This is a genomic window from Christensenella massiliensis, from assembly GCF_040409835.1.
GTDB classification, from domain to species: domain Bacteria; phylum Bacillota; class Clostridia; order Christensenellales; family Christensenellaceae; genus Christensenella; species Christensenella massiliensis.
Genome location: NZ_CP117826.1, coordinates 1614804 through 1729164, shown reverse-complemented (window position 1 = coordinate 1729164; position 114361 = coordinate 1614804). Strand labels below are relative to the sequence as shown.

Annotated in this window: 115 protein-coding genes, 1 pseudogene and 1 riboswitch (2 of these 117 only partly in view); of the genes and pseudogenes, 78 read left to right on the top strand and 38 right to left on the bottom strand. The window is 55.9% G+C overall.

Annotation, left to right across the window (positions count from 1 at the left end; all coding sequences use genetic code 11):
• A protein-coding gene (locus PUP29_RS08330) for an AraC family transcriptional regulator (RefSeq protein WP_079546310.1) crosses the window boundary here: on the top strand, positions 1–353 show its 3' portion. The gene continues 463 nt to the left of window position 1, outside the view; 353 of the gene's 816 nt are visible here — the last part of the coding sequence; its start codon lies beyond the left edge, outside the window; the stop codon is at positions 351–353.
• A 108-nt stretch (positions 354–461) separates the two neighbouring features.
• On the opposite strand, the gene PUP29_RS08325 is transcribed toward PUP29_RS08330, so the two are convergent.
• Positions 462–872 (bottom strand): MarR family winged helix-turn-helix transcriptional regulator, encoded by a 411-nt coding sequence (locus PUP29_RS08325; RefSeq protein WP_079546311.1) that lies wholly within the window; start codon positions 870–872, stop codon positions 462–464.
• Positions 873–1075: 203 nt separating this feature from the next.
• Here PUP29_RS08325 and PUP29_RS08320 point away from each other — a divergent pair, with 203 nt between their 5' ends.
• Both PUP29_RS08320 and PUP29_RS08315 read left to right on the top strand, forming a co-directional pair.
• Positions 1076–1867: an MATE family efflux transporter gene (locus PUP29_RS08320; RefSeq protein WP_353422968.1), complete on the top strand. Its 792-nt coding sequence runs from the start codon at positions 1076–1078 to the stop codon at positions 1865–1867.
• Positions 1864–2481: an MATE family efflux transporter gene (locus PUP29_RS08315; protein WP_353422967.1), complete on the top strand. Its 618-nt coding sequence runs from the start codon at positions 1864–1866 to the stop codon at positions 2479–2481. Before PUP29_RS08320 ends, PUP29_RS08315 begins: the two co-directional genes overlap by 4 nt.
• Before the next feature lie 10 nt (positions 2482–2491).
• Here the strand turns inward: PUP29_RS08315 and PUP29_RS08310 are convergent, their stop codons facing one another.
• From PUP29_RS08310 to dnaA, 16 genes are all read right to left on the bottom strand, one after another.
• Positions 2492–2695 carry a hypothetical protein gene (locus tag PUP29_RS08310; protein ID WP_079546313.1) on the bottom strand — a complete coding sequence of 68 codons (204 nt, stop codon included), beginning with the start codon at positions 2693–2695 and terminating at the stop codon, positions 2492–2494.
• Between the two features lie 165 nt (positions 2696–2860).
• On the bottom strand, positions 2861–3412 hold the full coding sequence (locus tag PUP29_RS08305; protein ID WP_353422966.1) for a sugar O-acetyltransferase: 552 nt from the start codon (positions 3410–3412) through the stop codon (positions 2861–2863).
• Between the two features lie 210 nt (positions 3413–3622).
• Positions 3623–3856 carry a hypothetical protein gene (locus tag PUP29_RS08300; protein ID WP_079546315.1) on the bottom strand — a complete coding sequence of 78 codons (234 nt, stop codon included), beginning with the start codon at positions 3854–3856 and terminating at the stop codon, positions 3623–3625.
• A 101-nt stretch (positions 3857–3957) separates the two neighbouring features.
• Entirely contained in the window at positions 3958–6420 is a 2463-nt protein-coding gene (gene gyrA / locus PUP29_RS08295; RefSeq protein WP_434542806.1) for a DNA gyrase subunit A, read from the bottom strand.
• A 467-nt stretch (positions 6421–6887) separates the two neighbouring features.
• The gene (gene gyrB, locus PUP29_RS08290) at positions 6888–8804 is read right to left on the bottom strand and encodes a DNA topoisomerase (ATP-hydrolyzing) subunit B (RefSeq protein ID WP_079546316.1); all 1917 of its coding nucleotides are present in this window, start codon (positions 8802–8804) and stop codon (positions 6888–6890) included.
• Complete coding sequence (gene remB / locus PUP29_RS08285; RefSeq protein ID WP_079546317.1) at positions 8801–9085, bottom strand: extracellular matrix regulator RemB; 285 nt, start codon at positions 9083–9085, stop codon at positions 8801–8803. The genes gyrB and remB overlap by 4 nt, the downstream gene beginning before the upstream one ends.
• 133 nt (positions 9086–9218) lie before the next feature.
• The gene (locus PUP29_RS08280) at positions 9219–9602 is read right to left on the bottom strand and encodes a hypothetical protein (protein ID WP_079546318.1); all 384 of its coding nucleotides are present in this window, start codon (positions 9600–9602) and stop codon (positions 9219–9221) included.
• A 111-nt stretch (positions 9603–9713) separates the two neighbouring features.
• Positions 9714–10376 carry a YczE/YyaS/YitT family protein gene (locus tag PUP29_RS08275; protein ID WP_353422962.1) on the bottom strand — a complete coding sequence of 221 codons (663 nt, stop codon included), beginning with the start codon at positions 10374–10376 and terminating at the stop codon, positions 9714–9716.
• A gap of 9 nt (positions 10377–10385) precedes the next feature.
• Positions 10386–10826 carry a MarR family winged helix-turn-helix transcriptional regulator gene (locus PUP29_RS08270; RefSeq protein ID WP_079546320.1) on the bottom strand — a complete coding sequence of 147 codons (441 nt, stop codon included), beginning with the start codon at positions 10824–10826 and terminating at the stop codon, positions 10386–10388.
• Between the two features lie 136 nt (positions 10827–10962).
• Positions 10963–11736, bottom strand: a complete 774-nt coding sequence (locus PUP29_RS08265; protein ID WP_079546321.1) for a formate/nitrite transporter family protein — start codon at positions 11734–11736, stop codon at positions 10963–10965.
• Positions 11737–11788: 52 nt separating this feature from the next.
• Positions 11789–12265 carry a cyanase gene (gene cynS, locus PUP29_RS08260; RefSeq protein WP_079546322.1) on the bottom strand — a complete coding sequence of 159 codons (477 nt, stop codon included), beginning with the start codon at positions 12263–12265 and terminating at the stop codon, positions 11789–11791.
• Positions 12266–12469: 204 nt separating this feature from the next.
• On the bottom strand, positions 12470–13558 hold the full coding sequence (gene recF / locus PUP29_RS08255; RefSeq protein ID WP_079546323.1) for a DNA replication/repair protein RecF: 1089 nt from the start codon (positions 13556–13558) through the stop codon (positions 12470–12472).
• Entirely contained in the window at positions 13540–14418 is an 879-nt protein-coding gene (locus PUP29_RS08250) for a CPBP family intramembrane glutamic endopeptidase (RefSeq protein ID WP_079546324.1), read from the bottom strand. The genes recF and PUP29_RS08250 overlap by 19 nt, the downstream gene beginning before the upstream one ends.
• Positions 14419–14642: 224 nt before the next feature.
• Positions 14643–15887, bottom strand: a complete 1245-nt coding sequence (locus tag PUP29_RS08245) for a uroporphyrinogen decarboxylase family protein (RefSeq protein ID WP_353422960.1) — start codon at positions 15885–15887, stop codon at positions 14643–14645.
• Between the two features lie 332 nt (positions 15888–16219).
• On the bottom strand, positions 16220–17320 hold the full coding sequence (gene dnaN, locus PUP29_RS08240) for a DNA polymerase III subunit beta (RefSeq protein WP_353422959.1): 1101 nt from the start codon (positions 17318–17320) through the stop codon (positions 16220–16222).
• 223 nt (positions 17321–17543) lie between these two features.
• The gene (gene dnaA, locus PUP29_RS08235) at positions 17544–18947 is read right to left on the bottom strand and encodes a chromosomal replication initiator protein DnaA (RefSeq protein ID WP_079546327.1); all 1404 of its coding nucleotides are present in this window, start codon (positions 18945–18947) and stop codon (positions 17544–17546) included.
• Positions 18948–19438: 491 nt separating this feature from the next.
• Between dnaA and rpmH the strand changes: the two genes are divergently transcribed.
• The 23 genes from rpmH to PUP29_RS08120 all read left to right on the top strand — a co-directional run bounded on the left by rpmH (position 19439) and on the right by PUP29_RS08120 (position 42473).
• Positions 19439–19573, top strand: a complete 135-nt coding sequence (rpmH, locus tag PUP29_RS08230) for a 50S ribosomal protein L34 (protein WP_079546328.1) — start codon at positions 19439–19441, stop codon at positions 19571–19573.
• Positions 19574–19579: 6 nt separating this feature from the next.
• Positions 19580–19921, top strand: coding sequence for a ribonuclease P protein component (rnpA, locus tag PUP29_RS08225; protein WP_079546329.1), 342 nt, complete (start codon positions 19580–19582; stop codon positions 19919–19921).
• A 43-nt stretch (positions 19922–19964) separates the two neighbouring features.
• A complete protein-coding gene (gene yidD / locus PUP29_RS08220) occupies positions 19965–20174 on the top strand; it encodes a membrane protein insertion efficiency factor YidD (RefSeq protein ID WP_079546330.1) in 210 nt (69 codons plus the stop codon).
• A gap of 548 nt (positions 20175–20722) precedes the next feature.
• The gene (locus PUP29_RS08215; protein ID WP_353422958.1) at positions 20723–21736 is read left to right on the top strand and encodes a YidC/Oxa1 family membrane protein insertase; all 1014 of its coding nucleotides are present in this window, start codon (positions 20723–20725) and stop codon (positions 21734–21736) included.
• An 18-nt stretch (positions 21737–21754) separates the two neighbouring features.
• Positions 21755–22387 carry an RNA-binding cell elongation regulator Jag/EloR gene (gene jag, locus PUP29_RS08210; RefSeq protein WP_353422956.1) on the top strand — a complete coding sequence of 211 codons (633 nt, stop codon included), beginning with the start codon at positions 21755–21757 and terminating at the stop codon, positions 22385–22387.
• Between the two features lie 108 nt (positions 22388–22495).
• Positions 22496–23851 (top strand): tRNA uridine-5-carboxymethylaminomethyl(34) synthesis GTPase MnmE, encoded by a 1356-nt coding sequence (gene mnmE / locus PUP29_RS08205; protein ID WP_079546332.1) that lies wholly within the window; start codon positions 22496–22498, stop codon positions 23849–23851.
• A gap of 195 nt (positions 23852–24046) precedes the next feature.
• Entirely contained in the window at positions 24047–25918 is a 1872-nt protein-coding gene (mnmG, locus tag PUP29_RS08200) for a tRNA uridine-5-carboxymethylaminomethyl(34) synthesis enzyme MnmG (RefSeq protein WP_079546333.1), read from the top strand.
• A gap of 83 nt (positions 25919–26001) precedes the next feature.
• Entirely contained in the window at positions 26002–26136 is a 135-nt protein-coding gene (locus PUP29_RS08195; RefSeq protein ID WP_353422955.1) for a hypothetical protein, read from the top strand.
• A 558-nt stretch (positions 26137–26694) separates the two neighbouring features.
• The gene (locus PUP29_RS08190) at positions 26695–27297 is read left to right on the top strand and encodes a GNAT family N-acetyltransferase (protein WP_353422954.1); all 603 of its coding nucleotides are present in this window, start codon (positions 26695–26697) and stop codon (positions 27295–27297) included.
• A gap of 62 nt (positions 27298–27359) precedes the next feature.
• Entirely contained in the window at positions 27360–27950 is a 591-nt protein-coding gene (locus PUP29_RS08185; protein ID WP_079546336.1) for a DUF1349 domain-containing protein, read from the top strand.
• Between the two features lie 3 nt (positions 27951–27953).
• Entirely contained in the window at positions 27954–28652 is a 699-nt protein-coding gene (gene rsmG / locus PUP29_RS08180; RefSeq protein WP_079546337.1) for a 16S rRNA (guanine(527)-N(7))-methyltransferase RsmG, read from the top strand.
• A gap of 31 nt (positions 28653–28683) precedes the next feature.
• Positions 28684–29355: an MmcQ/YjbR family DNA-binding protein gene (locus PUP29_RS08175; protein ID WP_079546338.1), complete on the top strand. Its 672-nt coding sequence runs from the start codon at positions 28684–28686 to the stop codon at positions 29353–29355.
• Positions 29356–29453: 98 nt separating this feature from the next.
• Positions 29454–29840: a hypothetical protein gene (locus PUP29_RS08170; RefSeq protein ID WP_079546339.1), complete on the top strand. Its 387-nt coding sequence runs from the start codon at positions 29454–29456 to the stop codon at positions 29838–29840.
• A gap of 220 nt (positions 29841–30060) precedes the next feature.
• Positions 30061–30828, top strand: coding sequence for a ParA family protein (locus PUP29_RS08165; RefSeq protein WP_079546340.1), 768 nt, complete (start codon positions 30061–30063; stop codon positions 30826–30828).
• 37 nt (positions 30829–30865) lie between these two features.
• Complete coding sequence (locus PUP29_RS08160) at positions 30866–31726, top strand: ParB/RepB/Spo0J family partition protein (RefSeq protein WP_079546341.1); 861 nt, start codon at positions 30866–30868, stop codon at positions 31724–31726.
• A gap of 247 nt (positions 31727–31973) precedes the next feature.
• Positions 31974–32918, top strand: coding sequence for a DUF2971 domain-containing protein (locus PUP29_RS08155; protein ID WP_353422950.1), 945 nt, complete (start codon positions 31974–31976; stop codon positions 32916–32918).
• Positions 32919–33414: 496 nt separating this feature from the next.
• Positions 33415–34557, top strand: a complete 1143-nt coding sequence (locus PUP29_RS08150; RefSeq protein ID WP_353422949.1) for a substrate-binding domain-containing protein — start codon at positions 33415–33417, stop codon at positions 34555–34557.
• A 77-nt stretch (positions 34558–34634) separates the two neighbouring features.
• Positions 34635–36128 (top strand): sugar ABC transporter ATP-binding protein, encoded by a 1494-nt coding sequence (locus PUP29_RS08145; RefSeq protein WP_079546343.1) that lies wholly within the window; start codon positions 34635–34637, stop codon positions 36126–36128.
• 3 nt (positions 36129–36131) lie between these two features.
• The gene (locus PUP29_RS08140; RefSeq protein ID WP_079546344.1) at positions 36132–37115 is read left to right on the top strand and encodes an ABC transporter permease; all 984 of its coding nucleotides are present in this window, start codon (positions 36132–36134) and stop codon (positions 37113–37115) included.
• A 43-nt stretch (positions 37116–37158) separates the two neighbouring features.
• Entirely contained in the window at positions 37159–38193 is a 1035-nt protein-coding gene (locus tag PUP29_RS08135; RefSeq protein ID WP_079546345.1) for a zinc-dependent alcohol dehydrogenase, read from the top strand.
• A 23-nt stretch (positions 38194–38216) separates the two neighbouring features.
• Positions 38217–39764 (top strand): xylulokinase, encoded by a 1548-nt coding sequence (locus tag PUP29_RS08130; RefSeq protein ID WP_079546346.1) that lies wholly within the window; start codon positions 38217–38219, stop codon positions 39762–39764.
• 65 nt (positions 39765–39829) lie between these two features.
• Positions 39830–41416, top strand: coding sequence for a response regulator transcription factor (locus PUP29_RS08125; RefSeq protein WP_079546347.1), 1587 nt, complete (start codon positions 39830–39832; stop codon positions 41414–41416).
• A 16-nt stretch (positions 41417–41432) separates the two neighbouring features.
• Complete coding sequence (locus tag PUP29_RS08120) at positions 41433–42473, top strand: sensor histidine kinase (protein WP_079546348.1); 1041 nt, start codon at positions 41433–41435, stop codon at positions 42471–42473.
• Here the strand turns inward: PUP29_RS08120 and PUP29_RS08115 are convergent.
• A complete protein-coding gene (locus tag PUP29_RS08115) occupies positions 42418–43905 on the bottom strand; it encodes an ATP-binding cassette domain-containing protein (RefSeq protein WP_079546349.1) in 1488 nt (495 codons plus the stop codon). The two genes, PUP29_RS08120 and PUP29_RS08115, sit on opposite strands and share 56 nt — an antisense overlap.
• A gap of 717 nt (positions 43906–44622) precedes the next feature.
• On the opposite strand from PUP29_RS08115, the gene PUP29_RS08110 reads away from it, so the two are divergent.
• Genes PUP29_RS08110 through PUP29_RS08100 form a run of 3 tightly spaced genes read left to right on the top strand, consistent with a single transcriptional unit; the run spans position 44623 to position 46521 of the window.
• Positions 44623–44994: a GntR family transcriptional regulator gene (locus PUP29_RS08110; protein WP_079546350.1), complete on the top strand. Its 372-nt coding sequence runs from the start codon at positions 44623–44625 to the stop codon at positions 44992–44994.
• A gap of 31 nt (positions 44995–45025) precedes the next feature.
• Complete coding sequence (locus PUP29_RS08105) at positions 45026–45883, top strand: ABC transporter ATP-binding protein (RefSeq protein ID WP_079546351.1); 858 nt, start codon at positions 45026–45028, stop codon at positions 45881–45883.
• Positions 45880–46521 (top strand): ABC-2 transporter permease, encoded by a 642-nt coding sequence (locus PUP29_RS08100; protein WP_079546352.1) that lies wholly within the window; start codon positions 45880–45882, stop codon positions 46519–46521. The genes PUP29_RS08105 and PUP29_RS08100 overlap by 4 nt, the downstream gene beginning before the upstream one ends.
• Positions 46522–46714: 193 nt before the next feature.
• Here PUP29_RS08100 and PUP29_RS08095 read toward each other — a convergent pair whose 3' ends face one another.
• The 7 genes from PUP29_RS08095 to PUP29_RS08065 form a co-directional block, all read right to left on the bottom strand.
• The gene (locus PUP29_RS08095; protein ID WP_353422946.1) at positions 46715–46921 is read right to left on the bottom strand and encodes a hypothetical protein; all 207 of its coding nucleotides are present in this window, start codon (positions 46919–46921) and stop codon (positions 46715–46717) included.
• Complete coding sequence (locus PUP29_RS08090) at positions 46911–47192, bottom strand: hypothetical protein (RefSeq protein WP_079546355.1); 282 nt, start codon at positions 47190–47192, stop codon at positions 46911–46913. The genes PUP29_RS08095 and PUP29_RS08090 overlap by 11 nt, the downstream gene beginning before the upstream one ends.
• 153 nt (positions 47193–47345) lie before the next feature.
• The gene (locus PUP29_RS08085) at positions 47346–47531 is read right to left on the bottom strand and encodes a hypothetical protein (RefSeq protein ID WP_079546356.1); all 186 of its coding nucleotides are present in this window, start codon (positions 47529–47531) and stop codon (positions 47346–47348) included.
• 47 nt (positions 47532–47578) lie between these two features.
• The gene (locus PUP29_RS08080; RefSeq protein ID WP_079546357.1) at positions 47579–47839 is read right to left on the bottom strand and encodes a hypothetical protein; all 261 of its coding nucleotides are present in this window, start codon (positions 47837–47839) and stop codon (positions 47579–47581) included.
• The gene (locus PUP29_RS08075; protein WP_353422944.1) at positions 47811–48020 is read right to left on the bottom strand and encodes a hypothetical protein; all 210 of its coding nucleotides are present in this window, start codon (positions 48018–48020) and stop codon (positions 47811–47813) included. Before PUP29_RS08075 ends, PUP29_RS08080 begins: the two co-directional genes overlap by 29 nt.
• A 104-nt stretch (positions 48021–48124) precedes the next feature.
• A complete protein-coding gene (locus PUP29_RS08070; RefSeq protein ID WP_079546359.1) occupies positions 48125–49525 on the bottom strand; it encodes an MATE family efflux transporter in 1401 nt (466 codons plus the stop codon).
• A gap of 10 nt (positions 49526–49535) precedes the next feature.
• Positions 49536–49976 carry a MarR family winged helix-turn-helix transcriptional regulator gene (locus tag PUP29_RS08065; RefSeq protein ID WP_079546360.1) on the bottom strand — a complete coding sequence of 147 codons (441 nt, stop codon included), beginning with the start codon at positions 49974–49976 and terminating at the stop codon, positions 49536–49538.
• A gap of 279 nt (positions 49977–50255) precedes the next feature.
• Between PUP29_RS08065 and PUP29_RS08060 the strand changes: the two genes are divergently transcribed.
• From PUP29_RS08060 to PUP29_RS07995, 14 genes are all read left to right on the top strand, one after another.
• Positions 50256–51302: an alcohol dehydrogenase gene (locus PUP29_RS08060; protein WP_353422943.1), complete on the top strand. Its 1047-nt coding sequence runs from the start codon at positions 50256–50258 to the stop codon at positions 51300–51302.
• 151 nt (positions 51303–51453) lie between these two features.
• Positions 51454–52434, top strand: coding sequence for a helix-turn-helix transcriptional regulator (locus tag PUP29_RS08055; RefSeq protein WP_353422941.1), 981 nt, complete (start codon positions 51454–51456; stop codon positions 52432–52434).
• Positions 52435–52496: 62 nt separating this feature from the next.
• Positions 52497–54293, top strand: a complete 1797-nt coding sequence (locus tag PUP29_RS08050; RefSeq protein WP_353422940.1) for an ABC transporter ATP-binding protein — start codon at positions 52497–52499, stop codon at positions 54291–54293.
• Positions 54290–56068, top strand: coding sequence for an ABC transporter ATP-binding protein (locus tag PUP29_RS08045; RefSeq protein ID WP_353422939.1), 1779 nt, complete (start codon positions 54290–54292; stop codon positions 56066–56068). The genes PUP29_RS08050 and PUP29_RS08045 overlap by 4 nt, the downstream gene beginning before the upstream one ends.
• Positions 56069–56131: 63 nt before the next feature.
• Positions 56132–56515 carry a metal-dependent transcriptional regulator gene (locus tag PUP29_RS08040; RefSeq protein WP_353422938.1) on the top strand — a complete coding sequence of 128 codons (384 nt, stop codon included), beginning with the start codon at positions 56132–56134 and terminating at the stop codon, positions 56513–56515.
• Between the two features lie 135 nt (positions 56516–56650).
• Positions 56651–57253 (top strand): class I SAM-dependent methyltransferase, encoded by a 603-nt coding sequence (locus PUP29_RS08035; RefSeq protein WP_353422937.1) that lies wholly within the window; start codon positions 56651–56653, stop codon positions 57251–57253.
• Positions 57254–57569: 316 nt separating this feature from the next.
• Positions 57570–57798: riboswitch (cobalamin riboswitch) on the top strand.
• A 122-nt stretch (positions 57799–57920) separates the two neighbouring features.
• Complete coding sequence (locus PUP29_RS08030) at positions 57921–58274, top strand: homing endonuclease associated repeat-containing protein (RefSeq protein WP_353422936.1); 354 nt, start codon at positions 57921–57923, stop codon at positions 58272–58274.
• Positions 58249–59622, top strand: coding sequence for a DUF4430 domain-containing protein (locus PUP29_RS08025; RefSeq protein ID WP_353422934.1), 1374 nt, complete (start codon positions 58249–58251; stop codon positions 59620–59622). Before PUP29_RS08030 ends, PUP29_RS08025 begins: the two co-directional genes overlap by 26 nt.
• Before the next feature lie 71 nt (positions 59623–59693).
• A complete protein-coding gene (locus tag PUP29_RS08020; RefSeq protein WP_353422933.1) occupies positions 59694–66623 on the top strand; it encodes an immunoglobulin-like domain-containing protein in 6930 nt (2309 codons plus the stop codon).
• 166 nt (positions 66624–66789) lie between these two features.
• Positions 66790–67686, top strand: a complete 897-nt coding sequence (locus tag PUP29_RS08015; RefSeq protein WP_353422931.1) for an energy-coupling factor transporter transmembrane component T — start codon at positions 66790–66792, stop codon at positions 67684–67686.
• A complete protein-coding gene (locus PUP29_RS08010; protein ID WP_353422929.1) occupies positions 67659–69344 on the top strand; it encodes an ABC transporter ATP-binding protein in 1686 nt (561 codons plus the stop codon). Before PUP29_RS08015 ends, PUP29_RS08010 begins: the two co-directional genes overlap by 28 nt.
• Positions 69320–70177, top strand: a complete 858-nt coding sequence (locus PUP29_RS08005; protein ID WP_353422928.1) for a sugar phosphate isomerase/epimerase family protein — start codon at positions 69320–69322, stop codon at positions 70175–70177. The genes PUP29_RS08010 and PUP29_RS08005 overlap by 25 nt, the downstream gene beginning before the upstream one ends.
• Before the next feature lies 1 nt (position 70178).
• On the top strand, positions 70179–70934 hold the full coding sequence (locus tag PUP29_RS08000; protein WP_353422927.1) for an ECF transporter S component: 756 nt from the start codon (positions 70179–70181) through the stop codon (positions 70932–70934).
• A gap of 2 nt (positions 70935–70936) precedes the next feature.
• Positions 70937–71833 (top strand): energy-coupling factor transporter transmembrane component T, encoded by an 897-nt coding sequence (locus PUP29_RS07995; protein ID WP_079546372.1) that lies wholly within the window; start codon positions 70937–70939, stop codon positions 71831–71833.
• Positions 71834–72014: 181 nt separating this feature from the next.
• On the opposite strand, the gene PUP29_RS07990 is transcribed toward PUP29_RS07995, so the two are convergent.
• The gene (locus tag PUP29_RS07990; RefSeq protein WP_353422926.1) at positions 72015–74615 is read right to left on the bottom strand and encodes a heavy metal translocating P-type ATPase; all 2601 of its coding nucleotides are present in this window, start codon (positions 74613–74615) and stop codon (positions 72015–72017) included.
• An 18-nt stretch (positions 74616–74633) separates the two neighbouring features.
• Positions 74634–74951: a metal-sensing transcriptional repressor gene (locus PUP29_RS07985; RefSeq protein ID WP_353422925.1), complete on the bottom strand. Its 318-nt coding sequence runs from the start codon at positions 74949–74951 to the stop codon at positions 74634–74636.
• 217 nt (positions 74952–75168) lie between these two features.
• Here PUP29_RS07985 and PUP29_RS07980 point away from each other — a divergent pair, with 217 nt between their 5' ends.
• From PUP29_RS07980 to PUP29_RS07965, 4 genes are read left to right on the top strand one after another with little or no spacing between them, the layout of a single operon-like run.
• Complete coding sequence (locus PUP29_RS07980; RefSeq protein WP_079546375.1) at positions 75169–75789, top strand: TetR/AcrR family transcriptional regulator; 621 nt, start codon at positions 75169–75171, stop codon at positions 75787–75789.
• Positions 75790–75849: 60 nt separating this feature from the next.
• Positions 75850–76452, top strand: a complete 603-nt coding sequence (locus PUP29_RS07975; protein ID WP_353422923.1) for an MptD family putative ECF transporter S component — start codon at positions 75850–75852, stop codon at positions 76450–76452.
• Positions 76453–77151, top strand: a complete 699-nt coding sequence (locus tag PUP29_RS07970) for an energy-coupling factor transporter transmembrane component T family protein (protein ID WP_079546377.1) — start codon at positions 76453–76455, stop codon at positions 77149–77151.
• Positions 77148–78551, top strand: coding sequence for an ABC transporter ATP-binding protein (locus PUP29_RS07965; protein ID WP_079546378.1), 1404 nt, complete (start codon positions 77148–77150; stop codon positions 78549–78551). Before PUP29_RS07970 ends, PUP29_RS07965 begins: the two co-directional genes overlap by 4 nt.
• Here the strand turns inward: PUP29_RS07965 and PUP29_RS07960 are convergent.
• A complete protein-coding gene (locus PUP29_RS07960) occupies positions 78533–79654 on the bottom strand; it encodes an SLC13 family permease (RefSeq protein ID WP_079547811.1) in 1122 nt (373 codons plus the stop codon). The genes PUP29_RS07965 and PUP29_RS07960 overlap by 19 nt on opposite strands.
• Positions 79655–79896: 242 nt before the next feature.
• Between PUP29_RS07960 and PUP29_RS07955 the strand changes: the two genes are divergently transcribed.
• The 12 genes from PUP29_RS07955 to PUP29_RS07900 all read left to right on the top strand — a co-directional run bounded on the left by PUP29_RS07955 (position 79897) and on the right by PUP29_RS07900 (position 91091).
• Positions 79897–80484: an HMA2 domain-containing protein gene (locus PUP29_RS07955; protein ID WP_079546379.1), complete on the top strand. Its 588-nt coding sequence runs from the start codon at positions 79897–79899 to the stop codon at positions 80482–80484.
• The gene (locus PUP29_RS07950) at positions 80481–80873 is read left to right on the top strand and encodes a hypothetical protein (protein ID WP_079546380.1); all 393 of its coding nucleotides are present in this window, start codon (positions 80481–80483) and stop codon (positions 80871–80873) included. The genes PUP29_RS07955 and PUP29_RS07950 overlap by 4 nt, the downstream gene beginning before the upstream one ends.
• 1 nt (position 80874) lies before the next feature.
• On the top strand, positions 80875–83073 hold the full coding sequence (locus tag PUP29_RS07945) for a heavy metal translocating P-type ATPase (RefSeq protein ID WP_079546381.1): 2199 nt from the start codon (positions 80875–80877) through the stop codon (positions 83071–83073).
• Between the two features lies 1 nt (position 83074).
• A complete protein-coding gene (locus PUP29_RS07940) occupies positions 83075–83836 on the top strand; it encodes a hypothetical protein (RefSeq protein WP_079546382.1) in 762 nt (253 codons plus the stop codon).
• 46 nt (positions 83837–83882) lie between these two features.
• Positions 83883–84188, top strand: a complete 306-nt coding sequence (locus PUP29_RS07935) for a hypothetical protein (RefSeq protein ID WP_353422921.1) — start codon at positions 83883–83885, stop codon at positions 84186–84188.
• Between the two features lie 388 nt (positions 84189–84576).
• Positions 84577–85392 carry a LytTR family transcriptional regulator DNA-binding domain-containing protein gene (locus PUP29_RS07930; RefSeq protein ID WP_353422919.1) on the top strand — a complete coding sequence of 272 codons (816 nt, stop codon included), beginning with the start codon at positions 84577–84579 and terminating at the stop codon, positions 85390–85392.
• A gap of 59 nt (positions 85393–85451) precedes the next feature.
• Positions 85452–86090: a hypothetical protein gene (locus PUP29_RS07925; protein WP_079546385.1), complete on the top strand. Its 639-nt coding sequence runs from the start codon at positions 85452–85454 to the stop codon at positions 86088–86090.
• Positions 85997–87547, top strand: coding sequence for a M13 family metallopeptidase (locus tag PUP29_RS07920; protein WP_353424073.1), 1551 nt, complete (start codon positions 85997–85999; stop codon positions 87545–87547). Before PUP29_RS07925 ends, PUP29_RS07920 begins: the two co-directional genes overlap by 94 nt.
• 85 nt (positions 87548–87632) lie before the next feature.
• On the top strand, positions 87633–89528 hold the full coding sequence (locus PUP29_RS07915; protein ID WP_079546387.1) for a DUF2207 domain-containing protein: 1896 nt from the start codon (positions 87633–87635) through the stop codon (positions 89526–89528).
• 20 nt (positions 89529–89548) lie between these two features.
• The gene (locus PUP29_RS07910; protein WP_079546388.1) at positions 89549–90013 is read left to right on the top strand and encodes a hypothetical protein; all 465 of its coding nucleotides are present in this window, start codon (positions 89549–89551) and stop codon (positions 90011–90013) included.
• Positions 90014–90211: 198 nt separating this feature from the next.
• Complete coding sequence (locus PUP29_RS07905; RefSeq protein ID WP_079546389.1) at positions 90212–90562, top strand: cell division protein SepF; 351 nt, start codon at positions 90212–90214, stop codon at positions 90560–90562.
• Between the two features lie 25 nt (positions 90563–90587).
• Complete coding sequence (locus PUP29_RS07900) at positions 90588–91091, top strand: DUF6933 domain-containing protein (protein WP_079546390.1); 504 nt, start codon at positions 90588–90590, stop codon at positions 91089–91091.
• A 12-nt stretch (positions 91092–91103) separates the two neighbouring features.
• Here the strand turns inward: PUP29_RS07900 and PUP29_RS07895 are convergent, their stop codons facing one another.
• Both PUP29_RS07895 and PUP29_RS07890 read right to left on the bottom strand, forming a co-directional pair.
• Positions 91104–91526 (bottom strand): GNAT family N-acetyltransferase, encoded by a 423-nt coding sequence (locus PUP29_RS07895; protein ID WP_079546391.1) that lies wholly within the window; start codon positions 91524–91526, stop codon positions 91104–91106.
• Positions 91523–91909, bottom strand: a complete 387-nt coding sequence (locus PUP29_RS07890; RefSeq protein ID WP_079546392.1) for a winged helix-turn-helix transcriptional regulator — start codon at positions 91907–91909, stop codon at positions 91523–91525. Before PUP29_RS07890 ends, PUP29_RS07895 begins: the two co-directional genes overlap by 4 nt.
• 172 nt (positions 91910–92081) lie before the next feature.
• On the opposite strand from PUP29_RS07890, the gene PUP29_RS07885 reads away from it, so the two are divergent.
• The gene (locus PUP29_RS07885; protein ID WP_079546393.1) at positions 92082–92372 is read left to right on the top strand and encodes a hypothetical protein; all 291 of its coding nucleotides are present in this window, start codon (positions 92082–92084) and stop codon (positions 92370–92372) included.
• Between the two features lie 26 nt (positions 92373–92398).
• Here PUP29_RS07885 and PUP29_RS07880 read toward each other — a convergent pair whose 3' ends face one another.
• The 4 genes from PUP29_RS07880 to PUP29_RS07865 all read right to left on the bottom strand — a co-directional run bounded on the left by PUP29_RS07880 (position 92399) and on the right by PUP29_RS07865 (position 94796).
• Entirely contained in the window at positions 92399–92686 is a 288-nt protein-coding gene (locus PUP29_RS07880; RefSeq protein ID WP_079546394.1) for a GIY-YIG nuclease family protein, read from the bottom strand.
• Positions 92686–93441, bottom strand: a complete 756-nt coding sequence (cobS, locus tag PUP29_RS07875; RefSeq protein ID WP_353422917.1) for an adenosylcobinamide-GDP ribazoletransferase — start codon at positions 93439–93441, stop codon at positions 92686–92688. Before cobS ends, PUP29_RS07880 begins: the two co-directional genes overlap by 1 nt.
• A gap of 76 nt (positions 93442–93517) precedes the next feature.
• Entirely contained in the window at positions 93518–94099 is a 582-nt protein-coding gene (locus tag PUP29_RS07870) for a TetR/AcrR family transcriptional regulator (RefSeq protein WP_353422916.1), read from the bottom strand.
• Complete coding sequence (locus PUP29_RS07865) at positions 94086–94796, bottom strand: TetR/AcrR family transcriptional regulator (RefSeq protein ID WP_353422914.1); 711 nt, start codon at positions 94794–94796, stop codon at positions 94086–94088. The genes PUP29_RS07870 and PUP29_RS07865 overlap by 14 nt, the downstream gene beginning before the upstream one ends.
• 463 nt (positions 94797–95259) lie before the next feature.
• Between PUP29_RS07865 and PUP29_RS07860 the strand changes: the two genes are divergently transcribed.
• Complete coding sequence (locus PUP29_RS07860) at positions 95260–95532, top strand: HU family DNA-binding protein (RefSeq protein WP_079547812.1); 273 nt, start codon at positions 95260–95262, stop codon at positions 95530–95532.
• Positions 95533–95691: 159 nt separating this feature from the next.
• Positions 95692–95796, top strand: a pseudogene (locus PUP29_RS12750) (aquaporin); the annotation flags it as partial.
• A gap of 89 nt (positions 95797–95885) precedes the next feature.
• Here the strand turns inward: PUP29_RS12750 and PUP29_RS07850 are convergent.
• Entirely contained in the window at positions 95886–96785 is a 900-nt protein-coding gene (locus PUP29_RS07850; protein ID WP_353422913.1) for a LysR family transcriptional regulator, read from the bottom strand.
• An 87-nt stretch (positions 96786–96872) separates the two neighbouring features.
• Here PUP29_RS07850 and PUP29_RS07845 point away from each other — a divergent pair, with 87 nt between their 5' ends.
• Both PUP29_RS07845 and PUP29_RS07840 read left to right on the top strand, forming a co-directional pair.
• A complete protein-coding gene (locus PUP29_RS07845) occupies positions 96873–97445 on the top strand; it encodes a chromate transporter (protein WP_079546399.1) in 573 nt (190 codons plus the stop codon).
• Entirely contained in the window at positions 97429–97998 is a 570-nt protein-coding gene (locus PUP29_RS07840; protein WP_079546400.1) for a chromate transporter, read from the top strand. The genes PUP29_RS07845 and PUP29_RS07840 overlap by 17 nt, the downstream gene beginning before the upstream one ends.
• 109 nt (positions 97999–98107) lie before the next feature.
• Here the strand turns inward: PUP29_RS07840 and PUP29_RS07835 are convergent, their stop codons facing one another.
• Positions 98108–99127: a LacI family DNA-binding transcriptional regulator gene (locus PUP29_RS07835; protein ID WP_353422911.1), complete on the bottom strand. Its 1020-nt coding sequence runs from the start codon at positions 99125–99127 to the stop codon at positions 98108–98110.
• A 223-nt stretch (positions 99128–99350) separates the two neighbouring features.
• Here PUP29_RS07835 and PUP29_RS07830 point away from each other — a divergent pair, with 223 nt between their 5' ends.
• From PUP29_RS07830 to PUP29_RS07795, 8 genes are all read left to right on the top strand, one after another.
• On the top strand, positions 99351–99974 hold the full coding sequence (locus PUP29_RS07830) for a DUF4867 family protein (RefSeq protein WP_353422910.1): 624 nt from the start codon (positions 99351–99353) through the stop codon (positions 99972–99974).
• A 25-nt stretch (positions 99975–99999) separates the two neighbouring features.
• The gene (locus PUP29_RS07825) at positions 100000–101490 is read left to right on the top strand and encodes an L-fucose/L-arabinose isomerase family protein (protein ID WP_353422909.1); all 1491 of its coding nucleotides are present in this window, start codon (positions 100000–100002) and stop codon (positions 101488–101490) included.
• 207 nt (positions 101491–101697) lie between these two features.
• On the top strand, positions 101698–103968 hold the full coding sequence (locus PUP29_RS07820) for a hypothetical protein (RefSeq protein ID WP_353422908.1): 2271 nt from the start codon (positions 101698–101700) through the stop codon (positions 103966–103968).
• Between the two features lie 2 nt (positions 103969–103970).
• Positions 103971–104651 carry a hypothetical protein gene (locus PUP29_RS07815; RefSeq protein WP_353422907.1) on the top strand — a complete coding sequence of 227 codons (681 nt, stop codon included), beginning with the start codon at positions 103971–103973 and terminating at the stop codon, positions 104649–104651.
• Positions 104652–104655: 4 nt separating this feature from the next.
• On the top strand, positions 104656–105345 hold the full coding sequence (locus PUP29_RS07810; protein WP_353422906.1) for a hypothetical protein: 690 nt from the start codon (positions 104656–104658) through the stop codon (positions 105343–105345).
• Positions 105346–105365: 20 nt separating this feature from the next.
• On the top strand, positions 105366–106049 hold the full coding sequence (locus tag PUP29_RS07805; protein WP_353422905.1) for a hypothetical protein: 684 nt from the start codon (positions 105366–105368) through the stop codon (positions 106047–106049).
• A 4-nt stretch (positions 106050–106053) separates the two neighbouring features.
• Entirely contained in the window at positions 106054–106728 is a 675-nt protein-coding gene (locus PUP29_RS07800; RefSeq protein WP_353422904.1) for a hypothetical protein, read from the top strand.
• Positions 106729–106748: 20 nt separating this feature from the next.
• Positions 106749–106946 carry a hypothetical protein gene (locus tag PUP29_RS07795; protein WP_353422903.1) on the top strand — a complete coding sequence of 66 codons (198 nt, stop codon included), beginning with the start codon at positions 106749–106751 and terminating at the stop codon, positions 106944–106946.
• On the opposite strand, the gene PUP29_RS07790 is transcribed toward PUP29_RS07795, so the two are convergent.
• Positions 106919–107779 carry a hypothetical protein gene (locus tag PUP29_RS07790; RefSeq protein WP_353422902.1) on the bottom strand — a complete coding sequence of 287 codons (861 nt, stop codon included), beginning with the start codon at positions 107777–107779 and terminating at the stop codon, positions 106919–106921. The genes PUP29_RS07795 and PUP29_RS07790 overlap by 28 nt on opposite strands.
• Positions 107780–107956: 177 nt before the next feature.
• Between PUP29_RS07790 and PUP29_RS07785 the strand changes: the two genes are divergently transcribed.
• The 5 genes from PUP29_RS07785 (at position 107957) to PUP29_RS07765 (ending at position 111359) form a co-directional block, all read left to right on the top strand.
• Positions 107957–108613: an HAD family hydrolase gene (locus PUP29_RS07785; protein WP_353422901.1), complete on the top strand. Its 657-nt coding sequence runs from the start codon at positions 107957–107959 to the stop codon at positions 108611–108613.
• Positions 108614–108661: 48 nt separating this feature from the next.
• Positions 108662–109033, top strand: coding sequence for a hypothetical protein (locus tag PUP29_RS07780; protein ID WP_353422900.1), 372 nt, complete (start codon positions 108662–108664; stop codon positions 109031–109033).
• A 127-nt stretch (positions 109034–109160) separates the two neighbouring features.
• Positions 109161–109934 carry a DeoR/GlpR family DNA-binding transcription regulator gene (locus tag PUP29_RS07775; protein ID WP_353422899.1) on the top strand — a complete coding sequence of 258 codons (774 nt, stop codon included), beginning with the start codon at positions 109161–109163 and terminating at the stop codon, positions 109932–109934.
• Between the two features lie 54 nt (positions 109935–109988).
• Entirely contained in the window at positions 109989–110669 is a 681-nt protein-coding gene (deoC, locus tag PUP29_RS07770; RefSeq protein WP_353422898.1) for a deoxyribose-phosphate aldolase, read from the top strand.
• Between the two features lie 30 nt (positions 110670–110699).
• Positions 110700–111359 (top strand): HAD family hydrolase, encoded by a 660-nt coding sequence (locus PUP29_RS07765; RefSeq protein WP_079546412.1) that lies wholly within the window; start codon positions 110700–110702, stop codon positions 111357–111359.
• Positions 111360–111425: 66 nt separating this feature from the next.
• On the opposite strand, the gene PUP29_RS07760 is transcribed toward PUP29_RS07765, so the two are convergent.
• Positions 111426–112532 (bottom strand): Gfo/Idh/MocA family protein, encoded by a 1107-nt coding sequence (locus tag PUP29_RS07760; protein ID WP_353422897.1) that lies wholly within the window; start codon positions 112530–112532, stop codon positions 111426–111428.
• Positions 112533–113490: 958 nt separating this feature from the next.
• Here PUP29_RS07760 and PUP29_RS07755 point away from each other — a divergent pair.
• On the top strand, positions 113491–114361 hold the 5' portion of the coding sequence (locus tag PUP29_RS07755) for a sugar ABC transporter ATP-binding protein (RefSeq protein ID WP_079546415.1). Its footprint extends 617 nt past the window's final position; the window shows 871 of its 1488 coding nt (coding positions 1–871); it begins with the start codon at positions 113491–113493; its stop codon lies off the right edge, out of view.

Sequence of the window (114361 nt, the reverse complement as noted above, 5' to 3'; positions counted from 1 at the left end):
TGGATAATGACGCGGACGCGGAGCCTGCCTCTCTCCTTTCCGGAATCAAAGAATATATTGAAAATAATTACGAAAAAAATATAACGCTTTCCAGTCTCTCCGATATTTTCTTTGTCAGCCCTTTTCATATTGCTCACCTTTTCAAAGAAAAATACGACATTTCGCCCATCCAATATCTGATCAAAACGCGAATCAAGATCGCCGCTGAATTGCTTCTGCAGACGAGCTATACTGTGGTCGAGGTCTCGAACCTTGTCGGTTATCCGAACGCAAATTATTTTAATATTATTTTCAAACGCTTTACCGGTATGAGTCCCGGAAAATACCGCAAAAAGATGCAGAAAAAAATATAACGCATTTCCGTGGCTGCGCCGCTCATTATTCTGTATATGCGCCGTTGCTTCTGACCGATAACCGTGAGCCGGGTTTCCAATCTGATATCTTTGGCAAGCGTCTGCGGCCTACTCCATATCCCGCAGGAGCTTTTCGAGCAGGCTGTCCAGCGTTTCTTTCTCCGCGGAGGAAAGGTTGCGCGTCATGTAGGCCTCCCATTCAGCCTCCGCCATGCGGACGGCATGATGGGCCCGCCGCGTCTTTTCGGTAGGGTAAAGGCCGTATTGCCGCCTGTCTTTCGGTGATACGACGCGCGTGATATAGCCCTCCTTTTCAAACCTGCGCACAGCCCGCGCCACCGCGCCCTTGTTGATGCGCAGCTCTTCCGAAAGCTGTTCCTGCGACATCCCCTCGTGATCGCAGATACACATCAGATAAATAAACTGCCCGCGGGTAAGCCCGGTATCTTTGAGCTGCCTGTCGAGGTGCAGTCCCGATCTGCGGGACAGGATAGACAATTTCTTGGCCAGTTCACGCATCTTCCGTTCCCTCTTTTGCAATGGTCATAGACCGCCTGCTTCCGGCGGTATTTTTTATTGTAAGCGCGTTTTTCTTTCCTGTCAAACAGCTTTTCCCTTGACTCCTCCGTGATCCCGTTTTATAATAGTTGCATGGGCAACTAATAGGCGCCTTTTATTTTGTTTTAAATGTTGCCGCGGCAACCATAAAGGAGTTTGACTATATGGAAAACGGAATGGAAACAAACCTGCTGGGAACCGCGCCCATCGGGAAGCTGATGATGAAATATGCAGTGCCAAGCGTGATCTCGCTTCTGGTGAACGCGCTCTATAATATCGTCGACCAGATCTTTATCGGGCAGGGGGTCGGCTATCTCGGCAACGCTGCGACGAATGTCATTTTCCCGCTGACCGTCATCGTGCTCGCTTTTTCGCTTCTCGTTGGCGACGGCGCCGCCGCCTATCTCTCCCTGAAGCTGGGCGAGGGGCGCAGAGACGAGGCGCAGCGCGGCGTAGGCAATGCCGTTGTTTTACTGGTGTTCTTCGGCATACTCTTCCTTGTGCTCGGCCTCCTGTTTTTAAAGCCGCTCGCGGACCTGTTCGGTGCAACGGAGAACTCCCTCCCCTATGCGCTCGATTACGGCGGCATCATCGTGCTCGGCTTTCCCTTTGTCGTGATCGGCACAGGCCTCAATTCCTGCATCCGCGCGGAGGGCAGCCCAAAAGTGGCCATGCTTTCCATGATCGCAGGCGCTGCAGTAAACACCGTTCTTGACCCTGTTTTTATCTTTGTCTGCGGCTGGGGCGTGGAGGGCGCGGCCCTTGCGACCATTCTCGGCCAGATCCTCACGTTTTTCGTCAGTACGCTTTATCTGCGCAGGCCAAAGCTCCTGCGCATCTCGCGCAGAGACCTGAAGCTTTCTGCCCGGACGGCGCGCACCGTCATGGGCTACGGCGTATCGAGCTTCATCACACAGCTCGCCATCCGATATCGGTCCTCGCCTCCAACAACATGATCGTGCAATACGGTACGGCCTCCGTATACGGGCCGGACATCCCGCTTGCCGCGTTCGGTATCGTCATGAAGGTCTATCAGATCCTTTTGTCCTTTATGATCGGCTTTGGGATCGGCGCACAGCCAATCGTGGGCTATAACTACGGCGCGCGCAATTTCCTGCGGGTGAAAAAAGCATATCTGCTCGCAGCCGGGTGCGCGACCATAGTGGCTGCCGTTGGCTTCGTGCTGTTTCAATTCTTCCCGCAGTCGATCATCGACCTGTTCGGCTCGGAGGACGCCCTCTACAACGAATTCGCACAGAAAAGCTTCCGCATCTTCCTGCTGCTGTGCATCCTGACCGGCTTCCAGACCGTAACAGGCATCTTTTTCCAGTCCATCGGCAAGCCGGTCAAGGCGGCGGTCGTCACCCTCTCCCGCCAGATACTCGTGCTCGTTCCCGCGACGCTGCTCCTGCCCCTTGCTTTGGGCCTTGACGGCGTTCTGTGGGCGGGGCCGGTCGCGGACGGCGTTTCTTTCCTCATCGCGCTTTTCCTCGCGCTGTTTGAAATGAGACGCCTCACCCGCCGGTACGCAGGAGAACAGGAGGCGGCCCTCTGTACGGAGCAGGGGTGAACGCGCCGTTTTAAGAGAACGCTTCCAAGGCTTTTGACAGGAACGCGGCAAGGCGGTCCAAAAAGAACGCCGGACGAGCAGGCGGCGGACACACGTTCCGCGGAAACACCCGGCGGGCGGAAACCGCGCTCCGCCTGCCGCAAAGCGGGGGGAGCGCCGCGAAGATCCGGTATGCGCGCTTCCGTTCGGTATCTGCCGAACGTTTGCCGCTCATTTTAAATCCTCCGTTTGATTTTTCCTTGGCTGGCAGACCTTGCTTATTTTGTCAGACGGAGGGGTTCTTTCCCCGTTAATCTTCTTTTTCTACCGCCGGCATTGCCGGGAGCTTCTATACAAAAAAACCTCTGGTCCGTATAGATCAGAGGTTTTGAGTCTGTTCTTACAGCTTCCGTATCACCCGGCACGGATTCCCCACCGCAACACAGTTCGCCGGGATGTCCTTTGTGACGACGCTGCCCGCGCCGATCGTCGTATTTTCCCCAATGGTCACGCCCGGGCAAACAGTCACGCCCGCGCCCAGCCACACGTTGTCCCCAATGGTCACCGGCTTTCCGCATTCAAGCCCTTCCAGCCTAACCTGCGGGTCGGTCGGGTGCGTCGCGGCGATGAGCTGCACGTTCGGCCCCATCAGCACATTGTTTCCGACACGCACATCGCATACGTCGAGGATATTCACGCCATAATTGATGAACACGTTTTCCCCGAAGTAGGTATGGCAGCCATAGTCGAAGCGAATGGGCTGCTTGACCGTGACCTGCTTTCCCTCCACGTTTACCAGCTCGCGGATCACACGATCCATCTCCGCGTCGTCCATCGGGTCGATGTCGTTATATTCCCGGCACAGGCGAAGCGCCCTCCTGTGCTCCGCCACCAGCTCCGGATCGGACGTCCGGTACAGCTCGCCCCGGAGCATTTTTTCTTTTTCCGTCATATCTGTTTCCTTTCCGCCTGAAAGCCCGCTCCGCACATAGCCGGTTTCTTTCCGCCGTTTCATTATATCATACGGCCGGTTGGCTTTGAAAGCGGTTTTCCTCTTTTTCCCGTTCCGCGCACGCCTCCCGTTTTCCTGTCCGCATTTGCACGCCGCCGGATATAAAAAAGACCCGGAGCTCTGCTTCCGGGTCTTTGTGTAGACTGCTGTTTACTTATTTTCCAAGTCATAGACCGTACCGCATTTTTTGCACCGGACATAGACCGTGTCTTTATTCTGTGAAACAGCATCAACAGTAAACTCGATACTGCCGCAGTGTGAGCACTTCTTCTGCATCATCAGCTTGAAAAAGCTCGAGCCTTCCGTAAACGTAAGGCCCCCGACCGCCTGCTCCAGCTCCTCGTCCGTCAGCTGCTTTCCGTCTTTTCCGAAAAAATTTGCCATTTGGGTATCCTCCTTTTGCGGGATTGCCGCATCTCTTATCTTTCTATACGTGCAGCTTGCGAAACTGTCTCATTTTAAAATCATATTTTTCAGGCCGCCGCTTATTCCCCGTCCGGCTCCGCGCTTTCGTCCTCCTCGGATTCCACGATCTTCGCCACGCACACGACTTTCGTATCCTCTCCGAGGCGCATCACGCGCACGCCCTGCGTGGAACGCCCGATGAGCGAGATCTCCTCCACGCTCATGCGGATCACCACGCCCGCGTCGCTGATGAGCATGATATCCTCCGTGCCGTCCACGATGAGCAGACCGCACATCTTGCCCGTCTTTTCCGTGATGTTCATAGACTTGAGGCCGATGCCGCCGCGCGACTGCAAACGGTATTCAACCGCTTCCGTGCGCTTCCCATAGCCGTTTTCCGTAATGACGAGCACCTGCTTGTCCTTTTCACAGATGCACGCGGACACCACCTCGTCGCCCGGACGGAGCCTCATCGCCCGTACACCCGTGGACACCCTGCCCATCGGCCGCACATCGTCCTCGCTGAAGATGATAGACATGCCGTCCCGTGTGCCCACGATGATATCCTTCGTGCCGTCCGTCTCCATGACGGAAATGAGCTCGTCGCCCTCCCGCAGGTTCACGGCCTTGAGGCCGTTCTGCCGGATATTGGAATATTCGCCGAACGGCGTCTTTTTGATGATGCCGCCCTTTGTGACGATCACAAGGTTGGAATCCCGCTCGATCTCAGCCTCGACCGGGAACACAGCCGATACCTTTTCGTCCGGGTCGAGGTTCAGCATGTTCACGATCGCCGTGCCCTTTGCCGTCCTGCCCGCCTCCGGGATCTGATAGCATTTTTTCATGTATACCTTGCCCTTGTTCGTGAAGAACAAAAGCTGATTGTGCGTGCAGGTGACGAACACCTGCTCCGCAAAGTCCTCCTCGCGGGTAGACATTGCCGTCACGCCCTTGCCGCCCCGCTTCTGCGCACGGTAGGTCTCGAGGCTGATGCGCTTGATATAGCCGTAGTGCGTGAGCGTCACCACCATATCCTCCCGCGCGATGAGCTCGTCGAGGTCAATGTCGTCCTCGTCAAAGGTGATCTCTGTGCGGCGCGCGTCTGCGAATTTGCCGCGTATCTCCGTGAGGTCCGCCTTGATGATGTCGATGACCATCTGCGGGGTGGACAGCACCGCATTGTAATATTCGATGCGCTCCTGCACTTCCTTGTATTCCGCTTCGATCTTGTCCCGCTCCAGTCCGGTCAGGCGCTGCAAGCGCATATCGAGAATGGCCTGCGCCTGTACCTCCGTCAGCCCGAACCGCTCGATGAGGGACGCCCGCGCCGTGGGCGCGTCCGGCGAGCTCCTGATGAGGTTCACGATCTCGTCGATATTGTCGAGCGCGATGATGAGCCCCTCCAAAATGTGGGCGCGCTTTTTCGCCTTTTCCAGCTCGAATTTCGTGCGGCGGACGATGACGTCCTTTTGGTGCTCCACATAATATTCGAGTACCTGCTTCAAATTGAGCACGCGCGGCTCGCCGTCCACAAGAGCCAGCATGATGACGCCGAACGTGTCCTGCATCTGCGTGTGCTTATAGAGGTGGTTCAAAACCACGTTCGCGTTCGCGTTCTTTTTCAGCTCGATCACGATGCGCATGCCGGATTTGTCCGATTCATCGCGCAGGTCGGAAATGCCCTCGATGCGCTTGTCGTGCACCATTTCGGCGATCTTCTCCACCAAGGCCGCCTTGTTGACCTGATAGGGGATCTCCGTCACGATGATGCGCTCGCGGTCCTCTTTATATTTTTCGATCTCTGTTTTCGCGCGCACCCGGATGCGCCCGCGCCCCGTTTTATACGCTTCACGGATGCCCGATACGCCCATGATGATGCCGCCCGTCGGGAAATCCGGCCCCGGAATGATGTCGATCAGCTCCTCGATGGAGATATCCGGGTTATCCATGAGGGCGATGGTCGCGTCGATGGCTTCGCCCATGTTGTGCGGCGGGATATTCGTCGCCATGCCGACCGCAATGCCGCCCGTTCCGTTCACCAGCAGGTTCGGGAACCGCGCGGGAAGCACGGCGGGCTGCTCCAGCGTTTCGTCGAAGTTCGGATAGAAATCAACGGTGTCCTTATCAATGTCGCGCAGAAGCTCGAGCGTCAGCTTCGACATTCTTGCTTCCGTATAACGCATGGCCGCGGCGCCGTCGCCGTCCACAGAACCGAAGTTTCCGTGGCCGTCCACCAGCGGATAGCGGATGGAAAAGTCCTGCGCGAGGCGGACCATTGCGTCGTAGACCGCGTAATCGCCGTGCGGGTGGTATTTACCGAGCACGTCGCCCACAAGGCGCGCGCTTTTGCGGTACGGCTTATCCGGATACATATTGAGCTCGCTCATCGAATACAGAATGCGCCGGTGCACGGGCTTGAGGCCGTCGCGCACGTCCGGCAGCGCGCGGTTGATGATGACCGCCATCGCATACGCGATGAACGATTTCTGCATTTCCTTGTTGAGGTCAACGGGTACAATGCTGCTGATTGGTGTTTCCAAAATTTTTACCTCTGTCCTTTTGTCCTAATTCTTTTTTCTTTGGGAAAAGAAAAAAGAATCAAAAAAGAAACCAAACGATATTACTTCCTGCTGCCCGCACACGCCTTATGCGGCGCTTTTCGCCACGCTTCCGCGCTCTCCGGGCAGTCTGTTCTTTTTCCTTTGAGAAAAGAAAAAGAATCAAAAAAGAAACCAAACGATATTACTTCCTGCTGCCCGCACACGCCTTATGCGGCGCTTTTCGCCACGCTTCCGCGCTCTCCGGGCAGTCTGTTCTTTTTCCTTTGAGAAAAGAAAAAGAATCAAAAAAGAAACCAAACGATATTACTTCCTGCTGCCCGCACACGCCTTATGCGGCGCTTTTCGCCACGCTTCCGCGCTCTCCGGGCAGTCTGTTCTTTTTCCTTTAAAAAAGAAAAAAGAATCAAAAGAACCCAAACGATTATTTACTGCCGGCTGTCCGGCCGCGCTTAAATGTCGAGGTTCGCGACGAGCTTCGCGTTCTCCTCGATGAACTCCTTGCGCGGCTCCACGCTGTCGCCCATCAGAACGGAGAACGTTTCCTCCACCTCAATGGCGTTGTCCATATCCACCTGCAGAAGCGTGCGCGTTTCGGGGTTCATGGTCGTCTCCCACAGCTGCTCGGGGTTCATTTCCCCAAGGCCCTTATAGCGCTGGATCGCCGCGCCGTCGCCCACTTCCTTCAGATATTCCTGAAGCGCTTCGTCGCTATACAGGTATTTATCCTCCATGCCTTTCTTGCTCACCTTATAGAGCGGCGGCTGCGCGATATACACATAGCCGTTCTCGATGAGCGGCCGCATATAGCGGTAGAAGAACGTCAGGAGCAGGATACGGATGTGGCTCCCGTCCACGTCCGCGTCCGTCATGCAGATGATCTTATGATAGCGGAGCTTTTCCACGTCAAAGTCCTCGTTCATGCCTGCGCCGAACGCCGTGATCATCGCTTTGATCTCCGCGTTCGCGAGCGCACGGTCGTGCCGGGCCTTTTCCACGTTCAGTATTTTCCCGCGCAGCGGCAGAATGGCCTGAAACCGCCTGTCGCGCCCCTGCTTGGCGCTTCCGCCCGCGCTGTCTCCCTCGACGATAAATATCTCGCATTTGCTCGCGTCCTTCTCCGAGCAGTCTGCGAGCTTGCCGGGCAGGGAAGCGGATTCGAGCGCCGTTTTGCGGCGGGTAAGCTCTCTCGCCTTTTTCGCCGCCTCGCGCGCGCGCTTGGCGGTGAGGCATTTATCCACGATGACCTTTGCGGTCGCCGGGTTCTCCTCAAGAAACGTATTCAGCCCGTCCGCGACGGTGCTGTCCGTCAGCGCACGCATTTCGCTGTTGCCGAGCTTGGTCTTGGTCTGGCCCTCAAACTGCGGTTCCACGAGCTTTACGCTGATGATCGCCGTCAGCCCCTCGCGGATATCCTCGCCGGACAGGGACGGCTCGTTCTCCTTCACCAGCTTCATGCGTTTTGCATAATCATTCACTACGCGGGTAAGCGCGTTTTTGAAGCCCGAAAGGTGCGTGCCGCCCTCGTGCGTGGAAATATTGTTCGCGAACGAGAAGATGTTTTCCGCGTAGCCCTCGTTGTACTGCATGGCCACCTCCACCATAGACGTGCCCTTTTCCGCGCAGAAATAGACGGGCTCCTCAAACAGCGGGTTTTTGTTTTTGTTGAGATACTGCACGAACGACTTGATGCCGCCCTCATAGCAGTACACATGCCGCGCCGGTTTTTCGCCGCGCCGGTCCTCGAGCGTGATGGATATCCCCTTGTTGAGGAACGCCATCTCGCGCATGCGTACGCGCAGCGTATCGTACACAAAATTCACGTCCTCAAAAATTTCAGGGTCCGGCCAGAAGCGGATCTCCGTTCCGGTCTCCTCCTCCGGGCACTCGCCCACGACCTCGAGCGTTGTGGTGGGTACGCCGCGCGAAAATTCCTGACGGTGCACCTTTCCCTCGCGCTTTACCGTAGCTACGAGCTTTTTCGACAGCGCGTTCACAACGGAAACGCCCACGCCGTGCAGCCCGCCCGAGACCTTATAGCCGTCTCCGCCGAACTTTCCGCCCGCATGCAGCATGGTGAGCGCAACCTCGAGGGTGGAAACGCCCGCCTGCGGGTGGATCCCCGTAGGGATGCCCCGCCCGTTATCGCGCACGTAAACGCTGCCGTCCTCCTCGATGACCACAAAAATATCCGTACAGAAGCCCGCCATCGCCTCGTCGATGGAATTGTCCACGATCTCGTAAACAAGGTGGTGCAGGCCCCTCAGGTCCGTGGAGCCGATATACATGCCCGGCCGCTTGCGCACCGGCTCCAGCCCCTCTAAAATCTGTATTTGGCTTTCGTCGTAATGTTCGTTCTGATTGCTCAACTTGATCCCTCTTTTTCCTGTCGTTTCAGGCCCGTTCCGGCAAACGGCGCGTCGCCCCCCGCGTCCGCGCGCCGAAGAAGCGTGCGCGGTGAGATGGGGGAAAGATACGCTTTCTTTCCATCCGTGACCACGATGGCTTTCGGCTGGTCTGTCAGCGCTTCCATTTCAAGGCCCTGTAAAAAGAGGCTCGTATCTTTGTTTGCTACTGCCTCTTCATAGTCCAATATCATCAGGATTTTTTTTGTTCTCACAAAAAAATCGCCGCCCAGATGCAAAATCATAAAACACCTCTTGTCTGCTTCTCTATTATATCACAAACCGGCTTATTTTTAAAGGTTTTTTTCGTTTTCGGGCACTTTTGCATGTATGGCATGGGGGGATATTGCCCCGGTCATAAAACGCCCGAAATCGGTTTTATTTCATCTTAAAACGGCGTCTCTTCACGAAACTCCCGTTTCGTTCCGCTTTTGGGCAGAAAAAAAACCGAAGCGCTTTTTCACTCCGGCTCTCACGTTCTGCCGTGCGCGGGAACCGCGGGCTCCCGTTCCGCTTCCCGGCTTTATGGTCTGTACGGGGTTTTTGCAGGAAAGCCAAACTATCGTCCCGCTTGTTCACCGCGAATTTATGCGCAGCGCCGTCCTTTGTAAGTATAGAGATGCCGTTCGGCACAAAGCCCGGCGTATTCCGCTTGTTCATACCTCGGATGTCCGCATATCCGATGCGCAGCGTTCCCTTTTGTATATGAAGCGCATAGGCCGTAAAAACAAGGCCGTTTTCATCAAAAGAGGCGCTTCCCACCGCTTCCCGCGAAAATGATTCGCAGCGGCTTGTTCCGCAGGACCGTTTGCCATCGCGTCTCCTCCCGCGCGTTTTCCCGCTTTTCTTCCGGTGCGGTTCCCGCGCGCTTTATTACGCGCCCTCTCCTTGGCTCAGAAGCGGAATGCGCCGCAGGAACGGGAGCTTCCGGCTGCACAGCTTCACGAATTGCCCCACGAGCAGCGCGGAGATCACCGTGCCCTCGCGTATGCCGTTCAGCCCGTGGAAGAAGATGAGGGAAAGCACAAGGGAGGTCGCCATCAGGGTCACGTCAAAGCACACCTTGACCGTTCCGAATTCCCTGCGCGTGACGGTGGAGATCGCTTTCACCACGCCCTCTCCCGGCACCAGCAGTACATTCGCACCCACCTCGATGTTGATCCCCACCGCGAGGATCAGGCACCCGGCGATCAGACTCACGAGCTGCATCCCATAATTTGCGGGCGTCAGTCCCTCGAGCAGCGACATGCTGAAATCAATAAATATGCTGAATAAAAAGCTTACCGGAAGCTGCAAAAGCTGAAAGAGCGGAAAACGCCTGCGCAGCAGCAGAACCTGCAGCAGGATAAAAAACAGGTTCAGAAAAAGCGAGAATTCCCCCAGCGTCATAGGGAATTGCAGGCTCAGCACATAGGGCACGCTCGATATAGGCGACGTTCCCAAGGCCGCCTGTGTGATAAAGGCGATCCCAAAGGCATTGATGAGAATGCCGATCAGAAATAGACCCCAACGCAATACTGTCTTTTTTTGGACCATGATGGTTTTCTACACTTCCTCTCCCGGTTCGTCCGTTTCCGCAAGGTTCCGGCCGATCTGAACGAGCACCCGCAGGAAAGCCTCCCGCTCTCCGGCAGGAACGCCCGTCCACGCTTTTTCGTCTACAGAATGGCAGATCGCTTTCACCTCGTGCGCAAGCTCTTTTCCGCGCGCGGTCAGCCGGATGCGGCTCTCCCTTCTGTCCGCTTCTCCCTCTTCCCGTACCAAAAGGCCTGTTTCCGCCATGCGGAATAGCAGCCCCGTAACGGTGGATTTGTCCAGCACACAGCCCCTGCCGATCTCTTTTTGCGTACATCCGTCGTTTTCCAGCAGGAATTCGAGCACCTTAGGCTGTCCGGGCTTAAGGCCCTTTTTCCGCGTTTTGTGGGTGATCGCCCGGTAAAACCGGCTTTGCGTGACCATCATACGGTGATGCAGGTCGTTTTTCATCGGACCGTTCCTTTTTTATTTATTAGTTTGTATGCAAACTAATAATAGGATACCGCTCGCTTTCCTTTTTGTCAAGCATGCAAAACGGCGGGCACGGTATGTATGCCCGCCGTTTTTGTGTAAAGCCAATAGGCAGTTACGCCGTTTTTCTTTTTGCCGCGATCCCAAGATAAGGCAAAGCGACAAATACGATGCCTCCGATCATATTTCCGACCGTAACAAACACAAGATTATATACCTCCCCGCCCAGTGACACCGCTGCGTCCGCCGCAGGGGAAAGTAGACTCACCGTAAGCAGCGTCATGTTGGCAATGCTGTGCTCAAAGCCCGTCGTGATGAACGCCAGCAGGCACCAGAACACCATGATGAGCTTCGCGGATTCCGACTTGCAGCGGAAGCCGCACCACACCGCAAGGCAGACCAGCATATTGCACAGCGCTCCCCGGCAGACGAGCGCCAATGGGGAAAGCGTCATCTTCGTTTCCGCCGCAGAAGAAATAAATTCCCCGGTGCTTCCCGACGCCAGCCCGCAGGCCACGAAAATGACCGCGAGAAGAACAGAACCGGCTAAATTTCCAAGATAGCTCATCCCCCAAACCTTGAAGCACGCCCCGGCAGAGACCGTTTTCCGCGCCGCGCCCGCCGTCATAACAAGATTATTCCCCGTAAATAGTTCCGCTCCGGCTATCACGACCAAGCTGAGGGCAATACCAAACGTACAGCCCATTACAATTTTGGAAAACGGGTTTCCCGTAAGCAGTCCGCCTGCCGTGAAGGCCAGAAGCACCCCAAAGCCAATGAATACCCCTGCAAGCATGGATGCGAGAAAGTACCCGCCCGGGTTCGTCTTGAGCAGACCGTATTTTCCCTTTGCGGCGTTCGCCGCCGCCATGATCTCTTCTCCAAACATAATTTCCTCTTTCCGCCGGGGGAGCCTTTCTCTCCCCCGGCCCGCCGTCTTTTTACCACGGATATTCGCCCATCTTGCTGTATTTCAGCAGCTTTCCGTTCCATGTGATGACCACACGGTCTCCGTGTTCGTCCGGTACGATATCCACATCGATCGCAAAATCGATCGCGCTCATGATCCCATTCCCGCCCTTTTCATGGATCAACTCCTTGATTGCCGGTCCATAGGTGTCGAGCACCTCGTGCAGCCGGTAAAGAATCGGGTCCGTATTTCCTTTATACGGATGATTGTTCAGGAACATCGTTTGCTCCTCAGGGACCCCAAGCAGCCCTGCCAGCTTTTTGCAGTACTCCTCAGGGACCCATTGCTGCCCCTGAAGCGCGCTTGTCAGCCAGACCTTGTTCGTGCCCATTTCCTTCGCAAGCCCCTCATAGGTATATCCGGCTGCCTTTACGGCCTTTTGCAGGCCTGCCAGCTCATCCGCAAACTGTACCCTTGTCAAATATTCCGCATTGCTCATTGGTGTCATAAGAAACGACCCTCCTGAAAAAATTTTTTGAAAAGCAAAAGCGCCGCTGGATCTCTCCAGCAGCGCCTTTGCTTTTCTATCTTTACCATACAGGATGTTCGTTCATTTGTCAAGCGTTTTTGCAATATTTATTTTTAAAAATTTCATTTTATGCTTATTTTTATATATTATTCTTTATTTTATGCAATTTATATATTTCTTATTTCATTTTGTTTTCTTCTTCATCTCTCTTACCTTTCCATTTTCCACATAGAAAAGGCGCGCGCGGGAGAGGAGCCGCGCGTCCGCGTCGTCCGCGGTCGTGATGAACGTCTGGATCCCCTCCAGCGTTTTCAAAAGATTCTGTTTGCGCGTCCGGTCAAGCTCGGAAAACACGTCGTCCAGCAGCAGCACGGGCGTATGCCCGGTGCTTTCCCGCAGGATATCGAGGCACGCCGTTTTGACGGCGAGCATCAGCGTGCGCAGCTGCCCCTGCGACGCGAACACCCGAATGTCCTTTCCATTGAGGCGTATCTCAAGGTCGTCCCTGTGCGGTCCGGCGGTGCAGCCGCCCTCGGCAAGCTCCCTTTGCCGGCAGCGGGCCAGCGCTTCCGGGATCGCGTCCTCCGGAATGGTCGCTTTATATTCGATGGATATCTCTTCTTCCCCGCCCGAGATCGCGCGGTGCGTTTCCCGCACGAGCCTGTTCAGCTTTTCCGTATAGGAATGCCGGTTTTTCAGAATAATGCGGATATAGCCCGCGAGCTGCGCATCGAACGCGTCGAGCACACCGCCTATATCGCGTCCGCTCTGCTTTTTCAGCACGGCGTTTTTCTGCGCGATGATCTTTGCGTAGTTTTTGAGCGCATCCACATAGGACGGCCTTATCTTGGAGATCTCCCCGTCGAGGAAGCCCCGCCGCAAAGCCGGCGCTTCCTTTGCCATCTTCATATCCTCCGGGGAAAAGATGACGACAAACAGGTTTCCCAAAAGCTCCCGCATATTTTTCGCGGGGATACCGTCTATTTTCAGGCTTTTTTTGCGGTCCCGCCGCAGCAGGACCTCGATGGAGCGCTCCTCCTCTTCCTCTAGATATTCCGCGAACAGGTAGGCGCCCTCCTTTCCGTCCATCACAGTTTTGCTGTCCGAGCTCACGCGGAACGATTTCCCGCTGCCGCAGATATGGATGGCCTCGAGGATATTCGTCTTTCCCTGCGCGTTCCTGCCGTAAAGCACGTTCACACCCGGATAAAACGGGATATCGAGCTGCTCATAATTTCTGAACTGTATCAGCTTCAGCCTTGTGATGTGCATCGGTACCCTTTCCCGAAATCAGCTTCTCTTTCTTCCTGTTCCCATAACCGTTTGATCTCCTCATGCTTTTTGGGACGAATAAGATATAATCCAACTATCGTAAATCCGACGGCGATCGCAATTCCGCTAATCAGGTCCTGAATGTGGAAGCCGTCCGGCCAAATCACCATAAAAGACGCAATATCGATCAGGGCATGCATCACTACCGTTCCCCATAGGTTGCGAGTACGCACATATACCGCACCGAAATAAATCCCCATTCCGGCAGCATAGCATACTTGCATGAGAGTTGCCCTGAAAACGTCGCTTCCGATATTCATAAAATGGATCAGCCCGAAAATGATTCCCGAAGCGAGGACCGATTTCAAAACAGCATTCTTTTTTCCCTTCCACTTATCCATCATATTAGAGAGCACTAACCCCCGACACACGACTTCCTCGAAGAATCCGGGCGCAAAGCCTCCGATCACAGCTGCAAATATTCCAATCGGCGCCGTCTTAAAGCCTTCGCCGAAAACAATTCCTTCTATGATATTGTCTGCGATCATAAAGAGGCAAAACAGGGAAAGAAGAAACGAAAGCCCGATATTTTTCCTGCGAAATCCAAACCAGAATGTCCGTCCACTGCTTATTTTCATCGCCCCGATGATGAGAAATGCAATCAGAATCCTCATGACCGCGGAAAAGATGCTATATAGTTCGCTTCCCGCGTTTTCCCACTCCGGTGCGCATTCCAAAATTCCTGCCATAAAAAGGTTTGCGAACGTTGATGTCACTAAAATCGCTGCAAACGGAACAACGATTGCGGGAATGATCGGAAATTTTAAAAACCAATGTTTCCTTTCTTTTATTTGCTCCATAGCGGTTCCTCCTCTGTTGCTTGCTTTGTTTCACGGCCTGATACATTCCTGCTCTTCCTGTTATCAAATGCTCCGGCTGCAGGAACCCCCTCATTCAGGCCATAAATTCACCGCTTTTCCTATTTTTCTTTTTCTCATTATATCATAGAGCTTCCTCTTTTTGCAGAAATCGGTCTCCTATTTCTTATTTCTGCATAAAAAAAGCGCGGGATCCCGCGCTTTTTTTACCGTTTTCCATAGGTGAGCGTCGTCTCGAACATCGCTTCGATGTTCTCCGGCTTCGCGTCGTCCACCATCGTTCCCGTGTCCATGATATAGCCGCCTCCCGGCGCGCATGTATCGATGAGCCATTTACAGTAATCCCTGACCTCATCCGGCGAGCCGTAGGTCAGCATGACGGCAGGCACGTTTCCCATGATGCACGAGTGTCCGCCCAGCGCCTTTTTTGCCGCTTCCATATCGGTATACTCAAAATTATAAATGACCTTGCCCGGCGGCACCTCTTTCAGATATTCAAGGCGCGTATTGTAGGCCCCCTCCACATATACCATCGGCGTGAGCCCGGCCTCCGCCACCTCCGTCAAATACCGCCGCAGGGACGGCCAATAGAACGTTCTGAACTGCTCGTCAGACATGAACTCGTCCACGCCCTTATGCAGCCAGTACCACACATAGGGCACTTCCTTGCCCGAGCAGCCTGCGATCGTATCCTTGATTGCAAAATCTGTCATCACATCGATGAGGCGCAGCAGCTCCTCCTCATGGTCATACATATCCATCATGATGTCTACTGTGCCGCGCATGCTGTCTCCGATCATATCAAAGGGCGCGTAGGCAAAGCCCGCGTAGATCGGCGGAATCCCGTATTTTTCTTTCATGTGGGCCTGATACTCCGCCAGATAACCAAACCAATCCGCCAGCATTTTGCCCGATTCCACGAGCGCCTCCAGCGAGGAAATGACCTCCGGGTCTGAAAACGCGGCGAACGCGCCCATGTGTCCGAACCACATCGTGTTGCGGAAATCGATCTTGGAAAGACCGGAAAGCTTGGAAAAGCTGCGCGGTATCCACTTATTCATCATGAATTTCGTGATATCGAAGATCGCCTCTCCATATTCGTCGCCCTTCATATATTCCCCTTCGATGAACTGATACATCGTATTCGGGTCATCGATATGGTTGCCCGGCCAGCGGAACCAGTTGATCCCCGAGCGTTCCATATAGTTGACGGGATAAAAAAGGATCGGATCCCAGCCGAGATCCGGCTGAAAATGGTCGTAGAGATAGTCGTATACGTCGGTCGCTTTTGTATAGTCTTCCATGATGTCCTGTATCGTCCATTTGTTCGCATAATAAACAGGGAACGCCTGAAATACGGGAACCAGAGGGATACGGTCCGGCTCAATGAGCTTCACCGCGTCCGCGACTCTTTTTTTTCGCGCTTCATACTGCTCTTTGATCGCTGTCATAAAATCTCCCCCTTTTATGACTATTCTTTTGTTTTTCTGGAAAATAAAAGGACTCCTTTTTTCTTTAATATACGCCTTTTGCAGGGCGATTACAATCCCAACAAAATACCCCCTAAATACCAGTAAAAATCTGGTATTTAAGGGGCTCGTTCCGTTCAAAAACGATTGCGGCCGCTTCGCCGCTCAATAGCCATATTTTGCGTTCAGCGCGGCGGTCTGCTCCTCTTTTTATCTGCCCGAACGATCTTCTGCACCTATCCCGAAAATCATTTTCGATATGAAAAGCATCGCCCGGCAAAAGTGTATGGCCGCGTTCGCAGCCATGACCATGACTATTCCTCCCGCAGCTGCACGGGCAGGATCAGATATTCGTAGGCGTCGGAATTTTCCTGCTTCACCACGCACGGGCTGACGCCGGTATTATACTGCATGAGGACCTCGGATTCCTCCACATTTTTCAGCACATCCAGCACATATTTCGCGTTGAACGCGATCACAAGGTCTTTTCCCTCCGTAATGACGGGGATCTGCTCGTCTATGTTCCCCATTTCGGAATTGGACGTGATCTCGAGGTTTTTCTCGCTGATCTCGAACTTCACCACGTTGTTGTTGCCCTCCCGCGCGAGGATAGAAGCGCGCTCAAGGCTGTCCTTCAGCATATTCGTCTCCACCTTGACGCTCGTCGCGCAGTCTGCCGGAAGCAGATTTTTATAGTTGATATACTCTCCCTCCAGAAGGCGGGTATAAATTTCCGTATTGCCCGCCTCAAACAGCGCCATATTGCCGCTGATGGAAATTTTTACGTTTTCCTCCGTATCGCTTATGATACGCGAGACCTCGCGCAGCGTGCGGGAGGGGATCACGCATTTGCGCGCGATATCCGAAATTGCCGCCTGCCGGCGCACCGCCATGCGGTATCCGTCGAGCGCCACCACCGTAAGGCTCCCCGGCTCGATATCGAACAAAAGGCCTGTGAGGATCGGCTTGTCCTCATTCACCGCCGCCGCAAAAAGCGTCTGGTTGATCATCGTGCGCAGGACGCACTGCGGCAGCTTGATCTGTTCCTTATCCTCCAGCGCTGGAAAGATGGGAAATTCGTCCGCATCCATCTGCTGCAGCACGACCTTGGAATTCAGACAGCTGATTTCCATCGAATTTTCGCCTACGCTTTTGAAGGTCACGTCGCTTTCCGGAAAACGGCCGATGATCTCATACAGGAGCTTCGCAGGGATCGCCGCGTCTCCCGTCTGCTCTACCTGCGCGTTCATTTCCGTCTTGATGGAAAGCGCGATATCTGTCGCGCGCAGGGTGATGCCCGTTTCTCCGCAGGAGAACAGGATACATTCGAGTATCGTCTTTTGCATTTTTGAAGCCGCGCGGTTCACTGTACCGATGGCTGTGAGCAGGTCTTCCTTTGCACATGTAAATTGCATGCCTTTTTCCTCCATGTTTTTATTCTAATAGATAGGCAGTAATGGCTGTATTAGGGGAGGTGGATTTTGTGGAAAACCATCTCCGGCAGTAATACAAAGCCATTTTTTTGTTTTTCCGTAAGCGGATAACCGGTGTGGGAAACAGAAAAAACAGTCGATTTCCTGTGCCCTTTTTGTGTATGGGGAGCGGGAGAAAAAAACAACCGTTTTTTTTATCCACACGTTATCCCTTGATTTTCGCTTCGATATCCTCCACGACCTTTTTCAGCTCGGGGTCGTCTTTCATCTGCTTTTTGATCTTTTCCTCCGCATGCATGATGGTGGAATGGTCCCGGCCGAAAAATTCAGCGATACGCGAATAGGAATGGTCTGTCAGGTCGCGCAGGATGAACATGGCGATCTGGCGGGGAAATACGTATTCGCGGTTGCGTTTCTGGCCGCGTATGTCCTCTTCCCGTACATCGAAATATTCGCATACGACGTCCACCACGCTTTTCGGCGTGATAGAGCGCACGGAGGGGGAAGAAAAGAAATCCTCCAGCGCTTTCTGTGCGACGAGCGCGTCGATCTCGCCCGAGGGAAAGGAATCCTTGTGCAGCTCCGCATACATGATGACCTTTTGCAGAGCGCCCTCGAGCGTCCGGATATTGGAATTTTTCTGCTGTGCTATATAATGTAGGGCATCGTCCCGTATGGGAAGCACGGCGGGGTTCATGGCCCGCAGAGCCTGCACCTTTTTTAAGAGGATCGCAACGCGCGTTTCATAATCCGGCATTTTGATGTCGGCGATGAGCCCCCATTCAAAACGGCAGCGCATCCGTTCCTCCAGCTTCTCCATTTCCTTTGGAGGACGGTCGGAGGAAATGACGATCTGCTTGTTCATATCCCGCAGGGCGTTGAAAGTGTGGAAAAACTCGTCCTGCGCCACATCCTTTCCCGCAATGAACTGGATATCGTCTATGAGAAGCACGTCTATGTTGCGGTATTTCCGGCGGAACTGCTCCCGCAGGTCAATATTTGCGCGGTTGTTCGTGAGCTGGATCATGCGGATCAGCTCGTTCATGAACGTTTCGCTCGTCACATAGACGATCTCCGCCTCAGGGTTATCCTGCAGTATCTGGTTGCCCACGGCATGCATCAGATGCGTTTTGCCAAGGCCTACGCCGCCGTATAGGAAGAGGGGATTATAGGCCTGCCCGGGCGCCTGCGCGACCGCGAGCGCCGCCGCATTGGCAAATTTATTGGCTTCGCCCACCACAAAGGTGTCGAACGTATAGTGCGGGTTGAGGTTCGTTTTGTTCGCATGCTCCCGCTTTTCGGGCTGCGTCTTTTTTTCATCGATGTTCAGCTTTATGGAATCCTGCGGCGTGATGAATTCCGGCCGGATATCCGCGCCGGGAACGCCGTACAGCTCTTCGTAGGCAAGCTGCATGGTAAGGCGTATCTTTTCCGCATATTTTTCTTCCATCAGATTTTTGTGCATGGGGCTCGAAACCTCAAAATAATAGGTTCCGTTTTCCTCGTGCACAGGCTTCAGCTCCTTGATCCAGACGTTGAACTGAAACATTGGAAGGTCCTCTTCCAGATAATTCAGAGTTTTTTCCCATAAAACATTAAAGACGCTCATCTAACACCATGACCCCAGCTTTTGTATTTTCCAAGTTGTGGATAACTTTATACACAGTATAAAAGCCTGCATAGAACCGATCCCGAAGAAAAGAGATAAAATTATCCACAAAGTTATCCACAATCGATGCGAAAATGTGCATAAAATAAGGCTTTCCGCGTCGTTTATTATATCACAGCAGCAGGAAAAATGATAGATGGAAAAAAGGATTTTTGGAAGAGGGATGCCTCAAAAAAAGGGAATACCACCAGATATTGTTGCAGGGCTGTGAAAAAAGCGGGCGTTTTTATGAGGAGACCCCAATATCTATGAAACGGAAAAAGAAGAGCCGCGCAAAAAGACCGCAGGAAAGCGGGTCTTACCTTGACACTTGACAGGAAAGCTTATATAATAATAATCGTCTTTTTATCGGAAAAAACATGCTGGCGGCGGGCGTTCCGTCCGGACGCGGGCAAAGAATATATTATAGTAGAAAATGGAGAGATGTAATTATGAAGATGACGTATCAGCCAAAAAAATTGAAGCGCAGCCGCGTGCACGGCTTTATGAAGAGAATGAAGACGAAAGCTGGCCGCAATGTTCTGAAGAGAAGACGTGCAAAAGGCAGGAAGGTCCTGTCTGCGTAAACGAAGGTGAACGTTCGCACGCTGAAAAAAAACAAGGAGTTCAGCTTTGTTTACAGGCGGGGAAAGCCTGCGGGCTCGCGCGATATGACGCTCGTTTCCGTAAAGAGCCGGTATGGAGGCATACGGGCCGGTTTTTCCGTCAGTAAAAAGGTGGGGAACAGCGTGGTGAGGAACCGCGCCCGCAGACGCATGAAGGAAGCGTTCCGCACCGTTCTGCCCGAGCTGAAGGGAAACTATAGCCTTGTTTTTGTGGCAAGGGAAAGCATTTCGCGGGCTGGATTTCAGGATATCTGCGCGCAGATGCGCAGGCTGGCCGTGCGTGCGGGCATACGTTCCGATCGACCCTGAGGCGCTTCCCAGACCAAAAGGGCCGTCTGTGGGAGGAATGGGTATGAAAAAGGTCATACTTGCGATGATCCGGTTTTATCAAAGGGCGATATCGCCGTATACGCGGCCGTGCTGCCGGTATACGCCGACGTGTTCGCAGTATGCGGTCGAGGCGGTGACAAAATACGGAGCGCTGAAAGGCTCCTTTTTGGCGCTGAAAAGGCTCCTGCGGTGCAATCCCCTGTTTCCGGGCGGATATGACCCCGTTCCGTAAAAAAGCAAGGACCCGGAATAGCGGTATGCAGAAAAAAGAGGCGGCCGCTGTTTTTTCGAACGGGAAGCGTTCGAATCAGACCGCCGTATTCAAAAACAGGTTTCCGGCGGAACTGCCATGGAACTTCCCTGCCTGCGGAAGCCGGACGCTGTTTTCACTGAAAAAGCAAGCTATTTAGCGGAATAAACTGCCGTATTTAAAAATAGGGTTCCCTATATGAGCCCGGCGAACGCTGCGGGGGAAATACAAAAAAGGGGTCCCCGGGCGGCTCGAAGAGCGAAGCGATACCGAAGCAAAGCGGAGGGGAGCGGAGCAATGAGCCGTTTGGGGTAAAGTGAGGAAACGGCGGAAAGCGCTGTTTTCACTGAAAAAGTAAGCTATTTAGCGGAATAGACTGCCGTATTTAAAAATAGGGTTCCCTATATGAGCCCAGCGAACGCGAAGCGGAGCGGGTCATATAGGGCAGAGGAGCGGCTGCCTGAAAATGACGTCGTATTCGTAAGAATACGGCGGAAGTATAAGGCATGACGCGACGAAGGAGGATACCTTTGGATTTTCTATACAATAACTTTTTATCGGATTTCTTTGTTATCTGCATGAAAGGCGTACACAGTATCTTTGCCGATTATGCGCTTAGCATCGTGGTCCTCACGATCCTGATCCGGCTGTGCCTGCTGCCGCTCGATCTGAAGCAGAGGAACAATCAGGCGAAGATGTCGGCGCTCGGCCCGGAGATACAGTCTCTGCAAAAGCGCTATGCGAATAACCCGGGGCAGCTGCAAAAGAAACAGCAGGAGCTTTACCGCAAAATGAACATCCACCCGATGCTCGGGTGCCTGCCCATGCTGATCCAGCTCCCGATCTTGTTTGCTTTCTTCGGCGCGATGCGCGTCATCGCCAGCGAGCAGACGATCGCCCTGATGCTGAACGCGGCGCAGAACGGCGCGGAAACGGTCCAGCTTACCCCGTTCTTCTGGGTGCACAACCTTTGGCAGCCGGATAACTTCATCGGCGCGAATGCAAGCATTCTCCCGTCTGCGGAAAGCTTTCTTTCCTATGTGCAGTCGAACCAGACGTTCATCCAGCCGCAGACGATGGCGCTCCTTGAAAGCCAAGGCCTGCTCGATTTCTCGTCGGGCGTGATGCAGGTGCCTGCGGACACCTATAATACACTGTGCGCGCAGATCCTGCAGGCAAACGGTTATTGGAGCGGAAGCATTGCGGACGGCTATGCAACGAACATGAACGGGTTCCTCATTCTTCCGGCGCTTGCGGGTGTGGCGCTGTTTTTGCAGCAAAAGTTCAATCCTGCCGCGGCAAACAACGCGATGACGGCCGCAACGACTGCCGCGCAAACGAAAGAGCAGCAGGAGGCGCAGGGCTGCACGAACAAGATGATGCTGTGGATGATGCCCATTTTCTCGGTATTCATCTGCGCAACATCCAATACGGCGTTCGCCCTCTATTGGTTCACGTCGAGCCTGTATGCGTTCAGCCAGATGCAGATCGTGAATCTCTTTAAAAAGGCAAAGGCGAAAAAGCAGGATATAACTGTTTCTTAAAACAGGAGGAATAGAAAAGTGGATTTTGTGGAAGCAAAGGGAAAGACCGTCGACGAGGCGATCTTCAAAGGCCTTGAGGAAATGGGGCTTTCTCTCGACGAGGTTGAGATCGATATCGTTCAGGAGGGAGGCAAGGGCTTTTTAGGGCTTGGAAAGGCAACGGTGCGTCTGACGAAAAAAGAGCCTGAAAGCAGCGGAAAAAGCGAGCCCGAACAGTTTCTGGACGGCCTCTTTGAACGGATGGGAGTAGAGGCGGAATGCTCCGTCACGGGCGAGGACGAAAAGAGCATCCGAATCGAAATGACCGGAAAGGATACCGCAGTCCTGATCGGCAGACGGGGAGATACGCTCGACGCCATACAGTATTTGACGGGGCTTGCGGTCAACAAAGGACGCGAGGACTATAAAAAGATCATGCTGGATGCGGAAAATTACCGCGCGAAGCGGGAACGGACGCTCGAAAAGCTGGCAAAGCGGCTTGCGAATACAGTGGCAAAGACGGGCAAGCCGATCACGCTCGAACCGATGAATCCGTATGAACGCAGGATTTTGCACGCGACGCTGCAAAGCCATCCGCGGGTGGAAACGATTTCCGAGGGCGAAGAACCCTACCGCCGCGTGGTGATCCGCAGAAAGCGGCGGGAAGCTTAAAAAAGGACCCGGTGGGCGAGAACCCCGTCGGGTTTTTTTGAATCCAGCGGATAAAAGCTGCGCCGGAAAAGCACGGCGCGGCTTTTGTGAAAAGAGAGAGGAGTCGGAATGGAGAACGATACGATAGCCGCGGTTGCGACGCCGCCGGGAACGGGAGGCGTCGCCGTTATCCGCATCAGCGGGCCGGAGGCAAGGGCGGTGCTTGAAAAAGTATTCCCCAGCGCATCCGCTGCGCATGGGCAGATGACATACGGCGGCATTCGGCGCGGAGGCGAGCTGCTCGATACGGCGATGGCCGTTTTCTTTTACGGACCAAGGTCCTATACAGGCGAAGATACGGCGGAGCTGCATTGCCACGGAAGCGCGGTCGGCGTGCAGCGTGTTCTGGAATTCGTATACGAATGCGGCGCGCGTCCGGCACAGCCGGGCGAATTCACGCGGCGGGCCTTTGTGAACGGAAAGATGGACCTTTCCCAAGCGGAGGCGGTATGCGATTTTATTTCCGCGTCCTCCCGGGAGGGGGCAAGGGCGTCGCTCGGCCAGCTTGCCGGGAACCTGAAGGAACGGGTGCTCTCCTATCAGGAGCTGCTCACAGATGCGCTGGCACGGGTGGAAGCCGCTGTGGAATATCCGGAGGAGGACCTTGAAGACGAGGTCGCGGAGGATATCCTTCCCCTTTTGGCAGAATGGAAGGCAGGGCTTCTTGCACTCGCGCAGACCTACCGCGCAGGGCAGATCGCAAAGGACGGCCTTAGGGTCGCGATTGCAGGAAAACCGAACGTGGGAAAATCCTCTCTTTTGAACGCGCTGTGCGGTATGGAGCGCGCGATCGTCGCAAATGTGCCCGGCACGACGCGGGATACCATCGAGCAGTCCATAGAATTGGATGGTATCCGCATTTATTTGACGGATACGGCAGGAATACGGAGCACAAACGATGAAATAGAAAAGCAAGGTGTAAAACGGTCTGAAAACGCGATAAATGAAAGCAAATTGTCCGTTTTTGTGCTGGACGGAAGCGGAGAAATCACAGACGAGGACAGATTCGTCATGAGAGCGCTCAAAAAAAGTGAAGCCGACCTCTTCATCGTTTTGAATAAATTAGATGCGTGTGAGAGGCTCTCAGAAAAAGACGTAGAACGGGAATTCGGTGCAGCGCCGCTGCGCGTTTCGGCTAAGACCGGAGCGGGCGTCGGTGAACTGAAACGGCGGCTGACGGACTATGCGCGGCAGGACCGGACAGCAGGAGAGATATTGGTCACAAACGAGCGGCATGTGTTCGCCCTGAAAAGTGCAGCGCACGCGATCGGCGAAGCGGAGGATGCTCTTCGCGGCGGAATGGATATGGACTGCGTAACCATTGATTTGAACGCAGCATGGAGGAGCCTTGGAGAGATCACCGGAAAAACGGTGAGCGAGGAGATCATAGACAGGATATTCACGAAGTTTTGCTTGGGAAAATGATGCGCTCCTGTGGCACAGCTCCCCTCCCCTCCTGTTTGTTTCACCGGCATTCATCTGACCGGCGGGCCGCGTTCGGGCTGTGTGGAGAACCCTGCTTATGGCGGAGCCGGGCATGGCTGTTTATGCGCCGCGGCGCAGGCGTATTTTCGTGATTCGCCGTTCATTGGAACTGTATGGGAGAGAAAGAAAAGAAGTATGACGGACTATTCAGGCGGAACGTATGACATCATCGTTGTAGGCGCGGGCCATGCGGGCGTCGAGGCGGCGCTCGCATGTGCTCGCATGGGGAAAAAGACCCTGCTTATGACCATCAATATGGACGGCATCGCGCTGATGGCGTGCAATCCTGCGATCGGAGGAACGGCAAAGGGCCATCTTGTACGCGAGATCGACGCGCTGGGCGGACAAATGGGGCTTGCGGCGGATGCAACGTTCATCCAGATCAAGATGCTGAATACAAAAAAAGGCCCGGCGGTGCACTCTCTGCGGGCGCAGCAGGATAAGAAGTTCTATCAGCGGTATATGAAAGAGACGCTGGAAAATACGGAAAACCTGCTGCTTGTGCAGGACGAAGCGACGGACATCCTGACGAACGGGAGCGGCGTATGCGGCGTGCGCGGCGCGATGGGCGCGCGCTATTATTCCCGCGCGGTGATCCTTGCGACGGGCGTTTACCTGAAGGGAAAGGTGATCGTCGGAGAATATACGAAAAGCGCGGGACCGAGCGGCCTCTTCCCTGCTGATTATTTGAGCGCGAGCCTTTCTTCCCTTGGCTTTTCCCTGCAGCGGTTCAAAACGGGAACGCCCGCGCGGGTGGACGCGCGCAGCATTGATTTTTCCAAAACAGAGCCGCAGTACGGCGACGAAACAATCATTCCGTTCTCCTTTTTGAGCGGGAAAATCAAGCGGGAGCAGGTTCCCTGCTACCTTACCTATACGAATGAAAAGACGCACGAAATTATCCGGGAAAATATCCACCGCAGCCCTCTTTACAGCGGGATGATCGAGGGCATCGGGCCGCGCTACTGTCCGTCTATCGAGGACAAGGTGGTGAAATTCCCCGATAAGGAGCGGCACCAGCTCTTTTTGGAGCCGGAGGGGCTGCACACGAACGAGGTGTATGTGCAGGGCATGTCGTCGAGCCTGCCCGTCGACGTGCAGATCGCGCTGTACCGCACGGTCCCGGGCATGGAAAACGTCCATTTTGTGCGTCCGGCCTATGCCATCGAATATGACTGCATCGACCCGACGCGCCTCCGTCCCTCGCTTGAAACAAAGGACGTGAGCGGGCTGTTCACCGCCGGGCAGATCAACGGAACGTCCGGCTACGAAGAAGCGGGTGCGCAGGGGCTTATTGCGGGAATCAACGCCTGCCGTTTCCTCGACGGCGAGCCGCCGGTGGTGCTGGGGCGCGACGAGGCCTATGCGGGCGTGCTGATCGACGACCTCGTGACCAAAGGAACGAAGGAGCCCTACCGCATGATGACCTCGCGTGCGGAATACCGTCTGCTGCTGCGGCAGGACAACGCCGACACGCGCTTAACGCAGCTTGGGCGGGACGTGGGGCTCGTTTCGGACGAACGGTACGACCGGTATTTGTATAAGACGGAGCATGTTTCACGTGAAACAAAACGGCTGGCGTCTGTGACGGTGAAAAAAGCGGCCGCCGACGCGTTTTTCAAAAAACGCGGCATGGACGCGCCGGGGCGCGGTATGAGGCTCGCGGAAATGCTGGCCCGCCCGGGCGTTTCCTATCGTGACCTGATGGAAGCGGAGGGGGAAAACGTGGAGCTGGACGATGATATCGTCTCCCAGATCGAGACGAATATCAAATACGCGGGCTATATTGAAAAGCAGCAGAGACAGGTGGAGGCCGCCGCGGGCCTTGAAAAAAAGAAAATACCGGAGGATATCGATTATCAGAAGATCAGCGGCCTGCGCCTTGAAGCGCGGGCGAAGCTAAACGATATCCGCCCCCAAACCGTCGGCCAAGCGACGCGGATATCGGGCGTATCTCCGGCGGACATCTCGGTGCTGCTGGTATATCTGGCCGGACAGGGAAAATAGCGCGGCCGACGGTTTGAAACAGGGGTCCCCGAACGACTCGAGCGAAGCGAGTCGGTTGGGGTAAAGGAGGAGCAAGGAGGCGGGTGAAGTTTCCGCTTTTGCGGGAAACGGAACAGAGCGGACTATGCGACGACGTGGGCCAAGCGACGCGGATATCGGGCGTGTCTCCGGCGGACATCTCGGTGCTGCTGGTATATCTGACCGGACAGGGAAAATAGCGCGGCCGACGGTTTGAAATAGGGGCCCCCGGCGCACTCGAGCGAAGCGAAGTGGAGAGAGTGCGTTAGGGAAAAGGACGGAGCGCTGTCCGAACCTATGGTTCGGCTAACAGCGCCCGGGCAAGGGCTGTCCATGAGTGCGAGCGACGGAGGAGCGATGCAGAAATGGGAACAGCCTACTGCCGTGCGGAAAATACATAAGAACAGAATAGGACGAGGCGGGAAACGGAACAGAGCCGACTTTGCTCATGATAAACTGGGGCCCCCGCGAAACTCGAACGCAGTGAGTTTCGTGGGGAAGAGGAGGAGCCGCCCAAGGAGCAAGCTTTCCGAAGCGTAAGACGGGGTCCCCGCCGAAACCCAATGAAATGGTTTCGGTGGGGAAAAGGAGGAGCAAGGAGGCGGGTGAAATTTCCGCGAAAGCGGAAACGGAACAGAGCCGACTTTGCTCCGACGTGTTTCACGTGAAACACTCCCCTTTTTAATTTGATTTTGCAGCCCGATATGGATATACTGATTTTGAAAGATGTTTTGGCGTGCCGCGGAGGGCTCCGCGGTATGGACGAAGCGGGAGCCAAGGCTCCTGCCCGGCGCAAACGGCGCGGAAAGGAAGAACAAATGAACGAAGCGATCCTTTTTGAAACAGAGCGGATGACGTTCCGCCGTTTTACAGAGCAGGACCGCGCGGCGGCGGAGGTGTTCCTCAAGGACCCGGAGGTCATGTATGCATGGGAGCACGGCTTTTCCGACGCAGAGGTAACGGATTGGTTCGCACGCAATGCGGAGCGTTATGCGCGGTATGGCTGCAGCTGGCTGTGCGCGGAGGAAAAAGAGACGGGAGAGACCGTCGGCGCGATCGGGCTCATTTTCAACGGGGACATCGGCGGCATGGCCATGTGGGAGATCGGCTATATCCTGAACAAACGCTTTTGGGGCAAGGGCTATGCCGCCGAAGGAGCGCTTGGCTGTGCAGACTATGCGTTCCGTGTGATCGGAACGGATAAGGTGGCGGCGCAGATGCGCACGGATAACGCTGCTTCCCGCGCAGTCGCCCAAAGGCTGGGCATGCGCTATGCAGGAACCTACGACCGCTTTTACTGCGGAAAAAATACGCCGTACGATATTTATATTTTGGAAAAGGAAGGAACAGAACAGCCGTAACAGGCAAAACGGGGCTGCGGCCCCTAAAAATAGGCATACGGAAAATAGGAGGGACAAGTAAAATGCATCTGGCAGGAAGAACATCAAAGTGGCTTAACATGCCCCATCAGGCGACGGTAACGGATAAACGCATCGTGATCCATGCGGAACCGGGGACAGACCTCTGGCAGAATACCTATTACAACTTCACAAAAAATACGGGACACGCGCTTGTCGCGGAAGCGGACGAGGAGTGTTCGTTTTCGGTAAGGGCCGCGCGGGAGGGCAGCAGCCTTTACGACCAGTGCGGAGTGCTCGTCTATCTGGACGGGAAAAACTGGGCGAAGGTATGCATGGAATACGGCGACGAAAGCACGCAAAGGCTGGGGAGCGTCGTCACCTCGGGCGGATATTCGGATTGGGCATGGACGGAACTGCCGGGAGATATCGACGTCATGTATTACCGTGTCAGCAGGCTCGGAGACAGCTTTCTGTTCGAGGTCTCCCGGGATGGAAAGGAATACCGGGAAATGCGCATTTTCCACCTGCGCTGCAAGAATGCGGCGGTGCGCATCGGCGTGTTCGCGTGCTGCCCCACGGGGGACGGCATGAAGGCGGTGTTTGAGGAAGCGGCGTTCACTCCGCCCGCATGGAAGCCCTATAAAGGAGTATAAGCAATGTCTGAGTTTGAACGCGGCCTGATGACGCTGCTTGCGCAGGCTGGTCAAGCGGTCACAAAGCGCCAGTTTTCGGCCATGGAAATTTACTACAACGAGCTTGTGGAAGTAAACCGCACGCACAACCTGACGGCGGTCACGAGCCCGGAAGATGCGGCGCTGCGCCATTTTTTCGACAGCATCGTGCCGCAGGCGCTCATCCCGCGGGGGGCAAGTGTTGTAGATGTGGGGAGCGGAGCGGGCTTCCCTCTTGTGCCGCTGAAGATCATGCGGGAGGATATCTCGGCGACGGCAGTGGAATCCGCCGGAAAAAAATGTGCGTTCATAGAGCGCGCAACCGCCGCGGCAGGCGTTGCCGTCACGGTGCGCTGTTCCCGCGCGGAAGAGCTTGCGCGGACAGAGCTGCGGGAGAGCTTTGACGTATGCGTTTCGCGGGCGGTCGCGCAGCTGCGCGTCCTTGCCGAGCTTTGCGCTCCCCTTGTGAAGCCGGGCGGACTGTTCCTCGCCTATAAAGGAGATTACGCTCAGGAGCTTGCAGAGGCGGAGCACGCGCTTTCAGCGCTCTGGCTCAGGCTCGAGGAGACGGTAAAAATGCCGTGCGAGGGCTATGCGCACCATGTGCTCGCGTTCCGGAAAACGGGAGCATGCGCCGCGAAATATCCGCGCAGATATGCGCAGATCGTAAAATCGCCGCTGTAAGGCGGCCGGCCCGGAGGGAAGAAAAGACAAAATGCAGGAAACGGTATTTTTTGACCGTAAAAAGCCAAGCGCCGCGAAGCTGAGGGAATTCGGGTTCCGTGAAGCGAACGGGCTCTATCGATACGATACCCATATTGCGGGTGGGCAGTTTCAAATGACGGTGGAGGTTTTACAATGCGGAGCCGTACGCACGCAGGTCGTCGATGTGCAGACGGGCGAGGAATATGTGCTGCACCGCATGGCGAAAGCCGCGGGAGAGTTCGTGGGCATGGTGCGGAGCGGCTATGAAGCGGTCCTTACGGCGGTCGCGGAAAGCTGCTTCCTGCCGGACGTGTTCAAAAGCGCGGGCGTAAAAGCCGCGGTCACTCATGTGCGGGAGGCCTACGGGTGCGAGCCGGAGTTTTTATGGAAGCGTTTTCCGGGAAACGCGGTGTGGCGCAGACCGGACAACCGGAAGTGGTTCGGGGCCCTGCTTACCGTATCTGCGCGTGTATTGGGCCTTGATTCGGACGAACAGGTAGAGGTGATCGACCTGCGTGCCGAGCCGGACGAGGCCGCGAGGCTTGTGGATGGGGTACGGTATTTTCCCGGCTATCACATGAATAAAAAGCACTGGATCACGCTCCTGCCGGGCGGCGCGGTTTCCGGGGAAGAGCTGTTCCGCAGGATCGGCGAAAGCTACAGGCTGGCCGCGAAGCGGTGAAGCCGCATAAAATTTTGGCGAAAGCATGGCTCCGTCATAATTCGTTCATATTCCCATGCTAAAATGGAAGCAAATACAGGAAGAGAAGGCTTGTTTTTATGTTCAGAAATTTTATGGCAGGACGGTACGGCGGGGATCACTTTGGAATGTTCCTCGTCATTCTGTCCATTATTTTGTGCGTGGTGTTTCTGTTCGTTCCGGTACCGTTTATCAGCTGGGTCAGCTGGATCCCGCTGGTCTTTTCGATCTACCGCATGTTTTCCCGGCAGATCGAAAAGCGGCAGGCGGAAAATTATGCGTTCCTGCGCAAATGGGGCGCGGTGCGCACATGGTGGTGGAATCTCAAAAACCGCGTGAAGGACGGCAGGACGCACCGCTATTACAAATGCCCGGAATGCGGGAAAAAGCTGCGCGTTCCGAAGGGCAAGGGAAAGATCAGCATCACCTGCCCGCAGTGCGGAAATAAATTTATCAAAAAGACATAACCAGATTTAGCGGAAAAACAGAAGAAAAAGGCGCCGACACGCAAGATGTTGTAGTAAGGCGCCCTTTTTGCACGCCCGGAAAGGAAAGAAAACTTTTCAACCGCGCCTTTTTCCGATATAATAGGAGAAAGGCGGCGTTCCCTTTCTGCGGGAACTGCCCGGACCGGCCCGCCCGGACGGGGCAAACGGGCCGCGCATCGAAACGGAGAGTGAAATCATTTTGGGCAAGATCATTGCGATCGCAAATCAAAAGGGCGGCGTCGGGAAAACGACGACAGCCATTAATTTAAGCGCGTGTATCGCGAACAAGGGAAAGCGCGTGCTTCTTATTGATATCGACCCGCAGGGGAACAGCACGAGCGGCCTCGGCGTGGAGCGCGTGGGCCTGAAAAAATCGTCCTATAACGTGCTCGTGGGCGGCGTTTCGGCGGTCGAGGCGATCCGCCCGACGATGATGCAGACGCTCGACCTCATGCCCGCGAATATCGATCTTGTGGGCGCGGAGGTGGAGCTCGTATCCATGATGGCGCGCGAAACGATCCTGCGCCGTGCGCTCGAGGATGTAGCCGGCCTATATGATTATATTTTTATGGATTGCCCGCCCTCGCTCGGGCTCATTACCTTAAACGCGCTGACCGCGGCGGATAAGGTGCTCGTGCCCATTCAGTGCGAATATTACGCGCTCGAAGGGCTGACGCAGCTGATGAGTACGATCCGGCTCGTGCGCCAGAGCCTCAACCCGTCGCTCGAGGTGGAGGGCGTCGTGCTCACGATGTTCGACGGCCGCACGAATCTTTCGCTTCAGGTGGTGGAGGAAGTGCGGAAATTTTTCAAAAACAAGGTCTATGAAACGGTGATCCCGCGCAACGTGCGCCTTGGGGAAGCGCCGAGCTATGGCCTGCCCATTATTTTATACGACAACAAGTGCCTCGGAACGGAGGCGTATAACGAGCTTGCGGTGGAATTTCTGACGAACGACATGAAATGACCAAACGGCCCGCAGCGATCGGAAAAGAGGAGAGACCATGAAAAGAGGACTCGGCAAAGGCCTCGGCGCGCTGATGGCGGACGCGCAGGCCGGAGCGGAAAAGCAAGAGGGCGTCAGCGAGATAGACATCTTTCTGTTGGATAACGACACGAACCAGCCCCGGAAAAAATTCGATGAGGAGAAGCTGAAGGAGCTCGCACAGTCGATCAAGGTGCACGGCATCATGCAGCCCATCATCGTTTACCGCAGCGAGGGGCGCTACACCATCATCGCGGGAGAGCGGCGGTTTCGCGCGGCAAAGCTGGCGGGGCTGTCCAAGGTTCCCGTCATCGTGAAAGAGCTGGAAAAACGCGAGATACTCGAGCTTTCGCTGATCGAGAACATTCAGCGCGAGGACCTCAACCCCATCGAACAGGCCACAGCGCTCGGGCAGCTGATGGAAAACTACGGACTCACGCAGGAGGAAGTGTCGAAACGGGTGGGCAAGAGCCGCAGCGCGATCGCCAACCTGCTCCGCCTGCTGTCTCTGCCCGAGGCGGTGAAAAAACAGGTCGTGGGCGGGAAGCTATCGGCCGGGCACGCGCGTTGCCTGCTGTCGCTCGGCGACAATAAAAAAATCGGCGAGGGCGCGAAATATATCATCGAAAACGACCTTTCCGTGCGCGAGGCGGAAGCGCTCGTAAAGGACTGGATGAATCCGGCCGTGCCCGGAAAAAAAGCGGGAAAGGCCAAAAAAGCCGTGCCCGCGGAGCTTGCCGACGCGCAGGAGCAGCTTTCCCGCGCGCTTGCCACAAAGGTGCAGATCAAAGGCTCGCTTGCCAAAGGAAAGATCACCATCGATTACTATACGGCCGGGCAGCTCGAGGAGCTGTACGAATTCCTGAAAAAAGCGGAATAACGAAAGAACCGCCCCCGCGGAAGCGGGGGCGGTCTGCATAGCGGGAACAGGCGCACCGGACTCTCCTTCCTTTTTTAGGGCAGGATCGATTGCCGGGATAAGCCTTGCGTTTCCGAAAAACGGGCGGCCGATCCGCACCGCGGCCGCAGCCTGCGGCGGTGCTTCTGCGGAACGTATCGTTCAGACCGCCCGGAAAAAAGCAAATGCGGCTGCGCGGATGAGCCGCACTGATACGCGGAGGACTGCCGTGAAAACACAAACGACCGGGACCGTATACCATTATTGCAGTGTAGAGAGCTTTTACAGCATTCTGCACAATAAGATGCTGCGCCTTTCGGATATCGGAAAGAGCAACGATTATATGGAACGCCGGTGGCTCCAGCTTTTCATTCTGGAGACGGCAATGGAGGAATACGAAAAGGAGCCGTTTCCCATCGCATTCGAAAAGGACGGAACGGCCTACAGCGGGCGGGGAGCGGTGGAGGAGCTTATCCGCTACGAGCTGAAAACCATGGGCCAGCATTGGTATGATGATTATATTACCTACGCCATCTGTTTTTCCGAGAAAGGAGACGTCCTGAGCCAATGGCGGGGCTATGCGGACGACGGGCAGGGCGTGTGCATCGGCTTCCGCGCGGACCGCATCAGCGGCATGCTGAAAAAGAACCGCGAAACGGGCCGGGTGGACCGCATGTTTGAATTTGCGCGCATCCGCTATACCAAGGCGGCGCAAAAGGCGCTGATACGTCCGTATATCCGCAGGCTTTTCCGCTATCTGCATACGCTGACCGGGCAGGACGGAGAGCCGTCCGGCGAGCTTATCAGGCTGCTGCGCGCCGTGAACGGCGAGAGCGCGTTCTGCAAGAACCCGGCGTTCAGCGAGGAACGCGAATGGCGGCTGGCCGTCAACTTTCCCATCCCCACGACGGACGCCTATCAAAAATTCATGGAGCGGCAGGGGCATGTTTCGCAGAACGAGCTGTTCAGCAAGCTCAAAACCGTAGTCGTGGGCAAGACCATCAAATCCTACGTGGAGCTGAACCTCAAAACGCTGGGGCTGGACGCCGTCACGAGCGTGCGGCTCGGCCCGAAGTGCCGGCTCACCAAAAACGATGTGAAGCTGTTTTTGTTCAGCGAGGGCGTGGCGCTCGAGGGCGAAAATATCCTCACGTCCTCCGCAACATACCGGTAGGACACGTGCTGCAACCGGACCCGGCCTGCGCCCTTGGGGCGCTTTTTTTATGTGTGAAATTCCGGCGGAAAAGGCAGCGCGCCGTATCTGCTTTTGGAAAACGGCGGGGAACAGACGCGCATAAAATAACCGTCAGGACAGAAGATACCGTAAAAATTATTCCGAAAATATTGCACCAAATTGAAAGATTGTCACATTGTCCTTGTAATTTTACTCGGCTATACTAAATACAACAAACAGAGATACCATTCATTCTCGCATAATCTTATGGAAAAGGAAAAAGGAATTTCGCCGCAGCACTGATACGGATCCGTGCTGCACCAAAAACACAGGCGAAAAGGAAGTCATTTTCTTACAAGTGAAAAAAACAGGCTGGAAGAATGGACGACGGCCCTTCAAACTGCACAGGAACAGGAGCTGCGATCGTTTGTCTTATCGTTGTATTTCGTTTGCTTTTACAGGCAAAAAACATAAAAGGAAGAAAAGGAGAAAGAAAATGAAAAAATTGGTAGTAGTGCTTTTAGCTGTCATTATGGCTGTATCGGTCTTTGCGGGATGCGCGGCGGATACACAGCCGCAGGCATCGGAAACGGCTGAAAGCGGAACGAATGCGCAGGGAAGCGAAAGCGCGGACGCGGGCGCGGCGGACGGCAAGACCTTTAAAGTGGCGTATGTCAATAAAACGCTGAACAATCCGTTTTATGTAGCGCTCGATGCGGCGATCAAGGAAGAGGTTGAAAACCGGGGCTGGCAGTATATCAGTCTGGATGCGAGCGATGATATCACAAAGGAACAGGAAAACCTCGAAACGGTAGTTTCACAGAAGGTGGACGCGATCATCATGAACGCGGTCGATCCGGAAGCGTGCGTGCCGTCGATCAATGCGGCAGTAGGAGCGGGGATCCCGGTCATCTGTGTCGATACGCAGGTATCCGATCAGGCAAAGCCCGTAACGACAGTCCTTTCCAACAACTATGAAAACGGATATCAGGTTGGGCAGTATGTCGGCAGCGAAGAGATATTCCCGGCCGATGAGGAGATCATCTCGGTCCTGCTGAGCGGAGCAAAAGGAAATCTGGTCGGTCAGGAACGCCGCACCGGATTAATGGCGGGGATCATTGCCGCGCGCACCGGAATGTCGGCGGAAGAAGCGAAAGCGGCGGCGGAGAAAATGGAGCAGGAGCTGACAGACAGCGGGAAAGCGGTCAACGAGGAAGCAAAATTCAGGATCAACAGTCAGGGCTGGGGCAACTGGACGGCAGACGAGGGCCTGCCGGCAATGGAAGATATGCTGGTGGCAAATAAAGACATCAATCTCGTACTTTCCGAAAATGACAATATGCTTCTCGGCGCAAAAACGGCGCTCGACAATGCCGGCATGACGGAGCAGATATGGCTGGCGGCAGGAGCGGACGGACAAAAAGAAGCCTATGAGGAAATTATGAAGGAAGGCTCCAGATATCTTGGAACGGGTGAAAACAACCCGTATAAGATAGGAACAAAAGCAGTTGAAATCGCGGAAGCTCTCCTGTCGGGAGAGACGGATGCATCCTCCTACGATGCAATTACGCCAACAGAGGCGCTGGCTGTTACAAAGGAAAACGTGGCGGAGATCTATAATCCGGATTCCCTGTTTTAAGTAGCGGCCGGGGGGAGCGGCCCCGGGCCGCTCCCGCAAATTGCAATTGGTTGTCAGAAGCGGAGGAGAAAGCATAGATGGAAACATATCGGGTAGAAATGCTTCAGATCGATAAGCATTTCGGAGGCGTGCATGCGCTGAAAAATATTGATTTCCGGGTGGAAAAGGGAACGATCCATGCGCTTGTGGGGGAAAACGGCGCGGGGAAATCCACTTTAATGAAAATACTGTCCGGAGCGGTTCAAAAAGACAGCGGAATCATAAAAATAGACGGAAAAGAGGAAGCGATCCATTCGCCGCATGACGGGAAACGGTGCGGGATATCGACGATCTATCAGGAATTTATGTTGGCGCCCCACCTGACCGTCGCGGAAAATATTTTTATCGATAAACTGACGCAGGGCGGAAAGTGGATCAATTGGAAAAATCTGCGGAAAAAAGCGCAGGAGATATTGAACCGCCTTGGCTTTGATAATATAGACCCCAATATGCGGGTCGCCGAGCTTCCGGTCGCCTATCAGCAGATCGTCGAGATCAGCAAAAATCTGATGAACGATAATACGAAGGTCTTGGTTTTGGATGAACCGACCGCCGTATTGACATTCAGTGAGATCGAAAAGCTGTTCGGGCTTGTGCGGCGGCTGAAAGAGCAGGGCGTCAGCATCATTTATATTTCGCATAGGCTGGACGAAGTGTTCGAGCTGTGCGATAAGATCACGGTCATGAAGGATGGGGCGGTCGTGCAGACGGTAGACGCCGGCCGGATAGATAAAAAAGCCCTGATCAGCTCGATGGTGGGGCGGGAGCTCTCCACCCTGTTCCCCAAGCGGGAAGCGCAGATCGGAGAGGTCGTGCTGAAGGCGTCGCACCTGACCTGCGGAACGATGGTGAAAGACGTATCCTTTGAAGTGCGGAAGGGAGAGGTGCTGGGCTTCAGCGGCCTCGTAGGAGCAGGACGGACGGAGACCATGCGTGCCGTTTTCGGAGCCGATAAGCCGGAAGCGGGCACGGTCACGCTGAACGGAAAGCAAAGGCTGTTCAAAGATCCGAAGCAGGCCGTGCGCAGCAGGCTGGGGCTGCTGCCCGAGGACCGCAAGCAGCAGGGCGTAGTTCTCGACCAATCGATCCGTATCAATACGACTTTGTCCTGTCTGAAAAAAGTCGAACGGTTTCCCGGATGGATCAGCGACGGCAAAGATAAGAAAACGGCATCTGAAATACTCGAGCAGCTGCAGACAAAATACGGCTCGCTGGAAGACCCCGTTTCATCCCTTTCCGGCGGGAACCAGCAAAAGGTCTCTCTTGCAAAATGGATGGCGGCGGACTGCGAATGCATCATTCTCGATGAACCGACGCGCGGCGTGGACGTCGGGGCAAAGGTAGAGATCTACAAAAATATCAACGATCTCGCCGCACAGGGGATCGCAGTCATCATCATTTCCTCGGAGATGGAGGAGATCATTGGGATGTGCGACAGGGTGCTTGTGATGCGGCAGGGAAAAATCGTAGGCGAGCTGGAAAAAGCAGAAATCACAGAAAACAATTTGATTCATTTTGCAATGGGGGGCTAACGAATGAAAGAGACTTCAATTTCAAACAAGGGGAGATCAGGACTGGGAAAATTCCTGATCAAATACAACACATATATCATGCTGCTCGTGCTGATCATTATCTGCACAAGCATCTCGACAGATTTTTTTACGGCAGATAACTGGATCAATATCGGCCGGCAGTATTCGGGAACGATCATCGTATGTATGGGAATGCTGTTCGTTATCCTGACGGGCGGCATCGATCTTTCCGTAGGCTCCATACAGGCGCTCGGCAGCGTCATGGTGGCGTGGGTGCTGACAACGCAGGGCTGGAGCATGCCCCTCGCCATACTCATCCCTCTGGCATTCGGCTTTGGGCTGGGGATGGTCACGGGGCTCCTGACGGCGTATGCGAAAATGGCTCCGTTCATCGCTTCGCTGGCGATGATGACGATCGCGCGCGGTCTTGCGTTTATGATATCGAACGGGCAGCCCGTGGCAACGCCGGAAAATTCCATCGGACAGCTGGGCGTGGGCGCCGTTGGAGGCGTATTGCCGTATCTGGTCCTGCTCGCGGCCGTCGTGGTGGTGATTTTTGCCCTTCTGCAAAGATATACGTCGTTCGGGCGCATCGTGATCGCGATCGGCAGCAATGAAACGGCGGTCCGCCTTGCGGGGATCTCTGTGAAAAAGCAAAAGATGGCAGTTTATGCGATCTCCGGGCTGTGCGCGGCGCTGAGCGGTATCATTGCCGCGTCACGGACGGCGATCGGAACGCCGATCATCGGGGAAGGACTTGAGCTCGACGCGATCGCGGCCTGCGTCATCGGCGGCGCGAGCCTCGCCGGAGGGGAGGGCTCCTGCATCAAGACGGTCGTAGGCGTGCTCGTGCTCGCTTTGATCAGCAATATCATGAACCTGCTCTCGGTTCCGTCCTATCCGCAGGATGTGATCAAAGGCCTGATCATCATTGGCTCCGTGCTGCTGCAATCGTTTACGGCGGGCCGGAAAGAACAGAGCGTCTGAGGAAAACCGAAAGAGAAGGAACAAGAGGGAAAGGAGCGAAAAAATGAAGCAAGTTGAACTGACGGGGATCAAGCAATTTGAGGAAAAAGAGGTAGAGAGGCCGAAGCCGGCCGCGGATCAGGCGCTGATCAAAGTGGAAGCGGTCGGGATCTGCGGTTCGGACATTCATGCCGTACACGGAAAACATCCGTTCATGTCCTTTCCGATCGTGCTGGGACATGAAGCGACGGGAGAAGTCGTGGAAACAGGAAAAGACGTTACCTCCGTCGCGGTAGGCGACCGGGTGATCTACAGGCCGCAGAAGATATGCGGGGAGTGTCTGCAGTGCAGGACCGGGCACTATAATATATGCGACAGGCTCGAGGTGCTTGGGTGTCAGGATACGGGCGCGAGCTCGGAGTATTACGCGGTAGACGCAGATCTTTTATACCGCCTGCCGGACGGTCTTGGCTATGCGGAGGGAACGCTGATCGAGCCGCTGGCGGTCGGCGTTCATGCCGTAAGGCGCGGCTGCGCGGAGATATCGGGGAAAAAAGTCCTCGTGATCGGCGCGGGTACGATCGGAAATCTGGTGGCGCAGAGCGCCAAAGGAATGGGAGCCGGCGCCGTCATGATCACGGACGTTTCCGAATATAAGCTCGATATGGCAAAGGCATGCGGCATCGATTATCCGGTCAATGTCAGCAAAAAAGATCTGAAAGACGAAATGACGAAAGCATTCGGCCCGGACGGCGCAGACGTCGTATTTGAATGCAGCGCGAACGAGCATGCGCTGAACGAAGTCTTGAATATCGCGCGCAAGGGTATTACTATTGTTATCGTAGCGGTTTATGGCGGAAAAGCCAGCGTCGAGATGGCCAACGTTCAGGATCGGGAATATTCGTTGGTGGGAACGCTTATGTATCTGCATGAGGATTATGTGGAAGCGATCAGGCTCGCGGAAGAAAAAAAGGTAAATTTGGAAAAGCTGATTTCAAAACGGTTTGATCTGACGGAAACGGCGCAGGCCTATCAATACATTGACGATCACAAAAACGATGTGCAAAAGGTAGTCCTGAATGTGTCCCATCCTTCGTGATCCGAAACGACAGGAGAAATAAAATGAAATATTTGCTGGGGATCGATGTTGGAACGCAGTCGATACGGGTTTGTCTGTTCGACGAAAAAGAGAACAATATCTGTTCAAAAACGACGGAGCAGTATGTGCGGATCGACCATCCCTCATGGGCCAGTCAGGATGCCGGGGCATGGTGGGAGGCCGTCGTGCAGAGCATCCGGTATATTCTGGGAAAAAGCGGCGTGCCGCCCGCCGATATCCTGTCGGTCGGCTGCTGCGCGCACATGCACGGCCCTGTCGCCGTAGGCAGGGACGGTAGCCTCCTGTCACGCGATACGCAGCTATACTGCGACAAGCGTGTCGCCCCGGCCGTAGAAGCGATGGGAGAAGAAACGGCGGAGCGGTGCTACCGGATCACCGGGAACCTCCCCTCTACAACGTGGATGGGCTTCAAGATCAGATGGATCCGTGAAAACGCTCCGAGGCTTTATGAAAGGACCTATCGGTTTCTTTCCCCGAAAGACTATATAAACTGCTGTCTGACGGGAGAGTTTTTTACGGACCAGACGGAAGCGTCGGGCACCTATGCAATGGATTGGAAGACGGGAAGCTGGTCGGACGAAGCGCTGGCGGCGGTCGGGATCGACAGAAGCAAGCTTCCGGATATTGCCGGCTCGTTCGAGGTGATCGGGAACGTGTCTGCCAAGGCCGCACGGGAGACGGGGCTCTCCCCGAAAACCAAGGTCGTATGCGGCAGCGGCGATTTCCCGGCCTCCATGTTCACGTCCGGGCTTCGGGAAGACGGCCTCGCAGTCGATTCCACCGCAACGGCGGCTACGGTATGCTGCATCGGCAGACGGCCGCTGTTCCATAAAAAATTACTGGAGCTGAAAGACGTTTCCGGAAACTGGATGCATTACGGTGTGCTGGATGCCGCCGGGGCGGGCTTTCGGTGGCTGCGCGATACGGTCGCAAAAAGCGAAGCGGAAACGGCGCGGCGCAGGGGGGCGGACCCATACGACTATTTGTCCGGGCTGGCGGAAACCGTGCCCGCGGGGGCGGACGGACTGGTCTACCTCCCGTATCTTCTGGGCGAGCGTTCCGCGGGAAGCCCCGATTCCCGCGGAGCGTTTCTGGGGCTGCATCTGGGCTCCGACACGGCGCAGATGGTACGCGCGTTTTTGGAGGGCGTCGCGTTCGACCTGAAGCGCACGCTTGCCGTTTTTGAGGAGAGCGGGCTCGGGATCAAAAAGATATACCATGTGTCCGGCGGCGCAAAGGGAGAGCTGTGGAGCCAGATCAAGGCGGATATTTATGAAAGACCGGTCTATACGCTGAAAGAGAGCGAAGGAAGCGTTTTGGGCGCGGCGCTGATGGGGGGAGTGGGCGCAGGCCTGTATGAAAGCCCGGAGGCCGCGCTTGAAAAAGTATTTGCCATCCGCAGGGAATATACGCCGAACCGGAAAAACAGGGGAATTTATGAGGATATGTTTGGTGTTTTCTGCAGTCTGCACGACAGAACGCAGCCCGCTTTTTCGCAGCTGCAGAAAATTCGGAGCCGTGCGATGCATGGGGATGCCTCGCGGGCATGAGATAGAGTCCGCTGTGTGCTTCCCCTGCTATCATAGAACAGCCGGCAGAAAGTGAGGCGGCCAAGATGAACGGAAAACTGAAGGTTCTGATCGCGGACGATGAACAGCTGGTCTGCGTATTGCTCCAAGACATGATCGACTGGGAGGGGATCGGGCTGACACCGCTCGGAGCCGTTTATGATGGGAATTCGGCATATCAGGCAATATGCGAGCAGGAGCCGGATATCGTTCTGACAGATATCAGGATGCCGGGCAAGGATGGACTTGAGCTGGTACGGCTCTGCCAAAAGGAAAACAGAACGTGCGAATTTGTTGCGATCAGTGGCCATAAGGAATTTGAATACGCACATTCGGCGATTCAATATGGAGTGAATTATTTTTTGGTCAAGCCGATCAATGCGGAAGAGCTGAACGGGATATTAAGAGATATCCGCGGCAAATATGACGAAAAGCGCGGACAAATCGAGCGGCAGAAGCAGATCCAGCTAGAGCTGGAAAAGAGCAGACAGAAGATACAGGATGATTTCCTGAACCTATTCCGCACCGACCCGAAGCAGGTCTGCACGGCGCCTGTTTCAGAGCTCAACCAGAAATATATGCTGCGGCTGCTGCCCGAAGGCAGCTATCTGTTTTTCATCGTCAGATTGGATGGCAAACTGATGAACACAGACGAATATATGGATACTCTGCTCTGTCAGGCCGCAGAAAAAATAAAAAAACGGCTCAAGGGCAGCGGATGGGAATGCATCGTTCAGCAAGAGGCTGGCACCCTCTTCTGCATGGTGAATGGAATGGATATGGACGCCGCCGTGAAAGAGATCGAAGCGGCATTGCCGGAGCTGATACAGGACCTTTATATGTATGCGCATGTGACGGCGGGCCTGTCGCGCGTTCATTCCTCTCTGGAGGGGGAAATGGCGGACGAAGCTGAGCTGGCTGCCGTCCAAAGGCTCGACGATGGAGTGGACCGGGTGATCCGCTTCCGGAGGCAGATGCGGCATCCTATGCCGCTGAGCAACGAACAGATGCTGGAATTTTTAAATTTAGTCGGACTTGCAAAGACGCATGCGGTGGAGGAATACTTTGATGCAATGAGGGACGGGCTGCTCTCAAAACCTGCGACGGCGCTTTATCTTGCAATGAAAGCGCTGCTGAACCGGTTTTATGCGGGTATGGGCAGCCTTTACGGAACGGAGGAGATTCCGTGGAGGAAGGAAGTCCTTTTCCGGATGCTGAGAAACGGAAAGACAAAGCAGGAGCTGTACGATATGACACGAAAAACGGTGATATCCTGTCTGACAGAATATAACGAGGCAACGCGGACGGAGGAGCACTGGTGCATCCGGGAGGCGAAGCGGTATGTGCAGGAGCACTATTCCGAAAGCATTTCCCTTGATGATGTGGCGGGATGCCTGCATATCAGCCCCGCCTATTTCAGCACTCTGTTCAAGCGGCAGGAGGGGATCGGGTTTATCGATTATCTGCTTGGATTCCGCATCGATATCGCCAAAAAAATGCTGTGCGACAGGCAATGCAATATTACGGAGCTGGCGGAAAAAATCGGCTACCGCGACCAGAAGTATTTCAGCAAGCTCTTTAAAAAGACCGTAGGGATCACTCCCACGGAATATAAAAAGCTTCACGGAAGATAAAAGCGGGTGCAGATACGTGAAAAAAAGACCTGACTGTGGGAAAAAGAGAAAATCGATCAGCAAATATCTCGGCATCGCGGGCGCGGCAGTCGCGTGTGCGCTGGTATTTTGGGGGATCTCGTTCGGTATGGAAAGGACGCCTCTTCTGGCATGGGGAACTGCCGCGATGATCGCGGGTGCGGCGGTTGCCCTTTATTTTGTATTCCGGTATCTGTACCTGCCGCTCCGCGAGATCGAAAGAAAAGGGATCGTAGCGGAGAAAACGCAAAGGCCGAACTATATGGCGTATGCCTATGAGGCGCTGCGGCTGGATACTTTGAAGGAATTGTCGGAGCGCGAATACGCGGCGCTGGTCTATAAAAAACAAGCGGAGCTCGACAGCCTGCAAAGCCAGATCAATCCCCACTTTTTATACAATACGCTGGAATCGATCCGCGGGCAGGCGGTTTTGGACAAGACTGAAAAAATCGCGAAAATGACGGAAGCGCTGTCCGCTTTTTTCCGTTACAGCATCGGCCGCAAAGGAAGCATCGTACAGCTGACGGACGAACTGAAAAATACGGATAATTACATGCTCATACAGCAATTCCGGTTCGGGGAAAAGGTCTCGCTGCAGAAGATCATTTCTGATGAAGAGGCCCTGCAGGGCTATTTGCCGAAAATGACGATACAGCCCATTATTGAAAACGCGATCTATCATGGCCTTGAAATGAAGGAGGGAAAGGGCAGGATCATTCTCCGGATCACGCTGACGGAGAGCCGGATGATCATCAATGTGATGGATAATGGGGTAGGGATCGACGACGAGCAGGTGGAAAAAATCAACGCCTCGATGCAGGAACCGATCCATCTTTCCACCGAGCAGCTCCAAAACAGAAAGGGAAAAGGGATCGCGCTGAAAAATGTAAACGACCGCATCCGGCTTTTATATGGGGAGGGATACGGGCTGCATGTGTTCAGCACCTTAGGCGAAGGAACGGATGTGGAGATACAGCTTCCCTTTAAACAAGATAAGCCCCGAGAGCAGCAGTTTTTTCAGAATGCTGCAGACAAATGAAATCGAGCAGCTCCTGATAGGATACGGCAGCAGGGTCGATCTCCACATACCCCATCCGGCGCGTAGGGCACAGGATGCGGCTGCACAGGCTGTAGCAGTGTGAGATCTCCGGCGAGATGAAAAGGATGCCGATCCCCTCGGAAGCAATTCTGCGGACGATGGAAAGGAGCTCCTCGGACTGAAGCGGGTCGAGCAGCGCGGTGATGTGGTTGATGATCATTGCGGAGGGACGTGAGTACAGGCAGCGGAAAAGCAGCGTCTTCAGGTCGAAAGACTGCCCGCGCGACTTAAGCTCTGCGTCGGAAAAGGAACCGATGCAGGAATGATAGATATGCTCCGAAACACGTTTTTTGACATTGAACGGCGATTTGCCGAGCAGCTGAAAGGAAAGATTTTCCGGAAGCGTAAAGCTGTTGATGTAGCTGTGGGAGGCAGACGCACCGTTTACAAAGGAAAGGCCGAGGGAGACGGCTTTTTTCAGAGAGCCTGCGCCGCGCCCGTCCACCCATAAAATATCCTCCGCCGAACGGCGCGGAGGGAACAGCATCTGCTCTAATTTGGAAAGAGAGCCGGTATAGTCCGCGATCCCAAGGATCTCGCCGCCATGCACGCAGCAGGAAAGCCTGCTTTTGCCGACCGGAAGCGCGTTTATCCGCAGGACGGTATCTCTGCCCGGATGCAGGCGGGCGGAAAAAGCCATCTTTTTTGGCTGCCTTTTTGTCATCATGGAAAACAAAAGATTTCCATTATACAGGTCATGATGGATCACACCGGCGGCATATCCGCCCCGAAGGACCAGAATACGGTCGGAAAGCTCGGCCATCAGATCGGGCTGCGTACCGATATAGATGAAAGAGACCTGCTTCAGTCTGCGGATCAGATGCAGCAGCGCCGAAAAATCCTGTGCGCTGTATAGTGTTGCGATCCGGTCCAAAATAATGATCTTAGCCCCCTGAGAGACGAATTTCATAATTTGGACGAGATGCGCCTGCGCTTCAGTGATGCGGCCCGCCGGCATGGAAGCGTCGAGCGGCAGTCCGGCGAAATCGAGATAATACTGCGTATGCGAGTATGCTTTTTTCCGGTTGAGAAAAAAGGAAGCCGGAGAGATTTTCCGGATCGCGGTAAAATTTTCCGCGATCGAAAATTCGGGGAACAACGCGCAGGAAGCGTTCAGGCAATAGATATGATGTTCCTGCTGGAAACGGCTTACGGAAGCGGAAGAAACGGGAGTTCCGTTCAAATAGAGCTTGCCCTCGCCGATCATGACCTCCCCGGAAAGAATTTTAGGCAAAATATCGATACCGGAGCTGCTCAGCCCCATAATACTCAGCAATTCCCCTTCGTAAAGGCTCATAGATATTTTTTTCAGGGATGCGTTGGCCTTACACCGCCATGAAGCATTTTCCAACCGTAAAATTTCTTTTTTCATTTTGCAGATCCCCCGCCTCCAAAATGTCTTTTAAAATATCTGCTGACTGAAAGCGGAACAGAAGTATTTGAATTTGAAACACGCAGACCATTCCATAAGGCTTTTCTTTATTATAATGAGGATCTCATTTTGTTTCAACGGGCAATTTCCGTCCGCGGCCGTTCGGCCGTCTTTGTCGCGCTCCGGCCGAAAGGAAAAAGAAGCTAAGTGACCCGCACCCGCCGTTCTGCGCGCCGTACGCTTACCTATGGCCGTTCGGCCGTCTTTGTCGCGCTCCGGCCGAAAGGAAAAAGAAGCTAAGTGACCCGCGCCCGCCGTTCTGCGCGCCGTACGCTTACCTATGGCCGTTTGGCCGTCTTTGTCGCGCTCCGGCCGAAAGGAAAAAGAAGCTAAGTGACCCGCGCCCGCCGTTCTGTGCGCCGTACGCTTACCTATGGCCGTTCGGCCGTCTTTGTCGCGCTCCGGCCGAAAGGAAAAAGAAGCTAAGCGGCCCGCGCCCGCCGTTCTGCGCGCCGTACGCTTACCTATGGCCGTTCGGCCGTCTTTGTCGCGCTCCGGCCGAAAGGAAAAAGAAGCTAAGCGGCCCGCGCCCGCCGTTCTGCGCGCCGTACGCTTACCGCGTCCTGTTTTTTTGACTTCCCCGGTTGACAGAGGCGGGGCAGGGTGTTATATTGTATATGTTGTATATATACAATTTTAAACCGGGAGGGTTGATGAGTGGATATCATCATCAGCAATTCCAGCGGAAAGCCGATCTATGAGCAGATCACCTCGCAGATCAAGAGCATGATCATCAGCGGGGAGCTCAAGGAGGGGGACGCCCTTCCGTCCATGCGGCTGCTGGCAAAGGAACTGAGGATCAGCGTCATCACAACAAAGCGCGCGTACGATGATCTTGAGCGCGACGGCTTTATCGAGAGCTTCACCGGCAAGGGGAGCTTCGTGGCGCAGAAAAATGTGGAGTTTATCCGCGAGGAGCAATTAAAGGCTGCCGAGGAACATCTGAAAAACGCCGTCTGCGCGGCGAAAAGCAGCGGTATTTCCCGCGCGGAGCTGGAAGAGATGCTGCGCATTCTCTATGAAGAATAGCGCCCGCGGGCTTCACATGAAAGGATAGGACATGAACAGCATCAGCTTGAAAAACGTAAGCAAGGAATACCGGGATTTTGCCCTCCGGGACGTAAGCTTTACTGTGCCGCAGGGCAGCATCATGGGCCTCATCGGCGAAAACGGCGCGGGCAAGACCACTGTCTTAAAGCTCGTTTTGAATATGATACGCGCGGACGCGGGCCGCATCGAGGTGTTCGGCCTCGACCATATCAAAAACGAACGGGAGATCAAGGAACAGATCGGCGTGGTGATGGAGGAAAGCTGCTTCTATGAAGCGCTGCGGTGCAAAGAAGCGGCGGCCATCCTGCGCAATCTCTTCAAAACGTGGGACGACGCGCTGTTCCGCACGTATGCGGAGCGCTTCGGCCTGCCGTGGGAAAAACAGCTGAAGGAATTTTCGCGGGGCATGAAGATGAAGCTGTCTATTGCGGCGGCGCTTTCCCACCGTCCGAGGCTTCTGATACTCGACGAGGCGACGAGCGGGCTCGATCCCGTTGTGCGCAGCGAGATATTGGACGTATTCCTCGATTTCATTCAGGATGAGGAGCATTCCATCCTCATTTCCTCGCATATCACGAGCGATCTGGAAAAGGTGGCGGACTATATTACCTTTCTTCACGAGGGCCGGGTGGTGCTCTCGGAGAACAAGGACAAAATGCTGTACGGCTATGGCATTCTGAAGTGTGGGGAAAAGGAATTCGCCCGGATCGCGCCGGAGGACGTCCTCCGCTGCCGCAGGTCCGCCTTCGGCTATGAGGTGCTGACTGCGGACAAAAACGCCGCGGCGCGCAAATATCCGGACCTCACGCTGGACAGCGCCGCCCTTGAGGACGTCATGCTGCTTATGATAAAGGGGGAGACGGTATGAAAGGCCTTTTGCTGAAAGAGATTCTGGGGATCAAAAGCTTTTTGAAAATGTATCTCTTCATCATCGCGGTCTGCATCATTCCTGTTGCGGTCTCGCAGAACGGAAGCTTTTCATCGGGCTTTGCCATCGGCGTCTGTACGTTCGTGGGCATCATGATGTGCTTTGTTTCGTTCAACTACGATGCCGTCAGCAAGTGGGATAAATTCGTCCTTACGCTCCCGTTCACGCGGGAGCAGATCGTCCGCTCGAAATACCTGTTTTCCCTCATCATGATAGGCGTCGGAATGGGCATGGGGCTCGCGGTCTCCGCCGTGCTTGCGGCGGTGAGCGGCACGGGCCTCGGGCCGGAGGTCTTTTTTACGATGGTGTTTCTTGTGGCCTGCGGCCTGCTTTCCATCAGTGTCATCATTCCGCTGATCTTCAAATTCGGGGTGGAAAAAAGCCGCATCATCGTGATCGTTATTTTTCTTGTGCCGTTTATGACGTTCATCGGGCTGTTTGGGAACGGAACGGTAGATGACGCGGCAGTGGAGGCGGCCTTTTCCGTCCTTTTGTGGCTGCTGCCCCTCTGCGGCGCAGCAGCGCTTGCGGTGTCCTATCCCGCATCCGTGCACATTTACCGGAAAAAAGAGGTATAAGAAAAACAAGAAAAGAAGCAAAAGGCCGCGGGCACAGGCAGAGGCGCCGCGGCCTTTTTACGGCATTTTCCTAATTTGCTTCAGAAAAGCCCGGTCCGCCGCTCCCGTTTTCCTTGCGGCAACAACGCTTTTTGATCCCGTTTTCCCATTAAAAAACCGCCCTTTCGAGCGGTTTATCTCATTACTAACAGTCCTATGCTTCATCATCAGCATATTTTCGATTTTCGCAATGCTCACATATCTCGCGCCAGTTTTCTTTTTCCTTAAAACGGTCTTGCAGTACACGTTCCTTAATAAATCCATCTGTTATATCTGTTACTGCTACGCAATCGCCCGCGCTCAACATTTCGTCAATCAACGGACACATAACGCGGCTTGGATATTCGACATCACCCGCCATATTTTTTTAGCACCTCCCTCATAGCCTTTACGCTGTCCGTAAATTCGTTCTCTTTGTATGCAGTCCTGATATTTCCCGTCTTTTTGTTAACGGACGCGCACCCCTCTGCGCTGTAATAGTTCTCAAACTCACCTTTCCGTTTGTTAACAGAAGCTTTCGTATTTGCTATAAATTGTTTTGCCGCATCTTCCGTTACGCCATATTCCCGCTCTTTACCGATAGGATTATCGTCAAAATGCAAAAGCTCAATATGTATCGATTCCGGGGGCAAATGCACTTCGCCTTTAATCCCTACCGCTTTTATCTTTGATACTATTCTACCATTTTACCGCTTTGTTTCAATGCTTTTCGCCCCTTGCTTCTCCGCACAAACCGCCTTTCCGCTCATGCTCCGGCCAACCAAAACCCGCCCTTTTGGGGCGGTTCAGTCTATTTCCTCGATCATCGTAGCTTCTTCTCCCAAGCACGCTTTGACAAATTTATCAAAGGCCGCCTGTTCTTCCGGCGTTGGATCATCTATCGTCAATACCCAACGACTATACCCATATTGATCTCTCTCGTCTCCGGGTTTGATCTTCCCCCACAAAATCTTAGGTGGACACATCAGCATACTACAATCCTCCCAGCATAAGCTTTAAAATATCTGCTGTTTTTCGCTTATTGCTCTACGCTTTTGGGCCTCAACCAAAGCAGAGTATCGATCTGGTCTTGATCTATTTCTATATCAAAGGCTCCATCTCCGTCTCCCCAAAAATGCAACCCTCTTCGTTCGACTTCTGCGTGCGAGATTTCATCATCACTATATTCATTGAATCGCTCCTGTGCGTATTTAAGCTGCTCCGGCGTATACTGTGCAAGCGCTTCCTTGTGGAACCAATTTCTTATATCCCTATCTGATTTCTGTGTATTTCCATCCATACTTTTCAGCCATCTCCTTTATCGCAGCACGTCTACTACCGCACTTTTTCATTAGGTCAGCCAACTCTGCTTCGATACGCACCTCATTTTCAATGCGCACACCATTTCCAATCCTATCTATTTTTCCGTTTGCAGCCTGTACGCCGCAGACAACAAGCATTTTGTTTTTGTTCACTGCCAATAAATATATTCCCGCCTGAAAAGAAAAAGTTTTTCATACAGGCCGCCATTGAAGCGGTTCCTTCAATGCTTTTTGTATTTGAAAAGACCTCCGTTTTTATAGCATCAGCTTTCCGCCGCAAGCGCGGCCGCCTCTTCGTCGAGCTGCTTCATAGAGCGGCGGAACTGGACGGTGAACACGATGGCAGTCGTTGCGACGGCAATAGCGTCCGCCACGGGCTCCGCGAGATAGACTGCGAACACCTTGTCGGGAATCAGCGCGGGCAGGAGGTAGATGAGCGGGATGAGCAGCAAAATTTTACGGAAAACGGCGAGGAACAGGGACGTTTTTGCGTTGCCGAGCGCAATGAACGTCTGCTGGCAGGCGATCTGTACGCCGAACACCACCGTTGAGGCCATATAAATGCGCAGTGCGTAGACGGTCATATCCATCAGGGCGGGGTCTTTGGTAAAAATGGAAGCCAAGACCTGCGGCGCGAACATGGCGAGCGCCCACAGGGCCGCCGAATAGAGGACGCTTGCGATGAGCAAAAGGCGGAACGCCTGCTTCACCCGTCCGGAATTGCGCGCGCCGTAGTTGAAGCTCACGATGGGCTGCGCGCCCTGCGAAAGCCCCATGAGGGGCAGGAGGGAGAACTGCATCACCGTGGTAAGGATGGTCATCGCGCCCACGGCGATATCGCCGCCGTATTGCTGGAGAGAGGCGTTGAAGCATACCGCGATCACGCTTTCGGTGAACTGCATGATGAACGGCGAAAGCCCGAGCAGCACGCACGGCAGCAGCACGGAGGCCTCGGGCCGGAGGTTTTTCGGGCGCAGGCGCACGATGGCGCGCTTCCCGGCGAGAAAACAAAACACCCAAATGCAGGATACGGCCTGCGAGAGGATGGTCGCAAGCGCCGCGCCCGCAACGCCAAGATCAAAGGTGAAGATGAAGATGGGGTCCAAAACGATGTTGAGGGCCGCGCCGATGAGCACGGTCAGCATGCCTGTTTTGGCAAAGCCCTGCGCCGTGATGAACGGGTTGAGGCCGAGGGCGATCTGCACGAACACCGTCCCTGCGGCATAGATGGGCATATACTGCATGGCATAGGCGATGGTGTCCGCGCTCGCGCCGAACAGCATCAGCATGGGCCGCCCGAACACGAGAAAAACGGCGGTGAGCGCGCCCGCGAGAATCAGGAGCAGGGTGGTGCAGTTGCCGAGTATCTTTTCCGCGGCGGGATAATCGCCCCGCCCCATCATGATGGACGCGCGGGGCGCGCCGCCCATGCCCGCGAGCGCCGCGAACGCGGAGATGATCATGATGAGCGGCATACACACGCCCACCCCCGTCAGGGCCTGCGCGCCGATCACGTCGATATGGCCGATATACATACGGTCCACCATATTATACAGCACGTTGACGACCTGTGCGGCCACGGTGGGTATGGCAAGACGGAACAAAAGCCTGCCTACCTTTCCCGTGCCGAGGTCTGTTTTTTCGTTTTGTACTGCCGTATCCATTGCTTTCCTCCTATACCGTTTCCAGTTTTTCGCACAGCCGCTCGAACACAGCAGAGATCACGGCGCGTTCCCCGGGCGTGGTCATGCCTCCGAGCAGCGCAAGGAACGCCTCCTGCGCGCCGTGCAGGGCGTGCAGGGCGGGGGCTGCCGCCTCCGTCAAAACAAGGTGCGTATACCGGCGGTCCCTCCGGTCGGTGTGCAGCGTAAGATAGCCGCGCGCGGAAAGAGACTCCACCGCCTTGGAAACGAGCGCCTTGGAGACGGAGCGGTATTTCACGACGTCCATCGCCGTATCGAACCCCGGATTGTTGGAAAGGAACAAAAGCACGTCCGCCTCCCCCTGCGACAGGCCGAACGGCTCCGCAGCCCTTGCGCATTCCCTTTCATACAGCTTTTTCAGCTTCCGGCTCAAATAGAGCAGCGGACGCAGATAGCGTTCCTCATGCTGCATATATGCAGGCCCTCCTATCGTTCCTGAGTAAACGGTTCAATTATAAACTATTTTAACGGGCCGCGGATACCCTGTCAAGGGAATGGCTTTGGAAAAGGCGGGCGGGGCAGGGAACGGGCACGCCAAAGAAAGATACGCAAATAAAAACGATAAGCGTGCGCGCGGCATTTAGAAAAGGAGGCCCGCCGTATGGAAAGCGCTGCGGCCGGGCATATCCCCCTCCGCATGACAAACGCCTCCCGATTTTATATAATAAGAAAGAAAGTAAGGAGGCGGAAGATGAAAGCTGTCGTATTTGAGGAAAAAGGAAGATTTACGCTTACGGAACGCCCCGTTCCGAAGCTGGAAAAAGAAACGGACGCGGTCGTGCGGGTGACGCTCGCGTCCATCTGCTCGAGCGACCTGCACATAAAACACGAAAGCGTTCCGCGGGCAAAGGCGGGCGTTATTGTGGGCCATGAAATGGTGGGCGTGGTGGAAGAGGTTGGCAAAGACGTAAAAACAGTGCGGCCGGGCGACCGGGTGACGGTCAACGTGGAAACGTTCTGCGGACACTGTTTTTTTTGCCGGCGCGGTTTTGTCAACAACTGCACGGACGAAAACGGCGGCTGGGCGCTCGGCTGCCGCATCGACGGCGGGCAGGCGGAATATGTGCGCGTTCCCTTTGCAGACAGCGGCCTTGACCGGATCCCGGACGGAGTGACGGACGAACAGGCGCTTTTCGTGGGCGATATCCTCGCAACGGGCTATTGGGCCGCGCAGATCGGGGAGCTTCAAAAAAACGACACGGCACTCGTGCTCGGCGCAGGGCCGACGGGCCTGTGCACGGCGGCATGCGCGCGCCTGTATGAGCCGGCGCACATCGTGATCGCAGACGTCGCGGAAGAGCGTCTCGCCCTCGCACGGAAAATGGGGATCGCGGATTTTGCGGTAAACCCGGAAAAAGAGGACGCCATGGCGCTGCTGCGCGGCCTGACGGATGGGCGCGGCGCGGACGTTGTGTTTGAAGTCGCCGGGGGGGAAAATACCTTCGGGCTCGCGTGGCGCGCGGCGCGCCCGAACGCGAACGTGTGCGTGGTCGCCATGTACGACAGGCCGCAAATTCTCCCGCTCCCCGATATGTACGGGAAAAACCTCACGTTCAAAACGGGCGGGGTGGACGCGAACGCCTGCGGCAAAATTCTGGAGCTGATCGCGCAGGGCAGGCTCGATACGACGCCCCTCATCACGCACCGTTTCCCGCTCAGCCGGGCGATGGAGGCATACCGCCTGTTTGAGCGCAAGGAGGACGGCGTCGTCAAGATCGCACTCGATCCGCAGCGGTGACCGGGAAAAACAAGACGCGCAGCCCGGCGGACAGCTGCATGGCCCAAGGGCTCCCGGCGGTCCGCCTTGACAAATGAAGCGGCAGGGAGTATACTCCAATTGAGTTAGCATAAGCTAACTAATGAAGCGAAACGAGAATAGGAGAGATGTCATGAATTGGGAATTTATTTTTCCCGGAAAGCTGCGGCGGGAGGGCACAGATGAGGAACGCACGCTCTACCGCATCGATTTTCCGGACGGCTTCGGCCGCCTGACGGCCTCGGAGGTCCTGCCCGGCGTCCTGCTCGTATTCAATGATTTCCATACCTCCTGCGGCTTCCGCAACGAAGCGCCCCGGCCCGGCTTTATCGAGATCAACCACTGCCTGCGCGGGCGGTATGAATGCGTGCTGCGGGATGGGCGGCATCTTGGCCTCGGCCCGCAGGACCTTGCATTCAGCGATATGGGCAGCCCGGCGGACTACTCCACGTTCGTATCCGGCGAATATTATGGACTTAGCATCCTCCTGCACATAGAGGAAGCGGAACGTGCGCTGAACTCCTTTTTAGGCGAACGGGTCCATATTGGCGAGCTGTTTGAGCACATTCTTTGCGAGGGGCTGTTCGTGCTGCGCGCAGACCCGGAGATCCAGCATATCGTATCCGAGATCTACCGTGCGCCTGCACGGGCACGGCACGGTTATTACAGGCTGAAAGCGGCGGAGCTCCTGCTGTTCGTCATGTTCCGGCGCGCGGGCAGCGGAGCGCTGCTGTTCTCCGGCTATTGCCGGGGAAGCGTACCGCGTGCGGAAGAGGCGGCCCGCCGTCTGACGGAGGACCTGAAGCGGCATTATACACTCGCGGAGCTTGCCGTTCTTTGCCGGGTGAGCGAAACGACGCTCAAAAAAGAATTCAAAAAGGTATACGGGGAAACGCCGGGGCAATATCTGAAGCGCAGGCGTATGGAGCAGGCGGCCCTGCTGCTTGGAACGACGAGGCTTTCCGTGGGTGAGGTCGCGGAGACGGTCGGCTACCGGAACGCAGGCAAATTTTCCGCCGCATTTACGGAGCGCTTCGGTGTTTCTCCCCGGCTGTACAAAAAAGATGCCGTTTTGGAGCAAAACGCATGCTTTGGAGCTGGAACGATTCCTTGAAGCGGTTTATAATCGTCTAATGTTAGCGAATGCTAACCAATGAAAGGCAAGGAGGAGTTACAGTGAAACCAAGGAAGAAAGGAAATATTGCGCGGCTGATGGAATACGCCGGAAGCTACCGGAAGCTGACGGTGCTCGGCTGCGTGCTGTCGGGGATATCCGCCGTGCTGTCTATGGCGCCGTATATCCTGATCTGGTTCGTGGCGCGCGGCATTTTTGAAGCGGCCGCGGGCGGGAGCGTGGAAGAGCTGGCGCAGTACGGCTGGTATGCCGTATGGTTCGCGCTGATCGGCGCAGGCGTCTATTTCGCCGCGCTGATGTGCACGCATCTCGCTGCGTTCCGAACGGCGCGGAACATGCGTTCCGCCGCGGCAAAGCGGCTCGTAGACCTGCCGCTCGGCTTTTTCACAGGCAGCCAGTCGGGCAGGCTGCGCAAGACGATCGACGATAACGCCGGGCTTACGGAGACGCTGCTCGCGCACGAGCTGCCCGACGCGGTAGGCGCGGTGGTGACGCCCATCGCGGCGGTAGCTCTGCTGTTCGTATTCGAATGGAGACTCGGGCTTTTGTGCCTCATACCCATTGTGACCGGCGTCATTACGCTGTTCCGCATGATGGGCGGCAAGCAGGCAGGCTTTTTCAGCCGCTATCAGCGCGCCATCGAGGACCTGAGCGCGGAAGCGACGGAATATGTGCGCGGCATTCCGGTCGTCAAGGTGTTCCAGCAGACGGTATATTCCTTTAAGACCTTTTATGCGTCGATCATGAGCTATGGAAAGATGGCTTCGGATTACGCCATGGTGAACCGCGTTCCCATGTCGCTGTTTACCACCGTTCTGAACGCGGCGTTCCTCCTGCTGATCCCGGCGGGAATGATACTTTGCAGCGTCTCGTCGGACGGCTGGGGCGCGCTTGCAGACCTTATTTTCTATGTTCTCTTTACGCCGCTGTGCGCGATGATGATATCCCGCCTGATGTATGCGGGCGAAGCGTCTATGCAGGCTGCGGAGGCCGTACACAAGCTGGATGAGATCATGGAACAGCAGCCGCTGCCTAAAGCGGCCGCGTCCGTTTCCCCGCGGGGAACGGAGATCGAGCTGAAAAACGTGACCTTTACCTATCCCGGAGCGGAGCATCCCGCGCTTGCAGGCGTGAGCTTTACAGTGCCCGCGGGAAAAACAGTGGCGCTCGTCGGGCCGTCGGGCGGCGGAAAAACGACGGCGGCGAGCCTTATTCCGCGCTTTTGGGACGTACAGGAGGGGGCGGTGCTCGTGGGCGGCGCGGACGTGCGCCAAATCGCGCCGGAGGAGCTGATGGATTCCATCGCGTTCGTGTTTCAGGATACCCGCCTCTTTAAAACGAGCCTGCTCGAGAACATACGCGCCGCGCGCCCGGAGGCGTCACGCGGGGAAGTACTGCGGGCTGCGGAGGCCGCGCAGTGCGGAGATATCCTCGGGAAGCTGCCGGACGGCCTCGATACGGTGGTCGGCGCAAAGGGCGTATACCTTTCGGGCGGAGAGCAGCAGCGCATCGCGCTTGCCCGCGCCGTTCTGAAGGACGCGCCCATCATCGTGCTCGACGAGGCCACGGCATTTGCGGACCCGGAAAACGAAGCGCTTATCCAAAAGGCGTTCGAGGCGCTGACAAAAGGGAAAACGGTGCTGATGATCGCACACCGGCTGTCTACCGTACAGGATGCGGACGGCATCGTGGTCCTGCGGGACGGCATCGTGGCGGAGCAGGGAACGCATGCAGAGCTGCTTGCCCGGAAAGGCGTCTATGCCGCGATGTGGAAAGACTATCAAACGGCGGCACAGTGGAAAGTCGGCGGAGCGGCCGGAAAGGAGGCAATGGCATGATCAAACGGTTACAGCAGCGCTATGCGCTGACGGAAAAGGGCGCGAAAGACCTTGTGCGCGCCGCATTGCTCACAATGCTTGCGAATATCAGCCTGATGATCCCGGCGGGGCTTTTGCTCCTCGTTTTGATGAACATTATAACGGCGCTTTCCGCCGGCGGAGACCCGGCGGCCGGGGTGTGGGGCTATACCGCCCTTGCAGCGGCGCTCGTGGCAGTGATCTATCTCGTACACTATTTCCAATATAAGGCTCTGTTCATATCGGTCTATGATGAAAGCGCAAACAGGCGCGTGCGTCTCGCGGAAAAGCTGCGCGCACTGCCGCTGTCGTTTTTCGGGAAGCGGGACCTTTCCGACCTCACGTCGACGATCATGTCGGACTGCAGCCTGCTCGAGCAGGGCTTTTCCCACTGGGTCCCCCAGCTCTACGGAACAGCTGTTTCGACAGTCATCATTTCCGCGTGCCTGCTGATATTCGACTGGCGGCTCGGCCTTGCAGTCGTCTGGGTGATACCCGTTGCGGCGGTCATCGTAGCCGCCTCCAAAAAGGTGCAGGACCGCTACGGCACGCGCGCCCTTCTTGCGCGCCGTGCGGCGACGGATGGCCTGCAGGAACTGCTCGAAACGGTGAAGGACATCAAGGCGTGCAACCAGAAAGGGAGCTATCTTGCGGGGCTCGACGAAACGCTCGCGCAGGAGGAAAAAGCGACGGTCCGGGGCGAGCTCGTGACGGGCGTGTGCGTCACGTCGGCGCAGGCGCTCCTGAAGCTCGGGATCGCGACCACGGTGCTCGTGGGCGTTCTGCTGTTCGCTTCCGGGCAGGTGGCGCTTCCGGTATTCCTGATCTATCTGATCGCCGCCTCGCGCGTTTATGACCCGCTTAACAATGTTCTCATCAATATGGCGGCGGTGTTCGGCATGCAGATCAGAGTCGAACGTATGCGCGCCATTGAGGAGCAGCCGGTGCAGACGGGAACAGACAGCTATTCCCCGGACGGCTATGATATCGCGTTCGATCATGTGCGGTTCGCCTATAATGAAAACGAGGGCGTGCTCGAGGACGTGTCGTTCACGGCAAAGCAGGGCGAGGTAACAGCGCTCGTCGGGCCGTCGGGCGGCGGGAAGAGCACCGCAGCGAAGCTTGCGGCGCGCTTCTGGGACGTGGACGGCGGGACCGTCACGATCGGCGGAGTGGACGTATCCTCCGTGGAACCGGAAACGCTGCTCGAGAACTATGCGATCGTATTTCAGGACGTAGTCCTCTTTCGTGATACGGTCATGGAAAACATACGGCTCGGACGGCGGGGCGCGACGGATGAAGAAGTGATCGCGGCGGCGCGCGCGGCACAGTGCGAGGAGTTCGTATCCCGCCTGCCGCAGGGCTATCAGACGGTGATCGGTGAAAACGGCTCTACCCTTTCGGGAGGCGAGCGGCAGCGCATCTCGATCGCGCGTGCGCTCCTCAAGGACGCACCCATTGTTCTGCTCGACGAAGCCACGGCAAGCCTCGATGTGGAGAACGAAACGGCGGTGCAGGAGGCGCTCTCCGGGCTGGTACAGGAAAAAACGGTGCTCGTGATCGCCCACCGGATGCGCACGGTGATGGGGGCGGACAAGGTGGTCGTGCTCTCGGAGGGCAGGGTCGCCGAAATGGGGCGGCCGGAGGAGCTTGTGCAAAGCGGCGGCGTGTTTGCGCGCATGGTAAAGCTGCAGCAGGAAAGCGCAGACTGGAAGCTCAAAGGCGAGGCAGGAAAGACGGCGGCCCATAAAGCATGAATCGAGGGATAAAAAGAGGCCCGGCAGGACCGCCGCAGAAAAAAAGCAAAGGATAGATACTGAATGAGAAAAAGACCGAGCGAAGACCATTTATATGAATCCGGCGAGGATTATTTGGAAGCGATCCTGATCCTGAAGCAGAAAAGCGGCACGGTACGGCCGATAGACATCGCGCGCCGTTTCGGCTATTCGCGGCCCAGCGTAAGCAGGGCCGTCGCCGCGCTCCGTGCGGACGGGCTGCTGCGGCCGGATACGGGAAACGACCTTGAATTGACCGAAAAGGGGCTTCGCCTTGCGCAGAAGGTCTATGAACGCCATTGCTTTTTCACGCAGCGGCTGACCGAAGCGGGGGTGGACCCCAAGACCGCCGAACAGGACGCCTGCCGCATCGAGCATGCGATCAGCGACGAGAGCTTTGAGAAGCTGAAAAGCTCTTTCTCGGAATAGAAGCCTGTTTTTCGGCCGGAGGGCAGGCGCAGCCGCAGAAAGCAGAGATAAGCGGCGGTGTTTTTCCGCGCGCTAAACCGAGCGGCCTAAGCGGAACGGATGATGACAGGCCGCAAAATGCGAGGAGCAAAAACGATGAAAAGTATCTTTCAGAACACACGAAAGCCGGAGGGCTTTTGGGGGCGGATGATCCTGCGGGGCATGAACCGCGGGCACGCGCCGCTTTCCGCATGGGGCATGACCTATCTTCGGGCGGCGGAGAACGCGTGCATTCTCGACATCGGGTGCGGGGGCGGCGCGAACATTGCGCGTATGCTCCGGCTGTGGCCGCAGAGCTTTGTGGAGGGCGTCGACTATTCCCCGGAAAGCGTAAAGATGAGCCGCAGGAAAAACAAGGCGCTTCTCGGAACGCGGTGTGCGGTGCGGGAGGGAGACGTAAGCGCGCTTCCCTACGAAAACGGCGCGTTCGACGCGGCGACCGCATTCGAGACCGTCTATTTCTGGCCGGAGCCCGCGCGCGCCTTTGCCGAGGTGCGCCGGGTCCTGCGGCCGGGCGGGATGTTCCTCATCGTATGCGAGGGAAGCGACCCGGCCGACGCCACATGGACGAGCCGCATCGGGGGAATGACGGTCTATTCCGGAGAAGAGCTCCGCAGCCTGCTGCAAAGGGCAGGATTTTCGGAGCCTGTCCTCCGGCAGGGCAGAAAGGAATGGATCTGCCTCACCGCCCGCGCATGAACGGCAGAGCGGAACAGCTGATGTCGATAAAAAAATACAAAGCAAAATAGAATAGTTCAATATACGGTTTCACAGAATATGCTAATATAAATACAGCGTTCCGCAGGATGGGGCGCCCGTTCAGGAAGGCTGTTTCCTGAACACAGAGACGTTTGCGCGCAGATCATACGAATAACGTCTGGTATTCTATTTGTGCGCAAAAGCATAAACAGATCGTAAATCACCGGCGGCTTTACGGCCGTGCGCTCTGCGCACAGTAAAACCGCCGCAAGCACGGAAAGCGTCCGGCCGCGCAGCGGCGAGACCTTTTCGAAATATTCATAAAGTAGCTTTGTGGCCCCGCGGTGTGCGTTTGCGCGCGGGGATGGACAAGGGAATTGGGTGAAAGTCCCAAACGGAATCCGCCGCTGTAAGCGCTGAGGCAAGCATCCGTTGGCGAAAGCCAGTCACTGGGAGACCGGGAAGGCAGGGTGCCTGACGCGAAAACAACAGAAGCTGTTTTCACAGGCGTAAGTCAGAAGACCTACAAAGAGACGAAAAAAAGACGGGCGGGCGCCGGAACGTTTGCGCAGGGGTCTTTTTATTGTTCGCGGGAATACGGCCGCGGCGGATCGCATTCGCCGCGGTTTTTTATTTGTCTGCGTATACCGGAAGGAAAGACGGAAAAATGGATCAAATAGAAGCGTGCAGGCAGGAAGCCGAAAAATGGAAAAAATGGGAAAAAGCGGGCGCATTTCGCAATATGGACCGGGAACGTGCGGAAAAATATAACCTCTACCGGCAGGCATGCATCCGGCGGTTTGCTTCTCTTTACCGGGAAATGGACGACGAGGCGCTTCTCGGCATTCTGCGCAGCCGGGCGGCGGAGCTCGGCAGAAATCCCAACCGCCGGGAGGTGTTTCCGGTCTATCATATTTTTTTGCGTATGAGATTCAAAAACTGGCCGTCTGCTCTGCGGGCGGCGGGGCTGAAGCCCCCGAAGGAGAAGAAGAGATATGAAAACAGGAACAAAAACCGCTAAAAAAACCGCTTTCAACGTCATTATGGCGGTTGCGGCAGCCGTCATCGTGATTGGCGCGGTCATGATCGCGGGCAGCCTGCAGGGATGGTTCGACGGCGGCGGACAGACGGCACAGGGCGGAACTGCGGCTGTGGCTGCGGAAGCGGTGACCGCGGAAAATAAGACCGGCAGCGCCAACATCGAGCGGGAGGGGATCGCCTATTCCCTTGAGGACGGCACGAAGCTGCGGGACGGCGACATCATCGAGACGCTCAACGGCTCTTCTGTAGAGCTTGCGCTGCCCGCAGGCGCGGTCAGCCTGAACCAGAACACCGAGGCCGTGGTACGCATCGGGGAGGACGGCTTTTCGATAGAGCTTACAAACGGAGAAGCCTTTGTAAATACGGACGGCGCGTTCACCCTGCGGCTCGCGGAGCTTGAAACGGACGTGACCGCCGCCTCCGGCGTATTCTCCGCCAGCGCCCCTGCGGGCAGCGCGAACGTGTATGTCTACGAAAACAGCGTAAGCGCGGGCGGCATAGAGGTCTCGGCCGGGCAGGCTGTGTCGCTCTATGCGGATGGTCAGGCGCCGTCGGTCGCGGCGCTTTCTCTCGCGGCGCTGAACGATTTTGACATCGGGCAGGTGCGCGCGGCGAACGAAACGAAAACGCTGTGCTTTACGAACGGTGAGCTTGATGCGCTTGCGGCGGAGCGGGAGGAACAGCTGCGCTCCGCGCTTAAGCAGCAGCAGGCCGAACAGGAAAAAGCACAGCAGATCGAAGAGCAGCGGCAGAACAATCAGAATGGAACGGGAGGCTCCGCCAGCGGTACGGGAAGCAGCGCTGCGGGCGGCGCTTCCGGGAGCACAGGCGGCTCCGGGTCCTCCGGCGGCGCATCGGGAGGAACGGGCGGCAGCGGCTCATCCGGAAATGCAGGAAATGCGGATGCGGGGCTTCCCGCGAATCCCACCTGCACCATCGCCATCCGCTGCAATACGATATTAGACCACATGGAGGACCTCGCGGAGGGCAAAAACAAATATGTGCCCGCGAACGGTACGATCCTCGCCGCGTCCACCCTCGAATTCAGCGAGGGAGAAACGGTGTTCGACGTTTTGAAGCGCGCGTGCTCGCTTGCGGGCATCCAGCTCGAGTATTCGTGGACGCCGATGTATAACAGCTATTATGTAGAGGGCATAGGCAACCTGTATGAGTTCGACTGCGGGAACCAGTCGGGCTGGATGTATCAGGTGAACGGGTGGTATCCGAATTACGGCTGCTCGGAATATAAAGTGCAAAACGGGGATTCCATCGTATGGAACTATACGTGCGAGGGCTATGGGGCGGATCTTGGCGCAGGCATGTCCTGATGGGAGAAACGGCTCGCGCCCGCGCGCGAAAGATGAGATAAAAAGAACGGGAGAAAGAAGAGGTAGGAAGGATGAAACAGGGAAGTAAGAAGCGGCTTATGAAGCTCGTCGCGGTGCTGCTCACGGTTGCTCTCGTGATCGGCGCGCTGCCGCTCACGGCAATGGCACAGCAGGCACAGGACCCTGCCGCAGCCATAACGGAGGGCGCGCCGCAGGAAGCGGACGCGCAGCCGTCCGAAAGTGCGGAGCCAAGTGTGCAGCCAAGCGCACAGGCCTCGGAAGAACAGCCTGCGCCGGAGGCGTCCGAAACGGCAGACCCAAGCGGGGAGCCGTCTGAAGAGCCCGCAGCGGAGGAGACAGCAGGCCCGGCCGCACAGGGCACGGAACCGGCAGAGCCGGAGCCGTCTGCGGAAATAAGCGCGGAACCGTCCGCACAGCCGCAGGCAAATGTGCTGGCGGCCCCGGCGCCGGCGGCACGGAGCATCGGCGATGTACCTGCCGGAGAAGAGAAAATAGGGCAGGTGTATGTCAGCATCGAGGATACGGTGCCGAAATCGGGGGCGGACGACCCCGGCCCGCGCGGCGTTATGGCCGAGGGCTGGGTGGACCTCTACCCGTCCGATACCATGATGTCCGTCGTCGTCAGGCTTGCGGACAGCAAGGGCCTTGAGGTTGAGGGGGCGGAATCAAATTATATCACGTCCATCGGCGGCCTCGCGGCGTTCGACCGCGGAAGCATGAGCGGATGGATGGGCACGCTGAACGACTGGTTCACAAACGAGGGCTTCGGCGCTTTCACCGTGGCGAACGGAAACCTGAAGGACGGCGATACCGTCACGATCCTGTATACGCTGAATTACGGGGAAGACGTCGGAGGCTCGTGGGGCAATACCGATAAGACCGTCAGCGCGATCGGCGTGAGCGCGGGAACGCTCGAGCCCGCATTTGATAAGGATACGCACGAATATACGCTGACCCTCCCGGCGGGAACGGATTCCGTCAAAATCACGCCTGCTGCGTCGAACAAGAACTATCAGGTGCGCGCGAGCGTGGATGGTGTGGAATATAAGCGCACACAGAGCATTCCTGTTTCGGACGGGACCGTCATCACGGTAAAATGCGGCGACCCGTCGTGGCCGTCCATGAATGATAATAGCGGTCCTGCCGAGCTATATACGCTCACGGTGAAGCTCGGCGGGGAAGAGGTCAACACGCCTCCGGCGCGCAAAGCGGGCGTTCCGGCGGAGGCTTCCGCAAAAACGGAGCCGGGGACCGCATGGACGCTCGACCTTTCCACGATCTTTGAGGACGCGGATGGGGACGCGCTCTCCTACAAGGTGAGCGTAGACGGCGGCGGGGCTGTTCCGGCGGACGAAAGCTACGCCTATACGCCGCAGGCGGCGGGAGAAACGAAGCTCGTCTTTACGGCAAACGACGGAAAAGAGGATTCCAAAGACGCCTACACCGTAACGCTCAAGGCGGAGACTGCGGAAAGCCGCCTGCAGGAAGCGGTAGACGCGCTGGAAGACGCATGGTATAAAATGCGGCCGGTATGCGGAACGGACACGAACGTTACCGATGTGATGAAAGCGGAGCTCGCAGAGCTCGGCTACGGCGACATCGAGGTCGCAGTCAAGAGCTCGGACGACGAAGAGCACGTCGCGGCGGACGGCGCGATCACCTATTTTTACGATTTGAATTCCTATGTGGGCGTTGCCAATGTGGACGTCGTGTTCACCTTTACGCTCGGCGGAGCGTCCAAAGAGTATACCCAGCGGGTCATCGTCGGCTGGGATACGGTCCGCGCGGCAAAGGACATTGAAGAACAAGAAGCGTCCGCGGTCACATGGGATACGATCAAAGGCGAAAACGCGGCGGCGGACAGCGTGACGTCCGACCTCACGCTGCCCCAGTATGCAGGTACGGCGTATGGAGATTCGCTCGCCAAAATTTCATGGGAGTCGTCGAACCCGGACGTCGTTTCCCTCAAGGAAAACGGAGATTCGTGGGATTATGAGCCGTATACGGGCGTGGTTACAAAGCCGGAAGCGGATACGGACGTGACGCTCACGGCGACCTTTACCTTTAAAAAGGACGAGTCGTGCACGGTCAAAAAGCAATTCAGTATTACGGTAAAAGGCTACAGCGAGGAAGAGATCGAGCAGAAAAAGGCGGAGATGCTCGCAGAGCTGAACGAAAAATATACGGACGGCCTGCTCAAGGATTTTACGACGCAGGAGGCGCTCGACCGTGAAAACGTAACGGGAGATATCCAGCTTCCCATTCCCTCGCGGCTCGGCCTTGTCAATAAGGAAGTGACGGTATCGAGCAGCAACGCGGACGTTGTGACGATCAACGGCTACCGCGCCGCCGTGGTATGCCCGTTTGGGGAGGACGCGCAGGTAGACCTCATCGTCACGCTGACGCGCGGAAGCATCAGTGTGGAAAAGCGCATCCCGCTTACCGTAAAGGCGATCGACGAGGCGGAGATCGACAGGGAGATCAAGCTGATGGAGGCGGCCAAGGCGGCCTATTTCGATGGCATCAACAATGGGGCGAACCCGGATAAAGATCATGTGACGGAGAACCTTACCGCGTTCCGCGAGGTGAATTTCGGCGAAGGGGATTCCCTCGTATGGACGTATACCTATCTGGACGACAAGGGAACGGGCATCAGGCCGGTCTCGATCGAGCCGGACGACGAAATGGGGGAACTGGGCTACAACCTGTTCCAGTCCTCGAATACTTCGGTCATCAAGCATGAGAATCTTCTGGTCACGCAGCCCGCGCAGGATACGCAGGTCACGATCAGCTCCGTGCTGTCCAGCACGAAATTTGAAAAATATGCGGAGCAGTATCCGGAGAACGAGAAGCTGCAAAAGCTGTACCGCCAGCCCGTCAGCGTGACGGTGACGGTAAAAGCGCCGGTAGACGAGGACGCCGTCCTTGCGGACATCAAGGCGGCTGTGGACGGCGTATCGCTCTCGGAAGTGACAGGCCTTTACGTGCGCGAGACGGACTGGGATGAAAACTATGACGACGTCGCCGTGACGAACGTCGAACAGACGTGGCAGCTTAGAATGAAGCGCGACGACATTGCCGTAACGGTGGTAAAGAGCGAAAACGCCAACATCGCACTGGACGGCGGCGTTGCCTTTACGGACGAAAAGGTGCAGGGGAACGTGACCTTCCGCTTCACAAAGGACGGCGTTTCCTATGAAAAGGAGGTGCTCGTCACCGTTCCCGTCCACATAAAGACAGTGCAGGAGCAGATCGACGGGCTCACGGCGCTGTTCGGAACAGACGAAGGCTTTGACCTCATCAAAGGAGACAATCCATCGAAAGAGGCGGTGACGCAGCCGCTCAAATTGAGAACAACAGCGTCGTATTACGGGCTGACCGGCTATTCGGACGTCAAGCTGGAATGGACGAGCTCGGATACGGACGTGATCGACCCGCCGTCGTACGGCAGCGATTCCGTCAAGGTGAACCGCCCGGCACAGGGAGAGCCGGACGCGGAGGTGCGGCTCACGCTCACCGTGAAAAAACAGTATAGCTCGGATACGGGAACGCCGGGCTCGGTCGATATCGTGCTGAAGGTTCCCGCCATAACAGAGGAGGAGGTCCGGGAGGCGAAGGAGGCTGTAGACGCGGCGCTCGCAAACGTGACGCTCGACGGCTTTACGGAATCGGGCAGCCTCGGAAAGACGGAGATCGACCCGCAGGCCCTCGATTTCGACGTGCAGCTCAAAAGCCTTACGGATCTTATTGCCGCCGGAATGATAGAGGACACGGCGACCAACCGGCAAATGGAATGGGAATGGTCGACGGACGGAACGGAGGCGGACGGGAACTATCTGAAAATCAATTATTTAAAGTGCAGCGTGATGCGTACCACAGGAACGGCGGATACGGAAACGAACCTCATCCTCACGCTGACCTATAACGGCTACAGCGGAAGCAAGACGTTCCCGGTGACCATCAAGGGGCTGACGGAAGCGGAAGTGGAAGCGGCAAACGCGGAGATGAAAGAATATGAGGCGGCCATCTGGAACGGACTGAAAGGGGAAAACACCTCTGCGGATTTCGTGACCTGCGACCTCGGCTGGGACCGTGAAAACGGCAGCGTCGCATTCTACAGGATGCATAAAGAGGACGGACAGGTCGTCTATACGCTGAAGAACGGAAGCTGCCCCGCCAACGTGGGCGTAGAGCTCGGTTCGTGGAAGTCGTCCGACCCGACGGTCATCGGGCACACCACGGGCGGCTACGGAACGGTGGATATCCTCGAGCTTTTGAAGCGCCCGAACCTCGGGGAAGAGGACTTCAGCGTGACGCTCAGCACGAATATGAAGAATCTGCGCTACGGCAACGCGAAGAACGCGGACGGAACGGCGGCCGTTCCGGATATCACGGCGGAGCTGAAGCTCACGGTTCCGGCCTATACGAACGAGCTTGCGGAGCTATCGGCGGAGGGCTTCCCCTTTGACTTTGATCCCGCGCTGGACGCGTTTTCCATCGAAGTGCCGAAGGGTACGGAGCAGGTCAAAATAACGGCAAAGGCCAAGGACCCGGCGGCAAGTGTGACGGTAAACGGGCAGGAGCCTGACGAGAGCGGCAGCGTAACGGTCGCCCTTTCGGGCACGGGCGTACAGATCCCCGTCGTAGCTGCCGTGCAGGAACAGCCGAGGACAGTGACGCTTGCCGTAAACTATGCGGCGGACTATCGGGAGGTCTATGAAAAGACGGGCGGATATCTTCATTCCACCGTAAAAGACCCCATCGTCAGCACGTCCGGCGGCGAATGGGCGGTCATCGGCCTTGCCCGCGCGGGCTATCCGGTGGAGGACGGCTATTACGACAAATATATTGCGAACGTCATCCGTACCCTCGAAGAGACGGACGGCGTGCTGGATAGCAGGAAATATACGGAATACTCGCGCGTCGTCCTTGCGCTTACGTCGATCGGCTACGATGTGACGAACGTAGGCGGATATAATCTGCTCGAGCCTCTTGCCGATTTTGACCAGACGGTATGGCAGGGGATCAACGGAGCCATTTACGCGCTGATCGCCTTTGACTCGCACGGCTACGAGATCCCGACGGCGCCGGAGGGCAAGACGCAGACCACGCGCGAAAACCTGATCGGTGAAATTCTCGGAAAAGAGCTTTCCGGCGGAGGCTGGGCGCTCTTCGGAAGCAAGGCCGACCCGGATATCACGGCAATGGCGCTGCAGGCGCTCGCACCGTATTACGATAAGGACGCAGAGGTAAAGGCGGCGGCAGACCGGGCGCTCGCGGCGCTGTCCGGCATACAGGCGGCGGACGGCGGCTTTGGAAGCTGGGGCTCGGTAAACAGTGAATCGTGCGCGCAGGTCGTGGTGGCGCTGACGGCGCTCGGAATCGATCCGGACAGCGATCCGCGCTTTGTAAAGAACGGAAAATCGGCGCTGGACGCGCTCCTTTCCTTCACGACGGAGGAGGGCGGCTTCAGCCACGTTGCGGGCGGCGGAACGAACGGCATGGCGACGGAGCAGGGGTATTACGCGCTCGCGGCCTACGACCGCTATTTAAGCGGTAAGACTTCGCTTTACGATATGAGCGATGTAAGCGTAAACGCGCCGTATGAAACGGCGGGCCGCCTGATCGACGCCATCGGTACGGTGAACCTCGGCAGCGAAAACGCGATAAAAGCGGCGCGGGCAGCGTATGATGCGCTGACGGACTCCCAGAAAAAGATGGTGGATAATTACAGCGTGCTCGAGGCCGCGGAAAAGAAGCTGGCCGAGCTGCAAAAGCCGGTTCGGGACGTGATGGCGAAAATCGACGCCATCGGCACGGTGGGCCCCGGCAGTGAAAATGCGGTAAAAGCGGCGCGGGCAGCGTATGATGCGCTCGATGCAGAGCAAAAGGCGTATGTCACGAACTACGCCGTGCTCACGCAGGCGGAAACCAAATTGGCGCAGCTTGAAAAAGCGGCTGAAGTGGAAAAACTCATCGGCGCCATCGGAGAGGTAAACGCAAGCAGCAAAGACGCGATCGCGGCGGCGCGGGCGGCATATGACGCGCTCTCGGCGGAGGAAAAGGCGCTGGTCGGAAACTATGCTGTGCTGACGGCGGCGGAGCGTGCGTTCGACGCGCTTTCCGCGCAGGACGGCGGCACGCAGACCGAAACCGGTACGGAGGCTGCGGCACAGCCCGGCGGGTCCACCAAGTCTCTCGGGAATGCAGGAACCGGAACGGCGGTGACGATCGACGGCATAAAATACACGATGTCCGCACAGGCGGCGGAGGTCGCAGAGAAGATCGCGGCGATGCCTAAGGGAGAGGCGTATGACCTTGAGGCAGTGCTCGAAACCTATAAGCTGTACGATGCGCTTTCGGACGCGCAGAAAGCGGAGGTCGTGAACTATGCAGACCTCGAGGCGCAGATGAACCGCGTGGGTGTGGATAACCATAAAGACGACGCGGCAGGACTGAAAGCGGAGGGGATCGGCTGGCATGTGAAGATCAGCATCCGCGAAGTAGGACAGTCGGAGGACGTATTCCAAAAGCTTTCGGGAAGCGTGGGAAGCAACACGCTTCTGAAGATGTTTGAGATCACGCTGACCGACTTGCTGACGGGCGAAGAATATACGCCTGTGTCCGGCGTGACCCTGCGCCTGCCCTCGCCCGATCTTACAGGCTTTGACGGCGCGGTCATCGCGCACTATGCGGACGGCGGTCAGGCGGAGTATCTTGAATGCAGGGTAGAGAACGGCGAGCTCGTTTGGACGGCGGAAAGCTTCTCCTACTTCGGCGTTCTCGGCGCTGCGGCTGCAGCGGAAGCCGTGCTGGAGGACGGCGGCGCGGACGAAACGGCGGTTTATCGCGCTATGGCGGCGGACGGCGCGCAGGCAGCTCCGGCCGTTTGGCCGTGGATCCTCGTGATCTGCATCGGCGCTGCGGCCGTTGTGCTCGCGGTGCTGGCGAAAAAGGGCGTTTTGCACGGCAAGCGGTAAAAAGCAGGGAAGAAAGAACAGGAAACCGCAACAGATAACAGGGAACGGGAAAGGAGCGCGGCGGCGCGCAAAGCCAAAACGGGCCTCCTTCCCGTTTCCGGCTTCGGTTCGGCAATACACAGCGAACAGCGCGGCGGAGCCCTCCCGGCTCCGTCCGGCTGTTTGTATGGAGAAGGAAATGGAGCAGGGCTTCGGGGGATATCATCCGGCGGTCAATTTCATATTTTTTGCGGGCGCGGTCCTGTTCGGGATGTTTTTTGTGCATCCCGCTTTTTTGCTTCTGTCCGTCGGGCTGTCCTGTACGAGCTATTTTCTCTTCAAGGGGCGGCGCGGCGTGCGCCTTTTGCTGGGCATGCTGGTCCTGTTCGCGGCGGTATCGCTTCTGAACCCGGTGTTCAACCCGTATGGGGAGACGGTGCTGTTCACGTGGCTGTGGGGGAGGCCGTTCACGCTGGAGGCGCTTTTGTACGGGCTTGCGACGGGTGGGATGTTCCTGACGGTCATTCTGTGGTTCGCGTGTTATAATGAGATCATGACGAGCGATAAGTTTACCTACCTGTTCGGGAAATTTGTTCCTGCGCTTTCGCTGGTCCTGTGTATGGTGCTGCGCTTTGTGCCGCACTTCAGGGAAAAGGCGCAGACCATCGGCGGCGCGCGGCGGTGCATCGGGAAATCGGCGGAAAACGGAACGAAGCGGGAGCGGCTTGAAAGCGGCATGGCGGTTCTGTCCGTGCTCACGTCGTGGTCGCTCGAGGGCGCGGCGGTCACGGCGGACTCCATGAAGAGCCGGGGATACGGCAGCGGGCCGCGGACGAATTTTTCCATCTATCGGCTTTCCCGCCGGGACGGAGTGGTCCTGACGCTGCTCGCGGTGTGTGCGGCGGGGCTCGCCGCATGTATGCTGCGGGGCGGAACGGAGGCAGTGTTCCTGCCCGGTATTTTCTGGGCGCAGGGCCCGGCAACGGCGCTCGGGTCGGTTTTCTATGGGATATTTTTGGCGGTTCCCGCCGCGATTCAAATAGGGGAGGGTATCACATGGCGCATTTTGCGGTCGAGGATTTGACGTTTACTTACCCGGAGGCGAAAAAAGAGGCGCTTTCCGGCGTGAGCATCAGCATTGAAAAGGGGGAATACGTCACCCTGTGCGGAAAGAGCGGAAGCGGCAAAACGACGCTGATGCGGCACCTGAAAACCGCGCTTGCGCCGCACGGGAAGCGGACGGGGCGGATCCTACTGGACGGACGGCCGCTTGAGGAGATAGGCCTGCGCGAGCAGAGCGCGCGCATCGGGTATGTCATGCAGGACCCGGACAGTCAGATCGTGACAGATAAGGTGTGGCACGAGCTGGCGTTCGGGCTGGAGAGCCTCGGGTGCGACCAGAAGACCATGCGCCTGCGCGTGGCGGAAATGGCGAACTATTTCGGCATCGGAACGTGGTTCCACCGGAATGTGGCAGAGCTTTCGGGCGGGCAGAAGCAGCTTTTGAACCTCGCGTCCATCATGGCGATGCAGCCGGACGCGCTCATCCTCGACGAGCCGACGAGCCAGCTCGACCCCATTGCCGCAGCGGATTTCCTCAATACGGTGCGCAAAATAAACCTTGAGCTCGGAACGACGGTCATTCTGTCCGAGCACCGGCTGGAGGAGGTGTTCCCCAGCGCGGACCGGGTGATCGTGATGGAAAAAGGGAAAGTTTTGGCGGAGGACACGCCCCGCCGCATCGGGCAGCGGCTGCATGCGGAACAAAGCGACATGGCGGCCGCGCTCCCGTCGCCCATGCGCATTTTTTACGGTGTGGGGAGTAGCCTTGATTGCCCGCTCACGGTACGCGAGGGGCGCAGGTGGCTCTCGGAGGAACTGAAAGACACGGAGATCAGGCAGGACAGCCTGCCCGATCCCGGGGAGACAGAGGAGCCGGAGGCAAAGGATGCCGCCGTCGCGCTCAAAGAGGTGTGGTTCCGCTATGAAAAGGACGCACCGGACGTGCTGCGCGGCACAAGCCTTTCCGTGCCGAAGGGAACTCTGTTCGCCGTGGTAGGCGGGAACGGCACGGGAAAATCCACCATGCTGAAAACGGTGTGCGGGATATGCAGGCCCTACCGGGGCAAGGTAATGATCGATGGGAAGCGGATCGAAAAATATAAGGCGGAAGAGCTGTTCCGCGGCAACCTCGCCATGCTGCCGCAGGACCCGCAGAGCCTGTTCGTCAAAAAAACGGTGGAGGAGGACCTTGTAGAGATGCTCGTGGACGTTCCGGGGAGCATCGGAGAAAAAGAGGAGCTCATCAACGGGGTGGCGCGGGACTGTGAGGTAATGGGGCTGCTTTCCTCCCACCCCTACGATCTTTCGGGCGGAGAGCAGCAGCGGGCGGCGCTTGCGAAGGTGCTGCTGTGCAGGCCGCGTATCCTGCTTCTCGACGAGCCCACAAAGGGCATCGATAACTTTTACAAGCAAAAGCTGGCGGAAATTTTAGACAGGCTGAAAGCAAAGGGAGCGACGGTCCTCATGGTGTCGCACGACGTGGAATTCTGCGCGCAGTATGCGGACAGCGTTTCCATGTTTTTCGACGGCGGCGTGGTGACGACGAACACGCCCGCGCGCTTTTTTTCGCAGAACAGCTTTTATACAACGGCGGCGAACCGCATGAGCCGCCATATTTTCAGAAATGCGGTGACGAACGGGGACGTGATCGAGCTATGCCGGATCAACAAACAAAACTGAAGCGGTGCGGAACGTATACGTGGTTCGGGTTCACTCTGCCGTTTGAGCGAAAGCTCGCGCTCATCGCGGAGGCGGGCTTTCAGACCATCTGCACATGGTGGGACGATACGTTTGCCGGAACGGACGGGCGCAAGGAGGAGCATTTCCGGCTCGCGGAGCGGGCGGGGCTTTTCCTCGAGCACACGCATCTTCCCTATTTCGGGTGCGACGCGCTGTGGTTTCCCGGAGAAGAGGGAGACGCGCTGTGCGCGCGCTATGCACAGAGCGCGGCGCAGGCGGCGGACGCGGGAATCAAAACGGCGGTGCTGCACCCGTTCGGGAAATACGTGCCCGAAAACGGAAACTGGAGCATATACCTCTCGCGCATGCGGCGCATTGCGGAGCGGTGTGAACAAAGCGGCATACGCCTTGCCGTAGAAAACCTTGCGGACAACGAAGCGCTCGCGCGCATCGTGGACGCGCTTGCAGACAGCCCCGCCGTGGGCGTCTGCTTCGATACGGGGCACAACCATGTGACGGCGGGGAACGACTTCAGCCTGCTTTCGCGGTTTCCGGACAGGATCTTTGCCCTGCACGTGCACGACAACAGCGGTTTGCGGGACGAACACCTGCTCCCCTACGAGGGCACGGTGGACTGGGCCGCGTTCCTTGCGGCGGCGGAGCGGACGGAGTTCGGCGGCTCGCTGATGCTCGAGGCGTGCTGGCCCGTGGACTGGGATAAGCTCAATGAGCCGGATTATGAATATGAAGAGCCGCCCATACCGCCGGAGGAATACCTTGCGCGGGCAAGGAAAAGCTGCGGGCGGATATTGGGGGAAAGGACGGAGGATTAACATGGAAGAACGCATCACGCTCGGAAAAAAGAAACGGGAGGAGCTGCCGGAAAAGCGGAAGTTTTCGCGGCGCACGGTGCTTTCCTTTTTCATTGTCCTGATCGCCATCCCGTTCACCATCTGGTTCGGCTGGCGCTACGGAGACCGGAATTTTTATATCGTGAGCCTGCTCATCATTATCTATACGATGATCCCCTTTTTTCTCGTGTTTGAAAAGCGCAGGCCGCAGGCGCGGGAGCTCGTCATCCTTGCCGTGATGTGCGGCATCGCCGTCGCCTCGCGCGCCGTTTTCATCTGGCTGCCCCATTTCAAGCCCATGACCGCGGTCATCATCATTACGGGCATCGCATTCGGGGCGGAGGCGGGCTTCCTCACGGGCGCGGTATCCGGCTTTGTTTCCAATTTTATTTTCGGGCAGGGCGCGTGGACGTCGTGGCAGATGTTCGCGTTCGGCATGGCGGGCTTCCTTGCCGGGCTGTTTTACCAGAAAGGCCTGCTGCGCAGGGAAAAGCTTCCGCTGTGCGTGTTCGGGGGCGTAGTCACGATGTGTGTGGTGGGGCCGCTGCTCGACACCTGCGCGCTGTTTACCATGAGCTCGGTCATCACGCCGGAAAGCGCGGCGGCCATCTATCTTTCGGGCCTGCCCGTGAACGCGGTGCACACCTCGGCCACGGTGCTCACCCTGCTTCTGGTCTCAAAACCGATGTTTGAAAAGCTGGACCGCGTGAAGCGGAAATACGGCATGCTGGAGGCGTAAACATGCGCTTCGACTCATGGAACCCGGCGGTCAACTTCATCTTTTTCGGCATCGTCGTCGCTTCGGCGGTCGCGTTCAACCAGCCGGTGTTCCTTGCCATCGGCTATGCCTGCTCCTTTGCCTATTCGGTCAAGCTGAACGGGAAAAGGGCGGTCTGCTTCAACCTTGCGCTCATTCCGTTTATCGTGCTGTTCGCCCTTTTTTATTCGGGCTACAACCACTTCGGGGTCACGAACCTCGCCGTCAATTTCATCGGCAACCAGCTCACCCTCGAGGCCCTTGTCTCCGGCTTTGTCATCGGAACGCGGGCGGCGTCGGTGCTGATGTGGTTTTCCTGCATGAACGCCGTCGTTTCGAGCGACAAGGTGGTGTATCTTTTCGGGCGCGTTTCGCCCCGTTTGTCTCTGTTTTTATCCATCCTGCTGCGCATGGTGCCGCGCGTGAAGGAACGTGCGCGGAAGATCGGCGCCGCCCAGCGGGCAATCGGACGCGGCGCGGGGCAGGGGGGCCTCCTGCGCCGCATGCGAAACGGTATGCGCATCGCGTCTATCGTGATCACATGGACGATGGAGAGCATGATCGGCACGTCGGACTCCATGAAAAGCCGGGGCTATACCCTGCGGGGGCGCACCGCCTTTTCCATTTACCGCTTCGACTACCGGGACAGGAGCTTCGTGCTCGTGCTGTTCGGCTGCGCCGCCATTCTCCTGATGGGCATACTGCTCGACCAGACGTGCATTCTGTATGACCCGGAGATCATCCTGAACCGTATCACGCCCCTTTCCGGCGTATTCTACGCGGCCTATGCGCTTTTGTGCCTGCTGCCCATGCTGGTGCAGATAATGGGGGAGAGACGCTTTGCACGGCAGAGAAAAGCGGGCTGTGAAAACGGCGCTTAAAACGGCCGGAAGAGGCTCGCCGGCGGCCCCCCGCGGACAAAGAGGGGATGCATGCCGGCCCGCTCCGAAAGGGCCCTGCAGCCGAACGGCCTGCCGGGCCCTATTCCCGAAAATGCATAGAAACGGAACTTTTTCGGCAAACGAAAGGCCGGACGCAATATCCGGCCTTTTTTCGTCTGTTTTACGCTTCCTCGCATTTCACGAGCGTATAGCCCGCGTCTGCGATGGCGTCCCGGAACACCTGTTCGGGCACGTCCTTTGAAAGGGTGACGGCGGCCTGCTTTTTGTCGAGGTCCACGACCGCCTCCGTCACGCCGTCGAGCGCCGAGAGCAGCTTCTGCACGTTCATCTGGCAGTGCGCGCACATCATTCCGTCAATGGTCAGCAGTTTTTTCATTTCCTTTTGTCCTTTCCCGTTTTCCGGCGCAGGAGCGCCTGTATTTTTGATTTGCTCCGCCGCCGCTTCCGGCACGGGGCTATCGGTTCTGCTTTTATCCTTGAACAGCCTCAGCCGCAGCGCGTTCAGAACGACGCACACCGAGCTTAAGCTCATGGCGGCCGAGCCGATCATCGGGCTCAGGCGGATTCCGAACGCGGGGAAGAGCGCGCCCGCTGCGAGCGGAATGCCGAGGGTGTTGTAGAAGAACGCCCAGAATAGGTTTTGGTGGATATTGCGCACCACCGCCTTGCTGAGGCTGATTGCCGTCGCTACGTCTGCAAGGGAATCCTTCATCAGCACTACGTCCGCCGATTCGATGGCGATGTCCGTACCCGCGCCGATGGCAATACCAATGTCCGCACGGGTGAGCGCGGGCGCATCGTTCACACCGTCGCCTACCATGGCGACCTTATGCCCCTTTTCCTGAAGCGCGCGTACGCTCGCCTCCTTATCGGCGGGCAGTACGTCTGAGATGGCTTCCTCTACCCCCACCTCTTTGCGGATGGCCTCCGCCGTCACGCGGTTATCGCCCGTGAGCATCACGACGTGCAGGCCCATCTCGCGGAAGCGGGCAATTGCCGCGCGGCTGTCCTCACGGATGGTGTCCGCCACCGCGATCACACCTGTGATCCTGCCGTCCGCCGCGAACAGGAGAGGCGTTTTGCCCTCGCCCGCAAAGCGTTCGGCGAGCTCCCTTGCCTGCGCGTTTTCCGCAAGTCCGGATTCTTCCATGAACGCGAGATTTCCGGCGACGCACCGCCGCCCGCTTACGACCGCGCGAATGCCGCGGCCTGCCTGCGCTTCAAATTCCTCTGCGCGGGGGATGGAAAGTCCTTTTTCCCGCGCTTTTTCCACAACGGCCTGCGCAAGCGGATGCTCGCTCCCAGCCTCCGCAGCGGCGGCCTGCGCGAGAAATTCATCCTCCGTAAGGGAAGCGTCCAGCACCGAGATATCCGTGACCGACGGGTGGCCGGAGGTGATGGTTCCGGTCTTATCGAGCACGACGGTGTCTATGGAATGCAGATTCTCAAGGCTTTCCGCCGATTTGATGAGAATACCCTGCTCGGCAGCCTTTCCGGTGCCCACCATGATGGCGACGGGCGTTGCCAGCCCAAGCGCGCACGGGCAGGAGATGACGAGCACGGAAATAGCGTTCGAAAAGGCGAATTCAAAGCCCTGCCCGGCGATGAGCCATACGGCGATCGTCACGATGGCAATGCCGATGACGACGGGCACAAAGATGCCGCTCACGCGGTCCGCAAGCCGGGCGATGGGCGCTTTGGAGTTTCCGGCCTCGTCCACCAAGCGGATGATCTGCGCGAGGGTCGTATCCTCGCCCACCTTGGTCGCCTGCATGCGGAAGGAACCGTTTTTGTTGATGGTCGCCGAGATCACGGTATCGCCCGGCTTTTTCTCTACGGGAATGCTTTCGCCTGTGATGGCCGCTTGATCGACATAGCCGTAGCCCTCCGTGAGCACGCCGTCCACGGGAATGCTCTCGCCCGGGCGGATCACGACGGTGTCGCCGCTCTGTACCTGCTCGGCGGGGATCACGCTCTCTTTCCCGCCGCGCAGGACGGTCGCCGTTTTGGGGGCGAGGTCGACGAGCTTGCCGAGCGCGTCCGATGTTTTGGATTTGGAGCGTGCCTCAAGATATTTGCCCACCGTAACGAGGGTGAGTATCATGGCCGCCGACTCAAAATACAGCGCGTGGGAATATTCGTGCACGAGCGCCATATCGCCGTGGCCGAAGCCGTACGCCATGCGGTACATGGCAAACAGCCCGTACACGAGAGACGCCGCCGAGCCGACAGCCACCAGCGAATCCATATTGGGGGAGCGCTTTGCGAGCGCGCGGAACCCGTTCGTATAAAAGTGCAGGTTGATGACGATGATGGGGATCGTGATGATAAGCTGTGTCAGCGCGGAGATCAGCGCATTTTCCATGCCCACGAAAATACCGGGGGTGGGAATACCCATCATCGGCCCCATGGCGATATACATGAGGGGGATCAAAAGGATCACGGAGGAAACGAGCCGCCGGCGCATCGCGCCCTGCCCATCCGCTGTGAGCTTCTGCCGTTCCTCCCATTCGCTGCGGAACCCGCCTTTCTGCGCGCCGTCCGTACTGCCGGGCAGGGAAGCGCCGTAGCCAATGCTTTCCACCGCGCCGATGATCGCGTCCGGCGCCGTTCTGTTTTCATCATAGGTCACGGTCATGCGGTTTCCGAGCAGGCTGACGTCTACGTCCGAAACGCCGTCCAGCTTGCGCACGCAGCGGTCCACATTGGCCTGACACGCCGCGCAGGTCATGCCCGTAACATTATATTTTTCTGTTTTCAACAGAGCTTCCTCCTCTCCTTATTTCAGCTTTTTGATGAGCTGCACCGCTTCGTCTACAACGGCGGTGTTGCCCTTTTTGATCTCTTCCACCACGCATGTTTCCATGTGGTCCTGCAAAATCAGGTAACCGAATGCCGCAAGCGCGCTTTCCACCGCCGCGACCTGCGTTAAAATATCCCCGCAGTAGCGGTTCTCGTCCAGCATTTTACCGATGCCGGAAAGCTGCCCGGCCATGCGGCTCAGACGGTTTTTTAAAAGCCGCAGCTCCTGCTCGCTGCGCGGAGTCGCCTTCTGATGGCATGCGCACGGCGCGGCCGCCTTGCTTTTGATTTCCATGCTTCCGTCCTCCTTTTGTCTTTAAATACCCCGGTGGGGTATTTGTGCTGTAACAATAATATACCCCAAAGGGGTATTTGTCAAACAGAAATGACGCGCGGTGAAAAATTTTTATGGGCTGCCTGTACCTGCGGTTGACAAACCGGGATGAGAATGATATATTAAAAACGCTGTTATTGATAACGCTGTTTTTGATTTTGCGGAAAGGAGCGGGGGCATGGCAAAACGGGAAGAGGGAATCACCGAAAGCCTTCTTTTATGCGCAAAAAAAGAATTTTTGGAAAAGGGCTATAAGGATGCCTCCCTGCGGGAAATCGCGGAAAAGGCAGGCACAAGCACCGGGGCGATCTATATCCGCTATCCGGATAAAGGCGCTCTTTTCAGCGCGCTGGTGGAGCCCGTGGCGGAGGGCCTTATGGGCCGTTTCCGCGCCGCGCAGGACGAGCATTTCGACCTGATCCCCGCGGGCAGGACCGAAACGAGCCAAGCGCTTTCCACGGCCTACCTCTACCGCTTTCTCGACTATATCTATGAAAATTTCGACTCGTTCAAGCTTTTGATCTGCCGTTCCGGCGGAACGAGCTATCAGGATTTCCTGCACGAGCTGGTACGCCTCGAGGTGGAACAGAGCGAGCGGTATTACAGACAGCTCCGGGCAGCGGGAAAAATCGAAGGAACGCTCGACAGGGAGGTCCACCACATGCTGACGAGCGCGTATTTCACCGCGGTGTTCGAAGTAGTGGCGCACGATATGCCAAAGGAAAAAGCGCGCGCTTACGTAGAGCAGCTCGCATGCTTTTTCAATGCCGGATGGAACAGTCTGATCCGGTGGAAATAAATTTTTTTGCACAAAGGTTAGCGATTGCTAACTATAAAAATGTTGGAGGAGGACAACAAGATGAATACAAATACCAAATGGTCCGCGAAGGATGTGATCACGACCGTGCTTTTAAGCGTACTGCTGATCGTGATCCAGCTGCTGATCAACATGGTCTGCATGGCCAGCCACTTTGTCAGCATGGTGCTTTCCTTGGGGATCACCTGCTTTGTATGCGCCCCCGTTTATTTCCTGATGGTGCGCCGCGTGCACAAGCGGTTCGTTTCCCTGCTTTATATGACGCTGCTCGGCGTCGTTTTCCTGATCATGGGCGACTGGTTCCTGCTGCCCTATTTTATCGTGGTGGGGCTCGTATGCGAAGCGATACTGTGGAGGAAAGGCTCGTATGACGCGCCGTGGCGTATCACAGCCGCTTGGACGGTCTACAGCGGGCTTTATCAGGGCGTGAACCTGCTGCCGATCCTCGCGTTTTGGGAAACCTTCGCCTCCAATGCGCTCGCCTCCGGCATGACGCAGGAGTATATCGATTCCTATCTGTCCTACTATACACAGCCGGGCTGGCTGGCGGTCATCCTCATCATCACGGTTGCATGCGGCTTTGCGGGCAGTCTGGTCGGCAGCCGCATGATGGCAAAGCATTTCAGTAAGGCAGGCGTCCTGTAAATGGAAAAAAAGAAGGCAGGCTTTGCCGTCGCTGCCAGACTGTGCGTGTTTGCCGCGACGCTGGCCGGCGTTTTTCTGACAGACGGCACAGACCGGACGTGGATCATTGCGGCGATGCTGTTTTGTGTCCTCGCGGCGCAGAAAGCATGGAAGCAATGCGCGGGCTTCGCCGTTTTTTACGGAATATTATCTCTGCTGCTGTACCTGATTCGTTTTCATGGGCTGCGCATGGCGGCATTCTCGGAATTTCACGTGTTCCTGTTTTGGTGGCTGACGCCGGTCTTTATGGCGGCGTGGAACCTCGTATCCGCCCCGCCGGGAATGCTGAGCGCCTTTTTTGCGCGCGTCCATGCGCCTACGGGGGCGATCCTCGGGCTGCTCGTCATTTTCCGTTTTTTTCCTACCATGCGCGCAGAGCTGCACGGGCTGCGGGAGTCTATGCACAACCGGGGACTTACCGGACCGGCGCAGGTGCTCCGCCGCCCGGGGAACACATTTGAGTATATTCTGGTTCCCATGCTGCTGCGCTGCCTGCAAATCTCCGACCAGCTCGCGGTCTCCGCGGCGGCGCGGGGGATCGATACGCCCGGCCCGCGGCACAGCTATTACGAGCAGAAGCTCCGGGTGCGGGATATCCTCGCGGCGGCGCTCTACGCGGGCGCGATACTGGTATTTCTGCTGATAGGAGGGGTCAAATGATCGAGCTTGAAAACGTATCCTTTGCCTATGCGGGGGAGGAACCGTGTATCCACGGCGTGGACCTTAGGGTGGCGGCCGGGGAATGCGTTGTATTCATAGGGCGCTCAGGCAATGGAAAAACCACGCTGACGCGCCTGATAAACGGCCTTGCCCCCTATTATTATGAGGGAACGCTCAGCGGAAAGCTTCGGATCGGCGGAACAGACCTTGCAGAGATACCGCAATGGGAACGCGCAAAGCAGATCGGCTGCGTGTTTCAGGATCCACGGTCTCAGTTTTTTTCGGCGGAGCTTGCCGGGGAAGTGGCGTTCGGCTGCGAGAATCTCGGCTTTTCCGTGCAGGAGATCAGGGACCGCACAGATGGAGTGATACGCACGATGGGCCTCGACGCCCTGCGGAACACTCCGCTTGACCGGCTTTCCAGCGGGGAAAAGCAAAAGGTCGCGATCGCTTCGGCCCGTGCGGCGGGGCCGCGGATATTCACCTTTGACGAACCCACCGCAAATCTTGACGAAGAAAGCGCCGGGCAGCTTTCAGAGACGCTGGCGGAATTGAAGAGGCAGGGGCACACGCTCGTCGTTGCCGAGCACCGGCTGTCGTGGCTGATGGAGCTTGCGGACCGCTTTTTATATGTGGACGGGGGCAGGCTCGTGCGGGAATTTTCCCCGCGTGAGCTCGCCTTGCTCTCCGCAGGCGAAGCCGCGCGGATAGGTCTGCGCCGTCCATGTAAAACGGAGCCGCCTCTCCTGCCCGCCGCGGACTGCCGGACAGGCGCGGCCGCGGAAGCGCGGCGGGTCTGCTGCACGGTGGGAAGAAAGACCATTTTCCGGGATATCGATTTCAGCGCTTCTCCGGGCGAGGTCGTGGCGGTAACCGGGCGGAACGGAACGGGCAAGACGACATTTGCAAAAATACTGTGCGGACTGCGCCGTGAAAGCGGGGGGAGCGTGCTCTTCAGCGGAAAAAGACTGCCGCCCGGCCGCCGCAGGGAACGCGTCTTTTACAGTGCCAACGACACCAACACCCAGTTTTTCACACCCAGCGTGGAGGAAGAGGTGCTTTTGCTGCTGCCCCGGCGGGAAAAAGAGCTGGAACGGGCGCGGGAGACGCTCAGGCGGCTCGGCCTGTATGAATACCGCACCCGTCACCCCGCCACTCTTTCCGGCGGCCAGAAGCAGCGGCTCTCTTTGGCGTGCGGCGTCTTGAGCGGGCGGGAGCTCCTGATTTTTGACGAACCCACCAGCGGCCTTGACGGCGGCAACATGAAGATCATTTCAGATATGCTGAAGCAGGAGGCTGAAAACGGGAAAACGGTGCTGGTGATTACGCATGACGCCGAACTGATGGAGGCGTGCTGTACGCATATATTCCAGATGGGAGGCTACCGGCCGGGCAGATAATAAAGCCCGCAGAGCACGGCAAGACCGGCCGCGTTCACCAGTGTGAATACGCCGAGATAGCGCCCGGCCCGCGCGTTTTCAGTCCGCATATAAAGCCGGAAGGAAATGACGCTCGCAAGGGAAGCGATGATCGTTCCAAGCCCGCCGACATTCGTGCCGGCAAGCAGGGCGGGGGCGTTATCTGTAAAACCGGAGAGCAGCACCGCCGCCGGAACGTTGCTGATGACTTGGCTTGCAAGCACAGAGGTCCCGAACGGGTCCGCGTTCAGCCATTCCCCGATGAGGCTTTGGACAGCGGGGATGCGGCCCATGTTCCCGGAGAAGATAAAAAAGCAGACAAACGTGCAGAGGAGCCCATAATCTACGGCGCGGAACGACGGGCGGGATACAAAAAGGAAGAAGCCCGCAACGATCGGCGTCAGTACCCAATAGGGAAACACATGCAACACACATAAAATGCACAGCAAAAACAGGAAAAGGAACAGAAAAAGGCGCTTTCGGCACCGGACCGGCGCAGCTGCGGCGGAAGCGGACAAAGGCTCTAAAGGCTCTTTGCGCACGAAGAGGCAGGCAGCACAGAGCATGACGAGGCTGACGGCCGCAAAGGGCAGCAGAACGGTGATAAAATCCGCAAAGGACAGTTCAAAATCGGAATATAAAAACAGGTTCTGCGGATTGCCGAACGGCGTCAGCATGCTTCCGAGGTTGGCGGCGGCCGTTTGCAGCACGATGGTGAAGATCAGGCTGCGCTTTTTGCCCGCACGCCCAAGAATCAGAATGGTAAAGGGAACGAGAGCAATGAGCGCCACGTCGTTGGTGATGAACATGGATAAAAAGAACGTGAGCAAAACAAGCAGAAGCGTCAGCGTACGCAGGTTTTTCGGCCCGCGCAGCAGCTTTCCGGCGAGAAAATCCAGAAGGCCGCAGGACTGCATGCCCGCTTGGACGAGCATAAAGCAAAAGAGCAGGCACAGTACCTCCGTGTTGATATAACCGGAATATGCGGCGTCCGGCGGAACAAGCAGCATCGAAACGCCGGCGCATATGAGCGAGGCCAGAAATACAGGCTCGCGCTTTATGAATTTGAATACTCTGCTTCCCATCTCAAACATTCCCATTTCTATAAGCAAACTGTATTTTAGCACATCTCTCCGGGAATGGGAACCGTTTCTGAAAAAGGAAAGGACCTTATTTCGAAAATTGGCGGGACTGCGTTTTTTCGGCGCAAACCGATTGACTTTTTTAATGGGGGAGAGTAAACTGATGTATGGGGTGAGCAGACGCTAACCCCATATATTTTACATGCGGATTAGCGATAGCTTACTATATCCGGTCGGGAGGCGTTATGAGCGGTGGTTTATTGGCGGCGGCCCTGCTGCCCATTCTTGGAAGCATGATCTTAAACGGCGGGAAGAAGAAGCGGAGGCCGAACCAGCTTGGGCTCCCCTCCTTTCGCGGCGTTCTGGAAGTAAAGAGCGCAGTGGAGGGCAGGATACGGTTCCGCGTACCCTTTCTGAAGGGGAATGAAGCGATGGCGGCGCAGGCCAAGCGGCAGATCGAGCGCCTTACCGCTGTCGGCGAGGCGGTGGTCAATCCGGAGACGGGCTCCTTGCTCGTACGGTATGAACCGCAGGCCGTACAGCCGCAGCTGCTCGAAGCGGCGGTGATCAAGCTGCTGGGGCTGGAGGAAGCGGCGCAGGCGAGCGGCGGAAGCGTGCTCGGCAAGGAATGCCGCACCTTTGCGGACGCTATGAACCATGCGGTCGCGGATAAAACGGGCGGCCTTTTTGACCTGAATTTCCTTGTTTCCGCTCTTATGATTGGCGCGGGCGTGTTTCAGGTGATGCGGAACCCGTCTATGATGCCGAACGGCTATACGCTTCTTCGGTGGGGCACGAACCAGCTGCTCGGGCGCGGGGGGCGGTGTGAATGAGCGACTGGAAAGCGGGCGCGATCCGTTCCTTTTTCCGGGTGCGCGTCCATTCAGATATTCCGGGCCGCCTGCGGCTCAAGATCAGTAATTTCCGGCTGATCCCGCAGGCAGGGGTGAGCGCTTCCCTGCCGTATATCCCGAAGGCTTTCGGCCTGCTTCCGGGCGTAAAGACGGCGGAGCTGAACGCTAAGGTAGGCAGCCTCCTCATCTTGTATGACCCTGCTGTGACCGGAACGAAAGCTATTTTGGATTGGATCGATACGATGATCGAAACGGGCGTCAAATACGCGCCCGCTATTGCGCGTTCGGGCATGAAAGACCCGGCGCGCATCGAACGTTTTTTCATAGAGAAGCTGCAAACGCGGCTCCCATCGGGCGAACGGAGGTAATATGACAGAAAAGATCGCCTTCAAGGGCATAGTGGTAAGACAGGCGGCGGGGCGCCTGCGCCTGCATTATACGGGCCTGCGTTACCTGAAAGCGCTCTACCGGGAGATCGGAGAGCGCGTGTGCACAGTCTCCTGCGTGGAGAGCGTTACCCTGAACGGCATAACGGAAAACATATTGATCTGCTACGACAGCGGGAAGCGAATGGCGGACCGTCTGCCGGAGGCCGCGGACGCTGTAATGGAGCAGTACGCGATGCAGGCCTACCGGACAATGAAGGAAGAAAGCGCAAAGCAGGCGGCCGTACAGGACGAACAGCCTGCGGGGGATTCCAAACAGATCCTCACGCGGCTCGCCGTTTCGGGCGCGGCGCTTGCTTTGGGAAACACGGTGCTCAAAAATTACGCCAAAACGGAGCTGCTCCCCATTCCCTATCTTGGAAAATTTACGACCTTTCCCGCACTTGTGAGCATGGGCTTAACGGCGCCGCTCCTAAAATCGGCGTGGCAGGGCATTGTGCGCGATAAACAGCTGAATGCGGACTTTCTGACTGTTACGTCTATCGTAGCGAGCATCCTTTTGGGCCAGAGCTTTTCGGCGCTGACGATCATCATGCTTTCAGATGTGGCGGAGTTCATGACCACCTATACCATCGAGCGGACGCGCAGGTCCATCAAAAAGCTTCTGTCTGTGGAGGACGCGTATGCGTGGAAGCTTCTGGAAAGCGGAGAGCTCGCGCACTGCCCGATCGAGGACATCATGATCGGGGATACGGTCGTGATCCACACCGGCGAAAAGGTCACGGTGGACGGCGAGGTCCTCGCCGGACAGGCACTGGTAGATCAAAGCTCGACCACCGGGGAATTCCTGCCTGCCGTATGCAAGGAGGGCGATAAGCTGCTCGCGGGCTCTATCATCAAAAGCGGCGTAGTAACGGTACGCGCGCTGAAGGTGGGAGACGATACGGTCGTTTCCCGCATCATCAATATGGTGGAGAACGTCGCCTCGCAGAAAGCGCCCATCCAGCATTATGCGGACCAATTCTCAAACTATCTCGTGCCGCTGAATTTTCTTGCGGCCATCGCGGTCTGGGCGGTCACCCGCAGGGCGGATCAGGCGCTGAAAATGCTGGTGATCGATTATTCCTGCGGCATCAAGCTGTCTACGGCGGCAGCTTTTTCGGCAGCCATCAACGCGGCGGTAAAGCGCGGCATCCTCATCAAGGGCGGCGCGTATCTCGAACGGATGAGCAGCGCAAATACCGTGATTTTCGATAAAACAGGCACGATCACGGAGGGAAAGCCGGAGGTCGTCGCCGTCAGGATATTTGCAAAAAATTATACGGAACGCGAGGTCGTGGCGCTCGCCTGCGCGGCAGAGGAGACCTCCAGCCACCCGCTTGCCGGAGCGATCATGGATTACGGCGCCCAGCTTGGCGTAGAGACGCCTGTGCACAGCGATACGGTGACCGTGATCTCAAAGGGCAGCAGTACGATGGTGGATGGGAAGTGCATCCGCGCGGGCAGCCTTGCCTATATGCGGGAAAATAAAATACGTGTGCCGCGTTCGGCCCAAATGCCCGCTGACGTAGGCATCGCAACTTATATCGCGGAGGACAGGACGCTGCTCGGCGTGCTGTGCGCGGTCGATAAGCCGCGCACCAATATCCGCAGGGCGGTCAACAACCTGCGGGGAAAGGGGATCGACGAGATCTCCCTCCTGACGGGCGACAGCAAAGAGCAGGCAGCCGCCATTGCCGCACAGATCGGCGCGGATTCCTATCAGGCGGAGCTTTTGCCCGAGCAGAAAGCGGAGGCAGTCCTGAAGCTTCAGGCGGGGGGAAACGGCGTCGTCATGGTCGGGGACGGCATCAACGACGCGCCCGCGCTTTCCTATGCGGACGTAGGCATCTCGCTCGGAAGCAAATCGACGGATGTGGCGATGGAGACCTCAGATATCGTCATAGGGCGCAACGACCCGATGCTGATCCCGCAGGTGAGAGACATCTCCAACCGGACGATGGAGGTAGTAAAGCAGAATTTCGCGATGGTGATCGGCATCAACACCCTCGGCCTGATCTTAGGTGCGGCAAGCAATATCTCCGTATTCTGGAGCGCGATGCTGCATAATATGAGCACGATCGCGGTGGTGGGGAATTCCTGCCGGCTGCTTTTCTATAACAGAAAACAGGAGAAAGAATAAGATGCTGCATTCAGACCTCGAAATACTGCATGAAACGCGGGGACGCATCCGCGTCCGCCTGCCTGAAGGGCTTTCCGATCCGGGTACGGCAGGGCTGTTTTTATGCGGACATCGGGAGGTGCGGGGTTTCCGGTATAATCCTGTGCTCCGCACAGCGGTCATCTGGTATGAAACGATCGGACGGGAAGAGCTTCTCGCCCGGATAGCGGCCGTTTATGCCCGGCAGAACGGCATGCGGTATATCCATCTGAAAGACCGCGGCAAACGGCAGGCCGCACGCATCACGCCCAGCGGACAGGCCGCGCTTGCGGCGATTCTTGTCAATACGGCCGCGCAGGTATTCCTGCCTGCTTCGCCGGTCGCGGCCGTTACGAAATGGTGCGCCGTCGGTACGACTGCCGGCGCGGTCATCGAGCACGGCTACCACGAGCTTGCCCAGCGGGGCGCGTTCGACCCGGAGGTGATGTCGATCATGTACCTCATCAATGCGATGGGAAAGGGTCAGACAGCCTATGCGACGCCGCTCGTATGGCTGATCACGTTCGGACGGCACCTGTTCCGCCCGCGGGATAAGGGGGTCATGCTGAAGGTGGAGGACGCGGGAGCGGACCGGGATGGAAATGAGACGACTCTCGTCCGCGTGCTCCGTGATACGGACAGGAAGGGCAGGGCGGCCTTTCTCGGCGAATTTTTAGGGAGATATCTGCAGGCATATCCGCAGATGCCGTTCCCGGCCGGCCGGCAGTTCGTCGTACAGGGATAGAAAAACGGCCCTTTGGCCGAAGCAAATAAAGGAGGACGATGTTATTATGATGAGCGGATTTGCAAAGGGGCTGCTGGTTGGCCTCGGAGTCAGCGCGGTAGGGTTTTATCTCTATAAAAAGAATGAACAGAAGGTCGATTCCTTCCTGCGCGGGCATGGCTTTCCCGTGCCGGAATCGGGCAGGATGGAGCTTGCGGACCTGTCGCTCGAGGAGCTGATGGAGACGAAAGAGGATATCGAGGATATCATTGCAGAGCGCGAGATGAGCGGCGAAAGCAGCGTAATCACCTGCACTGCGGCTCCGGCAGCAGAGGAAGCCGCGCTTCCTGAAGCGAAGAAAGCAAAAAAATAAAAACAGACTAAACGACATAAGCGCCATACCTCCGAACGGGGTATGGCTTTTTGGCGTAAAGGAAAACGCACGTCCTTTCATTCGCGGGGAAACGAGGCGTGGCGGCAGCGGACGGCCCGGCCCGAACGGAAAAGAGGGCTTCGGCTTTGCCTTTTCCGGCGCCGCGGTGCAAAGAGCTGCGGAGAGCCGAAAGCCGCGGGAAGCAGGCGCGCGGGCGGCCGTTTTTATGCCGAAGCTCCGTTTTTCGTCCACGCGGATAAAAAAGCCGGAGAGCTCATTCAACGCGCTGTATGCCCGATTCATGCAATTTAATAGACGAATATTTTTGTGCCCGGTATAATGGATTCTGTCAACAGACAGAAAACTATGATATGCTTGGATGATGCTTATGGAGATCAAAAAAGAGACCGTATGTGAAGACACCCTGTATATCATCAGGGAATATTACCGCCTGAACACGGGCCCGCTGTTCGATGTGCTGGCCGGGGACTGCGTTTGGCTGAGCATAGGAAATCTTCTCGTCTCGGGCGCGGAGGCGATCAAGGCACAGTTCCAAGACGGCTTTCTTATGCCGCGCTTTGAATTGGAGGAACCAAGCTTCCGGCAGATCGAAACGGGGAGCGCAGGTCAGCTCATGGTGCTCGGCGAATATACGCTCTATGCCTCCGGACAGGCGGATATCGTGTGCACGGCGCGGCAGCGGCTGACGTTTTGCTACCGCGAGGAAGCAGACGGGTACCGTCTGTATCACATGCACGTATCCAATGAATACAGCGAGCTTGTAGACGAGGAGGTTTTCCCCGTCCAGATCACGAAGCAGACCTACCGGTATGTGCAGCGCCTGCTGAAGGAAAGCGGGGAAAACAACAACCGGAGATTAGCGGTAAAGGAAAACGGCTCGCTTTGCTTTATCGATACGGGGATGATCCAGTATATACAGGCATTGGAACGGGAAAGCATCCTATATCTGGTGAATGAGCACAGGCAGGTGCAGGCCTCCATCAAAGCATTGGAGGAGGAGCTGCCTCCCCATTTTTACCGGCTGCACAGGAGCTATTTCATCAACTGTGATTATGTGGCGAAGATAGAGCGGTATAAGCTGACGCTGATCACGGGGGAGGAGCTCCCGATACCCAAAATGCGGTATACGCAGATACGGGACGACGTCACAGCGATCATAGAGAAAAAGGCGGGCAGGAACTGAGCCGCGTATCAGCGGACGGCGACCTGCTTTTGAGCGAACAGGCAGAAGGAGGACAAAATATGAAAATCATCAAACGGGTCTTAGCGGTCTTGTTTGCGGCGGCTCTGCTGTTCGCCGCAGCGTGCAGCGCACAGCCGCAGGCGGAGGAAAGCGCGCCGCCGTCCGCTTCGGCGGCGGAGAGCGCACAGGACGGGGCGCAGGGAGGCGCGCCGGGCGCGGCGTGGGTCAATTCGGATATTTCCGGGAGCGTGACGGCGGAGACGCAGACCGACCCTAAGGACGACTTCAACGCGGCGGTCAATCAGGAATGGATGGCGGGAACGGAGCTCGGCACGCAGATGCAGGCAAGCACCTTTACCGAGCGCAGCAATGAAGTGATGGCACAGGTCATGGCGCTCATTACGGACGAGTCGCAGGCGAGCCATGAGGCGCAGCTCGTGCGGGAATTTTATAACGACTATGTGGATATGGAAAGCCGCAACGCCCTCGGCATGGAGCCGGTTTTGCCGCTGCTCGGGGAAATCGAAGCGATTGAAACGCTGGACGAGTTGACAGCATACCTTGCGGACTGGGGAACCTCGCGGACGCGCCTGCGAAAGCGGATATCGCGGCGGATTGGAAGGACAGCACGAAGAATGCCGTTTACATCGGTCCGCCGAGCTTCTCGCTCTCGGATGCGGACGAATATAAAAGCATAACGGACGTAGGGCAGAGAAAAAAAGACGCGGAGGAAGTGATGTTCAAAAAGCTGCTTGCCCGCGCAGGATATTCGGAAGAAGAAGCGGCAGGCCTTTGGGAAGCGTTCTTTGCCCTTGAAACGGAGATCGCGCAGGCGTCGATCGGGAACGCGGAGGGAGCTTCCGCGGACATACGCGACAAGGCCTATAACCCGAAGAGCGCGGCGGAGCTTGCGGAGCTGTCGCCCGATTTCCCGCTCATGGAAATCCTGAAGCCCTATACGGACGGCGGCGTCGACCGTTTCATCCTCACCGAGCCTGAATGGCTCGCAAAGATGAACGAGCTGTATACGGAGGAAAACGTGGAGGGATTCAAGGCGTGGCTTATTTACCAGACGTTGACGGGCACGGCGGGAATGCTCGATCAGGAATGCCTCGATATCATGACGGAATACAGCGGCGCGGCAGTGGGGAACGCGCAGATGGAGCTGCCGACGGAGCAGCTCGCCTACGAGATGTGTTCCGCGCTGTTCGATATGGCGATCGGCAAGCTGTATGTGGAAAGCTATGTGACGGAAGAAACCAAGCGGGATGTGACGGAGCTGGTAAACGACGCCGTGGCGGTGTACCGGCAAAGGCTTGAAGAAAACGAATGGCTGGGCGATGAAACCAAAGAAAGGGCGCTCGAAAAGCTCGATACGCTTAAGGTGCGCGTGGCCTATCCGGACGACTGGTCGCTGTACGATTATTCAGATTACGCGCTGCCGGAGGACGGCGGGATCATAGACGATATCCTTGCGGTGCGGGAAAAGGCCCAGTCCAAAAAGGTGGACAGGGCAAAGGCGGAGATCGATAAGGACCTGTGGATGACTGCGCCGCAGACGGTGAACGCTTTTTACCAGCCGACGGATAATTCCATCAATATCCCGGCGGGCATTTTGGGCGGGGATTTTTATGACCCGAACGGAACGGTCGAGCAGCAGATGGGTTCGCTCGGCATCATCATCGGGCACGAGATCACGCACGGGTTCGACTCCAACATGGGCAGCCTTTACGACAAGGATGGAAACCTCTCCAACTGGTGGACGGAAGAGGACCGCGCGGCGTTCAAGGAACGCACGGACAAGGTGGGCGCGTATTACGCGGGCATCGAAGTGCTGCCCGGGAAATATGTGAACGGAGAATACACCATCGGCGAGACGGTGGCCGACCTCGGCGGGATGTCCTGCATGCTCGAGCTTGCAAAGGGCATAGACGGCTTCGATTACCAAACGTTTTTTGAAAGCTGGGCAAAGGTGTGGAAGTTACAGGAATCGGAGGAGACCGCGGAATATATGCTGCAGATTGACACGCACGCGCCGGGCTATCTGCGCGCAAATGTGAACGTGCAGCAGTTTCAGGAGTTTTACGATGCGTTCGGCGTAGAGGAGGGCGACGGGATGTACCTCGCGCCGGAGGAAAGGCTCTCCGTTTGGTAAAAAAGCGCGGGCCGGAATTTCGGATGGACGGCGGCGGGCGCAACGTATATACTATAATCAAAGAATCGTTTGAACGGGAGGACGCATGAAACAGAGGCTGAAAAGGTTTTTCCTATTGACGGCGGCAGCGCTTGCGGCGCTTCTGCCGCTGACCGCTTTTGCGCAGGCGGCGCCGGATTATGTCATCAAAAGCGAAGAGATCGTCATACGGGTCAATGAGGACAATACATACGATATCTCCAAGAAAATCACGGCGGATTTTTCGCAGAGCGTGGGAGAAACGCACGGTATTACGGAAACGGTCCCGGTGGATATGAAGCTGCGGCGCATGACGGACGGGCAGTATGAGGAATCGGGCGCGCACGCTGTTGTGACGAACCTCGAGGCCAATGTTCCGAGCGAAGCCTCACGGGATGGAAACAATATGGTAATCCGCCTCGGCGACCCGGACGAGACGGTGACGGGCGCAGTGGAATATGAATACAGCTACCGTTACGACATGGGGCCGGACACGCTTTCCAGCGCGGACGAATTTTACTACAACCTTGTGAGCCCGGAAAACACGGTTCCCATCGAAAAACTCAGCTTTGTCATCGAAATGCCCAAAGCGTTCGACGCGGAAAAGCTCGGCTTTACCACCGGAGCGGCGGGAAGCGGGACGTATGACGAGACGGCCCTTACCTACACGGTGGAGGGGAACGTCATCCGGGGAGAGCTGACAAAGGCCGTGGAAAGCGGATATGGCGTAGGCGTGCGTATCGAGCTGCCGGAGGGATACTACGCGGGCGCGCGTTCAGCGTTCTCCTATTTCATTCCGGCGTTGTGCGCGGGCGGCGCGGCCTTTGTGCTCGTGGTCATTCTGCTCGCGGCCTCCGGGAGGCGGCGCGTCGAGGCGGAGACGGTGGAATTCGGCCCACCGGAGGGCATGAACAGCGCGGACGTCGGGTATATCATCGACGGCGAAACGGACAACCGGGACGTGGTCTCTCTGCTCATCTTCTGGGCGGACAGGGGCTTCATCGAGATCCACCAGCCGGATGAAAAGAATATGACGTTCAAAAAGCTGAAAGACCTGCCGCAGGACGCGAACGATTACGAAAAAATATTGTTCGGAAAGATGTTCGTGCTTTCGGACAGCATCGACATCAGGGATATGCGGTATGAATTTGCCGATACGGTAAACAGCGCGAAAAAGAGGATCAGGGAAAAATATAATACCGCGCAAAACCGCGTTTATACAAAAAAGTCAGTCGCGTTCAGATACCTTGCGACAGTGCTCGCGGCCGTTCCGGTCGCGGCAGCTGCGGTAACTGCGGTCTATCTGGAAAGCATGGAAATATTTACCGCCGTCATGATGGGCGTTGTGTTCGTCGGCTTGGTCGGCTGGCTGGGCGCGCTGCTCATCAGCGATTCCGTTTGTCGGCGGAAATCGGATAAAAAATCCGCGCGCATAGGAAAGCTGGTCGGCGGGATTTTGATCCTTGCGGGCGTTACGGCGTTTTCCTGCCTGCTGTTTTCTGCCTATCTGGGCTGGTGGGTTGTGCTGCCCGCCGCTGCGGCGCTCGTTATGGCCCTCCTGTCCGGGCTGATGCCCCGGCGGACAGAGCAGGGCGCGCAGTGGGCCGGACGTATCCTTGGGCTGAAGCGCTTTATTGAAACGGCGGAGGCGGACCGCATCAAAATGATGGTGCGGGACGATCCGGCCAGCTTTTATCATATCCTGCCCTATGCGTATGTGCTGGGGGTGACGGACGAATGGGCGAAGCGGTTTGAAAGCATCGCGCTCGAGCCGCCGCGGTGGTATTACGGCTACTATGGCGGCACATGGTCCACGCTGTATTTCACGCGGTCGCTTTACCGGGGCATGAATCAGGCGCTTGCGAGCATGACCGCGGCGAAAAGTTCGGGCGGAGGCAGCGGCTATGGCGGCGGAGGCTTCTCGGGCGGCGGCGCGGGAGGCAGCAGCTTCGGCAGATGGTAGTATAAAAAGGAGAATTCGGTTTGATACAGAAAATCGTGGATTTTGTGGAAGGGATCAAGGCGGAGAAACTGCTTAAAGCCGCAGGCGTGTTGCTCCTGATCATCGGGGCGTTAGATGCGCTGGCCGTCGTTTCCCTCTATCCGATGAGGACGAACCCGGGCTACGCCTACGATCCGGATTGGAAATTTATGCTTCTTGACTGGATCATGCCGGCGGTAGAGATCACCGCCGGAATTTTGGCTTTTTATTTCATTCGGCATCGGGAGAAGCATATGGCAGCTTCCGCGCTGGCGATGGTTATGGTGCTCCTTTCCACCTTTATGGCAAACCTGTTTATGGATTTTGCAGAAAAGGCATTCGTTTATGTGTCTTTGATACCCGCATATCTATATCTGTTTGGAGCGGCTAAGCTGCGGGAAGGGGAAAAATATAAAAACTACGAAATATATCAAACGTTTTACGAGAATCATAAAAAAAGCGGCTGAAAAAGCAGGAGGCGAACGGGCCTCCTGTTTTTTGACTGTTCGGCGGAGAATGCCGCGGAAAAATTTTGTACATTTCGTTTTTCAGACTCCTGAAAAGTGGGTATCAATAGTAAACCGCCGGAGCGGACCGAAAGAGCGCGGACAGCGCAGGCGGCAGCGTTCCGGGTTTCAGACCCACAGTTAAGGAGAACAAGATAAATGAGACGTTTTGGAAGCAGATTTTTGCATGCAGCAGGATTTTCAGACAGGCAGGACGAAAGATACGGGGAAGAGGAACGGGCGGGGAGCGCGCAGATTTTGATCTTCCGGCCCGGTTCTTATGAGGATGCGAGGGAGATCGCCCTAAGCCTCGAGCAGGATAAGCAGGTCGTCGTAGATTTCGGCGGTTTGGAGCAGGAGCTTGTGCGGAAAATATCGGATTTTATGGACGGAGCGGTCTATGCGCTGCGCGGGCAGGTACACGAGATATCGCCCACGCTTCTGATCGCCGTGCCGGAATATGTGGACGTGGAAAAAGAAGCGGGGCAGCCCGCAGGGTTTGGCCTGTAGGGAGGCCGCTTTTATACTGGGATAGATGGAATTCGGCTATACGATCCCCTTGCAGAAGCATGTGGGAAAACGGATATTAGAATATGGAACGGAGCGGGAACGGCTTTTTTGCTGGGACGTTCACGCAATTCGCCTGCGCGGTCAGGATGCGACGCTTGCGGTCAACTGCAAAAACCGGTATACGGTTGTGCTCTTGGGTATGGAACGGGAGTGGAACGCGCTGCATGGCGTTTTGCTGCGCGGCCTGCGGTCTGCGTTTTCGGCGGACGGTTTTTCGGACGAATGGGCCGCGCGTTATTTCGCGCGGGCAGGCGAAGCCTCCGTAACGCGTACGCACGGGCGGCGGGAGGTCGCCTTTCTGAACCGCGCGTGGGAGGACGTTTTGGCCTGCGATATGGCGGCCATTCCAGACAGCAGAGATCAATTTCCGCTGAACAGGGCGGTCAATTCCATTCCCTGCCGCTGCGCCGGACATGAGGGAACGGGCGCCGCGCTTGAAAGAATGCGGGAAGACCTCGCGGCGCTCTGAATACGCGCCAAGTCAAATAGTCTCATCCGAGATAAATGGATTCTGAAGCTGCATCGCCCCGCCATCCGGCAAGCGGCGAAAGCCGTATTTTTCATAAAAAGATATATTTTTGCTTTCTTCCGGCATCAGATTGATATAAAAATAATCCTGATATTTTTCTTTCATCAGTTCGATCAATTTTCCGGCGATCCCTTTGCCCTGATAAGTTGGATGAACCAAAGCATAGTGCAGAAAAGCCAACATTCCGCCATCGTCGAGCGCCCGCATAAGACCGACGAGCCGGTTTCCGTCCCATGCAGTCAATACGGTGGACGAATGCATTAGAGCGCTGTAAAGACGTGTTGGATAACGGCCGGAGGCCCAACCGACTGATAAAAACAGCTCCTGTACATCTTGAGGGCTAAACTTTTTCTCTTCCGTAAAAATAAGATTCATTCTGTTTTCTCACCATAATCGCACTTTTTGCACTGCGGCAGGGTGGCTGTTCCCGTATTTTTATGATAAGCGCCTGCCCAACGGCAGATGCCCCGAAGAATTGGTACGACGGAAAGGCCTTTCTGTGTTAAGCTGTATTCTACGCGCAGAGGGATCTCATTATATTGCCGCCGCTGAATGATGCCGTCTGCAATCAATTCCTTGAGAGCGGATGCAAGCACAGCGTCCGTAATATTTGTCATTTCACGACGCAGAATACTATACCGAAGCACCTTTTGTTCCGCAAGAACGCAAATAATGCGGGATTTCCATTTTCCTCCGAATAGATCCAAACCGTATTCCAACGGGCAGCGGATATCCTTTTCCAGCTTTGGCTGATACAAGAAAATCATCTCCTTATTCTGTAAATTATGATTTTATTATAGGGATAAAAATCGGCGCATGGAAAGCTACTATGAATTTTATGAGTATCTTATAAATTTGCGGGTATATTCCTTCCGAACTATGCATACGGTATACTCATAGACAGATTCGGAAAACAGGAGGATATTTGAAATGAAAGTAAATGCATATCTTGAAATTACGATGAAGATAGCAGAAGCGAACCGTCCGGCTGCGGTAAAGGTCTACACAGATTACAGAGCGCCCTTTCTGGAGACGATTACAGGGGCGCTTACAAAAGAATTGTTGGCGCGCGCGGAGGACGTACAGGTTTTACACGGATTTGACAGTATCGAGCATGCGCAGGCGTATTTGGAGAGCGGGTTATTTCAAAAAGATGTTTTTACAGGGCTAAAGCCACTGTGGGATGTAGAACCGAATATAAGGATCTATAGTGTGGTGTAAAGAATTTCGGAAAAACGGCGTTTTCTTCAAAAAGGAGCCGTTTTTTCTGTATAACAGGAATTCGCGCCGCTTTCGAGCAGCGCCAGCTTTTCCCTGCGGCTGAGCCGCTTGACTGCACATTCGCGCCGCATGGCCTCGTGTTTCGTTTCCAAGCGCTCGAGGTAGACCAGACGAACGGGCAGGCGGGACCGCGTATATTTCGCGCCCTTTCCCGCCCGGTGTGCGGCGAGACGTTTTTTCATATCGTTCGTCCACCCCGTATAAAGCGTCCCGTCGGCACACAGGAGCATATAAACAAACGCCCCGCCCTCCATCAGAAGGCCGCGCAAGCGAGTATGAGCAGTTCGTTTATGCACAGGAGAAATCCGGCGAGATCCCCGGTGAGGCCGCCGAATTTGCCGTAGCACAGCCGGCGGAAGAGGAGGAACCACAGAAAAGAGGCAAGGGCCGCGGCAGCGCCGGCCGCGGGCCGCGCGAAGATCATGCCCGCCGACGCGGTGATGATCCATAAAACGCTTACCGCGCGCACCGTCTTTTTGTCGGCGCCGTCCGCAAACGCGTGGGCAAGGCCGGTGTCGCGTGCGAGGCGCAGGGATACGATCGCAAAGGAAGAATATCCGCGGGAAAGGACATAGCCAAGGCAGAGCATGAGAGGGGCGCGGGCATTTGTAAAGAATTGTGCGGCAAAGCCGAATGTGAGCAGCAGATACAGCGCGCAGAAAATCACGCCGAACGCGCCGGTATGAGAATCCTTCAGAATTTCAAGCCGCCTCGCCGGGCTTTGGTGCGAGCCGAGCGCATCGCCTGTATCGATGAGGCCGTCAAGGTGTATGCCGCCCGAAAGCACGGGAGGCAGCGCCGTGAGAACGGCGGCGAACAGCACGGCGCCAAAGGAAGCAGAGCCGCAGGCCCATATCCACAGCCATGCGGCGGCGCCGATCAGCACGCCGACCAGCGGAAAAAAACACATGGCGTATTTCATGGTGTCCTGCGTCCAGCCGAGCTGAGGCATGGGCAGTATGGAATACATGGAAAACGCGGCCGCAAGGCCGCCGAAGATCGGTTTCATGAAAGGGATATCCTTCCTTTTTTTTCTATCATACCATATTGGGATAAAAAAAGAAAAGAACGTGAGGCTGCTGTTTTTATGCCGGCCGGGAAGGGCGGAGCCTCAATGCGTCAAAGACAAACAGGTCCACAAGCTCGGTGATGTCTTTGCCGTCATAACCGAGCGTATGGCTGAGCAAAATCGCAATCAGGCCGTTGAGCAAAACGTCGATCAGACGTATCAATGCCGGCCGTTCCGCTTCCGGTATTCCGCAGCGGCATAAAAAATCCTGCATGATTTCATACTGTGCGGCGTAGGTTTTCCGAAAATCGGTTTTCACGGCACCGCTCTCCGCTGTTCCCACGGAGGAATGAAACAGGGAATAAAACTGCGGATGCTGCGTCATATAGTGTAAATATGCCTTGCACATACCCACGCAAGGCTCCTGTGCCCTGCGTGCGGAACGCAGAGTATAGGCCTGCACACGTTTTGAGATGCGTTTTTTGCAGGTCGCGATCAGGTCCTGTTTATTTTCGAAATGCTTATATGCGGTGGCGTGCGTCACACCGCAGGCCGCCGCGATCCTGCGCAGGGAGATCTGACCCGGGCCGTTTTTACCGATTTCCCGTATCGTTTCGTCTATGAGGCGGTCCCGGATGTTTTTTTTACTGACAGTCACGGCCATGAACCTCCTCCTTTTCCAAAATACGCGAAAACAACAGGCGCAGCATGGAAAGGACCGTTTCGTCCTGCGTATCCTTAGGGATCAGTCCGCTTTGCACGCCGTAGGGAAGCCCGTTGACAAAGCAATGCAGGAGGATCTGCCCGTTTGCAACGGAAGGCTCTTCCTGATGCAAAGGCGCGTCCAAAGGCGTTTTTTTGATACGCTCGATCGCCTGCCCGGCTTTCAAAAGCACCTTGAGGAACGGTGCGGGCAGGGTGCTGATCCGGGAAAGCGTTTTCAGGTTCGGCATTTTCGAATCATATTTTGAAAAATAACGGACGTCCTCTCCGGCGGATTCGATTTGATAGTAGGGCTCCTTGTTTTGATTGAGCAGGACCTGCCAATGATAGGGATATTTCTCAAACAAAATCATATACGCACGGGCAAAACAGGCGATCTTGGAGGCAAAATCCGAGGAATCGCGCGTCAGGACGTCGATGCAGTATTCGGCAATCTGTTTTTCGATACGGTCCCCGATCGCACGCAGCAGCGCGTCCTTATCCTCAAAATGATTATAGATCGCATGCGGCGTCACATGGCAGAGCTCTGCCATTTTGCGCATCGTAAGCTCGTCCATGCTATGGTTGGTGAGGAATATAAGCCCGGTCTCGATCAGATCCTCACGCAAAGAACTTTTTTTGTTTCCCGCCACGGCGCAGCTCCTGTTCATGATTTCTGATTCATTATACAATAATCCCTCAAAACTTACAATCTGTTTTCGGACAGGAAATGGCTGTAGGGCTTGTTTTATGCACTGTAAACAGAACAGTGGGAGACGGAAAAAATAAAGAGCTCCAATCTATCAAAATAAATACCGTCTCATTGGCCGTCAAGACGGTAAAAGGGTCTTTATATCGAAAGTCAGGCAGCACGTCCGCTTTTTCCGATGGTTAAAAATGCAGAAAATTTTAGCCACGCCAAAATAGGTTGAAAAAAGTGTCCGGAAACACTCTGACAGGGATGGACAGGAAGGTCTATAAAAAATACCACTGTATATTGACTTTGATAGGTAATGGTTTTAAAATATAGACTATAAATAGTAACCAATGTATATATATGAAAGCGCTTGCGCCCGTATAAAGGCTTTCGTTTTTAATGGAAAGGGGAAATATGAAATGAACAGAAAAGAACTGGTGACAAGGGTGTCGGAAAAAACAGGCCTGATGAAAAAAGACGTGGAAGCGGTAACGGATGCGGTCTTGGACGAGATCAGGGAAACGCTCGCCGCGGGCGGCAAGGTCCAGCTGATGGGCTTTGGTTCCTTTGAAGTGCGCAGCCGCGCCGCACGCAACGGCAAAAACCCGCGCACGGGCGAGACTATTTTGATGCCGGAAGTAAAGCTGCCCGCGTTCAAGGCAGGGAAGCTGCTCAAAGACGCGGTCAGATAAGGTTTTTTTCGAAAATATCATACTATGGAGAAATACGCCGCTGAATTCATTTTTTGCCGGCGCCGTCCGGCTGCGGAACGGCCCTGACGCTCGCGTTCGTGCACATTATGGGCGGTACCGCTCACGGGCACATCAGTCAACCCGGCAAGAAGTCTTGCGCCAGCCATTTTTATGGGCGGACGGGCAATCGAGCAGGTATGGCTGTTTATTGCAGCGCCGCTCGTTGGCGCCGCGCTGCTGCGCTTGTATGGATATTTCTCATAAAGGACAAAAAGCAGCAGGCCGCATAAATAAGCGAAAAACCGACGCAAACTCAAAAGCCGCCGAAAGGCGGCTTTTTTGCACCGTTTTTTCTATCGGCCATCTCCTGCTTTCCGTACGGCGGCATTCAAAAAACCGGAAAGGGGCGGGGATAAATATTTATCCCTGCGGTATACCGCATAGTTGGTATTTTTCAGCCGGAGCCCGCGCACAGGAATGCGGACGAGCTCTCCCGCGGCAAGCTCGCGTTCGATGAGCACCTCGGGCAGGATACTGATGCCGAGGCCGCTCTTTGCCGCGGCGGCAAGGGCCTGCGAATCCACGCTCGTCCACACGGGGCGCGCGGCAAGCCCGTGCAGCATGAGCGCGCTGTCCAGCACCTCGCGCACAGAGCTGCCCTTTTCCCGCAGCAGCAGGGATTCGCGCACAAGCGCCTGCGGCGTTAGGGAACGCGGCGCGGGATAGGAGGGGGCGCATACCGCCACGCTCGTAAAAGAAGAGAACGGATGTGCGGCGAGGCGGCTGTCCGCCACCGCGCCCTCGATCAGAGCTGCGTCGATCTGATTGGACAGCAGCTTTTCCGTGTTATGCCGGGCGGTGTCGACCTCGATAGAGACGGGAACGTGGAACGCCTCGGAAAACCGGTGCAGGATGCCGGGCAGGAGCACGTTCGCAATGGTGATGCTCGAGCCGATGCGCAGAGGGGAAAGAAAATCAAGCTCTCCCTTGCTGCGCTCAAGGTCCTCCGTAAGCTCCACGATGCGCGCCGCCTTTTCATAAAACGCCTTTCCCGCGCCGGTGAGGAAGATCCTGCGGGCGATACGGTCAAACAGGACGCAGCCTGTTTCCTGCTCGAGCTCGGCGACCACATGGGAAACGGCGGGCTGCGTCATATACAGGCGCTTTGCGGCGCGGGTAAAGCTCATCTCTTCGCATACGCGGCAGAAAACGGTAAGCTGGCGCAGATTCATATCGTCTCCTTTCCGATCCATTACTGTTTACTTATGGATTTTATAAAATAATAGCATTTTATGAATTGAACCGCAATCCTTATAATAGGAAAGGGACAGGAGGAGAGCATGGGAAAAAGAGTATCGCTTGCGTGGCTGTTTGGAATCAATCTTTTCATCAGCGCGTTTACGTTTGGGGGCGGCTATGTCGTCGTTCCCATGATTCGCAAATACTATGTGGAAAAAAAGGGGCTGTTTGACGAACGGGAGCTGATGGACCTCGCGGCGTGCGCGCAGTCGTCGCCCGGCGCGGTGGCAGTCAATCTCGCGGCGGTAACGGGCTACCGCGTAGCGGGCAGAAAAGGAATGCTCATCGGCTGCGTCGGCGCGGTGATCCCACCCCTTGTCATTTTGACGGTCATCTCGTTTTTCTATGCCGCATTCAGTGAAAACCAGATCGTCCGCGCGGTCCTCCGCGGAATGGAGGCGGGTGTGTGCGCGCTCGTCGTGGATGTGGTGATCGACATGGGGCGCGCAGTGTTTCAGGAGAAAAACCGGCTGCTCGATATCCTGCTGCCCGCCGCTTTCGTGCTCGTATTTTTTTTGCAGGTGAACGTGGTGCTTGTGATCGCGGGCAGTGCGGCGGCGTCCTTTGCCGCAGGCTGGCTCGCAAGGAGGAAGCGCAATGGAACTGCTGTTTAGCTTGCTTGGGAATTTTTTGCAGGTGGGTCTTTTCAGCTTCGGCGGCGGCTATGCGACGATCCCGCTCATACAGGAGTATATCGTCGAGGGGCAGGGATGGCTGACCTATCAGGAGCTGACGGATATCCTCACCATTTCCCAGATGACGCCCGGCCCTATTGCGGTCAATACCTCGACCTTTGTGGGTACGCGCATCGCGGGCTTTCCCGGCGCGGTCTTTGCCACGGTGGGCTGCGTTTTGCCGGGGGTCCTGATGTCGGTGGCGCTGTATTATTTTTTTCGTAAATATAACGGAATACAGGGCGTATCGGACGTGCTCGCGGGTCTGCGCGCAACGTCTGTCGGCCTCATTGCCGCGGCGGCGGGCAGTATTTTGCTCATCGCGCTCACCGGCTCGTCGGAGCTCGGGCAGGGGAGCGGGATCGGCGCCGCTACGGCGGGCGTCTTTGCGGGCATGCTGTTTATGCTGCGCAAATGGAAGTGGAGCCCGATGCTCGTGATGGCCGTTTCAGGCGGCCTCGGCGCGCTGCTGTTCGGCGTGCTTGGACTATGAAGCGGGCAGATACAGCAATATAAGGCTGGGGTTTTGCGGCCCTGCCTTTGATGTGATCTGCTGAATTAAAAAACGCCGCCCTCTTGGTGTGAAAGGCGGTATTTTTCGCTCACAGATTCTCCAGAATGCGGATATCGTTTTTTACGATAAACTGCTGTTTTTTGGGCGGCGCGCCGCTCATGAGGGAATTGAACGCGAGCTTCACCGCCTCATAGCCCTGCGCAAACGGCTGCTGGCAGATGGTCGCGTGGATGAGCCCCGCGCGCATCAGCTCCTCCGTCTGCGGGATATGGTCGAATGAAACGATGTGCAGCCTGCGCCCCGGCAGGAAAGACTGCACCGCGCGGCAAACGCCATAAATGCCTGCCGCCACGAGGAAGATCGTATCGATCTCCGGATGGTCGGTCAGCATTTTGCGCGTGCTTTCAAAGCCGATCATATCGTCGTCCTGCGTTTCCATAATGGAAAGGAACCGGAATTTGGGATATTTTTTATACATCACGTCCAAAAAGCCGTCGATACGCTGCTTGTGGCCGAGGATATGCACAGAGCCGGTGAGGATACCGACATTTGCGACCCCGCCCGTCATCAGGCCCAGCATGCCGCAGGCGATGCGTCCGCCCTCGAAATAGTCGCTGCCTACATAGCATAGGCGGCGGCAGTTTTCGATGTCCGTATTGAGCGTATAGACCTGAACGCCCCGCGCGGCCAGCTCGTTTATCTTTCCGGCGACCTCCGGGGTATTGATGGGGTTGAAGATCAGCGCGCTCGAATCGGCTCCCATTTCGGTCAGCGCAGCGATCTGCGCGTCCACATCGTAGCCCTTTAAGGTGCGCAGGACGACCTTTACGCCGTAATCGTGGAGCTCGCGCTCCGCCGCGTGCACCCCGCTGATGACCTCGGCAAAAAATGGGTTGCCCTCGCTTGCGAGAAGCACGCTGATGATATAGGATTTTTTCCGCGCGGCGAGCGCCTTGCCCGCCCGGTTCGGCTTATAGCCTACCTGCTCGGCAATGCTGCGCACGAGCCGCTCCTTTTCGGGGGAAACATGCCCGCGCCCGTTAAGTACGCGGTCTACTGTTCCGCGCGAAACGCCGCTCAGTTCGGATATTTGTTTGATCGTTGCCATGATTGCCTCACATTCGGTTTGAATACAAGTTCTGTGTGCTCGTGCACATGTTGTATGGTTTTATGATAAAGCCTCGCGGGGATACTGTCAACTGTCTTTCACGGCAAAGAAAAAAACGTTGACTGCGGCGCGATACGGTGGTATTCTTAAAGCAAAAGCGTGTGCACGAGCACACATCTGTATTTATGATCCAATAGAAAAATAGATCCAAGGGGGAATTGTGATGGAGATTCAAGCGGTCACCTCGCCGGCGTTCCGGAAGTACGGAAGGATCGTCGGGGGGATTGATTTTACGGAGCTTTTGGAAGCGATGAAAGCTACTCCCACACCGGACGGCGTAGTCTATGAGCCGAGCGTTCCGCAGCTCGAAGCGGCGGAGGGAGTATTTCAGGCGCTGCGCGACCGGGTATACGGCGGCCTGCCCATTCAGATCGGCTACTGCAACGGGGACAACCATACGCTGAACGCAGTGGAATATCACCGGTCGAGCGAGATCAACGTCGCATGCACGGATATGATACTGCTCATTGGAATGCAGCAGGATATCGACCCGGATACGTTTGAATACGATACGTCCAAAATGGAGGCGTTCCTCGTGCCCGCGGGCACAGCCGTCGAGGTATACGCGACGACGCTGCACTATGCGCCGATCAGCTCGGACGGAAAATTCCGCGTGGTAGTCGTGCTGCCGAAGGAAACGAACGAGCCGCTGACGTTCACGCCCGGAAAAGAGGGAGAGGACGCGCTGCTGTTCGCGCGGAACAAGTGGCTGATCGCACACCCGGAAAGCGGGCTGGAAAAAGACGGCGCGTTCATCGGGCTCAAAGGGGAAAACATTACGATATAATCAATTTTAAATGGAGGTCAAAGTTATGAACAACATTCCTGAAGTAAAATTAGGCGTGATCGCGGTGAGCCGCGACTGCTTCGTGATCTCGCTGTCCGAACGCCGCCGCGCCGCGGTAAAAGAGGCGTGCGGAAAGAAAGGTATCGACCTTTTTGAAGCGAAGACAACGGTGGAAAACGAAACCGACATGCTGAAGGCCGTAGAGGAAGTGAAGGCGGCAGGCTGCAACGCGCTGCTCGTGTTCCTCGGAAACTTCGGCCCGGAAACGCCGGAAACGCTGATCGCAAAATATTTCGACGGCCCGGTGATGTATGCGGCGGCAGCTGAGGAAACAGGCAAAGACCTGATCAACGGACGCGGCGACGCATATTGCGGCATGCTCAACTGCTCGTATAACCTCGGCCTGCGCAACTTAAAGGCATATATCCCGGAATATCCGGTCGGCACGGCGGAGGAGGTCGCGGATATGATCGCGGACTTCATTCCGGTGGCGCGTGTGCTGATCGGTCTTTCCAACCTTAAGATCATCACGTTCGGGCCGCGCCCGCAGGACTTCTTCGCCTGCAACGCGCCCATCAAGCCGCTGTATGACCTCGGCGTAGAGGTGCAGGAAAATTCCGAGCTCGACCTGCTGGTGGCCTACCGCGCGCATAAAGACGACCCGCGCATCGCGGACGTTGTGGCGGATATGGCGAACGAGCTTGGCATGGAGGGGAACCAATATCCAGACCTGCTGCCCCGCATGGCGCAGTTTGAGCTTACGCTGCTCGACTGGGCGGAGCAGAACAAGGGCGCGCGCAAATATGTCGCGTTTGCAGACAAATGCTGGCCGGCATTCCCGTCGGAATTCGGCTTCGAGCCTTGCTATGTAAACAGCCGTCTTGCTTCAAGGGGCATCCCGGTGGCGTGCGAGGTGGACATCTACGGCGCGCTTTCCGAATATATCGGCGCGTGCATCACGGGCGACGCGGTGACGCTGCTCGACATCAACAACTCCGTTCCGCGCGACCTTTATGAAGAGGACATCAAGGGCAAGTATGATTACACGCTCAAGGATACGTTTATGGGCTTCCACTGCGGCAACACGCCGTTCTGCAAGCTTGCAAAGGGCGCGGCTGTAAAATATCAGCTGATCCAGAACCGCCTGCTTGAAAACGGCGGCGAGCCGGACTTCACGCGCGGCACGCTCGAGGGCGACATCGCCGCAGGGCAGATCACGTTCTTCCGTTTGCAGAGTGCGGCGGACGGTACGCTGCACAGCTATATCGCGCAGGGCGAGGTGCTTCCGGTGGCGACGCGTTCGTTTGGCGGCATTGGCATTTTCGCCATTCCGGAGATGGGACGCTTCTACCGCCATGTGTTGATCGAAAAGAACTATCCGCATCATGGCGCGGTCGCGTTCGGCCACGTCGGCAAGGCGCTCCACAGCATTTTCCGCTATCTCGGCGTGAAAGACATCATGTTCAATCAGCCGAAAGGCATGCTGTATCCGACGGAAAACCCGTTTGCGGAATAAGAAAAAGCTTGCAAAAGGCCCTGCATTGCAGGGCCTTTTTTGTAAGGGGAAAAAAGGTTGTCGGGGAACTGTCGTATAGACGTCATGGGAATGGTAGCGTTTTTGTGATAGAATAGTAATGTGGAAGCAGTGGGGGAACACTGCCAAAAGAGACCGGAAGCATTCGGTCTCTTTTGTTATGCAGAAAAAAGGAAAGGAGCAAACAGGATGAAAAAGGCGAAGAAAAGGAATTGGTATGAGGAGCAGAAGGAGAGGAGGGAAAGAGAACAGCGGGAAAAAGAGGCGCGGGAGCAGCGGAGGAAAGCGGCGCAAAGGAGAAGAGCGGAGCAGGCCGGAACGGGGAACGGATATGCGGGGGTGGAAAAAAAGACGGCCGAACCGTGGAAAAGCACGGCCGGAACGGCGAAAAATCAAACGGACGTTGCTGCGGAAGGAGTTTTGCCGCAGGGAAAACGGATTAGAGCGGACGTTGCTCCGACGTGGGTGAACACGGCAGGGCCGGGAGGAGGCGCAGAGCTGTGGAAGCAGGTGAAGCTGGAGCCGGGGGAGACGGCGGCGGATTACTATGAAAAGAAACGAAAGCAGCGGGAAGCGGACAGAAAGGAAACGGACGCAGCATTCAGCCGTGCGCTGGAGGAGACGCAAAAGGAGCTGCGGGAACAGCGGCTGGGCGTAGCAGAGGGCTTTGGGAGGAAGAAGCGGTACAACCGGAACTATGAGGACCTGTTCGGGCTGCCGGAGGGAGGAGACTTCCGAAGCCGCGTGGAGGGAACGCGCGGATGGGATAAGCTGAACGGGAGCGAGCAGTATGATAGAATGGTGTATATACAGGAGGAATTGGAGAGGCGGAAAAAAGAACGGGAAAAGGAAGAAGAAATAGGGTATAATACGATCAACGGGAGAAATAAACAGCGGGATGTATGGAACGGGCAGCGGCCGTCGCGGACGATGGAGCTTATAACGGAGAAGCCGCAGGGAGGAGCCGGAAGAGAAACGGCGGATGCGGTATGGAGCGGCCCGGCGATCGTCAGGCGGCCGGAGGAAATCCCGGAGGACGTATGGAACGGGCTCGACTGGCGCGGGCGGTTAAGCGCGGCCGGCAGGATAGAGGGGGCAAAGCAACGGGAGGCATGGATCGCAGGAGAGCGGGAGGCGGCAAACCAGCCGACAACCGGCAGGGCAGGCGCGGAGCTTCTGATGGCAGATGTGAATGAGGAGCAGGCGAACGGTCTGAACAAGACGAATTTCCAGACGTCCGGCTTGCGGCAGGCAAATCCGGCTGTTCAGACGGTTTCCGCTTCCGGTGTATGGACAGAATTGCCGGAGGTATTCGATTCGTATGACGATCTTAAGAAGCTGGCGCCGGACGGCGTTTTGGCAGGACTGATGAGCGCGGGCCTCACCGAGGACGCATGGAACAGCATGGCGCCGGAAGAACAGGAGGCGGTTCTCGCGCCGTGGGTGGAGGGCGGCCCGGGCCGGGAAGATTTGTCGCCGGGGGCGCAGGAGGTAGTAACCAAAATTGAAAACACAATGACGGAAATCATGAATGATGAGGAGAAGCGCGGGCAAGTGCTCGGCGGGCTGGGAACAGCCGCGAATGTCGCGAGCGTAATGGGAGCGCTCGGCGGGCCATTGACGGACGCGGCCAGCCAGAAAGCAGCGGAAAGGATCGTGCAGGAGGCGCTGAAAGACACGGAGTTTGACGGCGAGCTTTCACCGGAGCAGCTGCGGGATATTTCACAGGGCATAAACGCATTTTTTGACATCCGCGTGGACGAGGACGGCGTCTGGCATTCGACAGGCAATGGAATTGCCCACCGAGAGGGCGGATATGCGCCGGTGATGGACGACGTGGCGGAGAACATATTGGGCTTTGACCTGAATTCGGGCACGGTGGATTATGAGGTGCCAGCTGAAAATGGAAAATCATCTGCCGAACACCAACTGCGCGGCTGGGGAGGCAGCTACGGCGGCCTGCTGGGCGGTGAGTTCGGCATCTATGAAAAAAATGACCGAGACGAATGGGTAGAGTCGAGCAGCGACCGCTTCAACGTGGAGCTGACGCTGGAGGACAAGGACGGGCACAAGCTGTTCAGCTATGGGCAGGAGGACGCGAAGTTCTGGCAATATGCGGCGATGCACCCGGAGGACATGCCCAAATTGATGGTGCAGGAGGGCTACGCGAAAAATGAAGAGGAGGCGCGCGCGATTGTGGACAAGCTGAACGCGGGCGACGTCGTGGTGCGGGGGCGCATCATTGGGAATGGAGACACGGACGAGTCTTATCTCCGGGCAATGGAAGATGGGATCCGTGCGCAGAACGCGGAGAAAGCCAAGGGAGCGTTCTGGAGCCCGCTTGGTTATATGATGACGGAGGCGGAGCAGATCAAAACATCCGGGCGGGGGCGTACGGATGACGGCAGGCCGTACATTGACGTCAGCCTGAATTCACCGTGGTACAGAGGAGGAAACTGAAGATGAAAAGAATTTTAGCGGCAGTGACAGTAGTGGCGCTGTGCATGGCGCTCGTGGGATGCGGGGCACTCTCCGGCATTGCATCAGTATTTACCGGCAACGGAGACCGAGACTACTATGTTACGGATCCAAGCCTGCATGTATTGGAGGATATGGACGAGTTTGGGGTATATGAGGATGGCAAAGCCATCCTCATGCCGGAAGAGATGGGAGGAGGTGGATTTTTATTCGACGAACCTCACTCTGGTCGCTATAGTGAAGATTATAATTATTTAGGAAAAGAATATGACTTCCGGGGGCGGGATATTACGACAAAGCGGGGGATCGGCATCGGGAGTACGATGGAGGAAGTGATAGAAGCCTACCCGGATATCGCGTTCAGCCTCAGGCCAGATGGAGGAGGAACGCCATATATTTTTGATCTTTCTCCCGCGCAGGTGGAGTATAGGATTCGTGACTATGAAGATGAAGAGCAATATTTTATAATACAACGACATGAACTAAAAGATGGCGAATTATTGAGCAGCGCTGGATATTGCGATTATATCCATGAAAATGGACTGCATGGCGGATATGTGTTCGCCAACCAAGAAGAGTATTTTGAATCTATTTGGGAGATTAGCTTTACTGTGAAAGACGGCGTGATAACGCACATAGGAATATGGGATGAGCTGAATAATTAATAGAATGAATTTAAGGAAAAAGATTTTAGCGGCAGTGACAGTAGGGGTGCTTTGCATGGCGCTCGTGGGGTGCGGGGCACTCTCCGGCATTGCATCAGTATTTACCGGCAACGGAGACCGGGACTACTATGTTACGGATCCAAGCCTGCATGTATTGGAGGATATGGACGAGTTTGGGGTATATGAGGATGGCAAAGCCATCCTCATGCCGGAAGAGATGGGAGACGGAATGGATATAGGGATTACTTTTAACAAGCCTTATTCAGAGTATTTTGGAGAATATTACACGGGAAAAGAATACGATTTCCGTGGGCGGGATATTACGACAAAGCGGGGGATCGGCATCGGGAGTACGATGGAGGAAGTGATAGAGGCCTATCCGGATATCGCGTTTCTTCTGTTTTCGGAAGATACAGGCGATCAAAATATTTTTGATCTTTCTCCCGCGCAGGTGGAGTATAGGATTCGTGACCATGAAGATAAAGAGCAATATTTTAAAACAGTACGGTTTAAAACAAAAGATGGCGAATTATTGAGCAGCGCGGGATATTGCGATTATATCCATGAAAATGGACTGCATGGCGGATATGTGTTCGCCAACCAAGAAGAGTATTTTAAATCTATTTGGACGATTAGCTTTACTGTGGAAGACGGCGTGATAACGCACATAGAGATTGGCAGCGAAACGCTTTAAATCGATGTGGGGAACTGAAGATGAAAAAGATTTTAGCGGCAGTAACAGTAGTGGCGCTGTGCATGGCGCTCGTGGGGTGCGGGGCACTCTCCGGCATCGGAGCGATGCTTGTAGGAAATGGTGAAAGAAGTAATTTTATCGTAGATCCGAGCCTGCATGTCTTAGAGGATATAGACGAGTTTGGGGTATATGAGGATGGCAAAGCCATCCTCATGCCGGAAGAAATGGGAGACGGAATGGACAGGGGGATTACTTTTAACAAGCCTTATTCAGAGTATTTTGGAGAATATTACACAGGAAAAGAATATGACTTCCGGGGGCGGGATATTACGACGAAGCGGGGGATCGGCATTGGGAGCACGATGGAAGAAGTGATAGAAGCCTACCCGGATATTGCAATCGGACTCCAACGAGAAAACGGGGAGCTTCCCTATATCTGCGATATTTCCGCAGCGCAGGCGGAATACAGGATACGGGAATATGAAACGGAAGAACAATATTTTAGAATAGAGCGGCATGAGACAAGAGATGGAGAGCTATTGAGTACGGCTGGCTTTCTTGCCTATGTCTATGACAATGGATTAAGCGGAAACTATGTGGTGAATCACATGGAGGAATATTTCGATTCTGCTTTGCGGATTAGCTTTATGGTGGAAGATGGAATAATAACGAATATAGGAATATGGGATGATTTGGATGATTAATAGAATGAATTTAAGGAAAAGGATTTTAGCGGCAGTGACAGTAGTGGCGCTGTGCATGGCGTTCGTGGGGTGCGGAGGAATCTTTCTTTCAAAAAACGATAAGGAAAAATTCTATGTTACGGATCCAAGCCTGCATGTATTGGAGGATATGGACGAGTTTGGGGTATATGAGGATGGCAAAGCCATCCTCATGCCGGAAGAGATGGGAGACGGAATGGATATAGGGATTACTTTTAACAAGCCTTATTCAGAGTATTTTGGAGAATATTACACGGGAAAAGAATACGATTTCCGGGGGCGGGATATTACGACGAAGCGGGGGATCGGCATCGGGAGTACGATGGAAGAAGTGATAGAGGCCTATCCGGACATCGCGTTTCTTCTGTTTTCGGAAGATGCAGGCGATCAAAATATTTTTGATCTTTCTCCCGCGCAGGTGGAGTATAGGATTCGTGACTATGAAGATGAAGAGCAATATTTTATAATACAACGATATGAACTAAAAGATGGCGAATTATTAAGCGGCGCTGGATATTGCGATTATATCCATGAAAATGGACTGCATGGCGGATATGTGTTCGCCAACCAAGAAGAGTATTTTGAATCTATTTGGGAGATTAGCTTTACTGTGAAAGACGGCGTGATAACGCACATAGGGATTGGCAGCGAAACGCTTTAAATCGATGTGGGAAACTGAAGATGAAAAAGATTTTAGCGGCAGTGACAGTAGTGGCGCTGTGCATGGCGCTCGTGGGGTGCGGGGACGCATCATTGGGAATGAAGGACACGGACGAGTCTTATTTCCGGTATAAACCGGCAAAAAAAGAACAAGGCGGCATACTTTCATGCCGCCTTTCCGTTTGCTCCCGTCAGCCCACCGCCTCATTGATGCAATAGGACGCTTTTGTGAACGTAACGCCTTTTTCCGTCAGCTTTTCGGGCAGTGTGAACGTCAGCTGTGTGCTTTTTCCGGAAAGAACAGTCTCGTCTGACGAAGCGGTCTGCGCACAGATGATTCCCGAATCGTCGGAAAACAGCGCGGTCACACTAATATTCTGACAGGCAAAGCTGGAATGATTCGTGATGGTAAGCGTATAGGACGTATCCGTCACACTTTCCTCAACAGCAAGACTGTCCGAGATATCGGTACGCGAATTTGCGTTCATAGTGACGGAAACGCTTGCCGTTACGGCAGGCGGCAAATCGCCGTCATCCTTTTCCACAGGAACGATGATAGTTCCACCCGGAGCAAACTGGTAAAAGTCGTATGTCTTTTCGCCGTCCGGATAATTGACGTGGACCGTCACCATCGGGATCGTCACATCATTTCCGTTCCGGACTTCTATGATCATGTTATTGCCGCTGATCATGGTAGGGCTGCAAGAGATCCGGTCTGCATATTCCTGTAGGGCGCGGCCTACTTCCTGTTCGTCGTAAACCGCATCGCCGTCCTCCTGCTTTACTGCGGCCTCGGGAACGATGCCCTCCTCCACGAGCTCCTGCATCTGCTGCTGGTCAAGCGAGGGAGAGGCGGCTTCCTCTGCGGCGGGCTCCTCTGCCGGGGAAGCTGCTTCCATACCCTCCTCCACAGCCGTTCCCGCAGCCGTTTCAGCCGGCTCAGGCGTGCTCACGATCTCTATTTTTCCCATATCAGATATTGATACTGCACAGGCAGTCATGCAGGCCGCTGCGGCGAACAAAACGGCGGCCAGTGCAACCAATTTCTTCATAGCTACTCCTAATCTATTCAATAAAACGCGGAAAACCGCACATTCTCTTCGTATGCATTATAACAGATACGAAAATTTTGTGTTACAATAGGGAATGGATTTTACAAATTATTCACGAATTCTGCATGGAAACGCCCTTCCCGGGCGGTGTTTAGGACGGAAAGGAAACGGTTATATATGATGGTGTATGCTACGGTGATCTTTGATATGGACGGCACATTGCTCGATACGCTTGCGGACCTTACGGACAGCCTGAACGCTGTGCTTGAAAAGAATGGCTTTCCCACGCGCAGTGCGCGGGAGGTCAGAAGCTTTCTCGGAAACGGCGTCCGGTTCCTCATCTCTTCCGCTTTGCCGGAAAATACGGAAAAGCAGGCAGAGGAGCGTGTTTTAAACGAATTTAAGGCATATTATGCACAGCATCTGCAGGATAAGACCTGCCCCTATGAAGGCATATTGCCGCTGCTCCGCTCTCTGAAAGAAATGGGAGTGCGGACGGCGATCGTGTCGAACAAATTCGACCAAGCGGTCAAGCTCCTGAGTGCGGATCATTTTGAAGGGCTTGTGGAAAGCGCGGTAGGCGAGAGCGGGACAGTGCGCCGGAAGCCATCGCCCGACGGTGTCCTCGCGGCAATGCGGGAACTTTCCGGAGCACCTGAAAAAACGCTCTATGTAGGGGATTCTGAGGTGGACGTTCTGACCGCAAAAAACGCAAGAACAAAGTGTGTGGGCGTAACGTGGGGTTTTCGGGACAGAGACGTCCTCGAATCCGCGGGGGCCGACTATATCATAGACAGACCGGAGGAATTGCTTGACATCGTCAAAAACGGCTGAGTGGATTCCGGGCATTTGGGGAAAACTAAAGTGCAGGGAGAATGAAACATGGAAAGAAAAATATGGATCGCGATCGTGTGCATAGCGATCATCGCGCTTGCAGCGGCAGGCTGCGTGCAGCCCGCAGAGGGCGGTACACCGGCGGATGCACAAGTTCCGCAGGATACGCAGCTTTATGCGGAACGCCTGATGGATTATGAAATGGAACATAAAAACAACGTTCCGGACGCCATCAGGGTGGGAGAAGTGGAAGTGGTCGGGCAGCGCACCTATACCGTGGCGGAGGCGCTGGCAAAGAGCGAAGACGGGCAGGAGGTCATCATGGGAACGTTCGCGTTCGATCTTGAAACGGGCGATGTGTTCGAATATCATGCGGAAAGCGGAGAGCTCACTCAGTTGTTTCGCGTCACAGATGGTTAAAGCGGGGGCCGCGGCCCCTTTTTTAATATCTAAAAGTGAAAATATATTTTCAAATTATTGACATTTTATTTTTAAAACGATATGATGAAAACGGAACGATATACAGGCGCAGGAAAGAGTGGGATGTATGAACGGAGAATTAAGAGAGCTTCGGCAAAGCGAGATCTATGAATATATCAAGGGGCGCAGCCTGACTACGATACAGAATATCAGCGAGGCGCTCCGCATCTCGCAGTCCACCGTACGGCGGGACCTCAAAAAGCTGGAGGAGGAACGGAAGATCGTGTCTTTCCACGGCGGCGTTTCCGCACAGGTCGGAGACGACCCGTTCCCGGAACGGAAAGTGCGCCATCCCAAGGAAAAAGAGGCGGTGGGCGTACGGGCCGCGCAGCTGGTGGGTCCGGGAGAGCTGCTCTATATCGGCGGAGGCTCCTCTGCCTATGCGTTCGCGTCCGCGCTTGCCCGGCGTACGGACCTGAAAGATGTCACGGTCATTACTGCCGCCATGAATATCGGGAACTGCTTTCTGGAAAATCCGGGCTTTCAGGTCATCGTGCCCGGCGGAGTGCTGAGAACATTTGATGAAAGCATGACCTCACAGATGACGATAGACGGCCTGTCCGCATTCAACTTCAGGAGAGCGTTTCTGGGTGTGCAGGGCCTTACGGTGGAGCGCGGCTATACGCTTCCCACCATACAGCTTGCGGAGTTGAAAAAGGCAGTCATCGCCCATACGGAGCAGGTCGTCCTGCTCTGCGACCATACGAAGATCGGTCTGGTAGGCTCCTACAACATCTGTCCGGCGGCGCGTATCGATACGGTCGTGACGGATAAAAAGAGTGCGGAGGCGGATGAACGGAAAAAAATCGCCCGCGCAGGTGTGGAATTTATTGATGCATGAAAAGGAATCGCTTCCTTTCCAAATAAGATTAAAATACCGGAGGAGAACAGGAACATGAATGCAAAAGAAGCGGCGCATTTGATCGATATCAGCGCGGTAAGGACGCATCACACGATGTCGGACATCGAGGAGATCGTGGGGTATGCAAAGGAATATCAATTCATCAACGTGCACGTGCTGCCGAACTGGATGAAGCAGCTTGCAGAGATGCTGAAAGATGTGGACGGGGTATATGCGGGCGGCCCGGTAGGCTTTCCGTCGGGGGCGCACAAGACGCAGACCAAGATTCTGGAAGCGGTTGGGCTCATACAGGACGGCATCGAGGAAATGGATATCGTAATGAACGTAGGGCGCTTCAAAAATAAGGAATATGATTACGTGCTGAACGAGCTGAAGCAGATCATCGGGCTTGCGAAGAATGCGGGGCGGCCGATCCTGACGAAGGTGCTGATCGAGCTGAACTGCCTGACGGAGGCGGAAGCGGACAAGGCGTGCGAGCTTGTTGTGGAGAGCGGAGCAGACTTTCTCAAGACGGGCACGGGCTGGGTGCCGGGGGATGCGAACATCGAGCGGATCCGGAGGATCAAGAAGAACCTTGCGGGAACAGGAGTGAAGGTAAAGGCAGCGGGGGGGATCCGCACGCGTGCGGAATTCGACGAGCTGCTCGCGATGGGAGTGGAGCGCTTCGGCATCAACACGCAGTCTGCCATCGAGATCGTAAAATCGTTCGAGTAAAAAGCGGATAAAGGATGAACAGGAGAAGCGATGCTGAAGTATGAACACATCATGTTCGATATGGACGGTACCTTTATCGATTCGCGGAATTTTCACGGACTCGCGTTCCAGCGCTATTTCAAATCACTGGGAAAAGCGGTGGATATGGAGGCGGTCAAAGACGCGCTCGGCGTAACGGTCGCCGATATCTTCCACCGTATCGGCATTACGGGTGCGGAGGAAGAACGGGCGTTCGACCATCTGGCGGAGTTCTACAAAACGGGCGCGGCAGACGACCTGATCGCGCAGATTCCGTTTGGACCGCACGCAAAAGAAACCTTTCGCGTGCTGCATCAAGCGGGATACCGGATGAGCATCGTAACGAATTCCTTTACGGAGCTGGCGGAAAAGATATTGGAGCTTCATGAGCTGCAAGAGTATTTTGCAGAAGTCGCGGGCGCGGATAGGCATTCGCTGGATAAGGAGGGCCGCTGCCGCGCCATACTCGGCAAATACGGCGTAGCCGCAGACCGCGCGCTCTATGTGGGAGACGCGGAGCGAGACATCGAGATCGCGAACACGATCGGCTGCGACGCATGCTTCGCCGATGTGCCCATCGGCTGGGCAAAGGATCCGGAAGCGCTTGTGCACCGGCTGGCCCCTGCGTATGTGATACGCGGCCTTGGCGAATTGCAGGCGCTTCTCACATAACGGGCGCAAGAAAAAAAGAGCTTCCGCATGGTTTTTGCGGAAGCTCTTTTTTATGTTACATACAGCTTAGAATTCGGGGATGACGATCTTCTCCCCGCCTTTCAGGCAGGATTCGTGCCCGCAAATGCCTGCCGCCGTGATGTTGGCGGACATTCTTGCGTTCAGCAGAGGTTCGCGCTCTTCAATGATGGAAGCGACGAACTCCTGCACAAGGTGCGGATGGGAACCGCCGTGACCGGAGCCCTGAATAAAGGAAACGTTTTCCTTGTTGAGGATCACCTCTCGCTTCGTAAAGGGCTTCAGCTCGTCGATCAGCAGGTCGTCCGTGTCCGGCGCGTGGAAACGGCGCGCGTTTTCGCCGCCCTCAAAGAGGACGGAACCCTCCTCGGCGATCTGGTCCCATTCATAAGACATCTTTGTGCCATATACGTCGAAGCTCTCGCGGTACTGGCGAACCGTCTCATACAGGGAACGGGTCGCCTCCGCAACGACGTCCGTATCCTTCAGACGGAACGTGAGCGTTTCGCAGGCGAACGGCGAACCGTAGCGCTTCGCAAGGTCTTCGGAAATATGCCCGGAGCCGTGGCCGATGACGGAGAGCGCCTCCGTTTTGTTGATCATGAGCAGCGGGGAAATGGCGTGCGTGCCATACCAGAAAGGCGGGAAGCCCAGCCAATATTCCGGCCAGCCCTCAAGCCCCATATCCTGCATGTGGCTGCCGCGTACGAGCTGGATGCGGCCCATCTGCCCGCTCTCCACCAAATGCTTGACATACAGGTATTCGCGCGTATAGACGGCGGTCTCCATCATCATATAGACCTTGCCGCTCTTTTTCTGCGCGTCGCACAGATTTTTTAATTCCTCGATGGTAGTAGCCATAGGAACGGTGCAGGCGGTGTGCTTGCCTGCCTCAAGGGAAGCAAGCGATTGCTTGTAGTGGTCGAGGATGGGCGTGATGATGTGGATCGCGTCGATCTCTTTCGAGGCGCACACATCGTCAAAGCTCGTAAACTGCATAGACTCGTCGATGCCGAGCTCTTTACCCGTCTGCGCGAGCGCTTCCGGATTGCGCTGGCAGATCGCGACCTTCCCGACATTCGGGTGTTTCTGATAAAGCTTGACAAATTCCTTGCCGAAATTCATACCGATCACAGCAACATTGATTTTTTTCATGGGATATCACTCCTGTTTTTTAAGATTAACTTTATCATAGCACGCGGTTTTCCCAAAAGGCAATAGACGGGGAAAATAAAAATGCCGGAAGAAAAAATATTGACAACCCGGGAAGTGTGTGCTATTCTTTACTTAAACGATTAAGAAGCACGCCAGAACGAAATAAAAATTGAGGGTAGACAAATAAACGTTTTTTGATTACAATAGATTCACACGGCGGTCAGTTCAATAACCGTTGATAGGAAGAAAGTCCGTTGCAGGAGAATGCTTTTCTGCAAGCTGTCATGCAAAAGTGCAGAGGGAAAGATATGGTCTCGGTTTTCTGGGGTATCAACTGCCGTTTTATTGGAAAGAATAGGAGCAACCACCGTGTGCACGGGCACAAATTGAAGACATGAGAGATTTGCAGAGCCCGGAAAGAGGGGGAACGAAACAGATCCGCAGCCTTTGAAACCGCTGCGGAAAAGCGGAGAGGTCGGCCGTTTGGAACAAATCAGTCTTGAAAAAAAGACAAAGGTGTCCTATTTTGCTTTTTGGTAATAAACTATACTGAAATGAAGCAAAAGACTGCAAAAAGGTGTAGAAATTTAGCCATAAAAAAATGCGCTCTGTTGAGCGCATAATAGTAGCAATATGGTATTGGTCATAAACGTACAGGATTTTGACCATACGGAAATATACCGTTGCAGGCGGATCGGAAAGGCCGTATGGCAATGGGTATGCGGATCATTTTCTCTGCCGTGAAGCAAAATGCAGGCGGAGGACGGCTGCGGCACGGCTCGCTCTTCGTTTTATCCCTATGTAAAACAGCGCTTCGCAAATGGGTTTCCCATTTTGTGCGCGGCGGCTTTCAGCCGGAAAGGGCATGAAGATGAATTGCCCGGCATCCGGGAATCCCGGAAGAGCAAGGATGCCGGTTCTATTCTGAAATTGAAATTTATATGGAGGTGGTGAGAAAATGGCAGAAGAGATTTTGAAGCTGACGAATATTTCGAAAACCTTCCCGGGCGTAAAGGCTTTAAATGGTATTAACTTCAGCCTGAACGCCGGAGAGGTGCATTGTATTTGCGGCGAAAACGGCGCGGGAAAATCCACGCTGATCAAAATTATCTCCGGCGCGTACCAACCGGACGCGGACGGCGAGATCTGCTTCTGCGGAAAACCCGTCAAGCTGGATCCTTTTTCGGCCATGAAACTTGGTATCCAGACGATTTATCAGGAGCACAACGTATTCGAGACGCTGAGCATTACGGAAAACATCTTTGCGGGCATGGAGATCACAAAAGGCGGCATCATGCAAAAGCAGGAGATGGAACAAAAGACACGGGAGGTCTTGGAATACCTGAATAGTGACCTGCAGCCCGATCAGATCGTAGGAGACCTTTCCTCGGGTGAACAGAAGATCGTAGAGATCGCGAAAGCGCTGGTGTTCGACCGGAAGGTCATCATCCTCGATGAGCCGACGGCGTCTTTCTCGGCGTCGGAGATCGATAATCTGCTCGATATCGTCCACAAGGTAAAAGCACGCGGAATGGGCATCATTTATATTTCTCATCATTTGGACGAAGTATTCCGCATCGCAGACAAGATCACGGTCATCCGCGATGGGCAGTATATCAAGACGGTGGGCGTGAACGAGACGGATGAGCCTCACCTCGTGCGCGATATGGTCGGCCGCGACGCTTCCGCCTTCTATACCCGCGAATTCTATCCTGCGGGCGAGACGGTCATGGAAGTGAAGAACCTGACGGGCAACGGCGTGCGCAATGTATCGTTCAAGCTGCGCCGGGGCGAGATCGTCGGCTTTGCGGGCATGGTCGGCTCCGGCC

Excerpts from the sequence above, each read along its gene's own strand:
- PUP29_RS08040 (WP_353422938.1), top strand. The coding sequence starts at position 56,132 with ATGAGAAAAAGACCGAGCGAAGACCATTTATATGAATCCGGCGAGGAT.
- PUP29_RS07895 (WP_079546391.1), bottom strand. The coding sequence starts at position 91,526 with ATGAATCTTATTTTTACGGAAGAGAAAAAGTTTAGCCCTCAAGATGTA.
- PUP29_RS08010 (WP_353422929.1), top strand. The coding sequence starts at position 67,659 with ATGGCGCATTTTGCGGTCGAGGATTTGACGTTTACTTACCCGGAGGCG.
- dnaA (WP_079546327.1), bottom strand. The coding sequence starts at position 18,947 with ATGAGCGTCTTTAATGTTTTATGGGAAAAAACTCTGAATTATCTGGAA.
- PUP29_RS08095 (WP_353422946.1), bottom strand. The coding sequence starts at position 46,921 with ATGGCGGGTGATGTCGAATATCCAAGCCGCGTTATGTGTCCGTTGATT.
- cynS (WP_079546322.1), bottom strand. The coding sequence starts at position 12,265 with ATGACACCAATGAGCAATGCGGAATATTTGACAAGGGTACAGTTTGCG.
- PUP29_RS07785 (WP_353422901.1), top strand. The coding sequence starts at position 107,957 with ATGATGGTGTATGCTACGGTGATCTTTGATATGGACGGCACATTGCTC.
- PUP29_RS08175 (WP_079546338.1), top strand. The coding sequence starts at position 28,684 with ATGCAGGAAACGGTATTTTTTGACCGTAAAAAGCCAAGCGCCGCGAAG.
- PUP29_RS08245 (WP_353422960.1), bottom strand. The coding sequence starts at position 15,887 with ATGACAGCGATCAAAGAGCAGTATGAAGCGCGAAAAAAAAGAGTCGCG.
- PUP29_RS08065 (WP_079546360.1), bottom strand. The coding sequence starts at position 49,976 with ATGCAGCATGAGGAACGCTATCTGCGTCCGCTGCTCTATTTGAGCCGG.
- PUP29_RS08055 (WP_353422941.1), top strand. The coding sequence starts at position 51,454 with ATGAATTGGGAATTTATTTTTCCCGGAAAGCTGCGGCGGGAGGGCACA.
- PUP29_RS07995 (WP_079546372.1), top strand. The coding sequence starts at position 70,937 with ATGCGCTTCGACTCATGGAACCCGGCGGTCAACTTCATCTTTTTCGGC.
- PUP29_RS07765 (WP_079546412.1), top strand. The coding sequence starts at position 110,700 with ATGCTGAAGTATGAACACATCATGTTCGATATGGACGGTACCTTTATC.
- PUP29_RS07905 (WP_079546389.1), top strand. The coding sequence starts at position 90,212 with ATGAGACGTTTTGGAAGCAGATTTTTGCATGCAGCAGGATTTTCAGAC.
- PUP29_RS08140 (WP_079546344.1), top strand. The coding sequence starts at position 36,132 with ATGAAAGAGACTTCAATTTCAAACAAGGGGAGATCAGGACTGGGAAAA.
- PUP29_RS07860 (WP_079547812.1), top strand. The coding sequence starts at position 95,260 with ATGAACAGAAAAGAACTGGTGACAAGGGTGTCGGAAAAAACAGGCCTG.
- PUP29_RS07795 (WP_353422903.1), top strand. The coding sequence starts at position 106,749 with ATGAAAAAGATTTTAGCGGCAGTGACAGTAGTGGCGCTGTGCATGGCG.
- PUP29_RS08185 (WP_079546336.1), top strand. The coding sequence starts at position 27,360 with ATGCATCTGGCAGGAAGAACATCAAAGTGGCTTAACATGCCCCATCAG.
- PUP29_RS07930 (WP_353422919.1), top strand. The coding sequence starts at position 84,577 with ATGGAGATCAAAAAAGAGACCGTATGTGAAGACACCCTGTATATCATC.
- PUP29_RS08130 (WP_079546346.1), top strand. The coding sequence starts at position 38,217 with ATGAAATATTTGCTGGGGATCGATGTTGGAACGCAGTCGATACGGGTT.
- PUP29_RS07925 (WP_079546385.1), top strand. The coding sequence starts at position 85,452 with ATGAAAATCATCAAACGGGTCTTAGCGGTCTTGTTTGCGGCGGCTCTG.
- PUP29_RS08300 (WP_079546315.1), bottom strand. The coding sequence starts at position 3,856 with ATGGCAAATTTTTTCGGAAAAGACGGAAAGCAGCTGACGGACGAGGAG.
- PUP29_RS08085 (WP_079546356.1), bottom strand. The coding sequence starts at position 47,531 with ATGCTGATGTGTCCACCTAAGATTTTGTGGGGGAAGATCAAACCCGGA.
- PUP29_RS07985 (WP_353422925.1), bottom strand. The coding sequence starts at position 74,951 with ATGGAAATCAAAAGCAAGGCGGCCGCGCCGTGCGCATGCCATCAGAAG.
- PUP29_RS07805 (WP_353422905.1), top strand. The coding sequence starts at position 105,366 with ATGAAAAAGATTTTAGCGGCAGTAACAGTAGTGGCGCTGTGCATGGCG.
- PUP29_RS08160 (WP_079546341.1), top strand. The coding sequence starts at position 30,866 with ATGAAAAGAGGACTCGGCAAAGGCCTCGGCGCGCTGATGGCGGACGCG.
- yidD (WP_079546330.1), top strand. The coding sequence starts at position 19,965 with ATGAAAAAGGTCATACTTGCGATGATCCGGTTTTATCAAAGGGCGATA.
- PUP29_RS07880 (WP_079546394.1), bottom strand. The coding sequence starts at position 92,686 with ATGGAGGGCGGGGCGTTTGTTTATATGCTCCTGTGTGCCGACGGGACG.
- PUP29_RS08305 (WP_353422966.1), bottom strand. The coding sequence starts at position 3,412 with ATGACGGAAAAAGAAAAAATGCTCCGGGGCGAGCTGTACCGGACGTCC.
- rsmG (WP_079546337.1), top strand. The coding sequence starts at position 27,954 with ATGTCTGAGTTTGAACGCGGCCTGATGACGCTGCTTGCGCAGGCTGGT.
- PUP29_RS08325 (WP_079546311.1), bottom strand. The coding sequence starts at position 872 with ATGCGTGAACTGGCCAAGAAATTGTCTATCCTGTCCCGCAGATCGGGA.
- PUP29_RS07800 (WP_353422904.1), top strand. The coding sequence starts at position 106,054 with ATGAATTTAAGGAAAAGGATTTTAGCGGCAGTGACAGTAGTGGCGCTG.
- rpmH (WP_079546328.1), top strand. The coding sequence starts at position 19,439 with ATGAAGATGACGTATCAGCCAAAAAAATTGAAGCGCAGCCGCGTGCAC.
- PUP29_RS08275 (WP_353422962.1), bottom strand. The coding sequence starts at position 10,376 with ATGGTCCAAAAAAAGACAGTATTGCGTTGGGGTCTATTTCTGATCGGC.
- PUP29_RS07915 (WP_079546387.1), top strand. The coding sequence starts at position 87,633 with ATGAAACAGAGGCTGAAAAGGTTTTTCCTATTGACGGCGGCAGCGCTT.
- PUP29_RS08135 (WP_079546345.1), top strand. The coding sequence starts at position 37,159 with ATGAAGCAAGTTGAACTGACGGGGATCAAGCAATTTGAGGAAAAAGAG.
- PUP29_RS07885 (WP_079546393.1), top strand. The coding sequence starts at position 92,082 with ATGAAAGTAAATGCATATCTTGAAATTACGATGAAGATAGCAGAAGCG.
- mnmG (WP_079546333.1), top strand. The coding sequence starts at position 24,047 with ATGACGGACTATTCAGGCGGAACGTATGACATCATCGTTGTAGGCGCG.
- cobS (WP_353422917.1), bottom strand. The coding sequence starts at position 93,441 with ATGAAACCGATCTTCGGCGGCCTTGCGGCCGCGTTTTCCATGTATTCC.
- PUP29_RS08000 (WP_353422927.1), top strand. The coding sequence starts at position 70,179 with ATGGAAGAACGCATCACGCTCGGAAAAAAGAAACGGGAGGAGCTGCCG.
- recF (WP_079546323.1), bottom strand. The coding sequence starts at position 13,558 with ATGCACATCACAAGGCTGAAGCTGATACAGTTCAGAAATTATGAGCAG.
- PUP29_RS08190 (WP_353422954.1), top strand. The coding sequence starts at position 26,695 with ATGGACGAAGCGGGAGCCAAGGCTCCTGCCCGGCGCAAACGGCGCGGA.
- PUP29_RS07780 (WP_353422900.1), top strand. The coding sequence starts at position 108,662 with ATGGAAAGAAAAATATGGATCGCGATCGTGTGCATAGCGATCATCGCG.
- PUP29_RS08070 (WP_079546359.1), bottom strand. The coding sequence starts at position 49,525 with ATGGATACGGCAGTACAAAACGAAAAAACAGACCTCGGCACGGGAAAG.
- PUP29_RS08025 (WP_353422934.1), top strand. The coding sequence starts at position 58,249 with ATGAAAACAGGAACAAAAACCGCTAAAAAAACCGCTTTCAACGTCATT.
- PUP29_RS08145 (WP_079546343.1), top strand. The coding sequence starts at position 34,635 with ATGGAAACATATCGGGTAGAAATGCTTCAGATCGATAAGCATTTCGGA.
- PUP29_RS07825 (WP_353422909.1), top strand. The coding sequence starts at position 100,000 with ATGAACAACATTCCTGAAGTAAAATTAGGCGTGATCGCGGTGAGCCGC.
- PUP29_RS07850 (WP_353422913.1), bottom strand. The coding sequence starts at position 96,785 with ATGGATCGGAAAGGAGACGATATGAATCTGCGCCAGCTTACCGTTTTC.
- PUP29_RS08115 (WP_079546349.1), bottom strand. The coding sequence starts at position 43,905 with ATGAAAAAAGAAATTTTACGGTTGGAAAATGCTTCATGGCGGTGTAAG.
- PUP29_RS07970 (WP_079546377.1), top strand. The coding sequence starts at position 76,453 with ATGGAAAAAAAGAAGGCAGGCTTTGCCGTCGCTGCCAGACTGTGCGTG.
- PUP29_RS07790 (WP_353422902.1), bottom strand. The coding sequence starts at position 107,779 with ATGAAGAAATTGGTTGCACTGGCCGCCGTTTTGTTCGCCGCAGCGGCC.
- PUP29_RS07950 (WP_079546380.1), top strand. The coding sequence starts at position 80,481 with ATGAGCGACTGGAAAGCGGGCGCGATCCGTTCCTTTTTCCGGGTGCGC.
- PUP29_RS08005 (WP_353422928.1), top strand. The coding sequence starts at position 69,320 with ATGCCGGATCAACAAACAAAACTGAAGCGGTGCGGAACGTATACGTGG.
- PUP29_RS07955 (WP_079546379.1), top strand. The coding sequence starts at position 79,897 with ATGAGCGGTGGTTTATTGGCGGCGGCCCTGCTGCCCATTCTTGGAAGC.
- PUP29_RS08315 (WP_353422967.1), top strand. The coding sequence starts at position 1,864 with ATGATCGTGCAATACGGTACGGCCTCCGTATACGGGCCGGACATCCCG.
- remB (WP_079546317.1), bottom strand. The coding sequence starts at position 9,085 with ATGATTTTGCATCTGGGCGGCGATTTTTTTGTGAGAACAAAAAAAATC.
- PUP29_RS07945 (WP_079546381.1), top strand. The coding sequence starts at position 80,875 with ATGACAGAAAAGATCGCCTTCAAGGGCATAGTGGTAAGACAGGCGGCG.
- PUP29_RS08035 (WP_353422937.1), top strand. The coding sequence starts at position 56,651 with ATGAAAAGTATCTTTCAGAACACACGAAAGCCGGAGGGCTTTTGGGGG.
- PUP29_RS07760 (WP_353422897.1), bottom strand. The coding sequence starts at position 112,532 with ATGAAAAAAATCAATGTTGCTGTGATCGGTATGAATTTCGGCAAGGAA.
- PUP29_RS07835 (WP_353422911.1), bottom strand. The coding sequence starts at position 99,127 with ATGGCAACGATCAAACAAATATCCGAACTGAGCGGCGTTTCGCGCGGA.
- PUP29_RS07940 (WP_079546382.1), top strand. The coding sequence starts at position 83,075 with ATGCTGCATTCAGACCTCGAAATACTGCATGAAACGCGGGGACGCATC.
- PUP29_RS07845 (WP_079546399.1), top strand. The coding sequence starts at position 96,873 with ATGGGAAAAAGAGTATCGCTTGCGTGGCTGTTTGGAATCAATCTTTTC.
- PUP29_RS08045 (WP_353422939.1), top strand. The coding sequence starts at position 54,290 with ATGATCAAACGGTTACAGCAGCGCTATGCGCTGACGGAAAAGGGCGCG.
- dnaN (WP_353422959.1), bottom strand. The coding sequence starts at position 17,320 with ATGCAATTTACATGTGCAAAGGAAGACCTGCTCACAGCCATCGGTACA.
- mnmE (WP_079546332.1), top strand. The coding sequence starts at position 22,496 with ATGGAGAACGATACGATAGCCGCGGTTGCGACGCCGCCGGGAACGGGA.
- PUP29_RS07965 (WP_079546378.1), top strand. The coding sequence starts at position 77,148 with ATGATCGAGCTTGAAAACGTATCCTTTGCCTATGCGGGGGAGGAACCG.
- PUP29_RS08105 (WP_079546351.1), top strand. The coding sequence starts at position 45,026 with ATGAACAGCATCAGCTTGAAAAACGTAAGCAAGGAATACCGGGATTTT.
- PUP29_RS07810 (WP_353422906.1), top strand. The coding sequence starts at position 104,656 with ATGAATTTAAGGAAAAAGATTTTAGCGGCAGTGACAGTAGGGGTGCTT.
- PUP29_RS07775 (WP_353422899.1), top strand. The coding sequence starts at position 109,161 with ATGAACGGAGAATTAAGAGAGCTTCGGCAAAGCGAGATCTATGAATAT.
- PUP29_RS08250 (WP_079546324.1), bottom strand. The coding sequence starts at position 14,418 with ATGGAGCAAATAAAAGAAAGGAAACATTGGTTTTTAAAATTTCCGATC.
- PUP29_RS08125 (WP_079546347.1), top strand. The coding sequence starts at position 39,830 with ATGAACGGAAAACTGAAGGTTCTGATCGCGGACGATGAACAGCTGGTC.
- PUP29_RS08060 (WP_353422943.1), top strand. The coding sequence starts at position 50,256 with ATGAAAGCTGTCGTATTTGAGGAAAAAGGAAGATTTACGCTTACGGAA.
- PUP29_RS08320 (WP_353422968.1), top strand. The coding sequence starts at position 1,076 with ATGGAAAACGGAATGGAAACAAACCTGCTGGGAACCGCGCCCATCGGG.
- PUP29_RS08080 (WP_079546357.1), bottom strand. The coding sequence starts at position 47,839 with ATGGATGGAAATACACAGAAATCAGATAGGGATATAAGAAATTGGTTC.
- PUP29_RS07935 (WP_353422921.1), top strand. The coding sequence starts at position 83,883 with ATGATGAGCGGATTTGCAAAGGGGCTGCTGGTTGGCCTCGGAGTCAGC.
- PUP29_RS08100 (WP_079546352.1), top strand. The coding sequence starts at position 45,880 with ATGAAAGGCCTTTTGCTGAAAGAGATTCTGGGGATCAAAAGCTTTTTG.
- PUP29_RS08150 (WP_353422949.1), top strand. The coding sequence starts at position 33,415 with ATGAAAAAATTGGTAGTAGTGCTTTTAGCTGTCATTATGGCTGTATCG.
- PUP29_RS08020 (WP_353422933.1), top strand. The coding sequence starts at position 59,694 with ATGAAACAGGGAAGTAAGAAGCGGCTTATGAAGCTCGTCGCGGTGCTG.
- PUP29_RS08015 (WP_353422931.1), top strand. The coding sequence starts at position 66,790 with ATGGAGAAGGAAATGGAGCAGGGCTTCGGGGGATATCATCCGGCGGTC.
- PUP29_RS07830 (WP_353422910.1), top strand. The coding sequence starts at position 99,351 with ATGGAGATTCAAGCGGTCACCTCGCCGGCGTTCCGGAAGTACGGAAGG.
- PUP29_RS08170 (WP_079546339.1), top strand. The coding sequence starts at position 29,454 with ATGTTCAGAAATTTTATGGCAGGACGGTACGGCGGGGATCACTTTGGA.
- PUP29_RS08270 (WP_079546320.1), bottom strand. The coding sequence starts at position 10,826 with ATGAAAAACGACCTGCATCACCGTATGATGGTCACGCAAAGCCGGTTT.
- PUP29_RS07980 (WP_079546375.1), top strand. The coding sequence starts at position 75,169 with ATGGCAAAACGGGAAGAGGGAATCACCGAAAGCCTTCTTTTATGCGCA.
- deoC (WP_353422898.1), top strand. The coding sequence starts at position 109,989 with ATGAATGCAAAAGAAGCGGCGCATTTGATCGATATCAGCGCGGTAAGG.
- PUP29_RS08265 (WP_079546321.1), bottom strand. The coding sequence starts at position 11,736 with ATGTTTGGAGAAGAGATCATGGCGGCGGCGAACGCCGCAAAGGGAAAA.
- PUP29_RS07975 (WP_353422923.1), top strand. The coding sequence starts at position 75,850 with ATGAATACAAATACCAAATGGTCCGCGAAGGATGTGATCACGACCGTG.
- PUP29_RS08030 (WP_353422936.1), top strand. The coding sequence starts at position 57,921 with ATGGATCAAATAGAAGCGTGCAGGCAGGAAGCCGAAAAATGGAAAAAA.
- PUP29_RS07820 (WP_353422908.1), top strand. The coding sequence starts at position 101,698 with ATGAAAAAGGCGAAGAAAAGGAATTGGTATGAGGAGCAGAAGGAGAGG.
- PUP29_RS08310 (WP_079546313.1), bottom strand. The coding sequence starts at position 2,695 with ATGAGCGGCAAACGTTCGGCAGATACCGAACGGAAGCGCGCATACCGG.
- PUP29_RS07960 (WP_079547811.1), bottom strand. The coding sequence starts at position 79,654 with ATGGGAAGCAGAGTATTCAAATTCATAAAGCGCGAGCCTGTATTTCTG.
- PUP29_RS07840 (WP_079546400.1), top strand. The coding sequence starts at position 97,429 with ATGGAACTGCTGTTTAGCTTGCTTGGGAATTTTTTGCAGGTGGGTCTT.
- PUP29_RS07815 (WP_353422907.1), top strand. The coding sequence starts at position 103,971 with ATGAAAAGAATTTTAGCGGCAGTGACAGTAGTGGCGCTGTGCATGGCG.
- PUP29_RS07900 (WP_079546390.1), top strand. The coding sequence starts at position 90,588 with ATGGAATTCGGCTATACGATCCCCTTGCAGAAGCATGTGGGAAAACGG.